The following is a 105,122-nucleotide window of genomic DNA, read 5'->3' as shown; positions in this document are numbered from 1 at the left end:
TGGCCCGAATGGCGCGGGGTGGAGCAGCCCGGTAGCTCGTCAGGCTCATAACCTGAAGGTCACAGGTTCAAATCCTGTCCCCGCAACCAATACACAAAACCCTCGAATGGCTCCGCCTTCGAGGGTTTTTGCTTGTCTGGAGCCTGACACCCTGACCGCGCGAACCGCGCCCGTTGAGCAAAGGGACAGGATGCGTGCTAGACTCGAGCAATAGACAGGCCGGATGCCTTTCGCTTTGACAGGCCCGCGAAAAGGCTGTCCTCCTGCAGGCGATGGGACAGCCAATGTGAAAGCGCTCCAGCCAATCAGGAAGCTCCGAACCAAAAATCGAGCGCACAACCCGACAAAACTTGTAGCAGCGGCTTCCCTTGGTGGCATCGCTCGCACCAGCCATAGACGAAGACAGAATTCCCGTTAGAGTGGAGCGGAGCCGTATCAGAAACGGTCCATCCTTCATGAGGGGAGTACATGTCTATGACACTGACACGCCGCGACTTGGCAAAGATTGGCCTCGGTTTGGGCGCCGCAGCGGCTCTCGGCCGCAACGCTTTCGCTCAGGGGCCGGCCTTCTTCCGGATCGGCACTGGTGGTACGGCGGGCACGTACTACCCTGTCGGCGGTCTCATGGCGAATGCCATCTCGAACCCGCCGCAGCTTGTTCTGACGGCTCAGGCCTCCAATGGTTCAGTGGCCAATGTGAACTCGATTGCCTCAGGTGCCCTCGAGTCTGGCTTCAGCCAAGCGGATGTGGCGTATTGGGCCTATTCAGGAACCGGCCTTTTCGAAGGCAAAGGCAAGATCGAAGATCTGCGTCTTCTGGCCAATCTCTATCCTGAGAGCATCCACCTCGTCGCGGCGAAGTCCGCGAACATCAAATCCGTTGCCGATCTCAAGGGCAAGCGCGTCTCTCTCGACGAGCCGGGCTCCGGCACCCTGGTCGACGCCCGCATCATTCTTTCCGGTTGGGGGCTCAAGGAGGCCGACGTCAAGGCCGACTTCCTGAAGCCCAACCAGGCGGCCGAGCGCATGCGCGACGGTGGTCTGGATGCCTTCTTCTTCGTCGGAGGCTATCCGACCAGCGCCATCACCGAACTCGCCGCTACGGGTGGCGGCATCGACATCGTTCCGCTGGCGGGAGCGGAAGCAGACGCGATCCGCAAGCAATACAGCTTCTTTGCCGCCGACGAGATCCCGGCCGGCACCTACAAGGATGTGGCTGCGGTGAAGACTCTGGCAGTTGGTGCTCAATGGATCACCTCGGCCAAGGTGCCGGAGGCGGTGGTCTATAGCGTCGTAAAGGGGCTCTGGAGCGACAAGACCCGCGCGGCGCTGGATGCCGGCCATGCCAAGGGCAAGCTGATCCGCAAGGAAAGCGCGCTTGCCGGTGCCGGCATTCCGGTTCATCCGGGCGCAGAGCGCTTCTACAAGGAAGCCGGGCTCCTCAAGAGCTGATCGTCGCCCAGCCCATTACCGTAAGCCTCCCGCGCCAGCCGCCGCGGGAGGCGCTTTGTTTGAAGTCGAGAACACGCCATGACCACCGCCAATGCCGATATGATCATCGAGGGCCGCAGCCTCGAGGAGAAGTTCGATCCCGAGATGCGCTTCCGGCCGCTCCCGACGGCGACGGCGTGGCTTGTCGCCGGCCTGCTTCTCGCGCTCTCGTTCTTTCACTACTACACGGCGGGATTCGGATTGCTGCGGGAGGCCACTCATCGCGGCATCCATATGGCCTTCGTGCTCGGCCTGATCTTTCTCGTCTTCTCGGCTTCGAAAAGGGGCTATGACCGGGTCGCGCCCTCGAATTGGTGGCGCCCGGGCAGCATTTCGCTCATCGATTGGGCGTTGGCCATCGCGGCTGCCGTCGCCAGCCTCTACGTTCCATGGATCTTCAACGAACTGGCATTCCGGGTCGGCAATCCCTCAACTACCGACGTGGTGATGGGCACGATCCTGATCGTCGTTTTGCTGGAGGCGACACGCCGCTCGGTCGGCTGGCCGCTGCCAGTCATCTCGATCGGCGTGATGCTCTATGCCTATTTCGGCCCTTCCATGCCGGGCATTCTCCAGCATCCCGGGGCGTCCTGGTCCAATATCGTCAATCACCTCTATCTCACCAGCCAGGGCATCTATGGCATTGCCCTGGGCGTTGTTGCCACTTACGTCTTCCACTACGTGCTCTTCGGCGTGCTGGCGACGCGGGTGGGCCTCGGCAAGCTCTTCATCGATCTCGCCACCGTTGTTGCAGGACGCTATGCGGGTGGTCCCGCGAAGGTGTCGATCTTCGGCTCGGCCCTGTTCGGGATGATCTCCGGCTCCTCCATCGCCAACACGGTGACGGTCGGCTCGCTGACGATCCCGGCCATGATCCGGGTCGGCTATCAGCGCCACTTCGCGGCGGCCGTTGAGTCGGCCGCCTCGACCGGCGGCCAGATCACGCCGCCGATCATGGGCGCGGCTGCGTTCCTGATGGTCGAGTTCCTGAACCTGTCCTATCAGACGATCATCCTGGCTGCGATCGTGCCGGCGTGCATGCACTTCTTCGGCGTGTTCATGCAGGTTCATCTCGAAGCCAAGAAGTCAGGCCTGAAAGGATTGCCGGCGGAGGAACTGCCGAAGGCGGCGAAAGTCCTCCGCGAGGGATGGCAGACGATAATGCCGCTTGCAGCCTTGCTGATCGTGCTGTTCTCCGGGTTCACGCCCTATCTGGCGGCGTTCTGGGGCATCACAGCCTGTCTCGTGGTCGGCGCCTCGCGGGTGCCCGTCATTACTCTCGGCTTCCTGGCCGCCATCGCGGCAGGCATTGCAACCGGCATGCTCACGCAACTCGTCTTCGTGGGGCCGGTGCTTGCCTTCGTGCTGGCGTTGCTGGTCTATACCTATCTCAGAAGCGAAGCCGGCAAAGCCGTGGTGTTCGATCTCATCGACGCCTTCGTGATCGGTGCGAAATACGCCATCGGCGTGGGTGCCGCGGCGGCGACCGTCGGCATCATCGTGGGCATCGTCACGCTGACGGGCGTAGGCTTCAAGATCTCCTTCATCGTCACATCCTTTGCAGCCCAACTGGCGCAAGGCTTCGTGGATCTCGTCCCGGCCGGTCTCGCCAATCTGAATGCCATGACGCTGTTCTTCACCCTGCTGATGACGGCGATCGTCTGCATCCTTTTGGGCTGCGGCGTGCCGACAACGGCAAACTACATCATCATGGTCACGGTTGCGGCGCCGGCGCTCGGGCTCCTCGGCGTTCAGCCGCTCGTGGCGCATTTCTTCGTGTTCTATTACGGGGTGCTCGCCGACATCACGCCGCCCGTGGCGCTGGCAGCCTATGCGGGGGCCAGCATGGCGGGCGCTGACCCGTTCAGGACCGGCAACACGGCCTTCCGCCTCGGTCTCGGCAAGGTGCTGGTGCCGTTCGTCTTCGTCTATGGACCGGCCATGCTCCTCGTCACGCCCGAGTTCACGTGGCCGGGCTTTCTGTTCGTCACGGGCGGTGCCATCGTCGGCATCATGTTCCTGTCGGCGGCCTTTGCAGGCTACGGGCTGACGGTGATGCGGGCCTGGGAGCGCTGGCTCATCGGCCTTGCGGCCCTGCCGATCATTGCGCCCGATCCGGAGACGACCCTGATCGGCCTTGCCATGGCGGCTCCTGTGGTCGTGTCCCAGGTGCTCAAGGGGCGGGCCGCCGCAGTGCCGAAGCCGGCCTGACATTCGAACTGCGGCGGGACCCGACCGCGAGAACCTGAACCATTCGGCGGCGCTTCCGTTGTTCTTTGTTGATTGAAGGACCACAGGAGAGCCGCATGGTCGATTACCGGAAGCTGTTGGATGCATTCATCGGAGCCATCGGCCGCCCCGATCAGCAGAGTTCGGGCCAACCGGCTCAAGCGGGCATGCGGCAGCAGGTCGAGAGGAGCGTGACCCAGGTCACAGGCCAGTCGCCCGATCAACTCCTGCAGAAGGCCAAAGATTTCGCCACGCAGCATCCCGGCCTGACCCAGACGGCTCTCGTCGGCTTGGCCGGGCTCCTGTTCAGGGGGCGCAAGAAGAGCAAGCTCACCGGCAATCTGGTTAGGCTCGGCGGGCTCGCGGTGATTGGCGGCCTGGCCTACAAGGCCTATCAGAACCAGCAGAGCGTTAAGGGCTCCGCCACCGGCGGGGCAGGCGACGCGACCGTTCCGACCATGGGCGGAGTACAGGCAGTCGCGGCTGAAACTCTTTCATCCCAGACGGACCAAACGGTCGAGCAGTCCGCCCTCAGCGTGCCGGAAACGTCGCGCTTCCACCCGGTGTCCCAGACCGAAGACGACGCGCTTCTCTTCCTGCGCACCATGGTGGCGGCTGCAGCCGCCGATGGCCATATCGACGAGGCGGAACGTTCTCGAATCACGAAAGGGTTGACCGAAGCAGGCATCGACCCGGATTCCACCCGCTGGCTCGAAACCGAAATGGCCTCGCCGGCCGATGTGGAGGAGCTTGCTGCCAATGTGAACGACCCGGAAATGGCCGCTCAGGTCTATTCGGCCGCCCGCATTGCCATCGATCCCGACACGATCCAGGAGCGCGAGTTTCTCAACCAGCTGGCCGAGGCTCTCGATCTCGATCCGGTTGTGCGATCCCAGATCGACGACACGGCCGGTGCGCTGAGCTGAAGAAGCCGTATCGGCTTCAGAGAGGCGAGGTTTTGCCTAAGGACCTGATGGTCTGGTACTTCACCGTGGTCTGCCTGCCACTTCCTTCCTCGTAGCGCTTGGCCAGCACGAAGCCGAGATCGGGCGAGTACAGGTCCGTCACTTCGGATGTGACTTTGCCCTCGGCATTGAGGTAGCGGTTGCGCACGATCAGCACGTTGTAGGAGCAGGAGCCGAGCTGGAACTGCTCCTGGCCTGTCACCGTGAGTTCGAGAGAGACGAGGGCCCCCACTTTGTCGGGTTGAGCCAACGCATAGGTGATGGCGCGGCGAGCCTTCAACTCGAGAGGGAACACGGTTCGCAGATCGGACACGGGAATGTTGATGCTCCGCGCCGTGTCGTCGAAGCGGCTGATCGGGAAGAAGCCCCGGTAGTAGACGACGTGCTGCTTCTTCCCGCTCGGGTAGGAATTCACCACGTGGACGAAGTGGTTGGGAGCTGGCCGAACCTCGGCGGTGGTTCCCTGCTGCTCCAATATGAAGCCAAGCTTTGCCGTCTGCGCCGTCGGGCAGTCGTTGGCATGAGCCTGAGAGGCCAGCATGGCTGTGATGGTCAGGAAAAGGGCGGATCGAAGCATCGTCAGCTTACACAGCGGGAGGAGAACTGCATGGCGCAAGACCATCTGCTCCTGCAATATCATAACGAATGATGGTTCGCCAGCAGGGGGCGCGGGCTCCCCTCAGAAGCTTTGCGGAAAGTTTCTCCTCAAGAGAGGACGACTTTCGTCAAAGGGATGGTTGATCTCCGCACCCGCTCCGGATCAAATACCCGTCAACTCGGTCACCGATCTCCAAAGGACATGAAGAATGGCTGATAGGCCTCACCGTCGCACCCCCGATCAGCTTCGCTCACGGCTCTGGTTCGATAACCCGGACAACCCGGGCATGACCGCGCTCTACCTGGAGCGCTACCTGAATTTCGGCCTCACGGGCAAGGAACTGCAGGGCAAGAAGCCGATCATCGGCATTGCGCAGACCGGGTCCGATCTGTCCCCCTGCAACCGGCATCATCTGGATCTCGCCAAGCGCGTGCGTGACGGCATCACGGCCGCCGGCGGCGTGGCCTTCGAGTTCCCGTGCCACCCGATCCAGGAGACGGGCAAGCGCCCGACCGCCTGCCTCGATCGCAACCTCGCCTATCTTTCTCTCGTCGAGGTGCTCTACGGCTACCCGCTCGACGGCGTCGTGCTGCTCACCGGCTGCGACAAGACCATGCCGGCCTGCATCATGGCTGCCGCCACTGTGAACATTCCGGCGATCTCGCTCAACGTCGGCCCCATGCTGAACGGCTGGCATCACGGCGAGCGCACAGGCTCAGGCACCATCGTGTGGAAGGCGCGTGAGCGCCATGCGGCAGGCGATATCGATTATCAGCAGTTCATCGACATCGTCGGCTCGTCGGCCCCATCCGTCGGCCATTGCAACACCATGGGCACCGCCTCCACGATGAATGCGCTCGCCGAGGCGCTCGGCATGTCGCTGCCGGGTTCGGCCGCCGTGCCGGCTCCCTATCGCGAGCGCGGCCAGATGGCCTACGAGACGGGCAAGCGCATCGTCGACATGGTGTGGGAGGACCTGAAACCCTCCGACATCATGACCCGCGAGGCGTTTGAGAACGCCATCGTGGCCAATGCGGCCATCGGCGGCTCCACCAATGCGCCGGTCCATATCAATGCAATCGCCAAGCATATTGGCGTTCCGCTCGACAACAGCGATTGGGAGCGGATCGGTTTCGAGATCCCGCTGCTCGTCAACGTGCAGCCCGCGGGCGAATATCTCGGCGAGGAGTATTTCCGCGCCGGCGGCCTGCCAGCCGTGATGGCCGAACTCATCGGCGCCGGCAAGATCCACGAGGACGCGATCACCTGCACGGGCACGACCATCGGCGAGAACTGCCGCGGCAAGCACACCTGGGATCATGACGTGATCCGCTCCTACGACAATCCGTTGAAGGAGAAGGCGGGCTTCCTCAACCTCAAGGGCACGCTGTTCGATTCCGCGATCATGAAGACGAGCGTGATCAGCCCGGAATTCCAAGAGCGCTATCTCAACAACCCGGAGGATCCGAACGCCTTCGAGGGGCGTGTGGTCGTGTTCGACGGCCCGGAGGATTACCATCACCGCATCGACGATCCGTCGCTTAACATCGACGAGCACACGATCCTGATCATGCGCGGCGCAGGCCCTGTGGGTTATCCCGGAGCCGCCGAGGTGGTGAACATGCAGCCGCCGGGCGCACTGATCAAACGGGGCGTTCTCTCTCTGCCGTGCATCGGTGATGGCCGGCAGTCCGGCACGTCCGGCACGCCGTCGATCCTCAACGCATCGCCCGAGGCCGCCGTCGGCGGCGGGCTGGCGCTGCTGCAATCGGGCGACCGCATCCGCATCGACCTCAACAAGCGCAGTGCCGACATTCTCCTGTCCGCAGAGGAATTGGAGAAGCGCCGCGCCGATCTCGAGGCGCGGGGCGGCTATGCCTATCCGGCGAGCCAGACGCCGTGGCAGGAGATCCAGCGCTCCATGGTCGATCAGCTCTCCGAGGGCATGACCCTGAAGCCCGCCGTGAAGTACCAGAAGGTCGCCCAGACCTTCGGTGTGCCGCGCGACAACCACTAGCGAGCAGCGAGGGCAGTCATGAACAGGCTTCAAGGAAAGACCGCCCTCGTGACGGCGGCCGGGCAGGGGATCGGACGCGCCATTGCAGAGGCGTTCCTCCGCGAGGGCGCGACGGTCTGGGCGACGGACCTCGACGTGGCGAAGCTGGAGGGGCTTGAGAATGCGCAGAAGCGCAGGCTCGACGTTCTCTCAAGCACCAGTGTCGAGCAGCTCGTCAGCGAGGCGGGATCTTTCGACATCCTCGTCAATGCGGCGGGCTTCGTGCATCACGGCACCATCCTCGAGTGCTCCGACAGGGATTGGGATTTCTCCTTCGACCTGAACGTGCGGTCCATGCACCGCACGATTCGTGCGGTGCTGCCGGGCATGCTGGAGAAGGGCCGCGGCTCGATCGTCAACATCGCGTCCGGGGCGTCCTCCGTACGCGGCATTCCCAACCGCTATGTCTACGGCACCACCAAGGCGGCGGTGATCGGCCTCACCAAGGCCGTGGCGGCCGATTTCATCAAGCGCGGGGTCCGGGCGAATGCCATCTGCCCCGGCACGATCCAGTCGCCGTCGCTGGACGAGCGGATCGCCGCTCAGGCCGAGAGCACCGGCCAGAGCCTGGACACCGTGCGCCAGGCCTTCATCGACCGCCAGCCCATGGGCCGGCTCGGAACGGCGGAAGAGGTGGCTGCGCTCGCCGTGTATCTCGCGTCCGATGAAGCGAGCTACACGACCGGGCACATTCATCTGGTCGATGGCGGGTTCGCGCTTTGATTTCGCTCTTCACGGGCAAAGACGAGTGTCATCCCCGGCGAGCGTCAGCGAGGGAAGGGGATCCACGATCACGCTCAGCGCCATGGATTCCCTTCCCCTGCGATGGCTGCGCCATCTCCGGCCGGGAATGACACCCTCCCTCGTCAGGGCCGGGCTTGTCCCGGCCATGCACGTTTTAGAGGCATGAAGACGTGGATCCCCGGAACAAGTCCGAGGATGACGAATAGGCGACGTCACGAAAGAACAATCGTTATAGCTGCCGCCCCTTGTATGGCGTCTCCGGCACCGGCGTCAGCGGTCCCTTGCCCTCGACCCATGAGACGATGTTGTCGGCCACGAGCTTGCCCATGGCGTTGCGGGTATGCACGGAGGCGGATGCGATATGGGGCAGCAGCACCACGTGCTCCATGTCGATCAGCTCCTGCGGCACGCGGGGTTCATCCTCATAGACGTCGAGGCCTGCGCTGAGAATGGTTCCGGATCTGAGGGCTTCGATCAGCGCCTGCTCGTCCACGACGGTACCGCGCGCCACGTTGATGAGTACGCCATTGGGCCCGAGAGCCTTCAGCACATCCGCATTGATCAGATGGCGCGTCGAGGCGCCGCCCGGCGTGATGACGATCAGCACGTCGCAGGCCTCCGCGAGGCCGGTGACCGTTGGGTAATAGGTGTAGGCGACATCATCCTGCTGCGTGCGCCCATGATAGGCGATGCTCACGTCGAAGCCCGCCAGGCGTCGCGCGATGGCCTTGCCGATGCGCCCGAGGCCGACGATGCCGACCTTCCGCCCGCGCAAGGTGGTCGAGAGCGGGAAGGAGGCTTTCAGCCATTGTCCTTCACGCAGATAGCGGTCGGCCTGCGGAATCTTGCGCAGGGTCGCCAGCAGCAGGCCGAGGGTGAGGTCGGCCACCTCGTCGTCGAGCACGCCGGGCGTATTGGTGACGACGATGCCGCGCCGGGCTGCTTCCGCCGCATCCACGTTGTCGTAGCCGACGCCGAAGCTTGAAATGATCTCCACGTTCGGCAGCCGGTCGAGGAGCGAAGCCTCGAGGCGGCCATAGAGAGTGCTGGTGGCAACGCCGCGGATGCGCGGCCCGACCTCCTTCAAAAAAGCCTCCTGATCCGGCTGCTCCCACAGGCGGTGCAGCGTGCAGGCTTTCTCCAGCGTCTCGACGACGATCGGCATCATCGGCGCGGTCATCAGGATATCGGTGCGGCTCATGGCGTTTCCTGTTGCGGTCTGTGATCAGGGGATGGCGCAGCGTGCGGCGGCACCGCGGCGCAGGGCCTCGTCGATGGTCCTGGCCTGCTGCTGGAGCGCGGTCTTCACATCCTGGGGCAGGTCGAGCCAATGGCACCCGCGCAAGGCCGCCTCCAGGGCATAGAGAGCGTTCAGGCTGACCTGACGGGGCAGCATGAACTTGAGGCGCCGATAGGCTTCGACGGCACCAATGGAGCGAAGCTCGCCGGCAGTCCGAATGCCGACCTCCCTCAGCCAGCCCTGCGTGACGGGACCGATGCCGGGCAGGCTATCGACGGGGGAATCGCTCATGAAGAGGTCTCCGGCTGGGTTCGTTTCGTGCGTTCGCGGGACAGCAAGTAGAGCCCCGATGCGATCACGATTCCAGCCCCGACGAAGGTCCAAGAATCGGGCCAGTCGCCGAACACGATATAGCCCAGGGCGAGCATCCAGATGATCTGGCTGTAGATGAAGGGCGCCAGGATCGCCGCCGGGGCCCGGGCATGGGCGAGAACGAGCAGCCAGTGTCCGAACCCTCCGTAGAAACCTGTGCTGGCCAGCAGGAACCAGACCAGCGGCGAGGACGGCGTGGACCAGACCCAGGGCAGCACCGGCGTGAGGAACACGATGCCGGCGACGCTCGAATACAGGGTTGTGGTCGCAACCGAATCGCTCGATGCGAGCATCTTGGTCACGATGTTGTAGAAGGCATAGGCCACCGAGCCGGCCAGCGACAGCAGGGCCGCGGGATGCATGGTGCCGAGTCCCGGCCGTGTGATCACGAGAATGCCGACGAACCCGACTGCGATGGCCGTCAGGCGCTGCCAGCCGATGCGTTCCCCCAGCATGGGCGCCGCCAGCAGCGCCACCAGCAGGGGCGTCGCGAAGATGATCGACTGCGTCTCGACCAGCTGCAGGTACTTCAGGGCGAGGAAGTTGCAGAAGGTGGAAGCGAGGAGCAGAAAGGAGCGCAGGAGCTGAAGGGGGAGGCGGCGGGTCCTCAGCGCTCCCGGCTGGGTTCGCGGGTTGATGACCATGAAGGTGAGCACGGCCGCCGACATGTAGCGGGCCCAGACCGTCACCATGGGGTCGACCGATTGGTTCACCCATTTGGCCGTGGCATCGAGACAGGAGAAGCAGAACAGTGCCGTGCACATGAGCGCGATGCCGATCATGCGGTTCTGGCGCTGCAACACCGGCTTGGTTTGGGACGTGGAGATGCTATCGGCCATCAATCGATGGTAGCGGTAGAATGATGTCGACGCGAATACCCGCAGCGCACGTCCCTCGTGCGCAGCAGGCAGGGGTGAGGCGTGCCCTGTCTAGGCCGTTGCGGCGAGTTCCGGCTCGCTGGCTTCCAGGCCATCGACCTCATCGTCGGTCTCGAACCCGGTCTGGTCGGCACCGGTGATGCCGGCCAGGTTCTTGGCGGCGCGGCGCAGGAGCTTGCGCAGGCGCTTGCGGTCCTTGTTGTCGAAGCCCTGGAGCAGCTCGCCCTCGACTTCTTCCCAGAGAGCGTCGATAGCGGCGGCCTTGCGCTTGCCTTCCTTGGTGAGCTTCACACGCACGACCCGGGCATCGCCCGGCTCCGTGTGACGCTCCACCAGCTTGAGGGCGGACAGGCGCGAGACGGTCTTGGAGGCGGTCGGCGGGCGCACCCGCAGGATGGCCGCCAGCTCGCCCATGGTCATGGGGCCGGAATTGCCCAGCGCCTGGAGCACCTGCTCCTGGCCGGCGAAGAGGCCGAGTTCGGAGAGCTTGTCGCCTGTGCGGCTTCGATGCAGGCGCGAGGCTTGAACCAGAGCCCATCCGACGCTCTTGATGCCCGGATGCTTGTTGTCGGTATCCATGGTCCCTCGCTGCTGAAAGCGTTGCCTCGCATACCATGCGCACGACTCATGACGGTACGATGACAAGCCGGCTCATTATTCACAGGCTAAGAGAAAAACTCTCCTCATCGCTCCGGCGTGAGAGCGCTTTCGTGCCAGCGGCGCAGCAGCAGATGGCTGATGCCGGCCAACAGGAGGTAAAGGGCGATCCCGGTCAGGGCCAGGAGCACGAGGGCCGCAAAAAGGCGGGGGATGTTGAGGCGGTACTGGCTCTCGATGATGCGATAGGCCAGCCCCGAGCCTGCACCGGCGGAACCCGCTGCCATCTCGGCCACCACGGCGCCGATGAGCGAGAGCCCGCCGGCGATTCGCAAGCCCGCCAGGAAGGCCGGAAGGGCCGCCGGACGGCGCAGATACCACAGGGCCTTGAGCCGTGACCGAAAGCGCGCAAGCGGCCTGCGCGATGCAGGGGCGCCATAAAGAGCGAACAGCTCCATCAGGTTGCGGTCGACCGATTGAAGGCCAAGCATCGTGTTCGACAGAACCGGAAAGAAGGCGACGAGCCAGGCGCAGGCGAGAACCGCCACATCCTGCGGCATGTAGATCAGGAGCAGCGGCGCGATGGCGATGACCGGCGTGACCTGCAGCACGACCGCGAAAGGATAGAGCGAATACTCGACGATCCGCGACAGGCTCAAGGTGACGGCGAGCAGGACGCCGCCGAGCACGGCTAACGCGAGACCAAGAAGCGTTGTCTTCAGAGTCGTCAGCAGCGAAGCCTCCAAAAGCGGCCAGTCGGCCACCATGGTGGTGACGATGAGACTCGGGGCCGGCAGGATGTAGGGTGGAAGGCCCTGCAGGCGCACGATGGCTTCCCAGAATCCGATTGCAGCCGCAAAGACAGCGAGCGGTAGGACAAGCTTCAAGCGATTGGAGGGTGCTGCCATCACGCGCGCGCCTCCGCATCCTGCGCCATGAGGATCTGCGAGATCTCTCCGCACAGGGCCGCGTAGCGGGCGCTGGTGCGAAACTCCTTCGCGCGCGGCCCTGGAATGTCTCCGGCGATTTCCGCGACGATGCTGCCGGGGCGCGGGGACATGATGGCGATGCGGCTCGACAGATAGGCGCTCTCATAGATGGAGTGCGTCACGAACACGATAGTGCAGCCGAGTTCGCTTTGCAGCCTGAGAAGATCGTCGTTCAACTTGAACCGCGTGATCTCGTCGAGGGCCGCAAAGGGTTCGTCCATGAGCAGCAGGCGCGGCTTCAAGGACAGCGCGCGCGCAATCGACACGCGCATCTTCATGCCGCCCGACAGCTCGCGCGGATAGGCTTTCGCGAAATCCTGTAGGCCGACGAGAGAGAGGCTCTCGGCGATGCGCTCCTGCGCGTCCCGCCGCGACAGGCCGCGCAAGCGCAGCGGCAGCCAGACATTGTCCGCCACATTGGCCCAGGGCATGAGCGTCGGCTCCTGAAACACGAAGCCGATTTCGCCACGGTGATCCTCATGAGCAGAGCCTGGCCAGGTCACGCGTCCCGTGGTCGGCTGGGCCAGTCCGGCGATGAGGCGCAGCACCGTGGATTTCCCGCAACCGGAAGGGCCGAGGAGAGACACGAACTCGCCCGTACGAACGACGAGATCAAAGCCGGCAAGCGCCGTCACGCCACTGGCGAAGACCTTGCTGACGCCATGCAGGGAAACGAGCTTGGATGCGGGCGCGTTCATCGGATGCGGCAGCGCCGTGTCAGCCGGCACCGCACTCCTCTACTTCTTGAGATTCAAGCCCACGCCCTTGTTCACGAACTGGAGCGTATAGGCTTTCCGGTAGTCGAGATCCGGCTTGAAGAGACCGGCCTTCACCATCTTGTCGAAGAAGTCTTTCATGCGTGCATCGGACATGGCGCCGATGCCGAGCGTTTGCGCATCGCTGGAATCGACGATGCCGTACTCCTTCATCTTGGCATGGGAGTAAGTCAGCAGCTCGTCGCTCATCTCCGGGTTGTCGCGCTTGATGAGGTCCTTTGCCTTCGTGTTGTCGCCATAGAGATAATTGTACCAGCCGATGGTCGAGGCATCGACGAAGCGCTGCACGAGGTCGGGATTTTTCTCCACCACCTCGCGACGCGTCTCGACCGTGGTGGAATAGGTGCTGAAGCCGTAATCGGCGAGCAGGAACACGTTGGGCTTGAAGCCTGCGGCCTTCTCGATGGTGAGCGGCTCCGACGTGACATAGCCCTGCTGCACAGCCCGCTTGTTCGCGATGAAGGGGGCCGGATTGAAGCCGAAGGGCTTCACCTGCTCGTCCTTGAAGCCGTGCTCGGCCTTCATCCACTGGAAGAACGTAGCGACCGCATCCTTAGACAAAAGAATGTCGTTGGATGTCTTCAGGTCCGCGAAGGTGTCGAGCCCCTGGCCGGGATGGCTCAAGAGCACCTGCGGCTCCTTCTGGAAATGGGCCGCCACCACGATGGTCGGGATGTCCTTCTCCGCGGCCGAGAAAGCCTGGATCATGCTGCCGCCCATGTAGAAGTCGAGCTTGCCGACGGTCATGAGCATGCGGTTGCTGGCGCGTGGACCGCCCGGCACGATGGTGACCTTCAGGCCGTGTTTCTCGTAAGTGCCGTCGGCCAGCGCTTGGTAATAGCCGCCGTGCTCGCCCTGCGCGAGCCAGTTGGTGCCGAAGGTCACTTCCGTCAGCGGCTGCTGTGCCAGGGCGCTTCCCGAGCCCCAGGCGAGACTGGCCGCCAGTGTCCCTGCCACCAAAGCCTTCAGCGTCATGCGCATTCACTCCGTCGCCCGGCCCCTTGCCAGCCTTGTCCGCTTCTGCGCGGTTCGGCGGAGCTTGGCAAGGTCCGTAGCGTCAGGAGGGGTTTCTGAGGCGGATCATTCCACGAACCAGGGATAAGTCCAGGTTTCCGTCAGGGCCCGGTTGCCGGCGCGCAGGAAGGCGCGCAGGTCCGTGGACTGGCCCGGCTCCAGCCGAATGTCGATGGCGGCGCGGAACCCGTCGATGTGGGGGTTCGGCATGAGGAAGGTGTTGGTGATCTGGCCTGTGGAGGTTGAGGGGACCAGCTGCACCTGCTCCGGCGCGCTGAAGTAATAGGACAGGTCGCCTCCGGCGAAGTCGACGATGAAGCGGCGATGCCGGGGATCGCTGGGCGCGTTCGAACCGCTGGCGCGCGGGGGCGTCTGGAAGGTGTTTACCGCCTTTCCGCCGGGATGCATGGCGCCGATCGCCGCTGCGGCCCGCAGGCGATAGGAGATGACGACCTCCTGGCCCGGCTCGTAAGGCCGGTTCGGCTGCCAATAGGCGACGATGTTGTCGTGTGTCTCGTCCCCTGTCGGGATCTCGACCAGCTCGACCCAGCCTTCACCCCACTGGCCGACGGGCTCGACCCAATAGCCGGGGCGCAGATGGTAATGGGCCTCCAAGTCCTGGTAGTGCTCGAATACGCGGTCGCGCTGCATCAGGCCGAAACCGCGCGGATTGTTGTCGCTGAAGGACGAGATCGCCTTCTTGGCGGGGTTGCGGATGGGGCGCCAGATCCACTCACCGGCGCCCGACTGCATGAGCAGGCCGTCGGAATCGTGCAGCTCCATCCGGAAATCGTCGGTGGGCTTCCGGTCGTTCTCGCCCTCGAAATACATGGAGGTGAGGGGGGCCAGTCCCACATTGTTCAAGGTCTGTCGCGGGAACAGCGTGGCCGTGACGTCGATGTTCGTCTCCTTCGACGGATAGACATCGAACCGGTAGGCGCCGGCCACCGACGGACTGTCGAGGAGGGCGAAAATCACCGCGCGATCGTCGTTCGGCTTCGGCATCTCCACCCAGAACTCGCGGAAATGCGGAAACTCCTCCGCCTCGCCGCCTTCCACGTTGATGGCAAGCCCCCGGGCCGAGATCCCGTATTTCTGGCCGGCCCCCAGGAACCGGAAATAGCTCGCACCCAGGAAGGCGATGAGCTCATCCATCACCTTCGGGTCGTTCAACGGGTAGTGCAGCCGGAAGCCGGCGAAGCCAAGGTTGACTGGGAGCGGCCGCTCGATCTTGTTGCGGCCGTAGTCAAACAGTTCCCGCTGGTAGGGCACCGGGGTCGGTACGCCGTCGCGGATGATGTTCACCGTCACCGGACGCGGGTAGAGGAAGCCGAGATGAAAAAGCTGCATCCGGAACGGGCCGCTGCCCGAGGCGAGCAGGGCTCTGTCCGGCCGGAAGCGAATATCGCGATACTCGTCGAAGCTGAGCCGGTTCAGGGGCTCCGGCAGCTGGGAGGGAGGGGCCTCGAAGGGAGCGGTCGACAGCTCGCGGGCCCGGCGCACCACGTCCTCGTAGCGGAACGGCGTGGGCTGCGGCACCCCGTTCTGCTGCGCGAAGGCCCTGCTTGATGCGGACAGCGCCGTGGCAGCGAGCAGGCTTTGCAGGAGGGTGCGGCGGGACAGGTTCGTCATGGTGATGAAGCGTTCTCGTTTTGGAAGAAGCCAAGCGCTGGAGCCGGGAAATATGGGGCCGGAGCCTCCATCCGTGTAGCTCGGCCGCTTAATGGAAGCTGAATGGTGATGCGGGCAAGACACAGGTCTCGGCAGGGTTAAAAAAATCCTCGGGGAGGGCTCAAAAACTCTTGTGATCCCCGGTGAATATGCTTATCTCCCGCTTGCCCAATTTCGCACGTGCCTGTGGTCGTGTGTCGGTTGGTGGGCATCCGGACAAGAGGCCGGACAGCCGCCCGAGAGCGCTCTAGCTCTCGATACCCCTAACCGGCAGCCGGAGGCGAAAACCGGCGCACCCCGTTCTCAACGGGGGACGCGACTTAAAGCAACGACGAACGGGCTTTTTTGGTCTCGTTGGCCCTCCAAAGGTCAGCACCGAAGAGGCTTGTTTATCATTGCCAGGCGTGCGGATGGAGTATCCCCATCCAATCCAAGGCAGCATCGTCGGGTGAAGAGCCCATCGCGCTTCTCGTGTCTCCATCGCACGAAGCGGGATGCCATCTTCCCTCGCTGACGCCGGACGGCAGGACATCCTGATCGTCTGAACTTCAATCCGGAGGCTTGAAGACCTCCATTGAACCTTTGGTGGGGAGAGCGCCATGACTCAGCGCATCCGTGAATTTCTGCGCAACCGACGTGAGGATGGCCCGTGCGTGGTCGTCGACCTCGAGGTCGTGCGCGACAACTACTCGAAGTTTGCCCGTGCGCTCCCCGACACGCGTGTCTTCTACGCCGTGAAGGCGAACCCGGACCCGCAGGTGCTGAAGCTCCTGGCCGAGCTCGGCTCGTGCTTCGACACGGCCTCCGTGGTCGAGATCCAGCTTGCGCTGGATGCCGGCGCGACGCCTGAGCGCATCTCCTTCGGCAACACGATCAAGAAGGAGCGCGACATCGTTCGCGCGCTCGAGCTTGGCGTGCGCCTTTATGCGGTCGACTGCGAGGTCGAGGTCGAGAAGATCGCCCGTGCGGCTGTCGCGGCTGGCATCGAGGCTTCCGACGTGAAGGTGTTCTGCCGCATCCTGTGCGACGGCGCCGGCGCCGAGTGGCCGCTCTCCCGCAAGTTCGGCTGCGTGCCTGAGATGGCCGTGGACGTGCTGGAGCATGCCTATCGTCAGGGCCTCGAGGCTTACGGCGTGTCGTTCCACGTGGGCTCGCAGCAGCGCAACACGGAAGCCTGGGATCAGGCTCTCGGTTCCGCCTCGGCGATCTTCCGTGAATGCGCCGATCGCGGCATCCACCTGTCGATGGTCAATCTCGGCGGCGGCTTCCCGACCAAGTACCTGAAGACCGTTCCGCAGGTTGAGGCTTATGGCGAGTCGATCTTCCGCGCGCTGTCGAAGCATTTCGGCAACCGCATCCCGGAGACGATCATCGAGCCGGGCCGCGGCATGGTGGGCAATGCAGGCATGATCGAGGCCGAAGTCGTCCTGATCTCGAAGAAGAGCCAGGACGAGGACGAGGTGCGCTGGGTCTATCTCGACATCGGCAAGTTCGGCGGTCTCGCCGAGACGATGGACGAGTCGATCCGCTACCCGATCCTCAGCGAGCGCGACCACGACCGCAAGGTGCCGTGTGTGCTCGCCGGTCCGACCTGCGACTCGGCCGACGTTCTCTACGAGAAGGAGCCTTACCCGCTCCCGGTCTCGCTGGAGATCGGCGACAAGGTGCTGATCGAAGGCACGGGTGCCTACACGACCACCTACTCGGCGGTCGCGTTCAACGGCTTCCCGCCGCTGAAGTCCTACGTGATCTAGCTCACGTCCCGCCTGCCTCGGTGATTTGAGGCAGGCACCAACCTCACAGAAGTTGTCCCGGACGGCTTGTTCAGCTTGAGCAAGTGCGAGGGCTGTCGCTCACCCCACGAGTCTTGGGAGGCCACGGCCATGATCACGATTCGCGAAGAAACCTTCCTCGATGTCGAGGCGCGCGAGGCGCTGCTCGATGCCTGCTTCGGGCCCTCCCGGTTCCAGAAGACCTGCGAGCGCCTGCGCGAAGGCAGGCTGCCGGCCGACGGCCTGTCGCTCGTCATCGACCGCGATGGCGAGATCATCGGCACGGTGCGCCTGTGGCACATCTCCGCCGGTCCGAACCGCGCGGCGCTGATGCTCGGCCCCATCGCCATCGATCCGTCCGTGCAGAGCCTCGGACTCGGCGGAAAGCTCATGCGCGACGCGCTCAAGCGTGCCGGTCAGCTCGGCCACAAGGCGGTGCTGCTGGTGGGCGACGCGCCTTATTACGAGCGTTTCGGCTTTTCGACGGACAAGACCGGTTCGCTCTGGCTGCCGGGCCCTTACGAGCGCAACCGCTTCCTTGCGCTGGAGCTCGAAGAGGGCTCTCTCGACGGTGCGCGCGGGCTTGTTTCCGCAACCGGAGCCCTTGAGCAGAAGCCCGATCTCGGCGCTCTCGTGGCCGCTGCCGCGCAGGGTACATTGCCGGGCATGCGTTCGGCTTTCTAAAGCTGTCTAACCTTCCGAGGGCTGCAAACGTGCAGTTCTCGGATTGGGCAGCACGAAGGTCACGGCAGCCGCTGCGATCATGTAGGATGCAAACCCCAAGCAGATCGCCTCAAGCGTCACTCCCGCATCGAACAGAACGCCAATGGCGCCCGGCGTCGCGGCGGATGCCACCACCATGATCGCGCCCGCAAGCGCGCGAATCTTGCCGAGATGCGTTGTGCCGAACAGTTCGGCGAGAACCGCTGCAATCACCACATTGGTGCAGCCCGAGGTGAGGCCGATCAGGCCGAAGAACACGAGCGGCAGATAGGGGGCATCGAACGTGGCAAGAGCGATGGAAGCCGCCGTCATGCCAGTGAGATAGAAGTGACTGAGGCGCACGGCGCCGAATCGGTCGACGAAGCTGCCGGCGCTCATGGCGACTACGACGGAAATCAGTGCAAAGAGCGTGATGCTGCTGGCAAGCAGTTCCAGCGACCAACCCTTTACATCCGCGATGAAGCGTTGGTGGAAGAAATAAGCCGTCATGATAGCCGGATAGCCGATCATGGTGGGAATGAGCGCGAGAAAGCGCCAGTCGCGCAAGATGTCGCGCCAGCGCGGACCGGCATCGCCTGAAGCCTTTGCCCTTGCCGTCGCAGCGAGATCCGGATTCTTCGTCTTGAGAAGAAAACCGAGCAGCCAGCCGACGGCCAGTGCCGCGACGATCACGAGCGCGGCGATGCGCCATGTGCCGGTCCATCCGAAGGCTGCGATCAGCGCGAGGGCGATGGCCGGAAGGGTGGCTTCGCCGGCGGGAAAGCCGAGCGTCGCCACGCCCAGGGCCCTGCCGCGCACGCCCTCATGCAGACGCGCGGTGCTCATCACGCCCGCATGGCTGAGCATGCCCTGGCCGAAGAGGCGCAAGGCGAACAGGCTCAGGCCCAGCACCAGAAGGTTGGGCGCCAACGACAGGCTGATCGCCGCCGCCGTCAGGCCAAGCATGGCCGTTGTCGCATAGAGCCTGATATCGACCCGGTCGATGACGCTGCCGACCCAGATCATCAGGAGACCGGAGGATAGGGTCGCGACGGAATAGATCGAGCCGAAGGCCCCGTGCGTCAGGCCGAAGGCGGCGCGGATGTCCGGGCCCGACAGGGAGATGAAGAAGGTCTGGCCGAAGGAGGACAGGAAGGTGAGGGCAAAGCCGAGGCCGATGATGCGCCAGTAATCTTTGAGAAGTTGGTGAAATTTCATCGGTCGCAGTCGGAAGAAAGACGAAGATCCCTCCAATCATGAAGCTTTGTTGCGCGATGTCGAGAGTGAAATCGGCATGGCTAGGCTGATGCTGTCATCCTGGCTTTGCCATTTGCTGGGAAAGTGCCTTAAAGGGTCAAGACTTGGCCGCAGCCATTGACCCCGGGGGCTCCTCAATCCTAGATGCGCCCGGAACCGTTCAAACCGGAGACATTTCGTCCTGTTCCAGGATTCCGCGAAGGAGAATTACAGATGACCACTTGGCCCGTTCACGGTCGCATCAGCGGCCCCATCGTCATGATCGGCTTCGGCTCGATCGGCCAGGGCACCCTGCCGCTCATCGAACGCCACTTCGATTATGACAAGAGCCGCTTCGTGGTCATCGATCCGCAGGAGAAGCATAAGGAGCTTCTGGATGAGCGCGGCATCCGCTTCATTCAGCAGGCCGTGACCAAGGATAATTACCGCGAGCTGCTGACCCCGCTGTTGACCGCCGGCGGCGGCCAGGGCTTCTGCGTGAACCTCTCGGTGGATACGGGCTCCGTGGACATCATGGAGCTGTGCCGCTCTTTGAACTGCTTCTACATCGACACCGTCAACGAGCCGTGGCCCGGCTTCTATTTCGACAAGAGCAAAGGCCCGGAATCGCGCACGAACTTCGCACTTCGCGAGATCACCATGGCAGCGCGCAAGCGCAATCCAGGCGGCACCACGGCCGTGTCCTGCTGCGGTGCCAATCCGGGCATGGTGTCCTGGTTCGTCAAGCAGGCGCTCGTGAATGTCGCGGGCGATCTTGGGCTGTCCTATGACGAGCCGAAGAGCCGCGAGGATTGGGCGGGTCTGGCGCAACGCGTCGGCGTGAAGGGCATCCACATCGCCGAGCGCGACACGCAGCGCGCCAAGTCCGAGAAGCCGATGGGCGTGTTCGTGAACACCTGGTCGGTGGACGGCTTCGTGTCGGAAGGCCTTCAGCCGGCGGAGCTCGGCTGGGGCACGCACGAGAAGTGGATGCCGGAGAATGCGGGCACCCTCGGCCCCGATGCGCAGGCGATCTACCTGCTCCAGCCCGGCGCCAACACCCGCGTGCGCACCTGGTGCCCGACGCCCGGCCCGCAATACGGCTTCCTCGTCACGCACAACGAGTCGATCTCGATCTCGGATTATTTCACCGTGCGCGAGAACGGGAAGGCCACCTATCGGCCGACCGTTCACTATGCCTATCACCCGTGCAATGAGGCGGTGCTCTCGCTGCACGAGATGTTCGGCAGCGCCGGGAAGTTCCAGGAGACGCAGCACATCCTCGACGAGAACGAGATCGTGGACGGCGTCGACGAACTCGGCGTGCTGCTCTACGGCCACGGCAAGAACGCCTATTGGTACGGCTCACAGCTCTCCATCGAGGAGACGCGCCGGGTGGCGCCTTACCAGAACGCCACTGGGCTTCAGGTGACCTCCGCCGTGCTCGCCGGCATGGTCTGGGCACTGGAAAACCCCGAAGCCGGCATTGTCGAAGCCGACGAGATGGATTTCCGCCGCTGCCTCGAGGTCCAGCTGCCCTATCTCGGCCCGGTGAACGGCTATTATACCGATTGGACCCCGCTCACCGACCGTCCCGGCTTCTTCCCGGAGGACATCGATTCGTCCGACCCGTGGCAGTTCCGGAACGTGCTGGTGCGGTAAGAGCCGTTCATTGTCATCCTCGGCGGCCGCTATGCGGCCGGGAAGGGGATCCATAACCGGGTGCAATCTGGAATATGGCTTCCCTTCCCCTTCGCTTCGCTCCGGCCGGGAATGACATGTGAGGGATGAGGATGCCCCATTTCGACGAATTCTACGCCAACAAGCTGCGCGGCGGCCTCGGTGTCATCGATGCGGACAGCGTGCTCGACCTGCGGGGCGCTTCGCGGGAAAAGGCGGCTGCCTCGATTCAGGACATGCTGGAGCGCAGCCGCTTCGCCCAGGTGAAATCGGTGGCCATCCGCCTCGACCCTCCGCCGGAGGGCGGGGGCGAGACCCTGTTCCAACCTGTCGGCAAAGCATTGCTCGAGGCCAAGAAGCGCGGCTGGATCGACCGGCTGCAGACCCTGCCGGCACAGGATGGTCTGGGATTCTACGTGGTGCTCGCCGGAAAGCCGGAGCGTGAAGGCTAAGAGCCTGATCAAACACTTCACCTCATCCTGAGGAGCAGCGAAGCTGCGTCTCGAAGGAGGCTCCAGTGCTCTCTGGAACCTCCTTCGAGACGGTCGCTGTGCGACCTCCTCAGGATGAGGTCGGAGAATATTATCGACGGTTTGGCTCAAGCTCTCACGGTTTGGCGCGGGCGCCGGAAGAGGCTGCGCAAGAAACCCGATAGCAGAAGCAGACTGCCCCAGACGGCGATGAAGCCGGCGGCTGCGGAGAGGATGCCCTCCTCCGTAACCGGCACGGCCGGCTCGAACTCGCGGGAGACCGCTTCCAGAATGTCCGTGTCGCCGTCGCGGACCATCAGGGCGATCCGGGAAAAGGAGCCTGTCTCCAGCATCGCCTTGCGGTGCGCCTCGAGGCGATCCAGGCGCTCCACATTGGCCTGCATGGCCGTGCCCTGGCGGCTGACGAAATCGTCCGTATTGGAGCGCAGGCGTGCGATCGCGCTCTCCCGCGTCTCGCCGCTGACCTGCGCGTCCGCATCGAAGCGGGTGATCACCTGCCGCAGCTCGTCCACTGCGCCGCCGAGACGCTGACGGTATTGCTGGGCAAATTCCGGTCCCTGCGAGGCAGTGACTCCACCGAGCAGGCCCAGTCCGAAGGCGATGATGCGGACGATCCGGGACAAGCTCGACCTCCTCAACCGTCAAGAGCGGCGAGGATATCTTGTTCTACCACCTCGTCGAGGGTCTTGGGGATCTTCAGAGCCCTGGTTTTCCGCCCCGGCTCCATCACCAGGATGACCGTCTCGATGCCGGGGCAGCCGGGATCGTTGCAGGCGATCTCGTTGACCGCGAAGGCGGTATCCGGTGATGCTTGCAAAGCCGAGCGGGCGAGTTCCTTCACGCGGTCGACCGCCTGCTTGTCGGGTTTGGGCAGACCAAAGGTCCCCCGCATGAAGGCACCGAAGAGAGCCACCGGCGACCTCATGCGGGCAGGGTCAGGATGCCGGCCTGCCCGTCCTCGCACCCGAAAGCGAGGCGTTTGCCGGCCTTGTCCCAGGCCATGGCCGTGATGCCGCTGCTCTTGACGGCGGGACGCACCAGAAGCTCGGAGGCGTCCGTCAGGCGAATGAGCAGGATGCAGCCGTCCTCGTAGCCCACCGCCAGCACATAGGTATTCGGGTGGAAGGCCACCCGGCTGACCTTGGCGTGTCTGACGCCGCATTCCCGCGGAGCCTTGCCCATCGGACCTTCCTTGGACTCGAAGGGCCAGATGATGGCGGCTTCTGCCCCTGAGGTGGCGAGCCATTTCCCGTCGCCGGACCAGGAGAAGGAGCGCGTCTTCGACGGGTAGCCGCTCATGCGCATGTGGCCCTTGTCGGGAATGAGCCGCCAGCCGTGGAGCGCGTTCTCCTGCATGGAGGTTACCACGAAACGGGCATCCGGCGACCAGGCGACGTCGAGATGAGAGCCCTTCCATTCGAGCCCCTCGGGCTTGGCCTCCACGTTGGGAAACCACAGGGTGGCGCCGTTGTAATGCGAGATCGCCAGCCGGTAGCCCTTGGGCGCGAAGGCGAGGCCGCGGGCCGTGGAGGGCACTTCGAGAGTCTTCTCCCGTCCCTTGTCGTCGCGGGCGATGACGCGCTTGCCCACTCCGTACGCGAAGGCGCCGCCTGCATTGACGGCCAGCGCATCGATCCAGGCGCCCTTGGCCTCCGCCAGGGTCTTGGTGGAGCCGTCAGGGCCCGTGACGGCGACGCGGCCGTCGTCGCCACCGGTGACGAAGCGCTCGCCGTCGCAAGCTCCGACCAGAATCCCCGCATTCGGATGGGCTTCGACGCGATGGGTCTCGCCATCCTTTGCCAGCACGACACCGCCGTCGCCGAGGCCGAAGGCCACCGTGCCCTTAAGCCAGCCGACGGCCGTCACATGGGCGCCCGTATCCACGGAGGTCACGCTTTGAGTCAGAGATGGGGCGGCGCCAGCAGTCATCGCACAATTCCTTCAGATGGGCTGCCCATAGCACAAAACCGCAAAGCGGGGGCAAGATCGTCGTGACGCTGGGGTTGGTCTCTGCCTATGCCCGGAAGAGCTAAGACCTTTGCGTCTTCGACCTCGCGGGACGCCAGACCCATGATGCGCGTTCTTCCATCAGGAGCGACTTTATGCAGATCTTGCCTCTGATTACCCTCATCATCGCGATCACCGCGCCCGTGGGCCTTATGGCCCAGGAGCAGAGCGGCAGCACGCCGACGAGGGAGCTGAAGGCGGCCTGCGAGAGGGACGCCCGCATGATCTACAGGACCGGCGTCAGGACGCTGCCTGAGGTCCGCGAGCAGATGATGGCCGCCCGCAAAGCCCATGTCAGGGATTGCATGGCGAAAGGAGCTGCGGCTGCCGGTTGAGCCGCACTCCTTTCCAGCTTCCCTGAAGCCTGTCAGGCCGCACAGGCGAGGAAACCTTCCCGAATCGCCTTCTCGTTCAGGTCGCGGCCGATGAAGACTACCTTCGAGGTGTGTTTCTCGCCCGGCTTCCACTCGCCCTGCACGTCGCCGTCCAGGATCATGTGAACGCCCTGGAACACGAAGCGCTTCGGCTCGTTCGGGAAAGCCACGATGCCCTTGCAGCGCAGGATGTTCGGCCCCTCGACCTGGGTGAGGTTCGAGATCCACGGCATGAACTTTTCCGGATCCACTTCGCCGTCATGATGTACGGCGACGGATTGCATCTCCTCGTCGTGATGATGGTGGTGGCCCTCTTCCAGGAAGCTCGGTTCGAGTTCCATGATCCGGTCGAGATCGAAGGCCTTGCGGTCGAGCACCTCGGAAATCGGAATGGCTGCGTTCTGCGTACGATGGAGCTTCGCATAGGGATTGATGGCGCGGATGCGGGCCTCAACCTCCTGGAGCTCCTGCTCGGACACGAGATCGATCTTGTTGAGGATGATCACATCCGCGAAGGCGATCTGGTTCTTGGCCTCGGGCGCATCCTTCAGGCGGTCGGACAGCCACTTGGCATCGGCCACCGTCACCACCGCGTCGAGGCGGGCGGTGTCGGACACGTCCTGGTCCATGAAGAAGGTCTGGGCGACGGGCGCCGGATCGGCGAGGCCCGTGGTCTCGACGATGATGGCGTCGAACTTTCCTTTCCGCTTCATCAACCCGTCGAGGATGCGGATCAGGTCGCCACGCACGGTGCAGCAGATGCAGCCGTTGTTCATCTCGAACACTTCCTCGTCGGCGCCGACGACGAGTTCGTTGTCGATGCCGATCTCGCCGAACTCGTTGACGATCACGGCATATTTCTTGCCGTGCTGCTCGGTGAGGATGCGGTTGAGAAGAGTGGTTTTGCCGGCGCCGAGATAGCCTGTGAGGACGGTGACGGGGATCTTGTCGGTCATCGGAGTTCCCAGAAGACTTGAGGTTTGGGTGTCATCCCCGGCGGCCTGCACGGCAGGCCGGGAAGGGGATCCAGATTCCAGTCAAGCCGTCCCTGGATTCCCTTCCCTCGCTGCGCTCGCCGGGAATGACACCGAGCGATTCAGCGATGGGGGCTTTCAGCTCGACAAAGCCGCGCTGAAAGCCCTTATATTGTGTCGCATCATGTCAATGTAAGTGCCGGCAGGGCCGCCAGCCTCCGAGAGCGCATCGGAATAGACCCTGTCGCCGATCTTGGCGCCGGTTTCCTGGGCGATGCGCTCCATCAGGCGAGCGTCGGAGACGTTCTCCACGAAGACGGCGGCGATCGTCTCCCGCTTGATCTGCTGGATGATTCGGGCCACGTCCTTGGCAGAGGCTTCCGACTCGGTCGAGACTCCCTGGGGCGACACGAAGTCGATGCCGTAGGCCGTCTCGAAATAGCGAAAAGCATCGTGGGACGTGATGATCCGGCGACGCTCGGCGGGAATGCTTGCCACCAGGCCTTTCACCTCGGCTTCCAGTTCGTCGAGCTGCTTGAGATAGGCGCTCGCATGGGCCTCGTAAGTGTCCTTACCCGCCGCATCGGCGGCGATCAGCGCATCACGGACATTCGCCACATAGATCTTCGCATTGCCGATGCTCTGCCAGGCATGGGGATCGGATTCGTCATGGCCATGATGGTGTCCATGGTCATGGCCGTCCTCCTCGCCCTTCAGCGGCTTCACGCCCTTGGCGGCTTCCACCCTGGCCGCCTTGGTGCCGGAGGACTTGATGAGACGGTCGATCCAGCCTTCGAACTTCAGGCCGTTCGTGAAAACGATCTTCGCTTCCGTCAGACGGCGGCCATCCGCCGGCGTCGGCGAATACACATGGGCGTCGCCGTTGGGACCAACGAGCGTGACCACGTCGACCCGCTCGCCACCGACGTTGCGCACCATGTCGCCGAGGATCGAGAAGGTGGCGACCACCTTCAGCTTCTCGGCCGTCTGAGCGGCTGCGGGAAGCGAGGACGCGGCAAGGGTCAGGCATCCTGCCAGCAGGGACACGGCAGTTCGTCTCGTCAGCATGGGTCGATCCTTGTTAAGAGGTCAGGCTTCCAGATGCCGGCCGGGCCAGGCGAGCCACAACAGGCCGCCCTCGCGGCCGAGCACGAGGGAAACAACGTAGATGGCCCCGGCCGAGAGGATGATCGCCGGGCCTGCGGGCAGTTCCGCATGGAAGGACAAGAGCAGACCGCTCAGGCCCGACACGATGCCGACCACGATGGAGACGGCCATCATCATGGTGATGTCGCTGGTCCAGAAGCGGGCGGCAGCCGCCGGAAGCATCATCATGCCCACGGCCAGCAGGGTGCCGAGCGCATGAAAGCCGCCGACGAGGTTCATGACAACCAATCCCAGAAAGATCAGGTGCGTCGGCGTGCCAGAGCGGCTCACCGAGCGCAGGAAGACCGGGTCCACGCATTCGAGCACGAGCGGGCGATAGAGCACGGCGAGCGCCAGCACGGTGACGGTCGAGATGGCGGCCAGCAGCAGGAGCGTGCTGTCATCGAGCGCCAGAACCGTGCCGAAGAGCACGTGGAGCAGGTCGACGTTGGAGCCGCGCAGGGACACGATGGTGACGCCGAGCGCCAGGGACAGGAGATAGAAGGCGGCGAGCGACGCGTCTTCCTTCAGGGCCGTGAAGCGCGAGACGAGGCCCGCCGCGACGGCCACGATCACGCCCGCAAACAAGCCGCCAATGGTCATGGCCGGCAGCGAGAGACCGGCGAGGAGATAGCCAACGGCTGCGCCCGGAAGGATGGCATGGGCCATTGCGTCGCCCGTGAGGCTCATGCGCCGCAGCATCAGGAAGACGCCGACCGGGCCGCCACCCAAGGCGATGGCGATCACGCCCACGAGGGCGCGCTGCATGAACTCGAATTCGGAGAAGGGGGCGTAGAGCAGGTCGAGCATGGAAAAGCCGGTCTCATGCAGCGCTGCGGTGGCACACATCCGCGTGGGGATCGTATGCCTCGACCATGCGCCGGGCCTTCAGGAGATTCTCCGGGCTCAGGACCTCGCCGGTTTCGCCCCAGGCCACCGGTTCGCGGGCGATCAGCAGGGTCTGCGGAAAGGTGCGTTTGACCATGTCGAGATCGTGCAAAACGGCCACGACTGTGCGGGATTCGTCATGCCAGCGGCGGACGAGATCGAGCAGGTCGGCGGTGGTCTTGGCATCAATGGCCGTGAAGGGCTCGTCCAGCAGGATCACGGGGGCATCCTGGAGCAGAAGCCGCGCGAAGAGCGCCCTCTGCATCTGCCCGCCGGACAGGGTCGAGATGGGACGGCGCTCGAACCCGATCAGGCCCACGGCGGCCAAGGCCTCTTCGATCCTGGCGCGGTCGCGGCGCGCGATGCCGCCGAACAGGCCTGAGCGGGACCAGAGTCCCATGGCCACGAGATCGTAGACCGAGAGCGGGAAGGACCTGTCGATCTCGGCGGCCTGCGGCAGGTAGGCGATGCCGGAAGCGGTGCCTTTGAGGCGAATATGGCCATCAAGCGGTTTGAGCGTCCCGACAATTCCCTTGAGCAGGGTGGACTTACCGGCTCCGTTGGGGCCCACCACGGCCATGAGGGTGCCGGCCGGGATCTCGCCGTCGAGGTGATGCACGGCTGGCCTGCGGCCATAGCCCAGGGTCACTTCGTCGAACCGGATGATGGTGGAAGCTTGAGCCATGCGTTACCCCATCACGCCTAGAACCAATAGCCACAAGCCTGCCAGGATGACGGCAGACCCGACCAGGCGCTGCCCGACCGAGAGGCGCAGGAGCGAGAAGGTCGGGGCGCCTGCAACCGCCCTATGCTTATGGGAATGCGCGTGGGCATGGTGGTGATTGCCATGTGACATGGCCTCCTACATAGACCCATCGGGCTCGGATTTCCAGGGGCGTATAGTATTTTATACGCCCCCTTGTGGAGAGCTTCATAACCATTGCTGAACAACGGGTTACAGTCACCTTGGCAGAGCCAGAGCACTCCTGTATTCAGATCGTTCAAGATATGTTGTTTCGTAATTTGGAAGGGCGGGTTCCCGGTGCATCGCCGCAGTCTTCTTGTCGCACTCACGGCAATATCCGCTTTTCCCTTAGGCTCTTGCGGATTGGTGCATGCCAGTGACAGGCGGATGATCTCTTGGTTTCGCCGAAATGAGACCCTGTTCAACCGCCTTGTCGAGATGGCACGCAGTGAATCCACCGTTCGGCGAGTCGCGGCAGATTTCCTGAGGACTGAAACTGAGGCCTTCGAGTATCCGCAGGTTCCTGAAGGTTTCACACTTGAGCGTTGGAACAACTATCGCAAGCTCTTTACCAAACTCCGACTGGAAGAGGGCATTGAGTTCTGGAACCGCGATGCGGTCTCGCTTTATGCCACGTCGTACGGGATCGTCGTGTCGGGCTCCACCAAGGGCTATGTCTGGTCGGCCCATTCCCCAAAGCCGCTCGTGGATAGTCTCGACCCGCCCCTGCCCGTGGAGGGCGAGTTGCCCGGGGACGATTATGCAGCCTACCGGGCCATTAACGGAAACTGGTACATTTTCCGCACGATGTCCTGAGAGTATCCGTCTCCCTAGAATGCAGGATGGTATTGGTAGAGCCAGGTCTCGCTCAGGACCTCGTTCTCGTTGCGCAGGTAGCAGCGCATTTCCACCGGCTCGGTTCCGGTCACAGTCAGATCGAACTGGGTCCGCCAGTGGCCGGGCACGTTGTTGGGCACGGCCTCGGTGAGAACGTTCGAGAACTCGCCGCGCGAGGAGGTCAGCACCGGCTTGGGGATTACGCCGCTCGGCAGCCGGGTTAGGGGCTGGCCGATGAACTCCACCATGAACTTGCGCACGCCTTTCGGCCGGGCCGTGCCAGCCTGCCCGCCATTGCCGAAACGGGTGGCGATCACCCGGGCCAGCGGCGTCGGGTAGGGCTCGTCCGCCGCCCAGTGCATGCGGTAGCGTAGTTCGATCGCCTGACCTGCCCGGACAGGCTCGGCCGGCACCCACATGGCCACGATGTTGTCGTGGATCTCGTCATCAGTCGGGATTTCGACGAGCTGGATGGAGCCCCGGCCCCAGGTGCCCTGCGGCTCGATCCAGAGGGAGGGGCGGCGGTCGTAATAGACGCCGTCCAGGTAATGGTCGAAGTTCCGGTCGCGCTGGAGCAGGCCGAAACCCTTCGGGTTCTCGTCGGCAAAGGCCGAGGTGATGATGCGCGGCGGATTGTTGAGCGGGCGCCAGATGCGCTCTCCGGTTCCGGTCCACAGGGCAAGACCATCCGAATCGTGGATCTCCGGGCGCCAGTCGACCGCAGTCGTCTTGGCCTTCTCCGAGTACCAGTACATGGAGGTCAGCGGGGCGAGGCCGAGCCGACTCACGTCCTGGCGCATGTAGACCGCGCTGTCGATATCCATGATCACGGCCGCAGCCCGCTGCATGACGAAGCGGTAGGCGCCGGCCACGCTCGGACCGTCGAGCAGGGCATAGACCGTGACCGTGTTCGAGCCCGGCTGAGGCGTCTCGAAATAGACATGGGTGAAGTCGGGGAATTCCTCGTTCTTCCCGAAAACGGCCACGTCCACGGCTAGGCCACGGGCCGAGAGGCCGTATTGATAGAGTTCACCGATGGCGCGGAAATAGGAGGCGCCGAGGAAAGCCACCCAGTCGTTCTTCTTCCAGTCGAGCTTGCCGGTGCGGGCCTCCTGGAAGCGGAAGCCGGCAAAGCCGGAATTGTCAGGAAGCTTGTGAGCCGGTGAATCCGCCGGCATGTCGAAATAATCGCTGTCGTAGATGATTTCGCGGGCCTGACCGCCCTCGATCACATGCATGCGCACCGGCTTCTGGAAGAAACGGCCCATGTGGAAGAAGGTGACCGGGAACTCGCTCGGACCATTGGCCCAGAGCGCCAGATCGGTCTTGAACCGGATCTTGCCATGGGCATCGTAGTCGATCTGGTAGAGCACCTCCGGCGAGGGGCTCGGCGGCGCCATGTAAGGGGAGCGGGCCATGTCCTGCGCCCGCTTCTTCAGCTCTTCGAAGGAGAAGGGCGAGGGGGCTCCCATCTTCAGGCCCTGCTGCGCCAGGGCAGGGGCTGAAAAGCCCTGAGCGGCTAGGGCGGCCGTGGCGGTTGCGGTCTGGAGGAACTGGCGGCGATTGATCATGGATGAGCGCATGTATCTGTGGAGGGACGCACCCCTACCGACCAAGGTGGCAGGATTAAGTCCCTCTTAGCCTCTTGAGAAATCTTCGTCAGCGGTCAAAGTAGCCCCACACACAGGCGAGGCGACAGCTGCGCCATAAATTAGGGAGTACGCTATGCATCGAAAAGTCATGCGCCGTCTCATCGGCGCTGCGGCCGCTATTGCCATTGCTGGAGCCAGCATCCCGGCCCAGGCCCAGGATTTCATCAACGTTCTGACCGGCGGCACCTCGGGCGTCTACTATCCGATGGGCGTCGCCCTTTCGAAAATCTTCACGGACAAGGTCCAGGGCTCCCGACCCTCGGTGCAGGCCACGAAGGCTTCCGTGGAAAACCTCACCCTTCTGCAGCAGGGCAAGGGCGAGATCGGCTTCACCCTCGGCGACAGCCTCGCCATGGGCTGGGCCGGCGACGAGGAGGCAGGCTTCAAAGCTAAGCTCGACAAGCTGCGCGGCATCACGGCGATCTATCCGAACTACATTCAGATCGTCGCCACCCAGGAATCCGGCATCAAGTCGCTGGCAGACCTTAAGGGCAAGCGCCTCTCCGTCGGCGCACCGAAATCCGGCACCGAGCTCAATGCCCGGGCGATCCTCCAGGGTGCGGGCCTCTCCTACAAGGATCTCGGCAAGGTCGAATACCTGCCCTTCGGCGAATCCGTCGAGCTCATGAAGAACCGCCAGCTCGACGCCACCCTGCAATCGGCCGGCCTCGGCGTATCCTCCATCCGCGACCTCGCCACCTCCGTGCCGATCGTCGTGGTGGAGATCCCGGCTGCCGTCGTGGACAAGGTTGGCACGCCCTATGTGAAGGCCACGATCCCGGCGAACACCTATGGCGGCCAGACGGCCCCGGTGCAGACGGCGGCTGTGGTGAACTACCTTGTGACCCATTCCGGCGTGAAGGACGAGACGGTCTATCAGATGACCAAGGCCATCTACGACAGCCTGCCGGATCTCGCCGCAGCCCATGCCGCCGCGAAGGACATCAAGCTGGAAAGCGCGCTCTCCGGCATGCCCGTCCCGATGCATCCGGGCGCCCAGCGCTATTTCGACGAGAAGGGTGTGAAGAAACAGGGTTCCTAAACCCATCGACCTATTTGACAATCAAGCCGGGGCAGGGCAACTGCTCCGGCTTTTTCATGACAAGAAGAACGATCGGTGAGGAGCCGCAGATGAGCCAGGGCGTCAACACTTCCGAACTCGCCCAGATGGAAGCACCCTCTGAAGCCGTGAATCCGGAGCATGGCCTGCCGGAAAGCTTCGGCGAAGGTTTTCTCGGCAGGCTCCTGTTCTGGATCGCGGTCTCGTTCTCCACCTTCCAGATCATCACCTCCTTCGGCATCCCCCTCGATCAACCCTTCATCGCCGGCTTGAGCCTCACGCATCTTTTCGCCGTCACCATGGTGGCCTGGGCTGCTTGGCTGATCGGCCTTGCCGTACGCCGACGCAGCCTCGTCGACGGTGTTCTGGCATGGATCGCCATTGCGGTCGCGTTCGGGCTTGTCCTCTGGTTCGGCGGCAGCATGCCGAGCCAGGTGGTGCGCACGCTCCATGTGGGCTTCCTCTGCCTCGTGGCCGGAGCCATGATCGCCAACCATCGTTCGGACTCGTCGTCCCTGCGTGCGGTCGGCTGGATCGTCGGCGTCGCGAGCTTTCTGGTGGGGCTGTACCACTGGGCGCTCTATGAGGAACTGGTCATTCGCGCCGGCGAGCTCACGACCCTGGACCTCATCGTCGGCATCGCTGCCCTTGCCATTCTCCTCTATCTCGTCTGGCGTGTGATGGGACCGGCCCTTCCGATCGTCGCGGGCCTGTTCCTGTCCTACTGCCTGTTCGGCAATTACCTGCCGGCGCCCCTCGATCATCGCGGCTATTCGCTGGAGCAGGTGATCGAGCACATGTCGTTCGGCACGGAAGGCATCTACGGCACGCCGACGCTGGTCTCCGCCACCTACATCTTCCTGTTCATCCTGTTCGGCGCCTTCATGGAAAAGGCCGGCGTCATCGATTTCTTCAACGACATCTCGATGGCGGTCTTCGGTGACAAGCAAGGCGGCCCCGGCAAGGTCTGCGTGGCCTCCTCCGCCCTCATGGGCACGGTCTCGGGCTCCGGCGTCGCCAACGTGGTGGCCTCGGGCCAGTTCACGATCCCGCTCATGAAGCGCTTCGGCTTCAAGTCCGCCTTTGCGGGCGGCGTCGAGGCGACCTCGTCCATGGGCGGCCAGATCATGCCGCCGGTCATGGGCGCCGTCGCCTTCATCATGGCCGAGACCATCGACGTGCCGTACTCAAAAATCGTCGAGGCCGCGATCATCCCGGCCATTCTCTATTTCGCGGCCTGCTACCTCGCTGTGCATCTGGAGGCCGGCAAGAATCATCTCAGGGGCCTGCCAAAATCCGAGCTGCCGAATGCCTGGGCCGAGATGAAGAAGAAGTGGTTCCTCCTCGCACCGCTCGGCGTGCTCGTCTATCTGCTCTTTGCCGGTTACACGCCGCTCTTCGCCGGTGCCGTGGGCCTCTCGCTCACCGTGGCGCTGATCCTCGGAACGGCCATCGTGGCGGGTCTCGGCACGCCGGCCCTGCGCATCGCGTTCTGGATCGGTCTGGCCCTAGTGGCTGCCTATTCTCTGGCATCAACCGTCACGCTTGTCGTGCTGGTTGTCGCGGCCCTCTCCCTGTGGAACGCATTCACGGGTCGGGGCCGCACGACGCTTCAAGCTTGCGTCGACGCCATGGCGGACGGCGCGCGTCAGGCGTTGCCCGTGGGCCTCGCCTGCGCGGTGGTCGGCATCGTGATCGGCACCATGACGCTCACGGGTCTCGGCACCATCGTCGGCACCTGGATGATCTCCATCGGCAAGGAAAACATCTTCGCGGCCCTCGTGCTCACCATGATCTTCAGCCTGATCCTCGGCATGGGCATCCCGACGATCCCGAACTACATCATCACCTCGTCGCTCGCCGCTCCCATCCTGCTGCAGCTCGACGTGCCGCTCATCGTCTCGCACATGTTCGTGTTCTATTTCGGCATCATGGCGGACCTGACGCCGCCGGTGGCACTGGCGGCTTTCGCGGCGGCTCCCATGGCGAAGGAGTCCGGCCTAAAGATTGGCATGCAGGCGGTGCGGATCGCCCTGCCCGGCTTCGTCATTCCCTATATGGCGGTCTACGATCCCACTCTGATGCTGCAGCCGGTGCCGGGCCTGGAGGGCGCGAGCTACTGGCTCGCGGTGGCCTACATTGTGGTCAAGGCCTCGCTTGCCATGGTGCTCTGGGGCGTTGCCTCCGTCGGATATTTCCTCAAGCCACTATCATGGTGGGAGCGGCTCTGGGCCGCCGTGGCGGCGGCCTTCCTCGTGGCGGCGGTGCCGCTCACCGACGAGATTGGCTTCGTGCTCTCCGCCCTCTTCGTGGGCTTCCACATCTGGCAGTCGCGTCGGGTCGCCACGCCCGTCGTCAGTTGATGATCTGCCTCCTGGCCGGCTCCGCGATTGCACCCCTCATGGCGGGCGCGATCACCCTCGCTTGGACGCATTCGGTCGAGAAGATCGTCTGGGAGGAGGATTGGCGCTCAAGCCCTGCGGGTTTGGAACTCGTCGAGGCGCGGGTGCGCGGCTCCGGGGCCGGAATGGAGCCGCCGCCGGAGGCCGAACTCGCCCATGGGGTCTGGTCATGGAAGCCGAGCCTGCCGCCTCAAGCCCAGGTGGTCATGCGCCGCTCAGGCGCCACAGCGGATTGGCGGATCTGCATATCGGGCCAGTGCCGCCCGATGGAAGCCTATGTGCCGGCGCAAGCCGATCCAATCGTGATGAAGGTGTGTGAAAAGCCCTAGGCGCGGCCCGTCAGGGGCTCGACGGCCACGCAGCGGCGCCAGAGGTTCACCAGGATGTAGATGGCGAAGAGGCTGAAGAGAGCCATCAGGGCATAGCCCACGTAGTCGCCGAGTTCGAACAGGCCGGCAATCGCCCAGCCGGCCGCGATGGCGACGCCAAAAACCTCTGCGCCCACCAGGATCATAATGCTCATGATGGTGATCATGCTGCGCCAATTGGTGCTTTTCGCCTGGGCCACTTCGGTTAACTCCGTTTAAAGCATCGGACCCAAAAGTGGATTTGCACTTTTAGCATCCATCCGATGCTTATTCCAAACTGGCACATCGTTCGAAGCGGAACCGGAGGTCCGCGTCAGCGAAAACCGGATCCACTTTTCCGCACGATGCGCTTGCCGATGGGACTACCCTAAACGCCCCCTCCGGTGCAAGCTCTGCCCGAATCTCATTCTGTCGCGCCTCTCATTCAAGAGCCCATGCCCGAGACCCCTGTCTTTTCGACAGCCGCCGTTGCGGCTCCTCACACTCTCGCCGCCGAGACGGGCCAGACCATTCTGGCTGCCGGCGGCAACGCCATTGAGGCCATGGTGGCCATGGCGGCCACTATCGCGGTGGTCTATCCGCACATGAACGGCATTGGCGGCGACGGGTTCTGGCTCGTGCGCGAGCCGAAAGGACGCATCCATGGTCTCGATGCCTCCGGACCGGCCGGTTCGCTCGCCACCATCCGGCGGTACCGCGACAAGGGCTATGACGCCATCCCGCCGCGCGGGCCTGACGCGGCGCTGACCGTCGCCGGTGCGGTCAGCGGCTGGGGGCTGGCTCTAGAACTCTCCAAGGCGCTCGGCGGGCAGCTGCCCCTCGATCTGCTGCTCGGGGACGCCATCCGCCATGCCCGCGATGGATACCCGGTCTCACGCTCTGAGGAGCGGTTCGTGACCGGCGAGGAAGCCGCCCTCTATGAGGTCCCTGGTTTCGCCGAAGCCTTTTTGGTCGAGGGCAGGAGAGCGCCGGAGGGCACGCAGAGGCGGACGCCTCGCCTTGCCGATACCCTGGAGCAGCTCGCCCATGCGGGCTTGGCCGATTTCTACCGGGGCGATGTGGGGCGGGAGATCGCCCTCGATCTGGAGCGGATCGGCAGCCCTATCGCCCGCCGCGACCTGGAGGCCTATCGCGCCCGCGTCGTGGAGCCCCTGTCGGTCCAACTGCAGAACTCAACCGTCTACAACCTGCCACCACCGAGCCAGGGACTGGCCACCCTGCTGATCCTTGGCATGGTCGGGCGGCTCAAGGGGCTGCGGGCCGAGACGCCGGAGCATCATCACGCGCTCATCGAGGCTGCCAAGCGCGCCTTCTCCCTCCGCGACCGGGTTGTCGCGGACCCGCGCAACCTCGCCCACGATCCGGCCTCCTTCCTGACGCCGCAAGCGCTGGAGAGGGAAGCGGCTCTCATCGACATGAAGCGGGCCGCCTCCTTTCCCCTGCCGCGTCCCATCGACGGGGATACCATCTGGATGGGGGCCATCGACCGGGACGGACTTGCCGTGTCCTATATCCAGTCCGTGTTCTGGGCCTATGGCTCCGGCTGCCTGCTCCCGGCGACGGGTGTCCTCTGGCACAATCGCGGGACGGCCTTCTCGCTCGACCTCGCGAGTCGCAACCGGCTGGAGCCCGGCCATCGACCGCTCCATTCCCTCAATCCGGCCATGGCGGTGTTCGACGACGGGCGGGTGCTGTCCTTCGGAGCGATGGGCGGTGAGACCCAGCCCCAGTTCCTCAGCCAGATCTTCTCGCGCTACGCGGAGGCGGGCATGGGGCTGGCGGACGCGGTGGAAGCGCCCCGCTGGCTGCTCGATGCGAAACCCGGCGAGCTCGAGGCCGTGCTCAAGGTGGAGAACCCTTTCGACCCCGGCCTGATCAGCGGCCTCTCGCGGCTCGGCCAAAGGGTCGAGGAGATGGACGAAGCCTATTCCGGACGCTTTGGCCATGCGGGCATGCTGGTGAAGCACCCGCGCAACGGGCGGGTCGAGGCGGTGCACGATCCCCGCTCGGACGGCGGGGCGCTGGGGCTCTAAAGCATCGGAACCAAAAGTGGACTCGCACTTTTGGGATCGATCCGATGCTCTAGCTAGTCGTCCAAAGCCCGTAGAGCAGGCTCACGCCCAGCACCAGCACGAAGGCCGCCGCGAAAAGCTCGATCCCCACGATAGCAATGGCTCCCGAGGCGCCGCGTCCGCCGGCGACCTTCAAGGCCATGGCCTTAAAGAAGACTGCAACGGCCGCGATGGCGCTGGTGGTCAGAGCCGTACCGAGAGCCATGGCGAAGGTTGCCGCGATACCGGCGGCGAACAGGCCTTGCGACAGGGCAAAAACCAGGACGATGAGGGCGCCCGCGCAGGGGCGGATGCCGGCGGCAATCGCCACGCTGGCCATGTCGCGCCAGCGCGTCAGCCGGTTGACCTCGTCGGGCGGCGGCAGGTGGACGTGGTCGCAGGTCTCCTGAACAGCCGCATAGGGGTTGCGGGCCATCGCCAGGACACCCAGAACCTTGCCGGCCTTGCGCCAGGTGATGACGGCACCGAGCAGGGCGACCGCAATGAAGCTCGCCAGCTCCACGTTCAGGGCAAGCTTGTTCATGGTGGAGGCGGTGGCCCGCAGCAGGAGGCTGACCACAGTCACAATGCCGATGGCGACCAGCGCCTGCACAAGGGCGGCCGCCAGACTCAAGATGAAGCCTTTGCGCAGGGCCTTCTCGTCTGCCACGAGATAGCCCGAGATCACCGCCTTGCCATGGCCGGGGCCGGCCGCATGGAAGACCCCATAGGCGAAGCCGACGAGGAGAAGCGAGAAGAAGGCCGAACCATTCTGCTTCATCTCGCGCACGCCAGCCTGCAGGCTGGCATAGAACCCCGATTGAATAGAGAGGATCCACGCACCAACATCCCCCGAAGGAGCCGCCTCGCGCAGGCCCATACCGAAGGGGTTGCGCGGTGGCGGTTTGCTCACCGGTCCGAGCCACAGCCCGATAAGGCCCATGGCAGCGGCCACAACCGCGATGGCGGCGAGCATGATGCCGAGACGCTGCCACAGTGGCGTCCGGCTAACGCTCGGAAGGGCAGGGGCGTCGGAGGTCAGGGACATGCGATGATGGCCCTGTTGGAATATTCGATGCCGATGTCCTGCGGCTGGATGGCGCCCTCGTCCTGCAGGATCTGCTGCATGGTGGCCTCCAGCGGCTTAGCCTTGGCGATGCTGGTCACGCAGCCCTGAGGCGCGTTGGCCAGCGAGATGGCTGCCTGGCCCTCCGTCAGGCTGAAATAGACAAAGAAGGTAGGGTCTTCGATCTCGACGGACACGGCACCCGAGGGCGCCACCGGCGCTTTGAGGGGCAGGAGGAACGACATGGACACTTGCGTCTTCTCCATGGTCATCCGGGCTTCCTGCGGTGAGCCAAAGGTCTGGGGCTTCCCCCGCGCCTTCAGCACCGTGAAGTAGTCGAACTCATTGAGGGAGGCGGCATTCTCGTCGGCGAGCTCCTGCAGCTCCTCCGGCGTCAGCTTGCCGTCGTTGTTCTTGTCGAGCCCCTGCGTGACATAGGCCGTGTAGGCCTCGTCGAACGTCCAGTGATGCCGAACGCCCGTGACCTTGCCGTCAGGGGCGAAGACGACTTCCGCCTTGGCCGTGACCCACACATGCGGATGCGCGAGCACCGGCGAGGATAAGCCTACAATCAAGACCGTCAGGGCGGATTTCAGACCGAGATGGCATGTCATGCGTTTGACCCTGGAACAGCAACGCTCCCGGCGAAGGCCGGTCATGAGAGGCGATATGAGCGTTGTATGGTTAACAGAGGCGAAACAAAGGCGTTGATTGACGGGCTCCGGCATATATGTCAGCATTACTGACATATTCCCTACAACGAGACCGGATCACCGGCAGCGGGGCCCAAGCCCCAGGAGGAAAACGGATCATGGCCGAAGGTTCTGTTGCGCTTCGTCAGGTGACCCTCGACGACAAGTACGATCTCACCAAGGATCACGTCTTCATCACCGGAACGCAGGCTGTCATCCGCATGCTGATGATGCAGCGCGAGCGCGACCGGCTGGCGGGCCTCAACACCGCCGGCCTCGTGTCCGGCTATCGCGGCTCCCCCATCGGCGGCCTCGACCAGAACATGTGGCGCGCCCGCAAGTGGCTCGATCAGTCGAACATCGTGTTCCAGCCCGGCCTCAACGAGGAGCTCGCCGCCACGGCGATCTGGGGCGCGCAGCAGGCGGAGGTTCGCGGCGAGGGCAAGTACGACGGCGTCTTCGGCCTCTGGTACGGCAAGGGGCCGGGCGTCGACCGCTCCGGCGACGTGTTCCGCCACGCCAACATGGCCGGCTCCTCGAAGCACGGCGGCGTGCTGGCGCTCATGGGCGACGACCACACGGCTGAGTCCTCCACCGTCGCGCACCAGTCGGAATTCCACTTCGTCGACGTGATGATGCCGATCCTGAACCCGGCGGGCGTTCAGGAGATCCTCGATTACGGCCTCTACGGCTATGCCATGAGCCGCTTTTCCGGCACGTGGGTCGCCTTCAAATGCGTGAAGGACAACATCGAGTCGACTTCGTCCGTCGATGCGTCGCTCGACCGCGTGAAGATCATCTTGCCCGACGATTTCACGATGCCACCGGGCGGCCTCAACATCCGCAACCGCGACGGCGTGCTCGACCAGGAGGCGCGGCTGCAGGACTTCAAGCGCGACGCCATGTTGGCGTTCGTGCGGGCCAACAACCTCAACCGCATCGTGCTCTCCGGTGGTCGCAACCCGAAGATCGGCATCATCACGGTCGGCAAATCCTATCTCGACGTGCGCCAGGCACTGGACGAACTCGGACTCGACGAGGTGAAGGCCAACGACATGGGCCTGCGCCTCTACAAGGTCGCCTGCCCGTGGCCGCTGTCGCAGCGCGAGCTTGTCGACTTTGCCCGCGGCCTCGACAAGGTGATCGTCGTCGAGGAAAAGCGCTCCCTCATCGAGGTGCAGCTGCGCGAGGAGCTCTACGGCACGGCCAATCAGCCGGTCTGCATCGGCAAGAAGGATGAGAGCGGTAATTGGCTCTTCCCGGTCAAGGGCGCGCTCGATCCGAACGACATCGCCATCGCCATCGGCGAGCGCCTGCTGGCCTACCACAACAACGACGACCTGCGCGGCCGCGTGGCGCGCCTTCGCCATGCGCAGGACGTGCTGGCGACCACGGGCGATGTGGCGAACCGCGTGCCGCATTTCTGCGCCGGCTGCCCGCACAACTCGTCCACGAAAGTGCCGGAGGGCATGCGCGCCTACGCGGGCATCGGCTGCCATTACATGGTGCAGTGGATGGACCGCTCCACCGAAGGCTTCACCCAGATGGGCGGCGAGGGTGCGAACTGGATAGGCGAGGCGCCGTTCTCGAAGCGCGGCCACGTGTTCCAGAACCTGGGCGACGGCACCTACAACCATTCCGGCGTTCTGGCACTGCGCTGGTCGATCCACACCAAGACCAACGTCACGTACAAGATCCTCTTCAACGACGCTGTCGCCATGACCGGCGGGCAGAAGCATGAGGGCGGGCTCACCGTCGACATGATCGCCCGCCAAGTGCGCGAGGAAGGCGTCGAGCGCGTCGCCCTCGTGACCGACGAGCCGCACAAGTACCCGAAGGAGATCCGCTGGCCGGCGGGCATGACGATCCATCACCGCAGCGAGTTGGAATCCGTGCAGCGCCAGCTCGCGGAGGTGCCGGGCGTGTCGGTGATGATCTACGACCAGACCTGCGCGTCGGAGAAGCGCCGCCGCCGCAAGCGGGGCGAGTTCCCGGATCCCGACAAGCGCGTGATCATCAACGATCTCGTCTGCGAGGCCTGCGGCGACTGCTCGGTGCAGTCGAATTGCGTGGCCGTGCAGCCGGTGGAGACCGAGTTCGGCCGCAAGCGCCAGATCGACCAGTCCAACTGCAACAAGGACTTTTCCTGCGTCAACGGCTTCTGCCCCTCCTTCGTGACGGTTCATGGCGCCAAGGTGAAGAAGGCCGTGCCGGAGACCGTCTCGACGGAAGGCATGACGCTCACACCGCTGCCCGACCCAGTAATCCCCGCCATCGACCGCACCTTCAACGTCATCGTGACGGGCGTCGGCGGCACGGGCGTCGTCACCATCGGGGCGATCCTCGGCATGGCGGCGCATCTCGAAGGCAAGGGATTGGGCATGATCGACATGGCCGGCCTCGCCCAAAAGGGTGGCGCCGTCTACAGCCATGTGCGCCTCGCCAACAACCAGGATGACATCCACGCCATCCGCGTGAGTGCGGAATCGGCGCATCTCGTGCTCGGCTGCGACCTTGTGGTGACCGGCACCAAGAAGGTGCTGGCCGCCGTGAAGCAGGGGCAGACCGCGCTCGTGGTGAACACCGCCGAGGTGATGCCGGGCGAGTTCACCCGCAATGCCGATTTCTCCCTGCCGACGGAGCGCCTCAAGCGCGCCATCAAGTCGGCGGCGGGCCATGAGGGCGCGTCCTTCGTCGATGCGACGGCGGTCGCCACGGCGCTTCTCGGCAATGCGATTGCGGCCAACATGTTCATGCTGGGCTATGCCTACCAGACCGGCCGCGTCCCGCTCTCGGGTGCCGCCATCGAAAAGGCCATCGAGCTCAATGGCGAAGCGGTGAAGATGAACCTCGCCGCCTTCACCTGGGGCCGCCGCGCGGCGGCGGAGCCGGAGCTCATCGCCGCCATGATGAGCGAGCTGAAGGCTCCGACGGAGTCGCGCAAGCTGTCCGAGACCCTCGACGAGGTGATCGAACGGCGCGTCGGCTTCCTGGCCGGTTATCAGAGCAGGCGCTATGCCCGGCGGTACGGCACCCTTGTCGAGCGCGTGCGCGCGGCGGAGGACAAGGCCGTGCCGGGTGCGACCGCGCTCACCGACGCGGTGGCGCGCTCGCTGTTCAAGCTCATGGCCTACAAGGACGAGTACGAGGTGGCGCGCCTCTACACGAACGGCCATTTCGAGAAGCAGGTGGCATCCGCCTTCGAGGGTGAGAACCTGCGCTACGAGTTCCACATGGCGCCGCCGATCCTCGCCAAGAAGGACCCGATCACCGGCCTGCCGCGCAAGATGAGCTTTGGGCCGTGGATGCTCAAGGCCATGGGCGTTCTGGCGAAGTTCAAGCGGCTTCGCGGCACGCCGCTCGATGTGTTCGGCTACACGCACGAGCGGCGCACCGAGCGCCAGCTCATCGGCGCGTTCGAGGGGCTGATCGAAGAGATCGTGGCGAAGCTGAATGCCGGCAATCATGCCACGGCTGTCGGGCTTGCCGGCATCCCACAAAAGATCCGCGGCTTCGGTCACATCAAGGAGCGGAACTTGAAGGCCGCCAAGGCGGAAGAGGCCGGTCTCCTCGCCAAGTTCCGCGCCGATCCGCAGCCGATGGCCGTTGCGGCGGAGTAGGAAGGCCAGTCCGAGTATCCTACAGTCCACGTCATGGCCGGGCTTGTCCCGGCCATCCACGTATCAGGAACCTCAGCGGCGCAAAGACGTGGATCCCCGGAACAAGCCGGGGGATGACGACGGAGCAATGATTCTCAGCCGCGCGTCTGGCTCACTTCCACAAAGCTCTTGGCTACCGTTCGTACGTTCGCCTCGTTGAGACCTGCCACGCACATGCGCCCGGAGCCGACCAGATAGACGCCGTCGCGCTCGCGTAAGGTCGTGACCTGCTGCTCGTTCAGCCCCGTGTAACTGAACATGCCGCGCTGGTTCGTGAGGAAGCCCACATCGATCTCGTTCGACAGGGAGCGGATCTGCTCGGCGAGGCGCTTGCGCATGGAATCCATGCGGGTGCGCATGGTCTCAACCTCACGGGTCCATTGGGCGCGCAGATCGTCGTTGCCGAGCACCGTGGCAACGAGAAGGCCGGCGGTCATCGGCGGGCTTGAATAGCTGCGGCGCACGGCGAGCTTGAGCTGTCCGAGCACGCGCTCGGCCTCGTCAGCATCGCGGCACACGACGCTCAAGCCCCCGCAGCGCTCGCCATAGAGCGAGAAGTTCTTCGAGAAGGAGTTGGCCACGAGACAGCTGGCGCGCTCGGCATAGCGGCGTACGAAGGCTGCGTCTTCGTCGAGGCTGGAGCCGAAGCCCTGATAGGCCATGTCGAACACCACGATGTGGCGCTTGGCGACGAGCACGTCCGTCACGGCCGCCTGCTGCTGCGCGTCGAGGTCGACGCCGGTCGGGTTGTGGCAGACGGGCTGGAGCACCACGATGGAGCCGGCCTCCGCGGCCTCCAGCGCCTTCACCATGCCGTCGAAATCGACGGAACGAGTTGTGCGGTTCCAATACGGATAGGTTGCCGTCTTGAAGCCCGCCCGCTGGAACAGGCCGTGATGGTTGTCCCAGGTCGGATCGCTGACGAGAACGGTGCGGCCGGGCGTGTGCTTGGCGAGGAAGTCGGCTGCGATGCCGACAGCCCCCGTGCCGCCGAGGGTCTGAATCGTTGCGATCCGCTTCTCGGCAAGGGCAGGGTGCCCGGCGCCGAAGATGAGCTTCTGCACACCCTCGCGGTAGGCCGCATGGCCTTCCATGGGGAGGTAAGGCCGCTCCGCGAAGCCGATGCGCTCATAGGCGGCCCGGACCGAGCCCAGCACCGGCAGGCGCCCCTGCTCGTCGGTGTAGACGCCGATGCTGAGATTGACCTTCTCAGGGCGGGGATCGGTCTTGAAGCTGTCGTTGAGGGAGAGGATCGGGTCGCCCGCGAAGGCTTCGACCTGTCCGAACAGGGATTCCGTCATGCTGATCTCCAAGCCTGTCGCGGCGGCCTGCCTGCGACGCATCGTCAATGCCGCGAGACCTAGACCCTGCGAGGGGGCCTCGGCAAGCGGCTTCATGGGTTCTCAGGCATCCAGCCGCCAATCGATCGGCTCCAGCCCCTTCTCGACGAGCCAGGCATTGGCTTGGCTGAAAGGCTTCGTGCCGCGGAAGTCGTTGAGCCGGTTGAGCGGGGAGGGGTGTCCGGCCTCGATCACGAGATGCTTCGACCGGTCGATGAGCGCTGCGCGCTTGCGGGCGGGACCGCCCCAGAGCAGGAACACGACGGCAGGCTGCTGCTGCGAGATGGCGCTGACGGCCTGATCGACCAGGGCCGACCAGCCGAATTTCATGTGGGCTCCCGATTGTCCGGCCTCCACCGTGAGCGCCGTGTTGATGAGCAGCACGCCCTGCTTGGCCCATTTAGAGAGATCACCCGATACGGGCAGCGGCACGTCCAGATCCTCCGCCATCTCACGCAGGATCGTGCGCAGGGAAGCAGGCAGGCGCCCCGATCCACGATAGGAGAAGGCGAGGCCATGGGAATCACCCGGCGTGGGGTAGGGATCCTGGCCCAGGACGACCACCTTGACCTTTTCCAGGGGCGTGAGGGAGATGCTGGTGAACACGGCGTCCGGTGGAGGAAGAACCTGGGCGCCTGAGGCGATCACTGCATCGACCTTGGCCGCCACAGCCTCGGCGCTTCCATCCTGAAAGAAAGGCAGCCTGAGCCATCCCGCGGTCTTCGGCTTGGCGCGGAACTCGGCGAGAGCTTGGCTGATGGGACCTTTCATGAGGCAACCTTTCGGGGGGCACAAGGTCTGGTCCTGCGCCGGCTAAGGGATCTGGCGGCCACCGATGAAAAAGACATCAGGGATGCCGCCGATTGGGGCGGTGAAAATATCGACAGGATGTTACTAATGTGACACGTTGCCGGTCTAGGTTCCATGATCACAACCCATGGATCCAACCTGCTACGAGGACCTTGCATGATGCTTCAGAGCCGCCCCTCCGCCGCCCTGCGCGCCGGCTTTCTTGGACTATCCCTGCTGCTGTCGGGCACGGCCCTGGCGCAGGAGGCCGTGACGATCCGCTTCGTCCATACCAACGATATCGACCGCATGAGCCCTGAGAAGGGCCGCGGCGGTTTCGCCCGCCTGGCGACGGTGGTCAAGGAGGAGAAGGCCAAGGGCAATGCCTTCTTCATCCATGCGGGCGACACGATCTCGCCCTCGCTGCTCTCGGGTTTCGACAAGGGCGCTCACATCATCGATATCCTGAACCGCATGGGCGTCGACGCCATGGCGCCGGGCAATCACGAATTCGATCTCGGCGATGCGGCCTTCCGGGCCCGCATGGCCGAGGCCAAGTTCGACGTGCTCGCCACCAACATCATCGACGGCAACGGCCTGCCGGCTAACACCAAGGCCGACAAGGTGGTCGAGGTTCAGGGGGTGAAGATCGGCTTCTTCGGGCTCACCACCGAGACGACGCCGATCGAGTCGAGCCCCGGCACCATCAAGTTCTCCTCCACCATCGACACCGCTCGCGCGAAGGCCAAGGAATTGCGCGAGAAGGGCGCCGATCTCGTCGTCGCCGTTGCTCACACACCGCTGGCGGTGGACATGATCATCGCCCGCTCCGCCGGTGTGGACGTGGTCATCGGCGGTCACGACGAGCACCTGCTCGCCTTCTACGACGGCAAGGTGGTGCTGTCGGAGGCCGAGTCCCAGGCCAATTTTGTCAACGTCGTCGAGCTCTCCGTGAACAAGGCGACGAAGGATGGCAAGACCACCGTCACCTGGTCGCCGAATTTCCGCATCGTCGATACCGTCAGCGTGAAGCCTGACCCCGACATCGAGGCGGTGGTGAAGGGCTATGAGGACAAGCTGTCCAAGGAACTCGATGTCGAGATCGGCACCACGGAGACGGCCCTCGACAGCCGCCGCGCCACCGTGCGCGGGGGCGAGGCCGCCATGGGCAACCTGATCGCCGACGCCATGAAGGCTGCCGTCGGGGCCGATGTCGCGCTCACCAATGGCGGCGGCATCCGGGCGGACAAGCAGTATCAGGCCGGCCAGAAGCTGACCCGTCGCGACATCCTGTCCGAGATGCCCTTCGGCAACACAACCGTGCTGCTTGAGGTCACCGGTGCGCAGATCAAGGACGCGCTTGAGAACGGCGTCAGCCAGGTTCGCGAACTCGGCGGGCGTTTCCCGCAGGTCTCCGGCATCGTGGCCGAGGTCGATGTGAAGGAGCCGGTCGGCAGCCGCGTGAAATCGGTCAAGATCAACGGTGAGCCGCTCGATCCCGCTAAGACCTACAAGCTCGCCACCAACGACTTCGTCGGCCGCGGCGGTGACGGCTATCGTTCGTTCACTGGTGCCAAGTCGCTCATCGATACGTCTGCCAGCCAGCTGATGGCGAGCCAGGTGATCGACTACGTGGCGAAGGCCGGCAAGGTGGCGCCGAAGGTCGAGGGCCGCGTTATCCTGCGCTGATCTGAAAGCACTTTTTTCATCCTGGCGCCGGGGCCCACAGGGGTCCCGGCGTTTTTATGAGCCGACGGGCCTGCGCGACGTCCAGGCGCGTCCCCTGGTGCTCGAGGCAAGATAGGTCGCAGCCCCCTGGTCAATCGCAAGACGAGCCGTAAATTCCCTCTCCATCAAAGGCTTTTGCTGTGCCATCCTTCGCACGCAACGGCGAATCTCGGACTAAAAAGCGGCCTCTCCTTGCAGTTTTACCCACGCTCAGAATCAATCAGCCTGTCGCAGAAGCGCCGTCGGCGCTCCCTTGCGCGCGGGCGGCTGACTCTCGCCATGGGCCTGTTCGGCGTTGCCTTCATCCTCCTGACCTTCGGCTACATCGCCTGGGAACAGCGCAACCGCCTCATCCAGCGCAATGAGGATGACCTTCGCAACGCGGCTTTCTTCCTGGCCGATCACACCGCAAGGCTCCTGGAGGTCACGGACCTGACCTTGAAGCAGGCCATGGCGCTGATGCAGGGACAGAGTTGGGATCAGGTGGAAGCATCGCAGCCTCTCTGGCAGCAGATTCATGCCGTCGAGGAGGCGCTACCTTATATCGACGACGTTCTGCTGAATGATTCGAGCGGTCGCCTGCGTCTGACGTCCGCTCGGTTTCCTACCCCTGAAGTGAACGTGTCCGGGCGCGATGCATTCACCGCCCAGATGAACAGGGATCAGGGCCTGTTCGTAGGTGAGCCGATCCTCGGGCGCGTCACGAAGGTTCCGACCTTCATGATCAGCCGTCGCCTGCAGGGCAGCGATGGTGCGTTCGGCGGCATCGCGTCGGTGACCGTGACCTTGTCCTACTTCTACGATTATTGGTCCAAGGTGCGGTTGCCCCGTGGCAGCCGGGTGGTGCTCATGCGCGGCTCGGATGCAGAGGTCATCGCCCAGTATCCGCCACCGCCCGACGGGCTGTCGTTTGCCCCCATCGACAAATCCGCTTTCGACGCGGCTTTGCGCACCACTTCCCAGGCCGGTCTCTACTCCTTCATCAGCCTGGGCAGCGAACGTGTTGGAGCCTATCGGCAGGTCGGCGCAATGCCGCTCTACATCAATGTCAGCATGCCGCGGGATGCCTATTGGACGCCTTGGTTCGTCCAGACGCGGCTCTATGGCGCTTTCGCCCTGGTCGCTTTGCTGGCCCTTCTGGCCCTGACGACCTTGGCCTCGCAGCAGTTCCACGAGCAGGCGGCGAACGCAGCTCTTCTCGAGAGGCAGGTTTCGTTGCGCACCCATGAGCTGCGAACCGAGACCGCAGCCCTGGAAATTCTCAACCGGACAGGCAGTGTTCTTGCGGCGGAACTCGATCTTGATCGCATCATCGAAAGTGTCGTCGATGCCGGTATCGAGCTGACCGAGGCGCAGGCAGGAGCCTTCTTTTGCGGGGCGGCTCAGGGAAGGAGGGCTCATTACAGCAAGTCTGCCGTCGAGGGTTTCGATGCGGCTTTCGCGGCCCTCGACATCCGGGCCATCTGTGCGCCAGCGTTCACGGAAGGCAGGACGGTCCGCCTGGACAACATCGCCGTCGAGCAAGGCTATGACGGCACACCCTTTACGATGGATGCCACCCCTGGCCACCCGGTGATCCGCAGCCTGATGGCGGTCCCCATCCTGCTGCGCAACGGCGGGACCCACGGCGTTCTCGTCTTCGGCCATGATCGGTCTGGAATCTTCAATGCGCGGTCCGAGCGCCTGCTTGCAGGCCTGACATCGCAGGCCTCCATCGCCCTTGAGAACAGCCGCCTCTATCGTGATGCCCAGACCGAGATCGAGGAGCGCAAGCAGGCCCAGACCCAGCAATCCCTGCTGATCCGCGAGCTCCATCACCGGGTGAAGAACACGCTGGCCACCGTCCAGGCCGTGGTGGGGGCAACCGCACGCTCAGCTCTGAACATCGACGATTTCTATCAGGCCTTCGTCGGGCGCATCATCTCGCTTGCCAATACCCACTCCCTGCTGACCGAGGCTGTGTGGCAGACGGCTTCCTTACGCGAGATCTTGGGGAAGGAGCTGCGCCCCTACAACGACGTCAGAGGCCAGCGGATCACCCTGACCGGGCCTGCGGTCGAACTGCCGTCGGACGCGGCCGTGCCCATCGGCATGGCGATTCACGAGCTGACCACCAACGCGGCCAAGTACGGCGCCCTGTCGCAGTCCCGCGGCAAGGTGTCCGTCTCCTGGGAGACGGAGCCAGCCGAGGAGGGCACGAGGCTCAAGCTCGTCTGGGAGGAAAGCGGCGGGCCTGCGGTTTCGGCTCCGACCAGACAGGGCTTCGGCTCGCGCCTGCTTCACCGGGTGCTGGCGACGCAGCTGAATGCCCAGGTGGACATGGATTTTCGGCCAGAAGGCCTCAAGGTGGCGCTCGACACTGTTCTCAAGAACGAGCCCAACAAGGGTCCGGCGCTCTGAGAGGCGTTGGTTTTCTGCAAACGCGGCTTGCGGCGGGGCGCGCCAATGTGATGGCGGTTTCGGTTGGCGGATGGGCCTGAAACTCCTATCTAGGCGGCATCGGGAGCGGAATTCGGTGCGGATTCCGTGGCCAAGGGGCTTTATTTTATGAACGAGACCGTGAATCTGACCGATCTGCGCCAGGGCGTCCGCCCGGTGGACCATCCACCCGTGAGGGCCGGGCGGATCGGCGTGCTTCTGATGAATCTGGGCACTCCCGAGGGCACGGGCTACTGGCCCATGCGCCGCTACCTGAAGGAGTTCCTCTCCGACCGGCGCGTCATCGAGACTCCCCGTCTCCTGTGGTGGCCGATCCTCAACCTGATCATCCTGACCAAGCGTCCCGGTCCCAAAGGCCGCGACTATGCCTCGATCTGGAACAACGAACGCGACGAGGGGCCGCTCAAGACCATCACCCGCAACCAGGCGGAGAAGGTGACGCAGCACCTGAAGAGCATCGCGGGTGACAGGATCACGGTCGATTGGGCCATGCGCTACGGCAAGCCCGAGGTGCGCGAGCGCATCCAGGCGCTCCTCGACCAGGGCTGCGACCGCATCCTTCTCGTGCCGCTCTATCCCCAATACGCCGCCGCCACCTCGGCCACTGCCTGCGACCAGGCTTTCCGGGCCCTCATGGACATGCGCTGGCAGCCAACCGTGCGCGTCTCGCCGCCTTATCATGACGATCCGGTCTATATCGAGTCCGTGGTTGCCTCGATGAAGAAGGAACTGGCGAAGCTCCCCTTCGAGCCGGAGGTGATCCTCGTCTCCTTCCACGGCGTGCCGAAGGAATACCTGCTGAAAGGCGATCCCTATCACTGCCAATGCGTGAAGACCTGGCGCCTCATGCGCGAGGCTTTCGGCTGGTCGCCGGACAGGTTCCGCATGAGCTTCCAGTCCCGGTTCGGCACGGCGGAATGGCTGCAGCCCTACACGGACAAGACCGTGGAGGCGCTCGCGAAAAGCGGCGTGAAGCGTATGGCCATCGTGGCACCGGGCTTCTCGGCGGATTGCCTGGAAACTCTCGAGGAGCTCGACGGCGAGAACCGCGAGATCTTCATGCACAACGGCGGCGAGCAATTCGCCTATCTGCCCTGCCTCAATGACAGCGATGACGGCATGCGCGTGATCAATCATATTGTGGAGCGCGAGCTGCAAGGCTGGCTCTAATCAGCTGAAAATCACAAACCTCCTCAGGATGAGGGCTGAAGGCTTACTCAGCCGCGTCGTGCGGCAACGCTCTAGGACTCCAGCCCTCTTTGCGCTAGCGTGAGCCCTCTGCAACGACGTTGCCTTGAGGGCTTCATGCTGGTGAGTGGTTTCGACATCTTCGTCATCGTTCTGGTGCTGGTGGTCGTGGTGACGATCGCCATGGGCATCCGGACGGTTCCGCAGGGCTATGCCTATACGGTGGAGCGGTTCGGGCGCTATTCGCGGACGCTCACCCCCGGCCTCGGGCTGATCGTGCCCTATATCGATCAGATCGGCAAAAAGGTGAATGTCATGGAGCAGGTGCTCGACATTCCGAGCCAGGAGGCCTTCACCCGGGACAATGCGGGCGTCACCATCGATGCGGCCGCCTTCTATCAGATCCTCGATCCCGCCCGCGCCTCCTACGAGGTTTCGGACATGAACCAGGCCCTGCTGGTTCTGACCATGACCAACATCCGCACGGTGGTCGGCTCGATGGACCTCGACCAGCTGCTGTCTCATCGCGACGAGATCAATGAGCGTCTCCTGCGGGTCATGGATGCCGCCGCCTCGCCCTGGGGCGCCAAGGTCACCCGCGTCGAGATCAAGGACATCCTCCCGCCACAGGATCTCGCGGGCGCCATGGCGCGGCAGATGAAGGCCGAACGCGAGAAGCGCGCCGCCGTTCTCGAAGCGGAGGGCCTGCGCCAGGCGGAGATCCTGCGCGCCGAGGGCCAAAAGCAGTCGCAGATCCTGGCGGCAGAGGGCCGCAAGGAAGCGGCGTTCCGCGATGCGGAAGCCCGCGAACGGCAGGCGGAGGCCGAGGCGAAAGCCACCGGCATGGTCAGCGATGCCATCACCAAAGGGGATCTTGCGGCCGCCAATTTCATCGTGGCGGAGAAATACATCGAGGCGATCCGCGCTCTTGCGTCAGCTCCGAACCAGAAAGTAGTGATCGTGCCCATCGAGGCGGCCGGGTTGGCCGGAACGCTCGGCGGCATTGCCGAACTCACCAAGTCGGTGTTCGGTGAGGGTGGGGCGAGCTCCAACCGGCCCTCCCGCACTGTCCCAACCGTGACGGGAGGAAGCGAGCGCTCATGATCCAGGATGCCTTCATCAGCCTCGGAGCCTGGGCCTGGATCATCCTCGGGGTGCTTTTAATCGGGGTCGAGCTTGTAGCGCCGGGCTCGTTCTTCATCTGGCTCGGGCTGGCCGCCATCGTGACCGGATTGTTCGATGCGGTGCTGGGACTCTCCTGGCAGGCTTCGGCGCTGCTCTTTGCTCTTCTCTGTGTCGCAGCGGTCATCCTGGGGCGGGCGGTCACCCGCTCCAGAACACAGGATGAGCCTCAGGCCGAGATGCTCAACCGCCGTGGCCAATCCCTTGTGGGCCGGGTCTTCACCCTCGAAACACCCATCAAGGACGGGGAGGGGCGCATCCGGGTCGATGACAGCTCCTGGCGCGTGACAGGAGCCGACCGGTTCGCCGGCGCCAAGGTGCGCGTGGTTCGGATCGAAGGTACGACACTGGTGGTTGATGATCCTTAATTAGGCTGCACCGGCGCGCAGCAGGTCGAGATAATGCACGAGGCCAATGGGTCGGTTGTGCTCGACCACGATCAGGGCCGTGATCCGGGAGGCCTCTTCCATCTCGAGGGCGCTGGCCACGAGGGCATCCGGCGCGATGGTGCGCGGCGTCTTCGTCATGATGGCGGTGACCGGCAGCGTCGCGAGATCGGGCCTCAGGTTGCGGCGCAGGTCGCCGTCGGTGACGATGCCAGCAAGTGTGCCGTCGCCGTTCACCACGATCACGGCGCCAAAACCCTTACGGCCAATCTCCTCGATGGCCTCGCCCATGCGTGCCTCAATGCCGACGACCGGCAGGCGCTCGTCCTTGTGCATGATCTCGCGCACGAGCTTGAGTCGCGCCCCGAGCTTTCCGCCCGGATGGAAGACCCGGAAGTTGTCGGCCGTAAACCCGCGCCGTTCCAGCAGGGCGACCGCCAGGGCGTCGCCCAGCGCCAGCTGGATCGTGGTTGAGGTGGTCGGCGCCAACCCGTTGGGGCAGGCCTCCTTGGCCTTCGGCAGCGTCAGGCATATGTCGGCTGCGCGCCCGAGCGTCGATTCCGCGTTCGAGGTGAGCGCGATCAGGGGTACGCGGAAACGTCGCGAATAGCCGATGATGTCGGCAAGCTCCGCCGTTTCCCCCGACCATGAGAGGGCGATGATGACGTCATCCGTCTGGATCATGCCCAGATCGCCGTGGCTCGCCTCCGCCGGATGGACATAATGGGCGGGGGTGCCGGTGGACGCGAAGGTGGCGGTCATCTTGCGGCCCACATGGCCGGACTTGCCCATGCCGGTGACGATTACCCGGCCCTTGGCCGCCGCGATCGTCTCGACTGCAGCCGTGAAGAAGGAGCCGAGGCCGTTGCCGATGGCCTCCATCAGGATCGTCAGGCCGTCCCGCTCGGTCTCGAGCGTGCGCAGGGCCGATTGAATGGCCGGATCGGGCGAGTGGGATGCGGGTTTTGCGAGTGCCATGGCCGCCCTTTAGCATAGGCGGGCGGCCATGCGGAACCCTTCGGGGTGTTTACTTCTGCCGCAGCAGCGCTTCCAGCTCGCGGCGGAACTCGACTGAGAGCTCCTCCCGCTCCAGGGCATAGGCCACGTTGGCCATGAGGAAGCCGATCTTCGAGCCGGTATCGTAGGTCTTCCCCTGGTACTTCATGCCGAAGAAGGGCTGCTCCTTCATGAGGCGGATCATGGAATCCGTGAGCTGGATCTCGTTGCCGGCGCCGCGCTCCTGGGTCGAGAGCAGGTCGAAGACCTCGGGCTGCAGGATGTAGCGGCCGGAGATGATGTAGTTGGATGGCGCCGTGCCCTTCGGGGGCTTCTCCACCATGCCGGTGATCTCGAAGGTCTGGCCGAACTCCTGGCCCACCGAGACGATGCCGTATTGGTGAGTCTGGTCCTCGGGCACCTCCTCCACGGCGATGATGTTGCCACCGTGCTTCTCATAGGCCGCGATCATCTGCTCCATGGAGCCGCGGCTCAGCATATCGGGCAGGATCACCGCGAAAGGCTCATCGCCCACCAGCTCGCGGGCACACCAGACCGCATGGCCCAAGCCTAAAGGCTCCTGCTGGCGGGTGAAGCTCGTCTGGCCGGCCTGGGGCTGGTCCCTGGCCAGGGTCTCCAGCTCCTTGGTCTTGTTGCGACCTTCGAGGGTGCGGTTGAGCTCGTAGGCGATGTCGAAATGATCCTCGATCACGGCCTTGTTGCGGCCGGTCACGAAGATGAAGTGCTCGATTCCGGCGGCGCGGGCCTCATCGACCACGTGCTGCACGACGGGACGATCGACGACGCACAGCATCTCCTTGGGCACAGCCTTGGTGGCGGGCAGGAACCGGGTCCCGAGACCGGCGACAGGCAGGACTGCTTTGCGGATACGCTTCATTGAGTGAGCCATGATTGAGCAGAAAGGTGGAGGGATAATCTAAGACAGGACCCGGAAAAGGAAACCGACAAAGGTCAAGCTTCGGTGACCCATAACGCGCTACGTCCCGGCTTGTTTCATCGCCGTGCTTCTTCATTGAAGCTCTGGACCTGAATTGAAGCTGAAGCGTTGTGGTTAACCTGCCGGGCAGGCAGTTTCAGGGAGAAGGACATGGCGGTTCTGGTGACGGGCGGCGCGGGCTATATCGGCAGCCACATGGTGCTCGAGCTTCTGGAGGCGGGCGAGACGGTAGTGGTGCTTGACAACCTGTCGACGGGCTTCCGCTGGGCCGTGCCGCAGGAGGCCACCTTCGTCACCGGCGACGTGAGCGACCAAGCCCTCGTGTCCAGCCTCATCGATGAGCACCGCATCGACAGCATCCTGCATTTCGCCGCCAGGATCGTGGTGCCGGAATCCGTCACCGACCCGCTGGGCTATTATTTCAACAACACCGTGAAGACCCGGGCGCTGATCGAGACGGCTGTTCAAAAGGGCATCAAAAACTTCGTCTTTTCCTCAACGGCAGCGGTCTACGGCAATGCGGAGGCGCCTCTGCTGACCGAGGACATGCCGCTCGTGCCGATCAACCCTTACGGCCGCAGCAAGCTGATGTCCGAATGGATGCTGCAGGATGCCCATACGGCTCATGGCCTGCGCTATGCCATCCTGCGCTACTTCAACGTTGCCGGGGCCGACCCGAAGGGCCGCTCCGGCCAGTCGACCCCGCAGGCGACGCACCTCATCAAGGTGGCGGCCCAAGCGGCGCTCGGCCAGCGGCCCTATCTCGATGTGTTCGGCACGGATTACGCCACGCCGGACGGCACCTGCGTGCGCGACTACATCCAGGTCAACGACTTGGCCCGCGCCCACCTTGTGGCTCTCCAGCATCTCCGCGACGGCGGCGAGAGCACGGTCATGAACTGCGGCTACGGTCACGGCGCCTCGGTGCTGGAGGTCGTGGATGTGGTCAAGAAGGTGTCCGGTGTCGATTTCGAGGTTCGCCGGAGCCCGCGCCGGCCCGGCGATCCGGCCCAACTCGTGGCGAAGGTCGACCGGATCCGCGACCTTGGCTGGACGCCTCAGCACGACGATCTGGAGGCGATCGTCGATCAGGCGCTGCGTTGGGAGCAGGCTCTGGCGGGTCGAAAAGCCGCATAGGACCCTCCCTATAAGGCTAGGTGTCAACCGGCTGTTAACTCTCGTAGTGTCGCAATGGCGGGACAACCTGTCCTGTTTCCGTGAGCGACTCCCATGCGCCAGCCGCTTTTCCTGGTGCGCCGCCTGTCCGGCGCCCTCCTTCTCGGTCTGACCCTCACCGCTGGTGTGGAGCTCGGAGCCTCCTCCGTTCAGGCGCAGGAAGCGTCCCAGGCCGGGTTCCAGCGCTTCGTGCAGGGGCTCTGGCCGGAGGCCAGGGCAAGGGGCGTTTCTCAGGCGACCTTCAACGAGGCTTTCCGGGGCGTCGAGCCGGATGTCAAGATCATCGCGCTCACCCGTAAGCAATCCGAGTTCGTCCGCCCGATCTGGGACTACATCAATGGATCCATCTCCACGGAGCGCCTGAAGCGCGGCCGGGAGATGGCCGCCGAATGGTCGAAGACCCTTGGGATGGTCGAGAAGACCTATGGCGTTCCGCGCGCCGTGGTGCTCGGCGTCTGGGGCATGGAAACCAATTACGGCAGCTTCACCGGTTCGATCTATGCCATCCGGGCGCTGTCGACCCTGGCCTATACGGGCTATCGCGCCGACTTCTTCCGGGAGGAACTGCTCACCGCGCTCCAGATCCTGGAGCAGGAGCATGTGGACCGCTCCAAGATGCTGGGCTCCTGGGCCGGCGCCATGGGCCAGACTCAGTTCATGCCCTCGAGCTTCATGAAGTACGCCGTCGACGGCAACCGGGACGGCGTGCGGGACATCTGGTCGTCGGTGCCGGACGCCATGGCGTCCACGGCCAATTACCTGCGCAAGCAGGGCTGGGAGCCGGGGCTCCCCTGGGGCTTCGAGGTCCAGCTGCCGAAGGGCTTCGATTTCCGCTACTTGAAGCTGAATTTCGCCCAGTGGCAGACGCTCGGCCTGCGCCGGGCCGACGGAAAGGCTATGCCGCGGGCGGGCGAGGCTTCCCTGTTCCTGCCGGGCGGAGCGAACGGACCGGCCTTCCTGGTCACCAAGAACTACGACGTGATCAAGACCTACAATTCGTCCGACGCCTATGCCATGGGCGTGGCGCATCTCGGCGACCGGCTCATGGGCGGGCAGCCGATCCAGGCCGCCTGGCCCAAGGAGCCCATGCTGGACAAGGATCAGCGCCAGGAATTGCAGGAGCGCCTGGCCCGTCTCGGCTTCTATGAGGGCGATACGGACGGCAAGTTCGGCTCCAAGACCCGGGAGGCCGTGCGGAACTTCCAGCTTCGGCGTGGTTTGATCCCAGATGGCTATGCGGATTATGCTGTCCTACGCGAACTGCGCGCGACCCGCTGACGGCTCTACCCCAGGCCGGTCCGGACCAAAATGGAACCGCCTATGAGAATCGCGTCGATTCTTCACCGTACGACCCTGGCCCTGCTCCTGGTGGCGGGTGGGTTCGACGCGGCCTTGGCGCAGTCCGGCTATTACCAGCAGCCGGGCTACCGGGATCCACGGGCTTATCCGCCCGGCTACTATCCTGGAAAGCTCGTCCAGCCGGCTCAACCGCAGCAGGGCTTCAGTCTCAGGCGTTTCTTCGGCGCTCAGGAAGAGCCTCCGCCGCCGGCGCGCGCGCCCGTTTCGAGACCCCGCAGGTCCACGCCTCCCCCGGCGGCCGTTGCCAAGCAAGAGAAGCCGAAGGTCAATCCGAGCACCCATGTGGTGGTGTTCGGCGATGCCCTGGCAAGCTATGCCCGGCAGGGGCTCGATGCCCATTTCAGCGATGACCAGGATGTCGCCGTCGTCTCCAAGGTCAGAAGCGACACAAATCTCGTTCGCAGCGACCCCGCCGACTGGCCCAACTTCATCAAGGCCACCCTCGACGGCGGGCAGAAAACCTCCATCGCGGTCCTCATGCTGGGGACGAACGACCGGCAGTCGATCCGGGACGTCGAGGAGAGCGTCGAGCCCCTGTCCGACCGCTGGAAAGAACTCTACCGGCAGCGCATCGATGCGATCACGGGCGTTCTGAAGGAGCGCAAGATCCCCTTCGTCTGGATCGGCCTGCCGCCCATGAAGAACAGCAAGATTTCCGACGATCTCGTTGCCATGAACGAGATCTACAAGGAGAGCGTCCAGCGCAACGGCGGGGTCTATGTGGACATCTGGCCGGGCTTCGTGGACGAGGATAACCGCTACACCGATATCGGCCCGGACGTGGACGGGGATCCAACCAAACTTCGAACCAACGAAGGGGTGTTCTTCACCCGGGCCGGCGCCCGGAAAGTGGCCTTCTTCGCCGATACGGAAATCAAGCGGGTCCTAGGCCTGGGCAGTACGGCCACAGCAACCGCTCCCGCGCAGATCGCCCCTGCCGATGGATCGGCCGCGCCGACCATCGAGGCGGCCGTGCCGCCTCCGCCGGACGCCGCCGCTCCGGTCGCCCTGCCGCAGAAGCCTCTGGTCGGGCCGGTTCTGCCGCTGACCCGACAGGACGTCGCACCCGGAGGCACCCTCGTGTCGGCTCCGCCGAAGCTGACCGGCGACAATGCTTATACGGTCCAGCGCGCCCTGCGGGTTGGAATCGCCCCCAGTTCACGCCCCGGTCGGGCGGATGATTTCCGCTGGCCGAATCCGTAAGGACTGTTCTGGAAACAAAAGCGGCGGCTCACCCTGGGATGAGCCGCCGCTTTTTGTTTCATGAAAGAGCGCGCACCTATACCGGCAGGGTGCTGGACCCCATCAGGAAGGTGTCGATGGAGCGCGCGGCCTGGCGGCCTTCGCGGATCGCCCACACCACCAGCGACTGGCCGCGGCGCATGTCGCCCGCCACGAAGACCTTGTCGTTCGAGGTCCTGTAGCTCCTGTCGTCGGCCACCACGTTGCCGCGGCGGTCCATGGCCACGCCCGACTGTTCCAGCAGGCCTTCCTTCACCGAGCCGGCAAAGCCGATGGCGATGAAGACGAGGTCGGCCTTGAGGATGAACTCGCTGCCTGGAATGGGCTGGCGCTTCTCGTCCACGCGGGCGCATTGCACGCCGGAAACGCGGCCCTTCTTGCCGACGACGCCGAGTGTCGCGGCCTGGAACTCGCGCTCCGCGCCTTCGGCTTGGCTGGAGGAGGTGCGCATCTTCGTCGGCCAGTAGGGCCACACGGTGAGCTTGTCCTCCCGCTCCGGCGGCTTGGGACGGATGTCGAGCTGAGTCACGGAGAGCGCACCCTGGCGGAACGCGGTGCCGACGCAATCGGAGGCCGTGTCGCCGCCGCCGATCACCACCACATGCTTGCCGCCTGCAAGGATTGGCTCCTGGGTAACCTCCTCATGGCCCACGCGCTGGTTGGCCTGGGTCAGGTAGGGCATCGCGTAATAGACGCCGGCGAGATCCTGTCCCGGTAGGTTCGGGTTGCGCGGATCCTCCGCGCCGCCGGCGAACAGCACCGCGTCGAACTCGTTGTGAAGCGACGCGAAGCTGCGGTCGACTCCGATATTGACGCCGCAATGGAAGATGACGCCTTCGGCTTCCATCTGCTTCACGCGGCGGTCGATGTGGTATTTCTCCATCTTGAAGTCCGGGATGCCGTAGCGCAGCAGGCCGCCGGGCTTCGCCTGACGCTCGAAAACATGCACCTCGTGACCCGCGCGGGCGAGCTGCTGGGCAGCCGCCATGCCGGCAGGCCCTGAGCCGATCACGGCCACGCGCTTGCCGGTCGAAACGTCGGCCGGCTCCGGCTTGATGAAGCCCATCTCCCAGGCCTTGTCGGCGATGGCCTGTTCGATGGTCTTGATGGTGACGGGCTGGTTTTCGAGGTTGAGCGTACAGGCTTCCTCGCACGGGGCGGGGCAGATGCGGCCCGTGAATTCGGGGAAGTTGTTGGTGGTGTGGAGGTTGCGCGCAGCCTCCTCCCAATCGTCGGACCAGACCAGATCGTTCCAGTCGGGGATCTGGTTGTGCACCGGACATCCTGTCGGCCCGTGGCAGAACGGGATGCCGCAATCCATGCAGCGCCCCGCCTGCTTCTTCAGATCGCTGTCGTCGAGGGGCAGCGTGAATTCGCGGAAGTGGCGCACGCGCTCACCGGCGAGCTGATACTTCTGCTCTTGCCGGTCGTATTCGAGAAAGCCTGTGACCTTGCCCATGGGTTTGCCCCTTAATCCTTATTCCGCCGCCTGCAGGTTCCGGAGACGATCCATCTCCTGGAGCGCGCGGCGATACTCGACCGGCATGACCTTCACGAACTTGGTGCGGTAGGTCGTCCAGTTGTCGAGGATCTCCTTGGCGCGCGTCGAGCCCGTATAGGTGTGATGATTGGTGATGAGCTGCATCAGGCGCTCTTCATCGGGGCCGGACATGTTGGCCATGATGTCGATGCGGCCCTTGGTCTCCAGATCGCCGCCGTGATGGTGGAGGCGGCGCATCAGGTCCTCCTCCTCCTCGACGGGTTCGAGATCGACCATGGACAGGTTGCAGCGCTTGGTGAACGTGCCATCCTCGTCGAGCACATAGGCGATGCCGCCGGACATGCCCGCCGCGAAGTTGCGGCCGGTCTGACCGAGCACGACCACGAGGCCGCCGGTCATGTATTCGCAGCCGTGATCGCCTGTGCCCTCGACGACCGCGATGGCGCCCGAGTTGCGCACGGCGAAACGCTCGCCGGCCACGCCGCGGAAATAGGCTTCGCCCGCAATCGCGCCGTACATCACCGTGTTACCGACCACGATGGAGCGCTCAGGCAGCGCCTTGGACCGGGTCGAGGGGCTGATGATGATCTTGCCGCCCGACAGGCCCTTGCCGACATAATCGTTGGCCTCGCCTTCGAGGTTGAGCGTAACGCCGGCCGCGAGCCATGCGCCGAAGCTCTGGCCTGCGGTGCCCCTCAGCTTCACGGTGATCGTGTCGTCGGGCAGACCTTCGTGGCCGTAGCGCTTGGCGACTTCGCCGGAGAGCATCGCGCCCACCGTGCGGTCGGAGCTTTTCACTGTCGATTCGATGGTGACTGCTTCGCCGTTCTCCAGCGCGGGACCGGCCTGCGCGATGAACGTGCGGTCGAGCACGTTGGCGATCGGATGAACCTGACGCTCCTGATGGCGGATCGCCACGTTCGAGCCGACATCCGGCTTGTGGAACAGCTTGGTGAAGTCGAGGCCCTTCGCTTTCCAGTGATCGATGGCTGCGTTCTTATCGAGGAGATCGGAATGGCCGATCATCTCGTCGATCGTTCGGAAGCCCATCTCGGCCATCAGCTCGCGCACTTCCTCGGCGACGAAGAAGAAGTAGTTGATGACGTGCTCCGGAAGGCCCTTGAAGCGCTTGCGCAGCACCGGATCCTGCGTGGCGACGCCCACCGGGCAGGTGTTGAGATGGCACTTGCGCATCATGATGCAGCCGGCTGCGATCAGTGGCGCGGTCGAGAAGCCGTATTCGTCGGCGCCGAGCAGCGCGGCGATCACCACGTCGCGGCCCGTGCGCAGGCCGCCGTCGGCCTGCAGCGCCACGCGGCCGCGCAGGCGGTTGAGCACGAGGGTCTGCTGGGTCTCGGCGAGGCCGATCTCCCAGGGCGAACCCGCATGCTTGAGCGAGGTGAGGGGAGAGGCACCGGTGCCGCCCTCGAAGCCGGAGATCGTGATGTGATCGGCCCGCGCCTTGGCAACGCCGGCCGCAACGGTGCCGACGCCGACTTCCGCTACGAGCTTCACCGACACGTCGGCTGACGGGTTCACGTTCTTCAGGTCGAAGATCAGCTGCGCCAGATCCTCGATGGAGTAGATGTCATGGTGCGGCGGCGGCGAGATGAGGCCCACGCCCGGTGTCGAGTGGCGCACCCGGGCGATCTTGGCGTCGACCTTGTGGCCGGGAAGCTGTCCGCCCTCGCCGGGTTTCGCGCCCTGCGCGACCTTGATCTGCATCATGTCGGCATTGACGAGATATTCCGTCGTCACGCCGAAGCGGCCGGAGGCCACCTGCTTGATCGCCGAGCGCTTGGACATGCCGTTCGCCAGGGGACGGAAGCGCTCCGGCTCCTCGCCGCCTTCGCCGGTGTTCGACTTGCCGCCAATGGCGTTCATGGCAAGCGCCAGCGTCTCGTGCGCCTCCTTGGAGATCGACCCGAACGACATGGCGCCGGTGGAGAAGCGCTTCACGATCTCCTGGGCGGTCTCGACCTCGTTGAGCGGCACGGGCGCACGCCCCGTCTCCTCGGCATTCTTGATGCGGAAGAGGCCGCGGATGGTTTTCAGTTCGTTGTCCTGCTCGTTCACCAGGCGGGCATATTCGCGGTAGCGGTCCTGCGCGTTGAGGCGCACGGCGTGCTGCAGCGTCGCGACCGTATCCGGGTTCCAGGCATGCACCTCGCCGCGTGTCCGATAGGCGTATTCGCCGCCCACATCGAGCGCGTTGCGGTAGATCGGGGCGTCGCCGAAGGCGTCGCGGTGGCGGCGGACGTTCTCTTCCGCCACCTCGTCCATGCCGATGCCTTCGATGGTGGTGGCTGTGCCGAAGAAGTCACGGGCCACGAAGTCGGAGCGAAGGCCGACCGCGTCGAAGATCTGCGCGCCGCAATAGGACTGGTAGGTGGAGATGCCCATCTTGGACATCACCTTCAGCAGGCCTTTGCCGATGGATTTGATGTAGCGCTTGATCGCCTCGTCCGCGTCCACCTCTTCCGGCAGCTCGCCGTTCTCGAGCATGTCCGCGATCGACTCGAAGGCGAGATACGGGTTGATCGCTTCCGCACCGTAGCCGGCAAGGCAGGCGAAGTGATGGATCTCGCGCGGCTCACCGCTCTCGACCACGAGACCGACCGAAGTGCGCAGGCCCTTGCGGATCAGGTAGTTGTGAACGGCCGCGGTGGCGAGCAGCGCCGGGATCGGAATACGGTCCGGGCCGACCATGCGGTCGGACAGGATGATGATGTTGTAGCCGCCATGCACTGCCGCTTCCGCGCGGTCGCAGAGGCGGTCGACGGCGCCGTCGAGAGCGGTGGCGCCGAGCTCTGCGTCATAGGTGATGTCGAGGGTCTTGGTGTCGAACCGGTCCTCGAAATGGCCGATGCAGCGGATCTTCTCCAGGTCCTCGTTGGTGAGGATCGGCTGGCGCACTTCGAGACGCTTACGGCGCGACGTGCCTTCGAGGTCGAGGATGTTCGGGCGCGGACCGATGAATGACACGAGGCTCATGACGAGTTCTTCGCGGATCGGATCGATCGGCGGGTTCGTCACCTGGGCAAAGTTCTGCTTGAAATAGGTGTAGAGCAGCTTCGACTTGTCGGAGAGCGCGGAGATCGGCGTGTCCGATCCCATGGAGCCGACCGCCTCTTGCCCGGTAACGGCCATGGGCTGCATGAGGAGCTTGAGATCTTCCGCCGTGTAGCCGAAAGCCTGCTGGCGGTCGAGCAGCGACACGTCCGTGCGCGACTCGCGCGCCTGCACGGGTTTCAGGTCCTCCAGCACGATCTGCGTGCGCTTCAGCCATTCCTTGTAGGGATGAGCATTGGAAAGCTGCTGCTTGATCTCGTCGTCGGAGACGATGCGGCCTTCCTCCAGGTCGATGAGGAGCATCTTGCCCGGCTGCAGGCGCCACTTCTCGACGATCTTCTCCTCCGGGATCGGCAGCACGCCCATCTCGGAGGCGAGCACCACGAGTCCATCGTCGGTCACCAGATAGCGCGCGGGGCGCAGGCCGTTGCGGTCCAGCGTCGCGCCGATCTGCTTGCCGTCCGTGAAGCACACGGCAGCCGGGCCATCCCACGGCTCCATGAGGGCGGCGTGATACTCGTAGAAGGCGCGCCGGTCGTCGTTCATGAGAGGGTTGCCGGCCCAGGCTTCCGGGATCAGCATCATCATCGCGTGCGAGAGCGAGTAGCCGCCGCGTACCAGGAATTCGAGGGCATTATCGAAGCAGGCAGTATCGGACTGGCCCTCGTAGGAGATCGGCCAAAGCTTCGAGATGTCGTTGCCGAACAGCTCCGAGTCGACGGAGGCCTGGCGTGCCGCCATCCAGTTCACGTTGCCGCGCAGCGTGTTGATCTCGCCGTTATGGGCGACCATGCGGTAGGGGTGCGCGAGCTGCCATGTCGGGAAGGTGTTGGTGGCGAAGCGCTGGTGCACGAGGGCGATGGCGCTCTCGAAACGCGGATCCTGAAGGTCGAGGTAGTAGTCGCGCAGCTGCGTGACGAGCACCATGCCCTTGTAGACGATGGTGCGCGAGGACAGGCTCACCGGGTAATAGCCCGCTGTGCGCTCGTCCTTCATGTCGTAGACGGCGTTGGAAATGACCTTACGGGCGATGAACAGGCGGCGCTCGAAAGTCTCGGCGTCATCCATTCCCTTGCCTTTGCCGATGAAGATCTGGCGGTGCAGGGGCTCGGTGGCCTTCACGCCCTCGCCGAGATCGCTCGAGTCGACGGGCACCTCACGCCAGCCGAGCACCTGCAGGCCCTCGTCTGAAATCGCCTTGGCGACGATCTCCTCCACAAGCTTGAAGCCTTCCGGGTTGCGCGGCATGAACAGGTGGCCGACGCCGTACTGTCCTTCCTCAGGCAGCCAGATGCCGACCTTGGCGCATTCGGCGGCGAAGAACTTGTGCGGGACCTGCACAAGAATGCCGCAGCCGTCGCCCATCTTGGGGTCCGCCCCCACCGCACCGCGATGGTCGAGGTTGTGCAGGATGGCCAAACCCTGCTCGACAATGTCGTGCGATCTGCGGTTCTTCATGTCGGCGATGAAGCCGACGCCGCAGGAATCTTGCTCGTTCGAAGGATTGTAGAGGCCTTGGGCTTCCGGGAGGCCAGGATCGCGCACCGTTTTGACCGCATCCGACATCGTGGCCGTGCGGCTCGGCACTTCGATTTCCAGGCTCTTGGTCGGCACGTCGCTCATGGCAGGTCCTTACATCCGAACGCGGTCTTTAAGGTTCTTTGAGGCGGCTTTGAGGCCCGCCGGATGATCGGATCGTCCGGGTGCCCGCCGCTTCTTCGGTCTTCTTCGAGGGGTGGGTCCGGCAGGGGAGCCCGCTCCTCGCGGGCATCCTTTGGGCTTGAGTTCAGCCCAGAGTCGCCCGTCCCGCCCACGCTTTGCGGGCGGCTTTCGTGGTATCTCGTTTCGTTCGCGGCATGCGAAGCATCAAGAAAACCCCAGGGCGTCAAAGACAGGGTGCAGGCACCCCAAAAGGGACAGCATCGCTGTCCTAATGACTGCAAACTGCCAGAGTTTGTTGCAGGGCACAAGAGGGTTTAGAAGAATTTTAGACAAAAGTTACAAGCTGACGACTGCGGATGTAACAAAAGCAGCTTTCGGCTTGCTCGGACGCAAGTCTTCACCAATGGGTCAATGTTCTTGACATGTCGCCGGGAGCGCGGGTGGGTGCCCGCTCCGGCTCGACCGCAGGAGCATCCGAGCCATGCCTGAAAAGGCATTCCCCTCCGGGATCCGTTGCTCTAGGAGAGCATCCATGAACTTCGCCAGCGACAATATCGTGGGAGCCAGTGCTCCTGTTCTCCAGGCCATCGTGCAGGCCAATGCCGGCGCCATGGCGGCCTACGGCAACGACGCGGTCTCCCAGCGCGTCAGAGAGCGCTTCAATGAGATCTTCGAGCGTGAGATCTCCGTGTTCTTCGCCACCACGGGGACAGCCGCCAATGCCCTGGCCCTCTCATCGGCCGTTCCGCCCTATGGCCTCTGCATCTGTCATCGGGAGGCTCACGTCATCGATGATGAATGCGGGGCGCCGGAGTTCTTCATGCATGGGGCCAAGCTCGCCGGATTGCCGGGCGTCGGCGCCAAGCTGAGGGCAGAGGATGTGGCGGCCTATCTGACCAGCCTGCCCAAGGCCCCGAAGCAGATGCCGCCGAAGGCGCTCTCCATCTCGCAGGTGAGCGAAGGCGGCCTCGTCTACGGCCTTAATGAACTCGCGGCTCTGGGGCAGGTCTGCCGTGAGCACGGCCTGTCCTTCCACATGGACGGCGCACGCTTCGCCAATGCCCTGGTGGCCCTCGGCTGCACCCCGGCCGAGATGACCTGGAAACAGGGCATCGACATTCTCTCCTTTGGGGCCACCAAGAACGGCGGCCTCATGGCCGAGGCCATCGTGGTGTTCAAGCCCGAACTGGCGGAGGCGCTCGACTACCGGTCCAAGCGCGCCGGGCAGATCATCTCCAAGGGCCGCCTCGTCGCGGCGCAGTTCGAGGGCTATTTCGCGGAGGATCACTGGCTCGCCAATGCCCGCCACGCCAATCGTATGGCGAAGCTCCTGTCGGAGGGGTTGATGCAGGTGCCCGGCGTGCGTTTCGCCTGGCCGACCGAGGCCAATGAGGTGTTCCCCATCATCCCGCAGGCCCTGGATCAGGCGCTCAAGGCGGCCGGCATCCTCTATCATCCCTGGACCGAACTGAGCCTCCCGGAAGCCGAGCGGGTCGGGGAGACCGAAGTTCTAATCCGCCTCGTCGCCTCCTGGGCCACCAGGGAGGAGGATGTCCGCAAGCTTCTGGAAATTGCCTCTTCCGGGGTATCGCGCCAAGCCGCGGAGTGATTGCCCTAACCCTGCCGCATTCCCGCGCGAATGGTCACCTCATGAGACCCTTGACCACGGGGCAGCCCTCCAGCCCCAGCGGGATTTTACCAAGGACCAGGACTTCAAAATAAAAATCGCCCCGGCATGGACCGGGGCGCTCTTCGTTTAAGCTCTCTTCAGAACCTTAGGCAGCCTTTGCCTCGATGGTCTGAGCAGCGTTCGTGGAAATCGGAATGAGCTTCGGCTTCTTGGCCTCGGGCGTCTCGCGCACGAGGTCGAGGTGGAGCAGGCCGTTCTCGAGGGCTGCACCCACCACCTGCACGCCATCGGCCAGCTGGAAGCGCCGGTCGAAGCTGCGGGCGGCGATGCCCTGGTGGAGAACGTCGACTTTGCGCTCTTCCGAAGGCTTGCGCTCACCGCGCACCGAAAGGGTGTTTTCCTTCACCTCGACCGTCAGGTCGCGATCGGTGAAGCCTGCAACCGCGATGGAGATGCGATAGGCATTCTCGCCGGTGCGCTCGATGTTATAGGGTGGGTAGCTCGGGGCTGCATCGACGCCGACCATCTGGTCGAGCATCGAGAAGAGACGGTCGAAGCCGACCGTGTTGCGGTACAGGGGAGCAAGATCAAACTGTCGCATGGCATATCCTCCGCTTGAAGCGACATGCAGTCAGGGAAGATCCACCTTCAAAGGCTGGATCCGGGTTGCTGTGCCGCCGTCAAGGCCGGCACATCCTCGATGTGGGAGCGGATAAGATTGCTTTCAAGAGGGTCGTTTTCTAAGCCCAGGATGCCCTATAAAGAGGTCACGCCTTCGAGTTGGAACCCCCGAGTTGGACCCCACTGTGGAATTCATCACCACCCCTGACAATCCCGTGCCCGGCGAGCCGAATCTGGTCAGCGTGACCACCCGCGACGGCATTGCCCTGCGGACCGCCACCTGGATGCCGGAAACGGAACAGCCGCAGGGCACGGTCTGCATTCTGCAGGGCAGGGCGGAGTTCATCGAGAAATATTTCGAAGTGGTGGGCGAGCTGCTCGACCGTGGGTTTGCCGTCGTGGCCTTCGACTGGCGTGGGCAGGGGCTCTCAGGCCGACAGGTGAGCAACGCACGCAAGGGCCATGTCCGGCGCTTCTCCGATTATCGTCACGACCTGGAAGCCATACGCGATCAGATCCTCGTGCCGCACATGCCCGAGCCGCATTTTGGCCTCGCCCATTCCATGGGCGGCGCTATTGCGTTGAATGCGGCCTATGAGACTTGGTTGCCCTTCCGCCGCCTCGTGACTACGACCCCGATGATCGCGCTGTGCATTGTCAAGCGCACCCGCACTTCAGCCTTCTTCGCGCGGATCCTGCGTTTCCTCGGGATGGGCAAGACGTTCGTGCCGGGCGGCGGTGAGACCTCGATCTCCACCATGCCTTTCAAGGGCAATCGCCTGACGAGCGATCCCGGGCGCTACGCCCGCAATGCGGAGGCGGCCCATGCCATTGGAGCTGGTGCCGTAGGGGCGCCGACGGTGGCGTGGCTCGACAGCGCCTTTCGCCTCATGAAGCGGTTTGCCGATCCGCGCTATGCCATCAAGATCCGCCTGCCGACGCTGATCGTAGCGGCCGGCGCCGACCCCGTCTGCGCCACGCCGGCCACCGAGCGATTTGCCTCGCGGCTCAAGGCCGGCCGCGTCATCGTCATTCCGGGCGCCCGGCATGAGATCCTCATGGAGCGGGATGTGATCCGGGAGCAGTTCTGGGCTGCCTTCGACGCTTTCATTCCCGGCACGCCCGATCCGCAGGTAGGCGCCAAGCGTGATCTCGCTGAAGTGGGTTTAGCGGCTGAGCAGCTCGATGGCGGCCGCGTGGACCCGGCGGTCGCCCGCAGCGACGATGCGCCCGCCCTCGGCAGCGGAGCCCCCGTCCCAGGTAGTGACGATGCCGCCGGCACCCTCGATGATCGGGACCAGGGCCGCGATGTCGTAAGGCTTTAGCCCCGACTCGACCACGAGGTCGATGTGGCCTGCGGCCAGCATGCAATAGGCATAGCAATCGCAGCCGTAGCGGGCCAGGCGCGCCACGCTCTCCACCCGGTCATAAGCGCGCAGCTCGTCGCCGGCGAAGAGCCGCGGACTCGTGGTGGAGATCACCGCATCCTTGAGCGAGGTGCAGCGACGAACCTTGAGTTTGCGCTCGCCGCCGGGGCCGCGATAGGTCGCGCTGCCGCCGTCGCCGAAGAAGCGCTCGCCGGTGAAGGGCTGGTGCATCATGCCGAACACCGGCTGCTTCTTGTGGGTCAGACCGATCAGCGTACCCCAGGTTGGAAGACCGGCAATGAACGCCCGTGTGCCGTCGATGGGGTCGAGAACCCAGACGTAATCAGCCTCCGCCTGCTCAGCGCCGAATTCCTCACCGATGATCCCATGCGTGGGAAAGCTGCGCTTGATGAGGTGGCGCATGGTCGCCTCGCCGGCCCGGTCGGCCTCCGTCACCGGATCGAAGGCGCCGCCGCGGGATTTGTCTTCGGTCGCGATGGCGGTGCGGAAGAAGGGAAGGATCGCTTGGCCTGACTGGGTCGCGAGCTCGTTGACGAAATGCGTGAAGTCGATGAGCCCCATGGCGTCCCAATCCCCTGAAAGAATGATGCGGACGGCCTTGGCCCGCTTGCAGTGAGCTTTTATCAAGCGCCTGTCGCGCGGCAAGAGAGCCGGGGCGAATAAGGATCGAGAACAGATGGATTCCGCGCCCAAGCTTGGTCCGGCCCGCTCCGAGGCCGCCGTATTCCTGATCGCAGCGCTGGTTTCGATCTATGCGGTGAGCCAGTTCCTGCGCAACTCCATCGGGGTCATCGCCAACGACCTTGCCCGGGAGCTCGATCTCTCCGCCACTCAGACAGGGCTTCTCTCCAGCGCCTTCTTCTTCTCCTTCGCGGCCGTCCAGATTCCGATCGGCATCCTGATCGACCGATACGGCCCCAAGCGAACCATGCTGGCAACGGCCGTGCTGACAGTTCTCGGCACCGTGCTTTTCTCGCTCGCTCCCTCGGCGCCTCTCCTCATTGCCGCCCGGGTGCTGATGGGGCTCGGCTGTTCCACCTTCTTCATGGCCCCGCTCGTGATCTATGCGCGGCGCTTTCCGCCGCAGCGCTTCGCCGGGCTCACCAGCCTGCAGATGGGCCTGGCCAACACAGGCACCCTGGCGGCCACCGCACCTCTGGCCGCCTCGGCGGCGGCTTTCGGCTGGCGGACCTCGTTCCTGGTTGTGGCCGTCCTGACGGTGGTGATCGCCCTCGTCATCGTGGTCCTCGTGCCCAGGGATGCGGGCTCGGACAAGCCGAAGGAGACCTGGGGCGTGGCCTTCCAGGGCGTCGCTGCTGCCCTGAAGGTGCCGTCCTTCTGGCCCGTCTTTTTCATGCATCTGGCCACCTATGGATGCTTCGTTTCGGTCGTGGGCCTCTGGGCCGGGTCCTGGCTGTCCGACGTGCATGGGGCGGATCTCGCGACGCGGGGCAAGGTTCTGCTGCTTGGCGCGTCGGCGCAGATCTGCGGCATGCTGATCTGGGGCGCGATGGACCGGTTCTGGGGGAGCTACAAGAAGCCTGTGATGATCGGCAGCACGGTGACGATCCTGCTCCTCGCCGTTCTGGTCTTCGTGCCGCTTCCTCAGCCCTGGGCGACGCTCTGGTTCATCCCGTTCGGCCTGTTCGTCGCCTACACGCCAATTCTGACAAGCCACGGCAAATCGCTGTTTCCATCATCCCTGACGGGCCGGGGGATCACCTTAATGAATATCGGCACCATGGGTGGCGCCTTCCTGTCCCAGAGCGTGACCGGGATGCTGATCGATCTTGCAGGGCGCTCAGAGCAGGGGCTCTACCGGCCCGAAGGCTATCGTCTCGTTTTCGGCGCATTGGCGACGGCGCTTCTGCTCAGCCTGATCTTCTACGTCAGAGCTATCGATCCTCATCCGAGCAGATATGCAACAAAGTCATGACTGGAAGTGAAATTCCTGTTGCAAATTGTGCGCTGCGGCGTAATTATTGCGGTGCGATATGGCGATGGCGTCGCTGTATCGCATGCCCTTCTTGGGCGTTTCCTCCCTAAACTTCGGGCCGCTGGCAACAGTGGCCTTTTTCTTTGCCTGGAGTTGATCGCGGGCGTTGAGGCTCACTCCGCCGCGATGGGCCGGGTCGTCAGTTCGCCCTCGATATCCGCGATCACCTGAGCAAAGGCCTGGGTTAGATCATCGGCCAGCACCGGGAAAGCGGTTTTCTTCGCCATGCTGCGCTCGTCCATATAGAGCGCGCGGTTGATCTCGATCTGCAGGGCATGCCGCCCGAGAGCGGGCTCGCCGTAATGCTCGGTGATGAAGCCGCCGGCATAGGGCTTGTTGCGCACGACCGTATAGCCGCGCCCTCGGAGAGCTGCCTCGACCAGATCGATCAGGAGCGTGGCGCAGCTCGTGCCGTAGCGGTCGCCCAGCACGATATCGGCCTTGATCCCGTCCTCGCGGCTGACGCTGGAGGAGGGCATGGAATGGCAGTCGATCAGGACGGAGTGGCCGAAGAGCTGAGCGGTGCGGCGCACCAGCTGCCGCAGGGTGCGGTGATAGGGCTTGTAGAGCCATTCGATCCGGTGAAGGGCGTCGTCCACCGGCAGGCGCGAGCGGTAGATCTCCTGGCCGTCGGCCACGATGCGCGGGATGGTCCCTAGGCCCCCCGCTACCCGCATGGAGCGGGTGTTGGCAAAGGACGGCAGACGCCCGTCGAACATGCGGGAATCGAGCTCGTAGGGCTCCCGGTTCAGGTCGAGAAAGGCCCGCGGAAAATGCGCCGTCATCAGAGGGGCGCCAAGCCCCATCACGGAGGCGAAGAGTTCGTCCACGAAGGCGTCCTCGGAGCGCCTCAGGGCAACGGCATCAAGCCTGGACGATGCCAGGAACGAGGCCGGATAGACGGCTCCCGCATGCGGCACGTTGAAGACGAAGGGGATCGTCTGCATGGCAGGTTCGGAGACGGTGAAGGGAGGGTCGAACTCATCGACAATGGCTGGCCGCATCAGGAAATAAACTTGACTATGGTGGAAGAAATGCCGGTCTTTGGGCTAGTGTAAGGCAGCGCCGTCGCCTGTCCATGACAATATCGTATCAGGGCCGCGTCCTTCTTTCACGGCTTGTTTACTCCCGTTCCGGCATGAAGGTCTGAACCCATTCGCCATGATTCGGGGCTGGCAACCGATGAAGATCCTTCTCGCCGAAGACGACAACGATATGCGCCGATTCCTTGTGAAGGCGCTGGAGAACGCAGGCTACGACGTGGCCTCGTTCGACAACGGCCTTTCCGCCTATAACCGGCTGCGTGAGGAACCGTTCGAGCTGCTGCTGACGGACATCGTCATGCCTGAGATGGACGGCATCGAGCTGGCCCGCAAGGCCACCGAGCTCGATCCGGACATCAAGGTGATGTTCATCACCGGCTTCGCCGCCGTCGCGCTCAACCCGGACTCCCAGGCTCCTCGCGATGCGAAGGTCCTGTCGAAGCCGTTCCATCTGCGCGATCTGGTGAGCGAAGTCGATAAAATGATGGCGGCCTAAAAAAGGCCCAGCCGAAGGCTTGCGCCCGCGCCCGCTTGTGGGTATATCGCCCCCACAGCCGAGACGGGACGTCAAACATCACCGTTTCCCGGGCGCGTAGCTCAGCGGGAGAGCACTACGTTGACATCGTAGGGGTCGCTGGTTCGATCCCAGCCGCGCCCACCATTTTTCTTTTTCCGGCCTTCCCGAGGGGCCGCAGGAGACCGGATATGAAGATCCGTAACTCGTTGAAGTCGATCCGCGGCCGTCACCGCGACAACCAGCTGGTTCGTCGCAAGGGCCGGGTCTACATCATCAACAAGACCCAGAAGCGCTACAAGGCTCGCCAGGGCTGAGTTGGCGGGTGCGGCGTTGCCGCACACGAGAATCTGAATTGACCACGCATGCCGGGACCCTAAACTCCCGGCATGCGCTTTTTCGCGTCTGCCCTGATCCTATCGCTGAGCCTTGTCTCTCACCCTCTCGGTGCGCAGGAGCCTGCGCGTCCGAAGGACGGCCCGAAGGACCAGACACAGCCCGCCAAGCCTAATCCTCCGCGGGCGTCGAGCCTCGATGAATTGTTCGAGCGTTTGGGCAAGGCCCAGACCGAGCGGGAGGCCAAGGGCATCGCGTCCCTCATCGAGCGACGCTTTTCCCGCTCCGGATCCGATACCGCCGATCTCCTGCTGAGCCGGGCCGCCGAAGCGTTCGGCAAGAAGGATTTCCCTCTCTCCATCGAGCTGATCGATCGGGTCCTGGCGCTTCAGCCCAACTGGGCCGAGGCCTGGTACAAGCGCGCCACGGTCTTCTACCAGCTCGATGATCCGGTGGGAGCGATGGCCGATCTCCATCGGGCGCTGAAGATCGAGCCCCGGCACTTCAATGCCTGGACGGGTCTGGGCCATATCCTGATGGCGTCCGACGACAAGAAGCGGGCGATGCAGGCTTACCGGAAGGTGCTCGAGATCAATCCTCAGATGGATGACGTCAAAACCATCATCGAACGGCTCAAGCCGGAGGTTGACGGGCAGGACCTCTGATTTAGCTTGCGACGATGACCCTGCTCCTCGTCCTTGCGGCGCCCTTCGCTCTTCTGATCCTGGGTGCCGCCTTCACCTATCTTTATGCCTGGAGCATTGAACGGCGCTTCCCGCCGACCGGCCGTTTCATCGAGGTCGAGGGCTGCAGAATCCATTATCGGGATGAAGGGCCAAAGGAGACTCCACCGCGTGGCACCATCGTCATTCTGCACGGCGCCTCTTCGAACCTCGTCGAGTCCATGCTGGGCATGGGAGCTGCGCTCGCGCGACGCTACCGGGTGATTGCCATCGACCGTCCCGGCCATGGCTGGAGCGAGCGCAAGCCCGGACTGGCCGAGGCCGACCCGGCCCGGCAGGCGGCGCTGATGGCCGGTGCCCTGCGCCAGCTCGCCGTCAGCAACGCAGTGATCGTGGGGCATTCCTGGTCCGGAAGCATCGTGCCCCGTCTCGCCCTCGATCATGCCGACGTGACCGGGGCAATCGTCGTGCTCTCCGGCATCACGACCCCCTGGCCCGGCGGCACCATCGGCTGGTACCGCCGCCTGATCGACTCCTGGGCCGGCTGGCTCTGGTTCCGTACGTTGGCCGTGCCGATCCTGCTCGTGCTCCGGCCCTGGATGAAGAAAAAGACGTTCTGGCCGCAGCGACCTCCCAAGGGCATTGTGACGAAGGGCTTCATCCCACTGGCCTTCCGGCCAAGGGCCTACGAGGTCAACATGCAGGACTTCGCCGTCATGTATGACGGGGTTCTCAAGCAGAGCGGGCGCTACAAGGACATCCGCCTGCCGACGCTGGTGATCGCGGGTGATGCGGACGAGATCGTCTGGACCGACCTGCATAGCCGCTGCTTTGCGCGCGAAGTGCCTGACGCGGAGCTGATCCTGATGCCGGGCATCGGCCACATGCCGCAATATGCGGATCAGGAGACGGTGCTCTCGGCCATCGAAATCCTGGCCGCACGCGTCGTCGCGCCGGCCAGGGAGGATGTCGATCACGCCTGAGCGGCGTGCTCCTGATTGATGAAGGCGATGCGCACCATGTTGGTGGCGCCCGGCGTGCCGAAGGGCATGCCGGCCACGATGATCACCCGGTCGCCGACACTGGAGAAGCCTTCGCGCACGGCGAACTTGCAGGCGCGGAACGCCATGTCGTCGATGTCGCTCGCATCCTTCGTGCGGATGGAATGCACGCCCCAGACCAGGGCGAGGCGGCGGGCGGTGTCGATGCTGGGGGTCAGCGCAATCACGGTGGAGTTCGGCCGCTCGCGGGCAATACGGAAGGCCGTCGAGCCCGAGAAGGTCCAGGCCGCGACCGTCTTGAGATTGAGCGTGTCGGCGATCTGGTGGGAGGCAGCCGCGATGGCGTCGGATCCCGTGGCCTCCGGCTCGGCATTGAGCGTGCGCACGATCGACCAGTAGTTCTGATCCAGCTCCACCTCTTCGGCGATGCGGTTCATGGTGGCCACGGCGTCGATCGGATACTGGCCCGAGGCGCTCTCGGCGGAGAGCATCACCGCATCGGCTCCGTCATAGACGGCGGTCGCCACGTCCGAGACCTCGGCGCGGGTCGGCACCGGCGAGGTGATCATGGATTCCAGCATCTGGGTCGCCACCACCACGGGCTTGCCGTAGCGGCGCGCCGTACGGACGATGCGCTTCTGGATGCCGGGCACCTTTTCCAGCGGCATCTCGACGCCGAGATCGCCGCGGGCGACCATGACCGCGTCCGAGATCTCGATGATCTCGTCCAGGCGGCTGATGGCCTGGGGCTTCTCGAGCTTGGACATGACGAGCGCGCGGCCCCGGGCGACCTTCTTGACCTCCGCCACATCCTCGGGGCGCTGCACGAAGGACAGGGCGATCCAGTCCACGCCGGCATCGAGCGCCGCTTCGAGGTCCGAGCGGTCCTTGTCCGTCATGGCCGCGACCGGAATCGTGGTATCGGGCAGGCTTACGCCCTTGCGGTTCGAGATCTTGCCCGCGACCTCGACCGAAGTCGTGGCCGAACCCTGCTTCACGCTCTTCACGCGAAGCCGCAGCTTGCCGTCGTCGATCAGCACCGTGTGACCGGGCTCGAGCGAGGAGAGGATCTCCGGATGCGGCAGGTGCACGCGGTCGTTGGTACCCGGCGTTTTGTCGGCATCGAGGGTGAATGACTGGCCCGGCACCAGCATGGTGCCGTCGCCCTCGAAGGCGCCGACGCGCAGCTTGGGTCCTTGCAGGTCCGCCAGGATCGCGATGGGCCGTTTGAACTTGGCCTCGACGGCGCGGATCATCGCAACCCGCTCCTTCAGCTTCTCGCGCGGCAGGTGGCTCATGTTGAGGCGGAACACGTCGGCGCCCGCCTCGAATAGCTTGGCGATCATCTCCGGGTTCTCGGAAGCCGGCCCCAAGGTTGCTAGAATCTTCGTGCGGCGTGCGCGTCTCATTATGGCTGCCCCCCTGGGCGGTTTGTTTCGGTGAGCTGAATGGTCCAGCTCTTCTGTTCTCCGGTGTCGACTTCGAAGAAGCCGCTGCGGTCAAAGCCCCTGGCGAGGCAATCCTCCGTTCCGCGAATTGTGAACTCGCGCTCCCGCGTGCACATGAAGGAGCGACCGCTCCACTCGCCGCCGCGGTCGTAGTCGATGGCGTAGACATAGTAGAAACGTCCGGCGAGCTGCCCCTTCAGCAGGGTCTCGCAGCCGCGGGCGGTGAGATTCCACCAACCCTCCGTGACCCACCCTTGCGCGTCCCGGTAGCCGAGCGCGATACCGACCCGGCTCGAGGTCATGTTGCACAGGCGCAGGTCCGCCTTCGCGGGCGAGGCGGCCAGCAGGCAGCCGCTCATGACGAAGGCCGCGAGTGCAAGACTTCGCCGGCAGAAAGCAGACGATGTGAGGGTGAAGGCCGTCATGGATATGGTTTGGTCGAATCGGAAGGAATGAAATCGCACAATGAGTTAAGAACTTTGGCGAATCGTTGTCGGCCAGATGCGCCCCAGGAGCAAGAGCTTCGAGCCGGTGGGTGGAAGAATTTGCCACCTGCATGGCCTCTTCGTCACAGGCGGCTGACTCGAGGGCCGACAATGCTCCCTGTTCGGGGAGGGGATTGCCGTGCTGTCAGGCCTGCGTCTCGGGTCTCGGGCGGGCCACCCAGATGCCGAACAGAATCAGTGCTCCGCCCAAGGCCTGAATCGGCGTCAGCGCCTCGTTCAGAACGGCCCAGCCGAACACGGCAGCGGCAATCGCCTCCAGGAAAATCACCAGGGACGAGAAGGTCGCCGGCAGCCGCCCGAGCGCGATGGCGAGAAGGCCCTGGCCGCCCGCATGGCTGATGTACGACATGGCGAGCAGCGCCGCGATGCCTTGCGCCGTCTGCGGGATCACCCGCGTGTCGAACAGGACCGCAATGACGAGGAGGATGGCCGAGGTGATGAGCCCCGCCTCGAAGGTCACCCTGGCGGCGCCCGCCGTCTTGCGCGCCCGGCTGGCGGCAAGAAAATACATGCCGAAGAAAAACGCCGTCGCGACCCCGTAGAGGTCACCTACGATTCGGGCTGGATCCGCCTGAAGGCTCTGACCGATCAGGGCCGCGCCGCCCAGGAGGCAAAGGCCGAGGCCGAGAAAGGTGCCCCGCGAGACCCGTTGGCGCAGCACGAGCCAGACGGTCAGCACGACGAAGAGCGGCGCCATGGTGGCAAAGAACGTGGCGTTGGCTACCGTCGTCTTGAGAATCGCCAGGTGCCAGAAGAACAGATCGCCGGCAAAGACGATGCCGCCGAGAATACTGGCCTTGGAAAAACGAACCCTTGGCACATCGGCTGGTGCCCGCTTTTCCTCGATGCGCATCCAGGCATAGAGCAGGGGCAGGCAGAGCGAGACGCGCCAGAAGGCGCTGGCGAAGGGCCCCACATCGGCCGGTGTCCCGCCCATATCGGCGGAGGCGAAGCGGACGAAGATGGGGGAAATGCCCATCGCCACGGCGCCCAGGCAGAGGGCGGCAAAAGCGGAGGCGAAGCCCGGCTCAAGGCGGGCCGTGGTGGATGTCGGGGACATGTGGAATGTGAAAGTGTGTTGCGCGGATGGTCGCGTTGTCAGGGATGGAGGGGCAGGGTAAGGCTTTTCCTCCGCCGTTCAATCCATCCTTATCCGAAACCCATCACTCCATGCCTGCTTCCGCCGCGCTCAAGCTCGACAAGTCGTTTCTTGAGCCTCATCCGGTCGAGACCATTCCCGGTTCCGTCGAGTCGGGGATCCTGATCCTGTGCGACCATGCCTCCAACGCGGTGCCGCCGGATCTCGGCGATCTCGGCCTGCCGGCATCCGAATTCCAGCGCCACATCGCCTATGACATCGGCGCCGCAGCCGTGACCCGGTCGCTGGCCCGACGTCTCGGGGCTCCGGCGATCCTGACCCGGTTCTCGCGGCTGATCATCGATCCCAACCGGGGCAGGGACGACCCCACCCTGGTCATGCGCCTCTCCGACGGTGCCGTGGTGCCGGGCAATGCCCGTGTGGACGACACGGACGTGCAGAGGCGCATCGCCCGCTTCTACGACCCATACGACCATGCCATCGCGGACGCGATCCACCGGGCCATGGCTGGCGGCCATCCGCCGGTGATCGTGACGGTTCATAGCTTCACGCCGGTCTGGCGCGGCTGGGCGCGGCCCTGGCATGTGGGCATTCTCTGGGATGCCGACGACCGCTTCGCCAAGCCGCTCCTGGAGGGGCTGCAGGCGGAGGACGGACTCGTCGTGGGTGACAACGAGCCCTATGATGGGGCACTGGCGGGCGACACGATCGACCGCCATGCGACGGTCCGAGGCCTGGCCAATGCGCTTATCGAGATCCGACAGGACCTGATCGCTTCGGACGAAGGCGCCGAGGAATGGGCCGAGCGCTTCGCCCGGCTGCTCGAGCCGCTCGCAAGCCAGCCGGAGCTTAGGGCGCCCAGGATCTTCGGGACCCGCACCCGGGACCGCCTGCACCAGCATGGAGGATAGGCCCATGAAGGACATCGACGACAGGACCCGCACGGAACTGGAGGCCGCCGCCTTCCGCCGACTGGTCGAGCATCTGCGGGAGCGCACGGACGTTCAGAACATCGACCTCATGAATCTGGCGGGCTTCTGCCGCAACTGCCTGTCGAATTGGCTGAAAGATGCCGCCGACCAGCGGGGCGTCGCCCTCTCCAAGGAGGACAGCCGGACCCATGTCTATGGCATGCCTTACGAGGAGTGGAAGCAGCTCCATCAGAGCGAGGCCAGCCCGTCTCAGCTCGCAGATTTTGAGAAATCGAAGCCGGGGCATTAAAACGGCTTCAACCAAATGACCATAACACTGGCGCCAATGCCATCAATCAGGGGCTTCATTCATGGATGACGCAGCTTTCAACACCGAATCCGTCGCCGCCGACCAGCTGAAGGCCTTCATCGAGCGCATCGAGCGCCTCGAGGAGGAAAAGGCCGGGATCGCGGGCGACATCAAGGACGTCTACGCCGAGGCCAAGGGCAACGGCTTCGACACCAAGGTCCTGCGCAAGATCATCTCCCTGCGCAAGCGCGATTACGCCGAGCGCCAGGAGGAGGAGGCGATCCTCGAACTCTACATGCAGGCGCTCGGGATGGCGTAGATTGATCCTGTCCGTCCTAAGACGCTCCAAGGCCCTGCAGCGCAATCTGCGGGGCCTTTGTCATTCCTGAGGCGCGTCTGCCAGACTTAAGGAATGCAGAACATCGACCGTCCCGGGCGGCAATGGCGTCGACCGGCGGGTTTCCTTGTCCACCATGACGATGGTGGCTTCCGTCGTGGCGACGAGGCGCCCATCGTTGAAAATGCCCTGGGCGAGGGTGAACGAGCTGCGTCCGACCCTCACGACGCCCGTGCCGATCTCGACGTGGCCTGGCCAGAAGAGCTCCGCCCGGAAGTCGATCTGCAGCCGGGCGATGACGAAGCTCCGGCCTTCAGAGGCGAGCGGCCGCGCCGGATCGTACATGAAGGCGACACGCCCCACTTCCGAGAAGGTGGCGAAGACCGCATTGTTCACATGCCCCTGTCGGTCGAGATCCGCATAACGGATATCGGTGGAGGTGCGGCTCGGATAAGCCTCCAGCGGGCGAAGGGCGTTCGGGTCTTTCATCGTCCGATCCTTGTCATGCGGCCATAGAATACGAAACGCCGTGTGGCTCAAGAGAGAGGGCTGCCATCGGAGCCTTTTTCCATCCCGAATGATCTGCCATGCAGCCCGCGCCCTCGCGCCGGGCGGCCCGGTTCTCTATAGATCCTAAGAGATTCGACGCGGGGAGGGATGCATGAAGCGCGCGGCACACGAAGTCACGGAACCTCGGGACGCGGAGGCGCGCCGGAGGATTCCGCCCGTCATCTGTTACCCCGTCGACACCCTGCCGCGACCCGACCTCGCCGCCTATCAGGCTGCCCGCGATGGCTGGGAGAAGGTGGATGAGGTCGTGGTGCCGCCGCGCGAGGCGCGCTCTTTCCACGTGCCGGCGGGCTCGTTCTTTCGCATCGTCAGCATCGACGGGCCGCAGGTGGGCGACCTCAATCTCTGGTCGGCGGACGATATCAACGAGCGCTTCTTCTCGGGCAAGACGCGGGCCCTGCATGGTACGCACGTCTCGACCGGCGACCAGCTCTGGTCATGCCTGCCTTACCTGAGGCCCATGGCGACGATCACGCACGACACCCTCGACTGGTACGGCTTCGACGCGTTCGGCGGCTCGGTGCACGACGTGATCGGCACGCGTTGCGACCCCTATACCCACAAGCTCCTCTCAGGAGCCGAATACCACCATTGCTGCCATTCGAACCTGACCCGAGCCCTGAGCGAGCGCTTAGGCAAGCCGAAGCAGGAGGTGGAGCCTGCCGTGCACGACGTGCTAAACGTGTTCATGTGCACCGGATTCACCCGCGACACGGGGCAGTATTTCATGAAGGCGAGCCCGGTGCGGCCGGGCGATTATCTCGAGTTCTTCGTCGAGATCGATCTTCTGGGGGCGCTCTCCGCCTGTCCGGGCGGCGATTGCAGCGCGGAGCATTCGAGCGACGTGGCCGTCTGCCATCCGCTGCTGGTGGAGGTCTACAGGCCCAAGGCCCCACCTGCCGGGTGGACCTCCCCGCCCCGCAACGGCTACAGCCGCCGGCACGAGGATTAAATGGAAAAGGGCCCCAACGGGGCCCTTTCTTATTGCACTACTTTCAGCGGCTTGACCGCCGGTCCTGTGAACCGGTTCGTCGCCAGATCGGCCACGGGCTTCTTGGAAAAACCCATATGCAGGCTCGGTTCCGCAGTCATCAAGGCCGTGAGCGCCGTGGCAGGCGGCTGCTTCGCCGCGGCGGCCGGGGCCTTGGGAACGATGGCGGGTTGCGGCTTTACCGGCTTGGCCTCCCTGGGCGTGGAGCCTGTGGTCGTGACCGGAATATCGATAGGAGCCGCCGCGGCGACCTGAATGGGTCGCAGATCCGGACGCGGCGGGGGCAGGGGCGCCGGGGAGGCGATGGCTGCATTCGTCGTGCCCCGCAGATCGGCAAGAACGGGAATCGGGTTCGTGGCCGAGAGCGAGCCCGGACGGGCCGGCGGAAGCGGCGCATAGGCCAGCGCGACGGTGCCGGCGAGAGCCTCGATGCCTGTGTCATCCGAGTCGGGCCGGCGCGGCGGCATCGGGGCGAAAGCCATGCCCTTGGCGATGGACATCTCCGATGCGCCCGGGCCCTGCTGCCAGCCCAGGGCCGGGCCGGATGCGGTCTGGACCGTGCCAGGTGCCCCGTTGATCCGGGTCGGTGGCAGTGGGGGCGGCGCAGGCGGCGTCAGCTCCTCGCGCAGAGCGGGGGCCATGGAGGCCACGACAGCCGGTGCAGGCGGTTCGGGTCGTGGCTGGATCGCCACCGGTGCGCGGCGCGCCGTCGGGGTCGGGCTCCCGTAGGATTGCATGGCCGCATAGACCGACGAGTTGGAATCGCTTGCGTAATTGTCCGGCGCCGATGGCTGCTGGCGGGAGGCCATGATGGCACGGCCGGGGCGCGAGGCGACCCGGATCTCCTCGGCATCCTCCTCCTCGTCGTCGTTGAGGCCGAACAGGGTGGCCCAGAAGCTCTTGCGGCGCGGCTGGTTGGCAATGGCCTCTTCCGCATCGGCATAAGCCGTGTAGCCCGCCACCGTGCCGCCCTTGGCCAGCACTTCCGCGCGGGCTTCCTCATAGCCGGGCAGGGGCCTGCCGTCGGCGGGTATGTGCACGGTCTTTCCGTCCGGGAAGATGCTGGCCAGCTGCGATCGGGTCATGCGGGGCCAGGCGCGCACGCTGCCCACATCGAGATGGATGAAAGGCGTGTAGGCATTGGGATAATAACCGACGCCGCCGTTCTGGAGCCGCATGCCGATGGCCCGGACGCGGGAGGCGGACACGTCGGGCAGGTAGAAGTCGAGCGCCTTGCCCTGCATGTGCTGGCTGTTCTTGGCCACCGCGCTGGAGCGCCGGCGCAGCATCGAGTTGGTCTGAGGCGAGCGGTAGGCCGAGTTCACGTGGACGGGCGCATCGGATCCCACCTCGCGATAGACCTCCCACACCGTGTCGAACAGGCGCGGGTCCATGCGGGTCGACTCGGCACGCCGCCAGTCGCGCAGGAACCAGTTGAGCTGCTGCAGGGCGCCCGAATCGTACTGCCCGTTGCGCCGGAAGGTGACGGTGAGGGTTTCCTTGGTGTTGTTGTGGTAAAAGGTCAGTGTGCGGGTGTCGCCATTGGCGACGGCATCCTGCGTGCCGCGCACCCCGCCCACCATGACGGCCAGAAAGGCCGCAAGACCCATGCCGACGCGAGACGCGAGCCGGTCCTTACGCAATACTCTCACTGTGATACTCGTCTTTACCGGGCCGCATCCACAGATGCAGCGATCCTTATAGTGAAAGGATCTTTGCCGAAGACGGTTACGTTCCCGTTAAGTGCGTGAAGGAAAGTGGCTGAAAGACGGAGCTATTCGGACAGGTTCAGGGCGGCACGGACCTTACGGTCGAGGCCATAGATGTCCTCGAAGCGCTTCAACTCGCCCTTCTCGTCGACCGAGAGGGTGAAATAGGTCAGATGCACGGGCAGGGGATCGGTCAGGTGCACATAGCGTTCGCCCTTGCCGATGAGGCCACGCAGCTTCTGCTCGGTCCATTTGCCGTCCTGGCCCATGATCTCCTCTGCAAGCTCGAAAGGCTTGTCGACCCGCACGCAGCCATGGCTGAAGGCCCGCTTGCTGGCGGAGAAGAGGTTGCGGTTCGGCGTGTCGTGCAGATAGACCGCATGCTGGTTAGGGAACATGAACTTCACGTAGCCCAGCGCATTGCGCTCACCCGGCGGCTGCTGCACCGTGATGCGGTCGCCTTTGCGGATGACCTTGTAGCCCTTGCGCGCGGCGTAATAGGGATCGTTGGCCAGCCCCGGCAGAATCTCCTTCTTCATGATGGAGGGTGGGATCGTCCAGGACGGATTCACCACCAGATATTTCATGTTCTCCGAGAAGATCGGCGTCTGCGACTGTTCCTTGCCGACGATCACACGGGTCTCGTGGACCACGTTGCGGCCCTCAGTCAGACGCAGGCGGTATTCGGGCACATTCACGGCGATATGCCGCTCGCCCAGATCCGCGGGCAGCCAGCGCCAGCGCTCCATGTTGGCGATGATCTCCGATGCTCGCTGCACCACGGAAGGCCCGGAGAGCGCCGCCACCGTCTGGGCGTTGAGCACGCCCGTATCGGGCAGGCCCCGTTCCTTCTGAAAAGCCGCCACCGCGGAGGCGACGCGCTCGTCGTAGACGGTCTGGTTGTCGGAATCCTTGGCGAGATTAAAGCGCGCGCGGATCAAGGGCACGCGCGGATCCTTCATGCCCACACGTAGGATCGGCCCTTTGGGGAGGCGCACGCTGGGTTGGGAAGGATGGCTTTCACGCAATTGCGCCAGCCGCTCCCTCAAGGCCTTGTAGCCGGCATGCGGCGGGTTGTAGGCCGCCAGCGCTGCGCCGGCATTCTTCGACGAGGCGACCTTGCCCAGCACTTCGCCGATGTCCGGCATTGCGAGCTTCGGGGTCACGAGAGGCGAAAGGCGCGCAAGATCGATGCGGGCGCCCCTGGCGTCGCGGGCATAGCGGATCACGGACAGCGAGAGCTTCACATCGGCCCTGGCCCATTGCGCAAGCGGCGCATCCTTGCGCAGGCCCGCATCACGAAGGACATAATCGGTGGGGTCGAGGCCATCCTCGTCAGCAGCCTTCAGGCGCTCCATCGCGGCCTGAGCCGCCGGGGTCCAGGCTCCATCCTGCGACCAGACCAGCGGACGCTCGGCCTGCGCATAATAGGCGGCCAGAGCCTCGCGATCCTTGGCCCCCACGCGCAACTCGCGCATGGCCGCATCGTCGGCGAACAGGCCTTCGACCGCCATGCGCACGATGTCCGCCTTCATGAGAGCCGTGACGGGCGCCGCATCCGGCAAGGGAATTTCGATGACAGGAGCAGACTTCAGATCAGCCGCCTCGATCGATACGGGAGCGGGCTCCGTCAGCGGAATGACCGGTGATGCAACGTCCGTCGATGCAGGGGCGTCCTGGATCGCCACATCGTGGAAGGATGGCTGCGCCGGGCTTTCAGCGATGGGCTCGAGACGATCGGCCTGTGGAGTGGTGATGGTATCCGCCGAAACGGAGAGGGGCAGGAGAGAAACCGATCCGATCAGACCGAGCCAAACGGCTGTCTTGCGCAACCCACGCATGACCATGCTCCTCGTCGCAATGAAGGTGGAGGATTTCAGAGATCCTCCATCAAATGATTTTCGTCAGTGTGCGGGCACACGTCTGTTACGCTTAACGCGCAAAACGCCGTGCGGCTTCATCGTCTAGGCCAAGTTCTTTCAATTTTCTGTAAAGAGTTGACCGGCTTGATTCCAAGCCAGGGCGGGATGGCCGACATATGTCCTTGAAATACAAAGGAGCGCGAAGCCTGTCGTCCTCACATCCTGATCGGCGGGATCAGGTTTTAACCGGAAGGGTTAATCACCCGTAAAAGTGTGCGGATCGGCTCTGAACGAGAGCCTGATTCTGCGCCCCGTGCCCCTCCGGTACGGGTTGATCCCGGTAGGCCGGCAGCCAATATGTGTGCAGTATCTCTGACCCTCGACTTCGGACAGGCCTTCGCCCGTGACCTCTCAAAACGCTTCCTCTTTGCATCTCCCCTTGTCCTCCGGCGCGGCACAGGCCGAACTCGGCGCCTTGCCCGAATGGAACCTGTCTCACCTCTATCCCGGCATGGACAGCGAGGAGTTCAAGCGCGATCTCGCCAGGGCCGAAGCCGAGTGCAAGTCCTTCGCCGTGGCTTATCGCGGCAAGCTCGATGCCCTGGCACGGGGCGAGCGTGCCTCGGAGGTGCTGAGCGAGGTCGTCAAGCGCTACGAGGCCCTGGAGGACCTGCTCGGGCGCCTCATGTCCTATGCGGGTCTGGTCTATTCCGGCGACACCACCGACCCGGTGCGGGCCAAGTTCTACGGCGACACCCAGGAGCGCCTCACCGCCGCCTCGACCGAATTGCTGTTCTTCGGACTCGAGCTTAACCGTATCGAGGATGCGGTGCTCGACCACGCCATGAGCGACGAGCCGCTCAAGTATTACCGTCCCTGGATCGAGGATCTTCGCAAGGACAAGCCCTTCCAGCTCGACGATCGGATCGAGCAGCTCTTTCACGAGAAATCCGTCACCGGCCGCTCCGCCTGGAACCGCCTGTTCGACGAGACCATCGCGTCCCTGCGGTTCACCGTGCGCGGCGAGGAACTGCCGATCGAGCCGACGCTCAACAAGCTGCAGGATCCCGACGAGAGCGTGCGCAAGGACGCGTCTGACGCGCTGGCCAAGACCTTCAAGGCGAACTTGCGCACCTTCACCCTCATCACCAACACGCTCGCCAAGGACAAGGAGATCTCCGACCGCTGGCGCGGCTTCGAGGACGTGGCCGATTCCCGCCATCTGGCGAACCGGGTCGAGCGCGAGGTGGTGGAGGCCATGGTCTCAGCCGTGCGCGAGGCCTATCCGCGTCTCTCTCACCGCTACTATGCCCTGAAGGCCCGGTGGTTCGGCAAGGACAAGCTCGATCATTGGGACCGCAACGCGCCCCTGCCGAAGGTCGAGCAGCGCACCATCTCGTGGAACGAGGCGAGAGACACGGTGCTGTCGGCCTATTCCGCCTTCTCGCCCCGCATGGCCGACATTGCCCGACGCTTCTTCGATGAGGGCTGGATTGATGCGCCAACCCGTCCCGGCAAGGCGCCCGGTGCCTTCGCGCATCCGACGGTGCCCTCGGCCCATCCCTATGTGCTCCTGAACTACCAGGGCAAGCCGCGGGACGTGATGACGCTCGCCCACGAACTCGGCCACGGTGTTCATCAGGTCATGGCCGGGCCCAACGGCGCGCTGATGGCGCCCACGCCCCTGACGCTCGCCGAGACGGCCTCCGTCTTCGGCGAGATGCTCACCTTCCGCCGCCTCCTCGACCAGACCATGGACCCGGTCCAGCGCAAGGCGATGCTGGCGGCCAAGGTCGAGGACATGATCAACACCGTTGTGCGCCAGATCGCGTTCTATTCCTTCGAGCGTAAGGTCCATCTGGAGCGCCGCAACGGCGAGCTGACGGCCGACAAGCTCTGCGAGCTCTGGATGTCGGTGCAGGACGAGAGCTTGGGCCCGGCGATCCGCCTCGGCCCCGGCTACGAGAGCTTCTGGACCTATATCCCGCATTTCATCCACTCGCCCTTCTACGTCTATGCCTATGCCTTCGGCGACTGCCTCGTGAACTCGCTCTACGGCGTCTACGAGCGCTCCAACGAAGGCTTCGTGGACCGCTACTTCGCGCTGCTCTCGGCGGGCGGCACCAAGCATTACTCGGAGCTTCTCGCGCCCTTCGGGCTCGATGCGAGCGACCCTTCCTTCTGGCAGATCGGCTTGTCGATGATCGAGCGGCTGATCGGCGAGCTCGAGGCCATGGAGCAGAGTGCCTGACAACGAACTCCCGATGTCCGGCCAAATCAGCCGCAGGATACTTGCTGTGGCGCAAAGTCGAGGCGGTCTGCATGGGGCAGACCGCCGTTAGCCGCATTTTATGTTGGGGAAGAGCCTGATTCATGGCCGACCATGACAACGAAGCGAACCGCTTCTCCGCGCGCGCTGCCCGCTATGCCAGGGTCGGCGCCAATATGGGCGGAGTGGCGGCCCGCATGGCAGGATCGCGCCTGTTCGGGGGCGATGATCGTGATGCCTCCAATGCGGCCGTGCTGGCGCAGGCCCTTGGCGGCCTGAAAGGCCCGATCATGAAGGTGGCGCAGCTGCTGGCCACCATCCCCGACCTCATCCCGCCGGAATACGCCGCCGAGCTGCAGAAGCTGCAGAGCGAGGCGCCCCCCATGGGCGCAGCCTTCGTGAAGAGGCGGATGCAGGCGGAACTCGGACCGCAATGGCAGAGTCGGTTCGGCTCCTTCGAGCTCAATCCGGCCGCGGCCGCCTCCCTCGGTCAGGTGCATCGGGCGACCACGAAGGACGGCGAGGCGCTCGCCTGCAAGCTCCAGTATCCGGACATGCAATCGGCCGTGGAGGCGGATCTCAAGCAGCTCGAATGGGTTTTCGCCGTCCACCGCCGCATGGATCCGGCCATCGATACGCGGGAGATCGCCAAGGAAATCGGAGAGCGGGTGCGCGAAGAGCTCGATTACGAGCGCGAGGCCAAGCACGCGGCGCTCTATGCCCGGACCCTGTCCGACGTGGAGGAGGTCCGGGTGCCGCGGGTCCATCCGGAGCTGTCCACCAAGAGGCTCTTGTCGCTTCAGTGGCTCGAGGGCGAGAAGATCTTGGGCTTCACGGAAGCGCCGGTCGAGATCCGTAACCGGCTGGCGGTGGCCATGTTCAAGGCTTGGTGGCATCCGTTCAGCCATGCGGCGGTGATCCACGGCGATCCGCATCTCGGCAATTACACGGTCTTCTCCGAGGATGGAGAGGCGAGAGGCATCAACCTCCTCGATTACGGCTGTATCCGCATCTTCCACCCGCGGTTCGTAGGCGGCGTGGTCGATCTCTACCGCGGCCTGCAGACCGATGACCGCGCCCGGATCGTCCATGCTTATGAGACCTGGGGCTTCAAGAGCTTGTCGAACGAGCTGATCGACATCCTCAACATCTGGGCACGATTCATCTACGCTCCGCTCCTCGACGACCGGATCCGCACCGTGGCGGACGGCGTCAAGCCCGGGGAATACGGCCGCCGGCAGGCCTTCGAGGTGCACAAGGCCCTGAAGGAGAAGGGGCCTGTCACGGTGCCGCGCGAGTTCGTGTTCATGGACCGGGCCGCTGTGGGCCTGGGAGCCGTCTTCCTGCACCTGAAGGCCGAGCTGAACTACCACCACCTGTTCGAGAACGAAATCGCGCGGTTCTCCCTGGAAAAGCTGGAGCAGAGACAGGAAGACGTCCTGGCAGCTTCCGGTTTACCAAATCCTGTGTAATGAGGTTGCATCTTTTGCCGCTAGGCCTTAGGGCATGACGGTGGGTAAGGGGCAGCCGATGAAGATCGCTTTCGTTCACCAGAACTTTCCGGGCCAGTTCCTGCGCCTGGCCGGGTCCTTCGCCGCCGAGGGACATGAGGTCGTGGGCCTCGGGATGGTCAAGCAATGCTCCATTCCGGGCGTGAAGTATTTCTCCTACGAGGCCGTGCCGGGGCCCGAGGATGCGCCCTTCCAGAACCGCTATTCTCCCGTCATTCCACGCCTGCGCCGGGCTTACGGCGTCGCTTACCGAGCCAAGGCGCTGGCCGAGCAGGGCTTCGAGCCGGATGTGGTGGTGGTCAACACGGGCTGGGGCGAGAACCTGTTCCTCAAGGATATCTGGCCGAAAGCCAAACACGTCGCCTATTTCGAGTATTACTACCATGCCAAGGGGCAGGATCTCGACTTCGACCCCGAGTTCCCTGTTACCAACGAGGAGGTGATCTGGCGCCTGCGCCTCAAGAACTCCATGCAGCTCGGTGCCCTGGATGCGGCCGACATGGCCGTGGCGCCGACGCGTTACCAGCGCGATACCTTCCCGGCCTATCTGCATGACCGGCTCGCCATCATCCATGACGGCATCGACACCAAGCGGCTTGTCCCCGATCGCAATGTCCGCATCAGGCTCGGCCAGGACGGGCCCGCGCTCACCCGCGAGAAGCCCGTGGTCACCTATGTGACCCGCAATATCGAACCGATGCGGGGCGCGCACATCGTCTTCAAGAGCCTGCCCTACCTGCTCGACATCGATCCCGAGCTTCGGGTGGTGATCATCGGCGGCAAGGGCACAAGCTATTCCGGCTCCGCGCCGAACGGCCAGTCCTGGTTCGACGTGTTCAAGTCCAAGATCGAGCGGCCCGTGGACTGGTCCCGGGTCCATTTCGTCGGAAACCTGCCCTACGACCAGTTCGTGAAGGTACTGCAGGTCTCCTCGGCCCATGTCTACATGACCTATCCCTTCGTCCTGTCCTGGTCGTCCATCGAATCCATGGCGCTCGAATGCCGGATCGTGGCGTCCGACACGGAGCCGGTGCGCGAGATCATCCAGGATGGAGTCAACGGCCGCCTCTTCCCCTTCTTCGACGAGAAGGCCCTGGCCGAGCGGGTGCGCGAGACCCTGGCCGAGACGGAGAAATCTGCCGCCATGGCCGCGGAGGCCCGCCGAATCGCCGTTTCGAAATACGATTACGAAACCGTGTGCCTGCCCCAGTGGCGCGAGTTCCTGGGGATCCATTAATTCCACTACACATTGATAAAGTTTCCGCCGGGAGCCATTCGAAAGATTGCGGCTCCTCACCGCATGCGTTAAACGCAGCAATTAACACGTGACGCTCAAACAGGGCTTTGAATCATGGCCGATACAAAACATGCGCCGCATGGGGGCTATAGTCCGGATATGGACGGCCGCACTCATGAGGCGACCTACAGCGGATTCATTCAGTTCGCTGAAATCAGCACCGCCGTCGTGATCTGCTTCGTGCTGGCGCTTGCCGTCGGCGGCATCAAGCACGGCTGGCTGACGGCGATCTTCGGCGTCGTCCTCTCCCTGGCCGCAGGCGGACTTGGGGCCATGGCTCCGTCCATCGGGGTGCGGGCTCCCGCGGCCGTCGGCGTTCTTCTTCTCCTGGCGCTCGTCTTCTACTGAGCAGCGGGAGTTTCCATCAGACACGAGACAAGAGCTTGATCTCAAGCCGTTGACCAGATCGCAGGGGGGCTAAAATGCGGATTGCCGTTCTCTCCGAAACCGATGGAGCGGAGACCCGTGTTTCCGCCACCCCTGAGACGGTCAAGAAATACAAAACCCTCGGTGCCGACGTGGTCGTCCAGGCCGGCGCCGGCGCCAAGGCCGGCATACCCGACGCCGAGTTCGAGGCCGCAGGCGCTTCGGTGACGGCGAATGCCCCCGATGCCCTCAAGGATGCCGACGTTATCCTGAAGGTGCGCCGTCCGGCCGAGGGCGAGTTGTCCGGCGCCAAGCCCGGCGCCCTCGTGATCGCCATCATGGACCCCTACGGCCAGGACGCTGCCCTCAAGGCCCTGGCGGACGCCAAGGTCGCGGCCTTCTCCATGGAGCTGATGCCCCGCATCACCCGTGCTCAGGTGATGGACGTCCTCTCCTCTCAGGCCAACCTCGCCGGTTATCGTGCCGTCGTCGACGCCACCGCCGAGTATGGCCGCGCGATCCCGATGATGATGACCGCCGCCGGTACCGTGCCGGCAGCCCGCATCTTCGTCATGGGCGCGGGCGTTGCCGGCCTCCAAGCCGTCGCCACGGCCCGCCGCCTCGGCGCCGTGGTCACCGCCACGGACGTGCGCCCCGCCGCCAAGGAGCAGGTCGAGAGCCTCGGCGCCAAGTTCATCGCCGTGGAGGATGAAGAATTCAAGCAGGCCGAGACCGCCGGCGGCTACGCCAAGGAGATGTCGGCCGAGTACCGGGCCAAGCAGGCGGAACTGGTCGCCTCCCATATCGCCAAGCAGGACATCGTGATCACCACGGCCCTGATCCCAGGCCGCCCGGCTCCCCGGCTCATCACCCGCGCCATGGTTGAATCCATGAAGCCGGGCTCGGTGATCGTGGACTTGGCGGTGGAGCGCGGCGGCAATGTCGAACTGGCCGAGGCCGGGCAGGTGGTCGAGCATAACGGCGTGAAGATCGTGGGCCACCTCAACGTGCCCGGACGGCTCGCCGCCACGGCCTCCAGCCTCTACGCGAAGAACCTCTACGCCTTCGTCGAGACGCTGGTGAACAAGGACACCAAGGAACTGGCCGTGAAATGGGACGACGAGCTGGTCAAGGCCACCTGCCTGACCCGCGACGGCGCCATCGTTCACACCGCTTTCCAGCCGTCTGCTTAAATCGTCCAGGGGAGGACACCATGGCACTCACGCCCGAACAGGCTGTCGAGCAGGCCCGAGCGGCGGCCGAGGTCGCCCGCCGCGCCGCAGAAGCCGCCCAGAGCATCGCCGATCAGCTGGCCGATACGGCAGGCCAGGCCGCAGCAGTCGTCACCCACGGGGCCGTAGACCCGACAGTGTTTCGCCTAGCCATCTTCGTGCTGGCGATCTTCGTCGGCTACTACGTGGTCTGGCAGGTGACGCCGGCCCTGCACACGCCGCTCATGTCGGTCACCAACGCCATCTCGTCCGTGATCGTGGTGGGTGCCGTCCTGGCGGTGGGCGTCAACGTGGCTCCCAGCCTCGGCGAGGGGCCGATCTGGGCCAGGGCTCTGGGCTTCATCGGCCTGATCCTGGCGGCTATCAACATCTTCGGCGGCTTCCTGGTGACCCAGCGCATGCTCGCCATGTATCGCAAGAAGGGGTGAGGCGATGTCGGCCAATCTAGCCTCGATCCTCTACCTCGTCTCGGGCGTCCTGTTCATCCTGGCCCTGCGGGGTCTGTCGCACCCCACCACCTCCCGGCAGGGCAACCTCTACGGCATGGTGGGCATGGGGATCGCCATCCTCACCACCCTGTTCGTGTCGCCCCCGAGCGGCTTCGGCGGCTGGGCACTGGTGATCTTAGGATTGGCCATCGGCGGCGGCATCGGCGCGGTGATCGCCCGGCGCGTGCCCATGACGGCGATGCCGCAGCTCGTCGCCGCCTTCCACTCCCTGGTCGGTCTGGCGGCGGTGCTGGTGGCGGCAGGCGCCCTCTATGCCCCCCAGGCCTTCGGCATCGGCACGGTCGGCACCATCCACGGCGGCTCGCTGTTCGAGATGGCTCTGGGCGTGGCCATCGGCGCCATCACCTTCACGGGCTCCGTGATCGCGTTTCTGAAGCTTGACGGGCGCATGTCCGGCAAGCCGATCATGCTGCCGAGCCGACATCTCATCAATATCGGCCTCGGTCTATTGCTGCTGGTGCTGCTCGTGGCCTTCATCCGAACCGAGAGCCACGCAGCCTTCTGGCTGATCGTGCTGGTCTCCTTCGTGCTCGGCGTCACGCTCATTATCCCCATCGGCGGCGCCGACATGCCGGTGGTGGTGTCGATGCTCAACTCCTATTCGGGCTGGGCGGCTGCAGGCATCGGCTTCACCCTGGGCAACCTCGCGCTCATCATCACCGGCGCGCTGGTGGGCTCCTCGGGCGCGATTCTGTCCTACATCATGTGCAAGGGCATGAACCGCTCCTTCATCTCGGTGATCCTCGGCGGCTTCGGTGGCGAGACCGCGGGGGCTGCCGCCGGTGCGGTCGAGTCCCGGCCCGTGAAGCAGGGCTCGGCGGACGACGCGGCCTTCATCATGAAGAACGCCTCCAAGGTCATCATCGTGCCGGGCTACGGCATGGCGGTAGCCCAGGCGCAGCACGCGTTGCGCGAAATGGCGGACGAGCTCAAGGCCGAGGGCGTCGAGGTGAAGTACGCCATCCACCCGGTCGCGGGCCGCATGCCGGGCCACATGAACGTCCTGCTCGCCGAAGCCAACGTTCCCTACGACGAGGTATTCGAGCTCGAGGACATCAATGGCGAGTTCGCCCAGGCCGACGTGGCCTTCGTGATCGGCGCCAACGACGTGACCAACCCGGCCGCCAAGACCGATCCGGCCTCGCCGATCTTCGGCATGCCGATCCTCGACGTGGAGCGCGCCAAGACGGTGCTCTTCATCAAACGCGGCATGGGCTCCGGCTATGCGGGCGTGGAGAACGAGCTGTTCTTCCGCGACAACACCATGATGCTCTTCGGCGACGCCAAGAAGGTGGTCGACGATATTCTCAAAAACATCTGATCGCTCGATCAGAGAAGTGCTTCATGCCCGGCCTCGTGCCGGGCATTTTGTTTTGGCCGCTCCTTCGTCATCCCCGGACCTGTTCCGGGGATCCACGTCTTTGCACGGCGTAAGTCGTGGATGGCCGGGACAAGCCCGGCCATGACGCTCAGACGGGGAGCGATGACGACAGATGAGAAATCTGCTTTAACCCGGTCCCTGTCGCGTCAGCCGGATTCTCCCATGCCTTCCATCAAACTTCGCACCGCTCTTCCTGCCGACAGGAGCACCGTCGTCGAGCTGATCCACCAGCTCAACGTCTTCGAGGCCGATCTCGTCGGCGACCGGCGTCGCGACTATAGGGCGGCCGAGGAGTACTACGACGAGCTGATGCAGCGCCTGTCGCGGCGCAACGGCCGCGTCATCCTGGCAGAGGCCGAGGGGGGCATCGTCGCCGCGATGGGCTTCTCGCTCGATCAGGATGCGGCTTATGTGATCGACGATGTCCGCAACCACGGCACCGTGACGGACCTGATCGTGCACAACCACTGGCGCGGACGCGGCATCGGCCAGATGCTGCTGAACGAGGCCGAGCGCCTGACGAAAGAAGCCGGGCACAAGCGCCTCGTCATCGGGGCCCTCGTGGCCAACGAGCGGGCCGAGCGCACCTACCGGGCGTTCGGCTTCAAGCCTTATGTGTCGATCCTGTCGAAGGAGTTGTGAGACGTTCTTAAATCAGCTTACTATTATATCGATGCAGATATGGTGAGCTTTTGTGACGTCTCCAACAGTGAAATTGCGGTGGGGCCTAGTGGTTGCTACCGCTATTGCCGCCACGAATGCAGGGGCGCAGACCGGAGCCTACGATCCAAATTTATACATAACTGATAGTGACATCCGGACCCTTCAGAGGAATATCAATACAGTTATCGAGCCGCATCAAGCTCCTGTTTCCATCGCCGAGGCGCGGCGCATAGTGATTTCATCAGTGTTATCTGCGCTGGCAGAAAAATGTAATCTTTCATGGGATACTCAAATCTATCTCCCGATGATGACCTACTTTCGCCATTCGAAGAAATATGATCGGCGTCTAATGACCTTATTGGGCATGATGCATGGTGTTAAGCAGGGCTACACCCTTGCAGAGTTACCTGCTGGACCATGCCCGCCGCAGATCCGCGATCAAATATCACGGGCAATGTCTAAGCAAAATTGATGGTCAGCTTCGGCCAGCGAGCGGGCCAATCTTTTGCCCTGACCCTCTCGCGATAGACATCGATCTTGTGCCCGAAGACCGGGGTCGGTCGTACGATCAGGTTGAGGAGGTCGTCGACCCCGTAGGGCGTCATCACCTCAACCCTGCCTTTCACCGCGCGGGCCGCAATCGCGGTCGCCGTTTCGGCCCAATGGGCCACGGCGTCGAATGTGTTGCGGTAGGGCGCATCTCCGTTGCGCAGGTGCATGCGCGCTTGGTTCTTCACGGACCAGGGGATACCCGGTGCCAGGATACGGAGTCGGCGCTCGATTTCGGCCTCCCGCTCCTTGCTGGTGTCCTTGGGCTCGAAGAAGAGCACGTCCACATCGGCCAGACGCGCCACGTCGATGGTGCGCCCGTGCAGTATATCCCAGACGGCGTTGCGGATGAACCCTGCGCCGATCCAGGCGTCGGGAAGCCGGATGCTCTCCACATGCAAAAGTAGCGCATGCGAGGCTGCATGCGCTTCGAGAAGCCGTTCGATGTCGGCGATCGTCCGCAGGGGAGGGGCGGGGGTCATGCCGCCGCGCCCTCCACGGCTTTACGAGCGGAACAGGCCGGCGACGCCGCCCTGCAGGCGGGACGAGCCCTGGCGGGCGACGGTGTTACCGTTGTCGATGGTCAGCGCCCGCGAATAGCTCTCGAGCGCCTGGCTCTTGTCGCCCTTGCGCTCCATGGCCACGCCGCGCCACGCCCAGGAATTGGCATCCTTGGCATCGACGTTGAGGGCCGCGTTGAAGTCCTCGATGGCCTTGTCGTACTGGTTCGTCGCCACGAAGCTCTGGCCGCGGGCAGCATAAGGCGCGCCCACGAAGGGGTTGCGATCAATGGTGGCGTCGAAGTCGAGGATCGCCTGCTGGTGCATGCCCTGGCGCTGGTAGAGAAGGCCGCGGGAATGCAGCGCCTCGGCCGATTCGGGCAGGAGGCGGGTGGCCATGTTCAGGTCGCTGAGGGCTTCCTGGAACTGGTTCTGGGCCCGATAGAGGTTGGCGCGGCCGATATAGGCCGGGCCGTAATTCGGATCGGCCTGGATCGCCCGGGTGAAGTCGGCGAGCGCCTGATCGTTGCGGTTCGTCTGACGCAGGGCAAGGGCCCGGTTGGTATAGGCCGGCGCGTAGTTCGGATCGAGCTGCACGGCCTTGGTGAAATCCGTCATCGCGCTGCTGTAATTGCCCACGCGGGCGTAGGCCGCGCCACGGGTGTTGTAGGCGCTCGGATCGTTCGGGTTGCGCTGAATTACGTCCGACAGGGACGAGATGTTGACCGTGCTCGTACCCTGGGTGTCTTCCTCCACCACGGCGATGCGCTGGGCAGGGCCGCTGCTCGTCGTGCCGCAGGCGGAGAGGCCGAGGGCGACAAGGGTCAGGGTCAGGGGGGCAAAACGGCGGATCGATGGGGCGAACACGTTCGTCTCCAGCTTCTTAACTCAGTACCAGGAGGGGGCACTCTGGCGGGAAAACCTTAACAGCCGTGAAACAAGGCATCAAAAAGGCATGTCAGGGGAGAATTCGCCCCTTGAGCGGTGCATCGCGTCGCAGGAAGCAAGGCTCAGATATGCAAACAGCGCCCCGCTTGACGCGAAGGCGCTGGTTCACAACCGATAGGCCAAGCCCCGAAGGGCCTGAAAAGCTTAGCGGGTCGGGCGGGGCTTCGAAGGCAGAAGGCCTTCGCGCTGCATGCGCTTGCGGATCAGCTTGCGGGCGCGGCGAACGGCCTCAGCCTTCTCGCGGGCCTTCTTCTCAGACGGCTTCTCGTAGTGACCACGAAGCTTCATCTCGCGGAAGATGCCCTCACGCTGCATCTTCTTCTTGAGAGCGCGGAGCGCCTGATCGACGTTGTTATCCCGGACAAGAACCTGCACGCGAATTCCTCGTATTTGGACCGTTTCGATTGTGATAAAAAACAAAGGAGGCGCGTCAGGCGCACCTCTATCTGGCCGGCGTCAGTATCAGAAGAAGCCTTGCCTGTCCAGGGTTGCCCCTCAAGAAAAGCGCCGGACAAGAGAAACAACGGGCAGCCCTGAAAAGGGTTCAATCGCGCTCCGAATAAACCCGGGTCACATGCCCCATCTTGCGGCCGGCCCGCGCCTCGGACTTGCCGTAGAGGTGCAGATGCGCTCCCGGCTCGGCCAGGATGTCTTCCCAGGCATCCGCATCGTGCCCGATCAGGTTCTTCATCTCGACCCGCCCGAGGCGGGCAGTGTCGCCCAAGGGCCAGCCGCAAACGGCGCGCACATGCTGCTCGAACTGCGACGTCACGGCGCCTCCCAGGGTCCAATGGCCCGAATTGTGCACCCGCGGGGCGATCTCGTTGACCACGAGGCGCTCGCGCCCGCCTTCCGTGACCAGGAACATCTCGACCGCCAGCACGCCCACATAGTCCAGGGCCTCGGCGATCGAGCGGGCGATGCGGACGGCCTGTTCCTCAGTCTCCCGCGAGACGCCCGCCGGAACCCGCGTGGTGTCGAGGATGTGGTGGCTGTGCTCGTTGGCGCAGAGATCGTAGGCCGCGAACGCCCCGGAGGCGGTGCGGGCGGCCACCACGGAGACCTCCCGCTCGAAGGGCACGAGGCCCTCGACGATGGAGGAGGCGCGGCCGACCTCCGCCCAGGCGGCGGCAGGATCGGTCTCTGGCCGGATCATCACCTGCCCCTTGCCGTCATAGCCGAAGCGCCGGGTCTTGAGCACGGCGGGGCGGCCGATGCGCTCCAGCGCCTCGTCGAGCTCGGCCTCGTCCGAGAACGCCGCGAAGGGGGCAACGTCGATGCCCAGCCCCGCGATGAAGCTCTTCTCCAGGAACCGGTCCTGCGACACGGCCAGGGCCTGGGCGTTGGGGGCCAGCAGAGTGTGGGCGCTCAAGGTCGCGGCGGTCTCGCTCGGCACGTTCTCGAATTCGTACGTGACCACGTCCACGGCCTTGGCGAAGCGCACCAGATTTGCTTCGTCCTCATAGGGCGCGATGGTGCACTCGGCCGCCACCTCGAAGGCGGGGCTGTTGTCGTCCGGGGCATAGACATGGGTTCTCAGTCCCAGCTGCGCCGCCGCCATGGCGATCATGCGGCCGAGCTGGCCGCCGCCGAGAATGCCGAGGGTGCAGCCGGGGCGGATCATGCGCGTGTCAGCTTTCATCGGAAGGGCGCTCGGCGACGCTGTCGCTCTGGCGTGCGCGCCATGCGTCGAGCCGTTCGGCGAGTGCCGGATCATGGAGGGCGAGCACGGCCGCGGCGAGGAGAGCCGCATTGACGGCGCCGGCCCGGCCGATGGCGAGCGTTCCGACCGGGATGCCGGCCGGCATCTGCACGATAGACAGCAGGCTGTCCTGTCCCGAAAGAGCCTTGGACTCCACCGGTACGCCGAAGACGGGCAGGGGCGTCATGGCGGCGGTCATGCCCGGAAGGTGCGCCGCCCCTCCGGCGCCCGCGATGATCACCTGAAAGCCATCGGCCTTGGCCTTCTTGGCGAAAGCATAGAGCCGGTCCGGGGTGCGGTGGGCGGAGACGATGCGGGCGTCGTAAGCGATGCCCAGTGCCTCAAGGGTCTCGGCTGCATGGCGCATGGTGGCCCAGTCGGACTGGCTGCCCATGATGATGGCAATGGGGGTTCCCGCCATGGCGTGGCTCCGGCTTCAGGGCCTTCAAGATCCAGCCCGAATAGCGAAGGCTCCCCCGGCAGGCAAGGGAGATACGGATCTACGGACCAGAATTCTCAGGCGATGATGTCGGGCGTGAGCTGGTCTTCGAGGCGGATGATCTGGTCCTTGAGGGCGAGCTTGCGCTTCTTCAGGCGCTGGACCTGCAGCTGGTCGCCGGCGACCATGCTCTCCAGGGCATCGATGGCCATGTCGAGATCGCGGTGTTCCTGCTTGAGGCGGGCCAATTCCGCTTCGAGTTCAGCCAATTCGGTCATTCAAATTACCTAAGATGCCAAGCCGCTTTCGGCGACAGGCCAAGAGGGGCGGAAGTATGCTCTCAGGGTCTGTGGAGAGCAAGGTCGCTGGAGCATCTTCTACTCTCGATTCTGCAAATTTTGCCTTCGACTCGCCACACTCGGGCGTCCACAATGCATGCGTCAGTCAACACAATAGGAGGAACTGACATGCCACTGCAGAATCACCTGTCGGAACTGGAACGCAAGCATCGGGCTCTCGAGCGCGAGATCCAGGACACCCTCAACAGACCCTCGGCAGATGATATGAGATTGGCAGAACTCAAGCGAAGGAAGCTTCAGCTCAAGGACGAGATCGCCCGGCTTAGAAGCTCCGAATCGGCGGTGCACTAGCCGTCCAATCCTCAATTTCCCACCCCAAGAAGCCGTCGCTTCCCTCAAAGAGCGGCGGCTTTTTCTTGGCCGCTTCAGAGAAGCGCAACCGCTCCGTCATAGACGAGCTTGGCCCCTACGAAGACCAGCAGCACGTAGACGGCCGTATAGAAGAGCTGACCGGAGACGCGCCGCACCAGAAGCACCCCGGCCCAGGTGGAGGCGATCGCCACGGGAAAAAGGGCTCCGGCCGTTGCCATGTTCTCCGCCGTCATCTGGCCCAGCGCCAGGTAGGGCGGCACCTTGATCCAGTTGATCAGCGCGAACACGACCGCGCCCGTGCCGACGAAGACGTCGCGGGGCAGGCGCTGCGGCATCACATAGATCTGGAAGGGAGGCCCGCCCGCATGGGCGATCATGCTGGTGAACCCCGTTACCCAGCCCCAGAACATCCCGCGGGGCAGGTCGGCCGGAATTGCTTTCGGCTCCCGTCCTCCGCGCTCCAGCACCAGCCGGCGGATGGCGAAGGCGATGGAAATCAGCCCGACCGCGAGCTTGATCGCCGCATCCGACACCTGAGCGGCCAGCAGATAGCCGGTGAGAATGCCCGACGTGGCGCCGACTACCAGAATCACGACGTTGCGCTTGTCCCAGGTGTACCGGTAGGCCCAGACCGAGACCACGTCCTGCACGATCAGGATCGGCAGGGTGATGGCCGCCGCCTGCACGGGCGAGACCACGAGCGCCATGAGCGGCAGGGAGAGCATCCCGAGCCCCGAGAAGCCGCCTTTGGCGAGGCCGAGGAGCGTCACGGCCGGAATGGCCGCAGCATAGAAGAGAGGATCGGTAATCACACGGGAACTCGCCGAAAGTCGGATCGCCGAAAGTCTCCGCTGACCACGACGCCCCTGCCTGCTACCACAGCAGCCGCTTGAAGTCTCATGCAGTGAACGCAACGGGGAAACGCCATGTCATCGACCCAAAGCCGCTATCATGAGGTCTATGCCCGCTGGAAAGCCGATCCGGAAGGATTCTGGGCTGAGGCCGCGCGGGAGATCGACTGGATCAAGCCCGCCGACAAGGTCTTCGACGCCGCTGCCGGCGCCTACGGCACGTGGTTTGCCGGGGCGGTCTGCAACACCTGCTACAACGCCGTCGACCGGCATGCGGCCACCCGCGGCGACCAGGCGGCGATCATCTACGACAGCCCGGTCACGAACTCCAAGCGCAGCATCTCCTATGCCGAGCTGCGGGATGAGGTGGCGACGCTTGCCGCCGTGCTGCAGGACATGGGCGTCCAAAAGGGCGATCGCGTCGTCATCTACATGCCGATGATCCCGGAGGCGGCGTTTGCCATGCTGGCCTGCGCCCGCATCGGGGCCATTCACTCGGTGGTGTTCGGCGGCTTTGCCGCGAAGGAGCTCGCCACCCGCATCGACGACGCCAAGCCGAAGGCGATCCTCTCCGCCTCCTGCGGCATCGAGGGCGCCCGCACGATCCCCTACAAGCCGCTCCTGGACGAGGCGATCACGCTCTCGACCTCGAAGCCAGATGCCTGCCTCGTCTACCAGCGGCCACAATGCGAGGCGTCCCTCATCAAGGGCCGTGACCTGGACTGGCAGAAGACGGTCGCAGGCGCCCGCCAGGCCGGAAAGCAGGCCGAATGCGTGCCGGTGGCCTCCACCGATCCGCTTTACGTGCTTTACACCTCGGGCACGACCGGCAAGCCGAAGGGGGTCGTGCGCGACAACGGCGGCTACATGGTGGCACTCAAATGGTCCATGGGGAACTTCTTCGGCGTCGAGCCGGGCGAGGTGTTCTGGGCCGCCTCCGACGTGGGCTGGGTCGTCGGCCATTCCTACATCGTCTACGCTCCGCTGCTCCAGGGCTGCACGGCGATCCTCTACGAGGGCAAGCCCGTGGGCACGCCCGATGCCGGGGCCTATTGGCGGGTGATCGCCGACCACGGGGTCGTGACCCTGTTCACGGCGCCGACCGCCTTCCGGGCGATCAAGAAGGAGGACCCGAACGCGGATCTCCTGAAGCAATACGACCTTGCGGCCTTCCGCGCCCTGTTCCTCGCCGGCGAACGGGCCGATCCCGATACGGTGAAATGGGCCGAGGACATCCTGAAGGTTCCGGTCATCGATCATTGGTGGCAGACGGAGACCGGCTGGCCGGTGGTCGGCAACCCGCTGGGGCTCGGGGCGCTGCCGGTCAAGCACGGTTCGCCCACGGTGCCGCTGCCGGGCTACACGGTGCAGGTGCTCGACGAAGGCGGCAAGCAGGTCCCGCCCAGCACCATGGGGGCCATCGTCATCAAGCTGCCGCTGCCGCCCGGCGCCCTGCCCACCCTCTGGCAGGCGGAGGAGCGGTTCAGGGACGCCTATCTCTCCGTCTATCCCGGCTACTACAACACCTCGGATGCCGGCTATATCGACGAGGACGGCTATGTCTGGGTCATGGGCCGCACGGACGACATCATCAATGTGGCGGGCCACCGCCTCTCGACCGGCGGCATGGAGGAGGTCCTGGCCTCCCATCCGGCGGTTGCCGAATGCGCCGTCATCGGTGTGAAGGACGCTCTCAAGGGCGAGGTCCCCTGCGGCTTCGTGGTGCTGAAATCCGGCGTGCAGAAGACCCCTGAGGAGATCGAGAAGGATCTCATCGGTCTCGTGCGCGAGAAGATCGGGCCCGTGGCGGCCTTCAAGATCGCCATCACCGTGCCGCGGCTGCCCAAGACACGCTCCGGCAAGATCCTGCGCGGCACCATGAAGAAGATCGCCGACGGCGATCCCTGGACCACGCCCGCCACCATCGACGATCCGATCATCCTCGAGGAGATCGGCGACGTGCTCAAGGCGAGGGGGCTGGCGGGGTAGGACCGGCGTCCGGGATGACCGCTTGGCAGAAACGAAAAAAAGGCCCGGATCGCTCCGGGCCTTTTTCGTAAACCTTACTCTTCGTCTTCGTCGTCGCGCTTGAGCGTCTTGAGCTTGGCGAAGACAGAGTTGACGTCGATCTCTTCCTCCTGGGCCGGCTTCGGGCGGCTCATGTCGGCAAAGGGATCGACCCGCTCGGGAGCCGTGGAGACTTCCGCCGGCATCAGGGTGCCGCCATGATCCTGGGCTTCCACCTGCGGACGGTCCTTGGCGGCGCGCTGCACCTCGAAGTCCAGGTCGATCTGCGAGCACAGGCCCAGGGTCACCGGGTCCATGGGGGAAAGGCTCGCCGAGTTCCAGTGGGTGCGCTCGCGGACCTGCTGGATCGTGGTCTTGGTGGTGCCCACCAGCCGCATGATCTGCGCATCCTTGAGCTCAGGATGGTTGCGCACCAGCCAGAGGATGGCGTTGGGACGGTCGTGGCGGCGCGACACCGGGGTGTAGCGCGGGCCCTTCTTGATCTTCTTCTGCTCGGGCAGCTTCACGCGGGATTCGGCAAGCCGCAGGCGATGGTTCGGGTCGCCCTGCGCCTTCTCGATCTCCTCGCGGGTCAGCTGGCCCGTGGTCACCGGGTCGAGGCCCTTGATGCCCGCAGCCACTTCGCCGTCGGCGATGCCCTTCACCTCGAGCGGGTGGAGCTTGCAGAAATCGGCGATCTGGTCGAACGACAGCGATGTATTCTCGACGAGCCAAACGGCTGTCGCCTTCGGCATCAGCGGTCCCTGGGACATGTAAGCGAACCTCCTTCAGGCCGGGCGCCGGATGTTCGGCGCCGCACGGCAAAACTCTCTTGCGCTCCGAACCGGTGTGGACCCGGAGCATCTCGTCTCACGATGTGAGGGAAACGGGATGATTATAGGGATCGTGCCGCCATGTTGCAAATATTTGAGCATCGGACCCGGAAGTTGGTCTCAAAGTTCTCGGTCCGATGCCTCAGAGCGTCAGCACGATCTTTCCGATGTGCTCGCCCCCGTCCATTCGGGCATGGGCCTTGGCGACATCCTCAAAGGCGAAGGTTGAATCCATCACCGGCCGGCAACGCCCCTGGGCGAGGAGCGGCCAGACCTTGTCCTCGAGGGCACGGGCGATCACCGCCTTCTCTGCGGGCGAGCGGGGGCGCAGGGTCGAACCCGTGTGGGTCAGTCGCTTGACCATGAGGCGGCGGAAGTCGACCTCGACCTTGGGGCTCTGGAGAAAGGCGATCTGCACGATCCGTCCGTCCTGGGCGGCTGCCTCGTAGTTGCGCGGGATGTAATTGCCTCCGACCATGTCCAGGATCAGGTCAGCACCGCGGCCGCCGGTGGCCTCCTTCACGGCCGAGACGAAGTCCTGGCTCCGGTAGTTGATCGCCACATCGGCGCCAAGCCGCAGGCAGGCGTCGCATTTGTCTAAGGAGCCGGCCGTGGCGATGACCGTGGCGCCGAAGGCCTTGGCGAGCTGGATCGCCGTCGTGCCGATGCCCGAGGTGCCGCCATGGACCAGGAAGGTCTCGCCGGCCTGCAGGCGGCCCCGGTCGAACACGTTGGTCCAGACGGTGAAATAGGTTTCCGGGATCGCCCCGGCCTCCTCGATGGAGAGGCCCGGAGGAACCGGCAGGGCGTTATGCTCGTGCACGACCGCGTATTCCGCATACCCCCCGCCCGGCACCAGGGCCATGACAGGCTCCCCGATGGAGAAGCGCGCCGCATGGGGGCCGGCCGCTACCACGTCACCGGCGATTTCGAGCCCGAGGATATCCGGCGCTCCGGGCGGCGGTGGATAGCCGCCCTGGCGCTGGATGACGTCGGGGCGGTTCACCCCCGCTGCCTTCACACGCACCAGGATTTCACCGTCTCCAGGCTGAGGGACGGGGCGCTGCACGATCTTGAGGACCTCGGGCCCACCGCTGCCTTCCGCAACGACGGCGCGCATCATGTCTGGAATCTGCCCCATTTTTCCCTCCTTTGGTCAACACTCTCCCGGGATATAGGCCCCGTTGGCAAGGAATGCAGGCAGGATTAACGTCACGATCAACCTTGAAGAGGAGAATGCCATGGCCCTCGATCCTTTCACCGATGAACCGCGGCGCATCGTCAGCGGACATGAAATCGGCCAGGACCTGTCGATGCTCTCCATCGACGAACTCGACGAGCGTGTCGAGATGCTCGAGCGGGAGGTCGCCCGCCTCAAGGAGGCAAGGGCCAAAAAGGAAAGCTCTATGGCTGCCGCGAGCGCCTTCTTCAAGCTTGGTCAAGCCTAGAGGGCTTAACGGTGCATTAACCATTTTCGAGCATGAATGAGGCATCCAGGTCTCTCCCTGGATGCCGAGTGGCTTAAGAGGCCCACTCTGTTTGACGCTTCCCTGTTAGACTTCAGAGCCGCCACGGGCGGCTCAATTTTTTCGTGCATCGGCGTAAAAGCGGATTTGCCCTTTCGGAATCCATCCGACGCATGTTTTCGTTCGCGCATCTTTGTCGCGAAGAACCGGAGCCCGGTTCGCCCGATGCGCCGGCTTAACCTTAAGAAGAGGTTACCGAGGCAAGTTCTCCCGGGCCGCTCTATAATCCCTTCATGAGTTTCAGCCCTCCGCCCCGGCGGGGAACAGGTCTTTGGGAGAGCCGCGTGAACGAGCCCGACGTGATCCAGCTTGGTGTCGATCCTGTCCGGTTCGGACAGAGCTTCGTGGGGTCGGATGCCTTCAGGGCCCTGTTCCAGGAAGGCATGGAGCTGATCGAGGACACAGCCGCCTATCTCGATGGCCCGGGCCGGGAGGAGTCCCGCCATCTGGAGCGCCAGATAAGCCTCGTCTATGCCAGCGAGAGCATGCGGCTCACCACCCGCCTGATGCAGGTCGCCTCCTGGCTCCTGCTGCAGCGGGCGGTGGCCGAAGGGGAGATCTCACCGGATCAGGCTCAGACCGAGAAGAACAGGGTCCGGCTGAACTCGTCGGAGACCACAACCAGTGTCGATGAGTACGAGGCCCTCCCGGAGCGCCTTCGGGAGCTCATGGGGCTTGCGACCCGCCTCCACGCCCGGATCCTCCATCTGGAGCGCCTGATCGCCGAGGCGGGATCTGCTCCCCGCCCGGCAGCGGCCAATCCGATCGCGGCCCAGCTCGGCATGTTGGAAAAGGCGTTTGGGCCGACGGAGTGAGAGTAATCCGCTGACAACGAAAAGCCCCGCCGAAGCGGGGCTTTCTGCATTTAGGGTTGAACCAACCGGCGCGAGGCGCCCGGTTACTTCTTGGCGGCAAGACCGAGGCCCGCGAAACGCGAGTTGAAGCGCGACACACGACCACCGCGGTCGAGCAGCTGCTGCGAACCGCCCGTCCAAGCCGGGTGGGTGCTCGGATCGATGTCGAGGTTGAGGGTGTCACCCTCTTTGCCGTAGGTCGAGCGGGTGGTGTATTCGGTGCCGTTGGTCAGGACCACCTTGATGAAGTGGTAGTCGGGGTGATCGGTTTCTTTGCGCGCCATTGCCATAGTCCTTCTCGCGGCCAGCCAAGTCTGGTCAGCCCGCAATGTGAGATCGAGCCTGAATTGATGAATGCGCGCCTATACCTCACTTAAGGGGTTGAAACAAGCCGGGGCAAAGGTGCTAAACCGTCCCAGAGCACTTTTCGGCAGGGTGGGCTTGGTTCGCTGCCGAAAATTGAGACAGCTCAAGAGAAAAGGGCTGGTTTCATGCCAATGGAAGCAGCTCCGATCCGTGGTTTTCGTCAACGAAGGCTGACATGGCCGAATTGCCCCCTGCCCAATCCCGCTCCAAGGCCGCACTCAGCGCTCTGAAGCCGCTCGTTCCCTACGGCCTCGCTTACAAGGGCAGGATCGCCGCGGCGCTCGCGGCCCTCGTCCTGGCCTCCGCCGCGACCCTCATCGTTCCGATCGCGGTGCGCCGGGTGATCGATTTCGGCTTCTCGGAACAGGGCCGCGACTACATCAATGCCTATTTCGTTCTCCTGATCGGCGTGGTCGGCGTGCTCGCCCTGGCCAGCGCGCTTCGCTATTACTGTGTCATCACCCTCGGCGAGCGGGTGGTGGCGGACCTGCGCTCCGCCGTGTTCCGGCACCTGACCTCTCTCGATCCGGCCTTCTTCGACCAGACCAAGAGCGGCGAGATCGTCTCGCGGCTCACCGCCGACACCACCCAGGTCAAGGCGGCCTTCGGGGTCAGCATCTCGATCGCGCTGCGCAACCTGTTCCTGTTCCTGGGCGCGACGGTGCTCATGATCATCACGAGCCCGAAGCTCTCGGCCCTGGTGCTGCTCGCCATTCCGATCATCGTCCTTCCCCTGGTGTTTTCGGGCCGCGCCGTGCGTCGGCGGTCGCGGGCCGCGCAGGATCGCCTGGCCGATGCCTCGGCCTATGCGGCCGAAGCCGTCGGGGCCGTGCGCACCATGCAGGCCTTCGGCATGGAACGCGCCACCGCGGCCCATTTCGCCGCCGCCGCCGAGGAGGCGTTCGGCGCGGCGCGGCTCTCCACCACCATGCGGGCCTTCCTCACGGGGGCCGGCCTCTTCCTGGTCTCGGCGAGCGTCGTGGCCGTGCTCTGGTACGGCGCCCAGGACGTGCTGGCCGGGACCATGACGGGCGGCAGGCTGTCGCAGTTCGTCCTCTATGCGGTCTTCGCCGCAAGCTCGCTCGGCCAGCTCTCGGAGGTCTACGGCGAACTCGCCCAGGCGGCCGGCGCGGCGGAGCGACTGGGCGAAATCCTGGCCGCTAAGCCCGCCATCGAGGCGCCGCGCAACCCGAAGCTCCTGCCGAACCCGCCTCTGGGCACGGTGGCGTTCAAGGATGTGCATTTCGCCTATCCGACTCGCGCCGAGCAGAGGGCGCTTCATGGCCTGAGCCTGACCGTGAGCTCCGGTGAAAGGGTTGCCATCGTCGGACCTTCGGGCGCCGGCAAGAGCACGATCCTGCAACTGCTCCTGCGCTTCTACGATCCGCAGGGCGGTACGATCTGGGTCGACGGAGTGCCGATCGCCGAGGCCGATCCATCTGCTCTGCGGGCCCGCATGGCCCTCGTGCCGCAGGAGCCGACGATCTTCGCCGCGAGTGTTCTCGACAACATCCGCTACGGGAAGCCCGAAGCCACGGAGGATGACGTGCGCCGCGCCGCTGAGCTCGCCTCTGCCGACGGCTTCATCCGGGCCCTGCCGCAGGGCTATCAGACCCAGATCGGCGAGCGCGGCGTCACGCTCTCCGGCGGCCAGCGTCAGCGCCTCGCCATCGCCCGTGCCATCCTGAAGGACGCGCCGATCCTGCTCCTCGACGAGGCGACCTCGGCGCTGGATGCGGAGAGCGAGCGCAAGGTCCAAGGCGCCCTCGACCGGCTCATGGAGGGCCGCACCACCCTCGTCATCGCCCACCGCCTAGCTACCGTGCGCTCCGCCGACCGGATCCTTGTCATGGATCAGGGCCGGATCGTCGAGGAGGGGACCCACGAGGCGCTGCTCGCCCAGAGCGGCCTCTATGCGCGGCTCGCGCGGCTCCAGTTCACGAACGAGCGGGAGCACAGCGAAGCCGCGGAGTAGCGGGCCCGGTGAAAAGATTTCCTGCCCGAGGTGGCTGACATCGAGCCGCCTGCTCCCATCTGATTGAAGAGTTGCCGCGTACAGGATCAGGTCTTGAGATCAGCCCGGAGGACGGCATGGTCGTCAGCAAGCGGCATCCGCAGGATTCGCCCCGCATCAACATCCATGAGCCATGGGATCTCCAATATTGGTCCGATCGCTGGAACGTCCCGCGCCGGCAGGTCGTCGAGGCGATCCGGCGTGTGGGCGATCAGGTCCAGGACGTGGCACAGGCTTTAGGGAAGCTCTAAGGGTGGGCACTCTCTCAGGCTGAAGAAAGCAATGCCTGAAGGGAAGGTGCGTCTCAGGTCCAAGAAGTCAGTATTGTCTTTAATAAATTTTGGGCATGGAAAGTTCAGATATAAACATTGTCATACGTATGAATACGTAAAGAATTTATTCAGTACCATTTATGATGCTTGATTAATCCCTCATTCACTTATCTGTTCAATGGTCTTCTTGCCTGAATATTGCGTACCAGGGGGGTGCGCGCCCTCCGCGGCGATGCGGGCAGGCTAACGAAAGACGATGCGTTTTCTCAATAATTTGAAGCTTCTCACGAAGCTGGCCATCCCGGTCACCATTTTCATGGCGATTACAGCGGGTCTCATCTTTCTTGCGGATCTCGGCCTGAACCACATGGCACAGGACACGCAGGAACTGGTTGAGCAGGAGGTCGCACGTCAAGTGCTGACGCTCCAGATCAATGCCGAGGTCAATGAAGCTTCGATCCAGGAGAAAAACATCATTCTTTACGAGCCGGGCGACCTGATGAATTCGGCTCTAAAGCAGTTCGATAAGTACAAGGATTCGGCACTCCAGCATGCGGATGAGCTTCTGGCACTCGCCGACACGGCTGAGCGGAAAGCCAACTATACCGAGGTGAAGACGCAGGTTGCGAATTACTTCGGTTTCATGGACAAGAGCATCGAGCGAGCTCGTGTGAACGATGACGCAGGCGCTCTCAAGATTTCCAATGGCGAAGGCCGGGACGCCCGTATCAAGATCCGAGGGCTCCTCACGGAGAGCATCGAGGGGGCCAAGAAATCTCTGGCTCAGGCCGCTGACGATGCGGATGAGCTTGCCTCCAGCACCTCCTGGATGCTGATCTCCTCTGCTGCTCTCGGCATCATTGTGGCTCTCGGCCTCATCGCTGTGATCACGCTTTACGGCATCACACGTCCTCTGGGTGCGATGACCTCGGCGATGGGGCGCTTGGCTGCGGGTGACTTGGACGTG

The 105,122-nt window shown here is 64.2% G+C and carries 97 protein-coding genes, 2 tRNA genes and 1 pseudogene; 53 read left to right on the top strand and 47 right to left on the bottom strand.

The genetic code is table 11. The features are described from left to right. Window positions 1-12 precede the first annotated feature (12 nt). The 4 genes from FHR70_RS22430 to FHR70_RS22415 all read left to right on the top strand — a co-directional run bounded on the left by FHR70_RS22430 (window position 13) and on the right by FHR70_RS22415 (window position 4,646). Window positions 13-89 (top strand) — tRNA-Met (locus FHR70_RS22430). A 385-nt stretch (window positions 90-474) separates the two neighbouring features. After that, window positions 475-1,452 carry a TAXI family TRAP transporter solute-binding subunit gene (locus tag FHR70_RS22425; protein WP_183454436.1) on the top strand — a complete coding sequence of 326 codons (978 nt, stop codon included), beginning with the start codon at window positions 475-477 and terminating at the stop codon, window positions 1,450-1,452. A gap of 78 nt (window positions 1,453-1,530) precedes the next feature. Beyond that, window positions 1,531-3,702, top strand: a complete 2,172-nt coding sequence (locus FHR70_RS22420; protein WP_183454408.1) for a TRAP transporter permease — start codon at window positions 1,531-1,533, stop codon at window positions 3,700-3,702. Between the two features lie 95 nt (window positions 3,703-3,797). Continuing rightward, window positions 3,798-4,646 carry a tellurite resistance TerB family protein gene (locus tag FHR70_RS22415; protein ID WP_183454406.1) on the top strand — a complete coding sequence of 283 codons (849 nt, stop codon included), beginning with the start codon at window positions 3,798-3,800 and terminating at the stop codon, window positions 4,644-4,646. Between the two features lie 16 nt (window positions 4,647-4,662). On the opposite strand, the gene FHR70_RS22410 is transcribed toward FHR70_RS22415, so the two are convergent. Then, window positions 4,663-5,262, bottom strand: a complete 600-nt coding sequence (locus tag FHR70_RS22410) for a hypothetical protein (protein WP_183454404.1) — start codon at window positions 5,260-5,262, stop codon at window positions 4,663-4,665. Window positions 5,263-5,491: 229 nt separating this feature from the next. Here FHR70_RS22410 and FHR70_RS22405 point away from each other — a divergent pair, with 229 nt between their 5' ends. Together FHR70_RS22405 and FHR70_RS22400 are read left to right on the top strand one after the other, a co-directional pair. Beyond that, the gene (locus FHR70_RS22405) at window positions 5,492-7,300 is read left to right on the top strand and encodes an IlvD/Edd family dehydratase (RefSeq protein ID WP_183454402.1); all 1,809 of its coding nucleotides are present in this window, start codon (window positions 5,492-5,494) and stop codon (window positions 7,298-7,300) included. An 18-nt stretch (window positions 7,301-7,318) separates the two neighbouring features. After that, a complete protein-coding gene (locus tag FHR70_RS22400; RefSeq protein WP_183454400.1) occupies window positions 7,319-8,062 on the top strand; it encodes an SDR family oxidoreductase in 744 nt (247 codons plus the stop codon). 250 nt (window positions 8,063-8,312) lie between these two features. On the opposite strand, the gene FHR70_RS22395 is transcribed toward FHR70_RS22400, so the two are convergent. From FHR70_RS22395 to FHR70_RS22360, 8 genes are all read right to left on the bottom strand, one after another. Then, entirely contained in the window at window positions 8,313-9,284 is a 972-nt protein-coding gene (locus tag FHR70_RS22395) for a 2-hydroxyacid dehydrogenase (RefSeq protein WP_183454398.1), read from the bottom strand. A 24-nt stretch (window positions 9,285-9,308) separates the two neighbouring features. Continuing rightward, complete coding sequence (locus tag FHR70_RS22390; RefSeq protein WP_183454390.1) at window positions 9,309-9,614, bottom strand: TfoX/Sxy family protein; 306 nt, start codon at window positions 9,612-9,614, stop codon at window positions 9,309-9,311. Continuing rightward, the gene (locus tag FHR70_RS22385; RefSeq protein ID WP_183454388.1) at window positions 9,611-10,534 is read right to left on the bottom strand and encodes a DMT family transporter; all 924 of its coding nucleotides are present in this window, start codon (window positions 10,532-10,534) and stop codon (window positions 9,611-9,613) included. Before FHR70_RS22385 ends, FHR70_RS22390 begins: the two co-directional genes overlap by 4 nt. 90 nt (window positions 10,535-10,624) lie before the next feature. Beyond that, window positions 10,625-11,152, bottom strand: a complete 528-nt coding sequence (locus FHR70_RS22380) for a MarR family winged helix-turn-helix transcriptional regulator (protein WP_183454386.1) — start codon at window positions 11,150-11,152, stop codon at window positions 10,625-10,627. Between the two features lie 104 nt (window positions 11,153-11,256). Continuing rightward, the gene (locus tag FHR70_RS22375; RefSeq protein ID WP_183454432.1) at window positions 11,257-12,078 is read right to left on the bottom strand and encodes an ABC transporter permease; all 822 of its coding nucleotides are present in this window, start codon (window positions 12,076-12,078) and stop codon (window positions 11,257-11,259) included. Next, the gene (locus FHR70_RS22370; RefSeq protein WP_183454434.1) at window positions 12,078-12,857 is read right to left on the bottom strand and encodes an ABC transporter ATP-binding protein; all 780 of its coding nucleotides are present in this window, start codon (window positions 12,855-12,857) and stop codon (window positions 12,078-12,080) included. The genes FHR70_RS22375 and FHR70_RS22370 overlap by 1 nt, the downstream gene beginning before the upstream one ends. Before the next feature lie 39 nt (window positions 12,858-12,896). Next, window positions 12,897-13,910, bottom strand: a complete 1,014-nt coding sequence (locus FHR70_RS22365) for an ABC transporter substrate-binding protein (protein WP_183454384.1) — start codon at window positions 13,908-13,910, stop codon at window positions 12,897-12,899. 105 nt (window positions 13,911-14,015) lie between these two features. Further along, on the bottom strand, window positions 14,016-15,581 hold the full coding sequence (locus FHR70_RS22360; protein ID WP_183454382.1) for an OpgD/OpgG family glucan biosynthesis protein: 1,566 nt from the start codon (window positions 15,579-15,581) through the stop codon (window positions 14,016-14,018). Between the two features lie 638 nt (window positions 15,582-16,219). Here FHR70_RS22360 and FHR70_RS22355 point away from each other — a divergent pair. Then, complete coding sequence (locus FHR70_RS22355; protein WP_183454380.1) at window positions 16,220-17,374, top strand: type III PLP-dependent enzyme; 1,155 nt, start codon at window positions 16,220-16,222, stop codon at window positions 17,372-17,374. Between the two features lie 129 nt (window positions 17,375-17,503). Next, entirely contained in the window at window positions 17,504-18,076 is a 573-nt protein-coding gene (locus FHR70_RS22350; protein ID WP_183454378.1) for a GNAT family N-acetyltransferase, read from the top strand. Window positions 18,077-18,082: 6 nt separating this feature from the next. Here FHR70_RS22350 and FHR70_RS22345 read toward each other — a convergent pair whose 3' ends face one another. After that, window positions 18,083-19,312, bottom strand: coding sequence for an MFS transporter (locus tag FHR70_RS22345; RefSeq protein WP_183454376.1), 1,230 nt, complete (start codon window positions 19,310-19,312; stop codon window positions 18,083-18,085). 252 nt (window positions 19,313-19,564) lie between these two features. Here FHR70_RS22345 and FHR70_RS22340 point away from each other — a divergent pair, with 252 nt between their 5' ends. Both FHR70_RS22340 and FHR70_RS22335 read left to right on the top strand, forming a co-directional pair. Continuing rightward, complete coding sequence (locus FHR70_RS22340) at window positions 19,565-20,992, top strand: homospermidine synthase (protein WP_183454375.1); 1,428 nt, start codon at window positions 19,565-19,567, stop codon at window positions 20,990-20,992. A 131-nt stretch (window positions 20,993-21,123) separates the two neighbouring features. After that, window positions 21,124-21,462, top strand: a complete 339-nt coding sequence (locus FHR70_RS22335; protein ID WP_183454373.1) for a hypothetical protein — start codon at window positions 21,124-21,126, stop codon at window positions 21,460-21,462. Window positions 21,463-21,608: 146 nt separating this feature from the next. Here FHR70_RS22335 and FHR70_RS22330 read toward each other — a convergent pair whose 3' ends face one another. Genes FHR70_RS22330 through FHR70_RS22320 form a run of 3 tightly spaced genes read right to left on the bottom strand, consistent with a single transcriptional unit; the run spans window position 21,609 to window position 23,430 of the window. Further along, window positions 21,609-22,124 carry a DUF2937 family protein gene (locus tag FHR70_RS22330; protein ID WP_183454371.1) on the bottom strand — a complete coding sequence of 172 codons (516 nt, stop codon included), beginning with the start codon at window positions 22,122-22,124 and terminating at the stop codon, window positions 21,609-21,611. Between the two features lie 11 nt (window positions 22,125-22,135). Then, the gene (locus FHR70_RS22325; RefSeq protein WP_343058869.1) at window positions 22,136-22,414 is read right to left on the bottom strand and encodes a hypothetical protein; all 279 of its coding nucleotides are present in this window, start codon (window positions 22,412-22,414) and stop codon (window positions 22,136-22,138) included. Between the two features lie 8 nt (window positions 22,415-22,422). After that, entirely contained in the window at window positions 22,423-23,430 is a 1,008-nt protein-coding gene (locus FHR70_RS22320) for a WD40 repeat domain-containing protein (RefSeq protein ID WP_183454369.1), read from the bottom strand. Window positions 23,431-23,603: 173 nt separating this feature from the next. Between FHR70_RS22320 and FHR70_RS22315 the strand changes: the two genes are divergently transcribed. Further along, entirely contained in the window at window positions 23,604-23,843 is a 240-nt protein-coding gene (locus FHR70_RS22315) for a hypothetical protein (RefSeq protein ID WP_183454367.1), read from the top strand. A gap of 32 nt (window positions 23,844-23,875) precedes the next feature. Here the strand turns inward: FHR70_RS22315 and FHR70_RS22310 are convergent, their stop codons facing one another. From FHR70_RS22310 to FHR70_RS22290, 5 genes are all read right to left on the bottom strand, one after another. Next, the gene (locus FHR70_RS22310; protein WP_183454365.1) at window positions 23,876-24,838 is read right to left on the bottom strand and encodes a CobW family GTP-binding protein; all 963 of its coding nucleotides are present in this window, start codon (window positions 24,836-24,838) and stop codon (window positions 23,876-23,878) included. Window positions 24,839-24,994: 156 nt separating this feature from the next. Next, a complete protein-coding gene (locus FHR70_RS22305; protein WP_183454363.1) occupies window positions 24,995-25,924 on the bottom strand; it encodes a metal ABC transporter substrate-binding protein in 930 nt (309 codons plus the stop codon). Between the two features lie 21 nt (window positions 25,925-25,945). Further along, window positions 25,946-26,812, bottom strand: a complete 867-nt coding sequence (gene aztB / locus FHR70_RS22300; RefSeq protein WP_183454428.1) for a zinc ABC transporter permease AztB — start codon at window positions 26,810-26,812, stop codon at window positions 25,946-25,948. Window positions 26,813-26,825: 13 nt separating this feature from the next. Further along, on the bottom strand, window positions 26,826-27,575 hold the full coding sequence (aztA, locus tag FHR70_RS22295; RefSeq protein ID WP_183454361.1) for a zinc ABC transporter ATP-binding protein AztA: 750 nt from the start codon (window positions 27,573-27,575) through the stop codon (window positions 26,826-26,828). Window positions 27,576-27,578: 3 nt separating this feature from the next. Beyond that, window positions 27,579-27,746, bottom strand: a complete 168-nt coding sequence (locus FHR70_RS22290; RefSeq protein WP_183454359.1) for a hypothetical protein — start codon at window positions 27,744-27,746, stop codon at window positions 27,579-27,581. Window positions 27,747-28,022: 276 nt separating this feature from the next. Here FHR70_RS22290 and FHR70_RS22285 point away from each other — a divergent pair, with 276 nt between their 5' ends. Further along, window positions 28,023-28,451, top strand: coding sequence for a hypothetical protein (locus tag FHR70_RS22285; RefSeq protein ID WP_183454357.1), 429 nt, complete (start codon window positions 28,023-28,025; stop codon window positions 28,449-28,451). A 14-nt stretch (window positions 28,452-28,465) separates the two neighbouring features. Here FHR70_RS22285 and FHR70_RS22280 read toward each other — a convergent pair whose 3' ends face one another. Then, window positions 28,466-30,043 carry an OpgD/OpgG family glucan biosynthesis protein gene (locus FHR70_RS22280; protein ID WP_183454355.1) on the bottom strand — a complete coding sequence of 526 codons (1,578 nt, stop codon included), beginning with the start codon at window positions 30,041-30,043 and terminating at the stop codon, window positions 28,466-28,468. A gap of 169 nt (window positions 30,044-30,212) precedes the next feature. On the opposite strand from FHR70_RS22280, the gene FHR70_RS22275 reads away from it, so the two are divergent. The 3 genes from FHR70_RS22275 (at window position 30,213) to FHR70_RS22265 (ending at window position 33,915) form a co-directional block, all read left to right on the top strand. Beyond that, complete coding sequence (locus FHR70_RS22275) at window positions 30,213-31,166, top strand: TAXI family TRAP transporter solute-binding subunit (protein WP_183454353.1); 954 nt, start codon at window positions 30,213-30,215, stop codon at window positions 31,164-31,166. An 89-nt stretch (window positions 31,167-31,255) separates the two neighbouring features. After that, the gene (locus FHR70_RS22270) at window positions 31,256-33,547 is read left to right on the top strand and encodes a TRAP transporter permease (protein WP_183454351.1); all 2,292 of its coding nucleotides are present in this window, start codon (window positions 31,256-31,258) and stop codon (window positions 33,545-33,547) included. Between the two features lie 38 nt (window positions 33,548-33,585). Beyond that, window positions 33,586-33,915, top strand: a complete 330-nt coding sequence (locus FHR70_RS22265) for a DUF1850 domain-containing protein (RefSeq protein WP_246408445.1) — start codon at window positions 33,586-33,588, stop codon at window positions 33,913-33,915. Here the strand turns inward: FHR70_RS22265 and FHR70_RS22260 are convergent. Beyond that, window positions 33,912-34,109, bottom strand: coding sequence for a hypothetical protein (locus tag FHR70_RS22260; protein ID WP_246408444.1), 198 nt, complete (start codon window positions 34,107-34,109; stop codon window positions 33,912-33,914). The two genes, FHR70_RS22265 and FHR70_RS22260, sit on opposite strands and share 4 nt — an antisense overlap. A gap of 279 nt (window positions 34,110-34,388) precedes the next feature. On the opposite strand from FHR70_RS22260, the gene FHR70_RS22255 reads away from it, so the two are divergent. Further along, entirely contained in the window at window positions 34,389-35,987 is a 1,599-nt protein-coding gene (locus FHR70_RS22255) for a gamma-glutamyltransferase family protein (protein WP_183454347.1), read from the top strand. 49 nt (window positions 35,988-36,036) lie between these two features. On the opposite strand, the gene FHR70_RS22250 is transcribed toward FHR70_RS22255, so the two are convergent. Then, a complete protein-coding gene (locus tag FHR70_RS22250) occupies window positions 36,037-37,053 on the bottom strand; it encodes a nickel/cobalt transporter (protein ID WP_183454345.1) in 1,017 nt (338 codons plus the stop codon). Further along, a complete protein-coding gene (locus FHR70_RS22245) occupies window positions 37,044-37,685 on the bottom strand; it encodes a DUF1007 family protein (RefSeq protein WP_183454343.1) in 642 nt (213 codons plus the stop codon). The genes FHR70_RS22250 and FHR70_RS22245 overlap by 10 nt, the downstream gene beginning before the upstream one ends. Before the next feature lie 197 nt (window positions 37,686-37,882). On the opposite strand from FHR70_RS22245, the gene FHR70_RS22240 reads away from it, so the two are divergent. Further along, window positions 37,883-41,383, top strand: coding sequence for an indolepyruvate ferredoxin oxidoreductase family protein (locus tag FHR70_RS22240; protein ID WP_183454341.1), 3,501 nt, complete (start codon window positions 37,883-37,885; stop codon window positions 41,381-41,383). A 134-nt stretch (window positions 41,384-41,517) separates the two neighbouring features. On the opposite strand, the gene FHR70_RS22235 is transcribed toward FHR70_RS22240, so the two are convergent. Beyond that, on the bottom strand, window positions 41,518-42,819 hold the full coding sequence (locus tag FHR70_RS22235; protein WP_246408442.1) for an amino acid aminotransferase: 1,302 nt from the start codon (window positions 42,817-42,819) through the stop codon (window positions 41,518-41,520). Window positions 42,820-42,825: 6 nt separating this feature from the next. Further along, window positions 42,826-43,533, bottom strand: a complete 708-nt coding sequence (ung, locus tag FHR70_RS22230; protein WP_183454339.1) for a uracil-DNA glycosylase — start codon at window positions 43,531-43,533, stop codon at window positions 42,826-42,828. A gap of 195 nt (window positions 43,534-43,728) precedes the next feature. On the opposite strand from ung, the gene FHR70_RS22225 reads away from it, so the two are divergent. The 5 genes from FHR70_RS22225 (at window position 43,729) to FHR70_RS22205 (ending at window position 50,456) form a co-directional block, all read left to right on the top strand. Further along, window positions 43,729-45,240 (top strand): bifunctional metallophosphatase/5'-nucleotidase, encoded by a 1,512-nt coding sequence (locus FHR70_RS22225; protein WP_246408440.1) that lies wholly within the window; start codon window positions 43,729-43,731, stop codon window positions 45,238-45,240. Between the two features lie 231 nt (window positions 45,241-45,471). After that, a complete protein-coding gene (locus tag FHR70_RS24235; RefSeq protein ID WP_246408438.1) occupies window positions 45,472-47,679 on the top strand; it encodes a sensor histidine kinase in 2,208 nt (735 codons plus the stop codon). A 147-nt stretch (window positions 47,680-47,826) separates the two neighbouring features. Then, window positions 47,827-48,888 carry a ferrochelatase gene (gene hemH, locus FHR70_RS22215; RefSeq protein WP_183454337.1) on the top strand — a complete coding sequence of 354 codons (1,062 nt, stop codon included), beginning with the start codon at window positions 47,827-47,829 and terminating at the stop codon, window positions 48,886-48,888. A gap of 135 nt (window positions 48,889-49,023) precedes the next feature. After that, window positions 49,024-50,010, top strand: coding sequence for an SPFH domain-containing protein (locus FHR70_RS22210; protein WP_183454335.1), 987 nt, complete (start codon window positions 49,024-49,026; stop codon window positions 50,008-50,010). Then, window positions 50,007-50,456: an NfeD family protein gene (locus FHR70_RS22205; protein ID WP_183454334.1), complete on the top strand. Its 450-nt coding sequence runs from the start codon at window positions 50,007-50,009 to the stop codon at window positions 50,454-50,456. Before FHR70_RS22210 ends, FHR70_RS22205 begins: the two co-directional genes overlap by 4 nt. Here FHR70_RS22205 and FHR70_RS22200 read toward each other — a convergent pair whose 3' ends face one another. Both FHR70_RS22200 and galU read right to left on the bottom strand, forming a co-directional pair. After that, entirely contained in the window at window positions 50,457-51,452 is a 996-nt protein-coding gene (locus FHR70_RS22200) for a KpsF/GutQ family sugar-phosphate isomerase (protein ID WP_183454332.1), read from the bottom strand. A gap of 49 nt (window positions 51,453-51,501) precedes the next feature. Then, on the bottom strand, window positions 51,502-52,368 hold the full coding sequence (gene galU / locus FHR70_RS22195; protein WP_183454330.1) for a UTP--glucose-1-phosphate uridylyltransferase GalU: 867 nt from the start codon (window positions 52,366-52,368) through the stop codon (window positions 51,502-51,504). Between the two features lie 210 nt (window positions 52,369-52,578). On the opposite strand from galU, the gene galE reads away from it, so the two are divergent. The 3 genes from galE to FHR70_RS22180 all read left to right on the top strand — a co-directional run bounded on the left by galE (window position 52,579) and on the right by FHR70_RS22180 (window position 56,166). After that, window positions 52,579-53,565, top strand: a complete 987-nt coding sequence (gene galE / locus FHR70_RS22190) for a UDP-glucose 4-epimerase GalE (RefSeq protein WP_183454328.1) — start codon at window positions 52,579-52,581, stop codon at window positions 53,563-53,565. A 93-nt stretch (window positions 53,566-53,658) separates the two neighbouring features. Beyond that, window positions 53,659-54,882 carry a lytic murein transglycosylase gene (locus FHR70_RS22185; RefSeq protein WP_183454326.1) on the top strand — a complete coding sequence of 408 codons (1,224 nt, stop codon included), beginning with the start codon at window positions 53,659-53,661 and terminating at the stop codon, window positions 54,880-54,882. Window positions 54,883-54,924: 42 nt separating this feature from the next. Then, the gene (locus FHR70_RS22180) at window positions 54,925-56,166 is read left to right on the top strand and encodes an SGNH/GDSL hydrolase family protein (protein ID WP_183454324.1); all 1,242 of its coding nucleotides are present in this window, start codon (window positions 54,925-54,927) and stop codon (window positions 56,164-56,166) included. A gap of 76 nt (window positions 56,167-56,242) precedes the next feature. Here FHR70_RS22180 and FHR70_RS22175 read toward each other — a convergent pair whose 3' ends face one another. Both FHR70_RS22175 and gltB read right to left on the bottom strand, forming a co-directional pair. Beyond that, entirely contained in the window at window positions 56,243-57,664 is a 1,422-nt protein-coding gene (locus FHR70_RS22175; protein WP_183454322.1) for a glutamate synthase subunit beta, read from the bottom strand. Between the two features lie 18 nt (window positions 57,665-57,682). After that, window positions 57,683-62,401 (bottom strand): glutamate synthase large subunit, encoded by a 4,719-nt coding sequence (gene gltB, locus FHR70_RS22170; RefSeq protein WP_183454320.1) that lies wholly within the window; start codon window positions 62,399-62,401, stop codon window positions 57,683-57,685. Between the two features lie 571 nt (window positions 62,402-62,972). On the opposite strand from gltB, the gene FHR70_RS22165 reads away from it, so the two are divergent. Continuing rightward, window positions 62,973-64,049 (top strand): threonine aldolase family protein, encoded by a 1,077-nt coding sequence (locus FHR70_RS22165; RefSeq protein ID WP_183454318.1) that lies wholly within the window; start codon window positions 62,973-62,975, stop codon window positions 64,047-64,049. A 166-nt stretch (window positions 64,050-64,215) separates the two neighbouring features. Here FHR70_RS22165 and FHR70_RS22160 read toward each other — a convergent pair whose 3' ends face one another. Beyond that, window positions 64,216-64,671, bottom strand: a complete 456-nt coding sequence (locus FHR70_RS22160; protein WP_183454316.1) for an Hsp20 family protein — start codon at window positions 64,669-64,671, stop codon at window positions 64,216-64,218. Between the two features lie 205 nt (window positions 64,672-64,876). On the opposite strand from FHR70_RS22160, the pseudogene FHR70_RS22155 reads away from it, so the two are divergent. Continuing rightward, a pseudogene (locus tag FHR70_RS22155) lies at window positions 64,877-65,809 on the top strand (alpha/beta fold hydrolase); the annotation flags it as partial. A gap of 48 nt (window positions 65,810-65,857) precedes the next feature. Here FHR70_RS22155 and hisN read toward each other — a convergent pair. Further along, window positions 65,858-66,640, bottom strand: coding sequence for a histidinol-phosphatase (hisN, locus tag FHR70_RS24230; RefSeq protein WP_343058870.1), 783 nt, complete (start codon window positions 66,638-66,640; stop codon window positions 65,858-65,860). Window positions 66,641-66,755: 115 nt separating this feature from the next. Here hisN and FHR70_RS22150 point away from each other — a divergent pair, with 115 nt between their 5' ends. Then, a complete protein-coding gene (locus FHR70_RS22150) occupies window positions 66,756-68,015 on the top strand; it encodes an MFS transporter (RefSeq protein WP_183454312.1) in 1,260 nt (419 codons plus the stop codon). 173 nt (window positions 68,016-68,188) lie between these two features. On the opposite strand, the gene FHR70_RS22145 is transcribed toward FHR70_RS22150, so the two are convergent. Further along, entirely contained in the window at window positions 68,189-69,079 is an 891-nt protein-coding gene (locus FHR70_RS22145; RefSeq protein WP_183454310.1) for an N-formylglutamate amidohydrolase, read from the bottom strand. A gap of 178 nt (window positions 69,080-69,257) precedes the next feature. Here FHR70_RS22145 and cpdR point away from each other — a divergent pair, with 178 nt between their 5' ends. The 5 genes from cpdR (at window position 69,258) to FHR70_RS22120 (ending at window position 71,634) form a co-directional block, all read left to right on the top strand. Then, window positions 69,258-69,614 carry a cell cycle two-component system response regulator CpdR gene (gene cpdR, locus FHR70_RS22140; RefSeq protein ID WP_099509351.1) on the top strand — a complete coding sequence of 119 codons (357 nt, stop codon included), beginning with the start codon at window positions 69,258-69,260 and terminating at the stop codon, window positions 69,612-69,614. Between the two features lie 90 nt (window positions 69,615-69,704). Next, window positions 69,705-69,779, top strand: a tRNA-Val gene (locus FHR70_RS22135). A gap of 44 nt (window positions 69,780-69,823) precedes the next feature. After that, window positions 69,824-69,949, top strand: coding sequence for a type B 50S ribosomal protein L36 (ykgO, locus tag FHR70_RS22130; protein WP_009763379.1), 126 nt, complete (start codon window positions 69,824-69,826; stop codon window positions 69,947-69,949). Between the two features lie 72 nt (window positions 69,950-70,021). Next, window positions 70,022-70,633 (top strand): tetratricopeptide repeat protein, encoded by a 612-nt coding sequence (locus tag FHR70_RS22125; RefSeq protein ID WP_183454308.1) that lies wholly within the window; start codon window positions 70,022-70,024, stop codon window positions 70,631-70,633. Window positions 70,634-70,647: 14 nt separating this feature from the next. Next, complete coding sequence (locus FHR70_RS22120; protein ID WP_183454306.1) at window positions 70,648-71,634, top strand: alpha/beta fold hydrolase; 987 nt, start codon at window positions 70,648-70,650, stop codon at window positions 71,632-71,634. Here FHR70_RS22120 and pyk read toward each other — a convergent pair. The 3 genes from pyk to FHR70_RS22105 form a co-directional block, all read right to left on the bottom strand. After that, a complete protein-coding gene (pyk, locus tag FHR70_RS22115; RefSeq protein ID WP_183454304.1) occupies window positions 71,625-73,061 on the bottom strand; it encodes a pyruvate kinase in 1,437 nt (478 codons plus the stop codon). The two genes, FHR70_RS22120 and pyk, sit on opposite strands and share 10 nt — an antisense overlap. Further along, the gene (locus FHR70_RS22110; protein ID WP_183454418.1) at window positions 73,061-73,459 is read right to left on the bottom strand and encodes a DUF1036 domain-containing protein; all 399 of its coding nucleotides are present in this window, start codon (window positions 73,457-73,459) and stop codon (window positions 73,061-73,063) included. The genes pyk and FHR70_RS22110 overlap by 1 nt, the downstream gene beginning before the upstream one ends. Window positions 73,460-73,730: 271 nt before the next feature. Next, window positions 73,731-74,666 (bottom strand): DMT family transporter, encoded by a 936-nt coding sequence (locus tag FHR70_RS22105; RefSeq protein ID WP_183454302.1) that lies wholly within the window; start codon window positions 74,664-74,666, stop codon window positions 73,731-73,733. Window positions 74,667-74,776: 110 nt separating this feature from the next. On the opposite strand from FHR70_RS22105, the gene FHR70_RS22100 reads away from it, so the two are divergent. From FHR70_RS22100 to FHR70_RS22090, 3 genes are all read left to right on the top strand, one after another. Continuing rightward, on the top strand, window positions 74,777-75,616 hold the full coding sequence (locus FHR70_RS22100) for an N-formylglutamate amidohydrolase (RefSeq protein ID WP_183454300.1): 840 nt from the start codon (window positions 74,777-74,779) through the stop codon (window positions 75,614-75,616). Window positions 75,617-75,620: 4 nt separating this feature from the next. Beyond that, the gene (locus FHR70_RS22095; protein WP_183454298.1) at window positions 75,621-75,926 is read left to right on the top strand and encodes a DUF1244 domain-containing protein; all 306 of its coding nucleotides are present in this window, start codon (window positions 75,621-75,623) and stop codon (window positions 75,924-75,926) included. Between the two features lie 61 nt (window positions 75,927-75,987). Then, window positions 75,988-76,245, top strand: a complete 258-nt coding sequence (locus FHR70_RS22090) for a DUF2312 domain-containing protein (protein ID WP_036355032.1) — start codon at window positions 75,988-75,990, stop codon at window positions 76,243-76,245. 60 nt (window positions 76,246-76,305) lie between these two features. Here the strand turns inward: FHR70_RS22090 and FHR70_RS22085 are convergent, their stop codons facing one another. Further along, window positions 76,306-76,752, bottom strand: coding sequence for an acyl-CoA thioesterase (locus FHR70_RS22085; RefSeq protein WP_183454296.1), 447 nt, complete (start codon window positions 76,750-76,752; stop codon window positions 76,306-76,308). A 172-nt stretch (window positions 76,753-76,924) separates the two neighbouring features. On the opposite strand from FHR70_RS22085, the gene FHR70_RS22080 reads away from it, so the two are divergent. Next, a complete protein-coding gene (locus tag FHR70_RS22080) occupies window positions 76,925-77,785 on the top strand; it encodes an urea carboxylase-associated family protein (RefSeq protein WP_183454294.1) in 861 nt (286 codons plus the stop codon). A 29-nt stretch (window positions 77,786-77,814) separates the two neighbouring features. Here FHR70_RS22080 and FHR70_RS22075 read toward each other — a convergent pair whose 3' ends face one another. Together FHR70_RS22075 and FHR70_RS22070 are read right to left on the bottom strand one after the other, a co-directional pair. Beyond that, window positions 77,815-79,476: a peptidoglycan L,D-endopeptidase MepK gene (locus FHR70_RS22075; RefSeq protein WP_343058867.1), complete on the bottom strand. Its 1,662-nt coding sequence runs from the start codon at window positions 79,474-79,476 to the stop codon at window positions 77,815-77,817. A 122-nt stretch (window positions 79,477-79,598) separates the two neighbouring features. Then, entirely contained in the window at window positions 79,599-81,374 is a 1,776-nt protein-coding gene (locus FHR70_RS22070; RefSeq protein WP_183454292.1) for a L,D-transpeptidase family protein, read from the bottom strand. 448 nt (window positions 81,375-81,822) lie between these two features. Between FHR70_RS22070 and FHR70_RS22065 the strand changes: the two genes are divergently transcribed. From FHR70_RS22065 to FHR70_RS22025, 9 genes are all read left to right on the top strand, one after another. Further along, window positions 81,823-83,646 (top strand): M3 family oligoendopeptidase, encoded by a 1,824-nt coding sequence (locus tag FHR70_RS22065; protein WP_183454414.1) that lies wholly within the window; start codon window positions 81,823-81,825, stop codon window positions 83,644-83,646. A gap of 122 nt (window positions 83,647-83,768) precedes the next feature. After that, window positions 83,769-85,136, top strand: coding sequence for an ABC1 kinase family protein (locus FHR70_RS22060; RefSeq protein WP_183454290.1), 1,368 nt, complete (start codon window positions 83,769-83,771; stop codon window positions 85,134-85,136). Between the two features lie 58 nt (window positions 85,137-85,194). Next, on the top strand, window positions 85,195-86,412 hold the full coding sequence (locus FHR70_RS22055; protein ID WP_183454288.1) for a glycosyltransferase: 1,218 nt from the start codon (window positions 85,195-85,197) through the stop codon (window positions 86,410-86,412). 114 nt (window positions 86,413-86,526) lie between these two features. Continuing rightward, window positions 86,527-86,820 (top strand): aa3-type cytochrome c oxidase subunit IV, encoded by a 294-nt coding sequence (locus FHR70_RS22050; RefSeq protein ID WP_183454287.1) that lies wholly within the window; start codon window positions 86,527-86,529, stop codon window positions 86,818-86,820. A gap of 74 nt (window positions 86,821-86,894) precedes the next feature. Further along, window positions 86,895-88,031, top strand: a complete 1,137-nt coding sequence (locus FHR70_RS22045; protein WP_183454285.1) for a Re/Si-specific NAD(P)(+) transhydrogenase subunit alpha — start codon at window positions 86,895-86,897, stop codon at window positions 88,029-88,031. Window positions 88,032-88,051: 20 nt separating this feature from the next. Beyond that, on the top strand, window positions 88,052-88,498 hold the full coding sequence (locus tag FHR70_RS22040; RefSeq protein ID WP_183454283.1) for a proton-translocating transhydrogenase family protein: 447 nt from the start codon (window positions 88,052-88,054) through the stop codon (window positions 88,496-88,498). A gap of 4 nt (window positions 88,499-88,502) precedes the next feature. Beyond that, window positions 88,503-89,900: an NAD(P)(+) transhydrogenase (Re/Si-specific) subunit beta gene (locus FHR70_RS22035; RefSeq protein ID WP_183454281.1), complete on the top strand. Its 1,398-nt coding sequence runs from the start codon at window positions 88,503-88,505 to the stop codon at window positions 89,898-89,900. Window positions 89,901-90,122: 222 nt separating this feature from the next. Next, complete coding sequence (locus tag FHR70_RS22030) at window positions 90,123-90,602, top strand: GNAT family N-acetyltransferase (protein ID WP_183454279.1); 480 nt, start codon at window positions 90,123-90,125, stop codon at window positions 90,600-90,602. A gap of 88 nt (window positions 90,603-90,690) precedes the next feature. Continuing rightward, window positions 90,691-91,095: a hypothetical protein gene (locus tag FHR70_RS22025; protein ID WP_183454277.1), complete on the top strand. Its 405-nt coding sequence runs from the start codon at window positions 90,691-90,693 to the stop codon at window positions 91,093-91,095. On the opposite strand, the gene FHR70_RS22020 is transcribed toward FHR70_RS22025, so the two are convergent. The 6 genes from FHR70_RS22020 to FHR70_RS21995 all read right to left on the bottom strand — a co-directional run bounded on the left by FHR70_RS22020 (window position 91,082) and on the right by FHR70_RS21995 (window position 95,039). Beyond that, the gene (locus FHR70_RS22020; RefSeq protein ID WP_210277746.1) at window positions 91,082-91,654 is read right to left on the bottom strand and encodes a nucleotidyltransferase family protein; all 573 of its coding nucleotides are present in this window, start codon (window positions 91,652-91,654) and stop codon (window positions 91,082-91,084) included. The two genes, FHR70_RS22025 and FHR70_RS22020, sit on opposite strands and share 14 nt — an antisense overlap. A gap of 21 nt (window positions 91,655-91,675) precedes the next feature. Further along, window positions 91,676-92,539, bottom strand: coding sequence for a tetratricopeptide repeat protein (locus FHR70_RS22015; RefSeq protein ID WP_183454275.1), 864 nt, complete (start codon window positions 92,537-92,539; stop codon window positions 91,676-91,678). Between the two features lie 225 nt (window positions 92,540-92,764). Next, complete coding sequence (gene rpsU, locus FHR70_RS24435) at window positions 92,765-92,995, bottom strand: 30S ribosomal protein S21 (RefSeq protein ID WP_009763401.1); 231 nt, start codon at window positions 92,993-92,995, stop codon at window positions 92,765-92,767. 169 nt (window positions 92,996-93,164) lie between these two features. Then, complete coding sequence (locus tag FHR70_RS22005; RefSeq protein ID WP_246408434.1) at window positions 93,165-94,262, bottom strand: 5-(carboxyamino)imidazole ribonucleotide synthase; 1,098 nt, start codon at window positions 94,260-94,262, stop codon at window positions 93,165-93,167. Then, window positions 94,252-94,743 (bottom strand): 5-(carboxyamino)imidazole ribonucleotide mutase, encoded by a 492-nt coding sequence (gene purE, locus FHR70_RS22000; RefSeq protein ID WP_183454273.1) that lies wholly within the window; start codon window positions 94,741-94,743, stop codon window positions 94,252-94,254. The genes FHR70_RS22005 and purE overlap by 11 nt, the downstream gene beginning before the upstream one ends. Before the next feature lie 95 nt (window positions 94,744-94,838). Further along, on the bottom strand, window positions 94,839-95,039 hold the full coding sequence (locus FHR70_RS21995) for a YdcH family protein (protein ID WP_036361827.1): 201 nt from the start codon (window positions 95,037-95,039) through the stop codon (window positions 94,839-94,841). A gap of 189 nt (window positions 95,040-95,228) precedes the next feature. Here FHR70_RS21995 and FHR70_RS21990 point away from each other — a divergent pair, with 189 nt between their 5' ends. Then, entirely contained in the window at window positions 95,229-95,411 is a 183-nt protein-coding gene (locus FHR70_RS21990) for a YdcH family protein (protein ID WP_183454271.1), read from the top strand. Between the two features lie 74 nt (window positions 95,412-95,485). On the opposite strand, the gene FHR70_RS21985 is transcribed toward FHR70_RS21990, so the two are convergent. After that, complete coding sequence (locus FHR70_RS21985; protein WP_183454269.1) at window positions 95,486-96,244, bottom strand: TSUP family transporter; 759 nt, start codon at window positions 96,242-96,244, stop codon at window positions 95,486-95,488. A 114-nt stretch (window positions 96,245-96,358) separates the two neighbouring features. Here FHR70_RS21985 and FHR70_RS21980 point away from each other — a divergent pair, with 114 nt between their 5' ends. Continuing rightward, a complete protein-coding gene (locus FHR70_RS21980; RefSeq protein ID WP_183454267.1) occupies window positions 96,359-98,272 on the top strand; it encodes a propionyl-CoA synthetase in 1,914 nt (637 codons plus the stop codon). Between the two features lie 74 nt (window positions 98,273-98,346). Here the strand turns inward: FHR70_RS21980 and FHR70_RS21975 are convergent, their stop codons facing one another. Then, on the bottom strand, window positions 98,347-99,063 hold the full coding sequence (locus FHR70_RS21975; RefSeq protein WP_183454265.1) for a DUF1013 domain-containing protein: 717 nt from the start codon (window positions 99,061-99,063) through the stop codon (window positions 98,347-98,349). A gap of 202 nt (window positions 99,064-99,265) precedes the next feature. Further along, the gene (locus tag FHR70_RS21970; RefSeq protein WP_183454264.1) at window positions 99,266-100,264 is read right to left on the bottom strand and encodes an NAD(P)H-quinone oxidoreductase; all 999 of its coding nucleotides are present in this window, start codon (window positions 100,262-100,264) and stop codon (window positions 99,266-99,268) included. A 100-nt stretch (window positions 100,265-100,364) separates the two neighbouring features. On the opposite strand from FHR70_RS21970, the gene FHR70_RS21965 reads away from it, so the two are divergent. Together FHR70_RS21965 and rcdA are read left to right on the top strand one after the other, a co-directional pair. After that, window positions 100,365-100,571, top strand: coding sequence for a DUF1192 domain-containing protein (locus FHR70_RS21965; RefSeq protein WP_183454262.1), 207 nt, complete (start codon window positions 100,365-100,367; stop codon window positions 100,569-100,571). 362 nt (window positions 100,572-100,933) lie between these two features. Then, complete coding sequence (gene rcdA, locus FHR70_RS21960; protein ID WP_343058865.1) at window positions 100,934-101,464, top strand: protease adaptor protein RcdA; 531 nt, start codon at window positions 100,934-100,936, stop codon at window positions 101,462-101,464. An 83-nt stretch (window positions 101,465-101,547) separates the two neighbouring features. Here rcdA and rpmE read toward each other — a convergent pair whose 3' ends face one another. After that, window positions 101,548-101,787 carry a 50S ribosomal protein L31 gene (rpmE, locus tag FHR70_RS21955; protein WP_183454258.1) on the bottom strand — a complete coding sequence of 80 codons (240 nt, stop codon included), beginning with the start codon at window positions 101,785-101,787 and terminating at the stop codon, window positions 101,548-101,550. Between the two features lie 257 nt (window positions 101,788-102,044). Between rpmE and FHR70_RS21950 the strand changes: the two genes are divergently transcribed. From FHR70_RS21950 to FHR70_RS21940, 3 genes are all read left to right on the top strand, one after another. Then, window positions 102,045-103,844, top strand: coding sequence for an ABC transporter transmembrane domain-containing protein (locus FHR70_RS21950; protein ID WP_183454256.1), 1,800 nt, complete (start codon window positions 102,045-102,047; stop codon window positions 103,842-103,844). Window positions 103,845-103,960: 116 nt separating this feature from the next. Then, the gene (locus FHR70_RS21945; protein ID WP_183454254.1) at window positions 103,961-104,134 is read left to right on the top strand and encodes a DUF3606 domain-containing protein; all 174 of its coding nucleotides are present in this window, start codon (window positions 103,961-103,963) and stop codon (window positions 104,132-104,134) included. 277 nt (window positions 104,135-104,411) lie between these two features. After that, the coding region (locus FHR70_RS21940; RefSeq protein WP_183454252.1) for an MCP four helix bundle domain-containing protein at window positions 104,412-105,122 on the top strand (711 nt) is incomplete at its 3' end.

This window comes from Microvirga lupini (genome assembly GCF_014191055.1).
Taxonomy (GTDB): Bacteria; Pseudomonadota; Alphaproteobacteria; order Rhizobiales; family Beijerinckiaceae; genus Microvirga; species Microvirga lupini_A.
This window is presented reverse-complemented; position numbering and strand designations above follow the sequence as displayed.

What these genes read in the sequence shown, in the direction of transcription:
- FHR70_RS22030 (WP_183454279.1), top strand. Translation starts at nt 90,123, where the DNA reads ATGCCTTCCATCAAACTTCGCACCGCTCTTCCTGCCGACAGGAGCACC.
- FHR70_RS22415 (WP_183454406.1), top strand. Translation starts at nt 3,798, where the DNA reads ATGGTCGATTACCGGAAGCTGTTGGATGCATTCATCGGAGCCATCGGC.
- FHR70_RS21950 (WP_183454256.1), top strand. Translation starts at nt 102,045, where the DNA reads ATGGCCGAATTGCCCCCTGCCCAATCCCGCTCCAAGGCCGCACTCAGC.
- FHR70_RS21975 (WP_183454265.1), bottom strand. Translation starts at nt 99,063, where the DNA reads ATGTCCCAGGGACCGCTGATGCCGAAGGCGACAGCCGTTTGGCTCGTC.
- FHR70_RS22005 (WP_246408434.1), bottom strand. Translation starts at nt 94,262, where the DNA reads ATGAAAGCTGACACGCGCATGATCCGCCCCGGCTGCACCCTCGGCATT.
- FHR70_RS22070 (WP_183454292.1), bottom strand. Translation starts at nt 81,374, where the DNA reads ATGCGTGGGTTGCGCAAGACAGCCGTTTGGCTCGGTCTGATCGGATCG.
- cpdR (WP_099509351.1), top strand. Translation starts at nt 69,258, where the DNA reads ATGAAGATCCTTCTCGCCGAAGACGACAACGATATGCGCCGATTCCTT.
- FHR70_RS22205 (WP_183454334.1), top strand. Translation starts at nt 50,007, where the DNA reads ATGATCCAGGATGCCTTCATCAGCCTCGGAGCCTGGGCCTGGATCATC.
- aztB (WP_183454428.1), bottom strand. Translation starts at nt 26,812, where the DNA reads ATGCTCGACCTGCTCTACGCCCCCTTCTCCGAATTCGAGTTCATGCAG.
- FHR70_RS22110 (WP_183454418.1), bottom strand. Translation starts at nt 73,459, where the DNA reads ATGAGCGGCTGCCTGCTGGCCGCCTCGCCCGCGAAGGCGGACCTGCGC.
- FHR70_RS22240 (WP_183454341.1), top strand. Translation starts at nt 37,883, where the DNA reads ATGGCCGAAGGTTCTGTTGCGCTTCGTCAGGTGACCCTCGACGACAAG.
- FHR70_RS22105 (WP_183454302.1), bottom strand. Translation starts at nt 74,666, where the DNA reads ATGTCCCCGACATCCACCACGGCCCGCCTTGAGCCGGGCTTCGCCTCC.
- FHR70_RS22125 (WP_183454308.1), top strand. Translation starts at nt 70,022, where the DNA reads ATGCGCTTTTTCGCGTCTGCCCTGATCCTATCGCTGAGCCTTGTCTCT.
- FHR70_RS22335 (WP_183454373.1), top strand. Translation starts at nt 21,124, where the DNA reads ATGCCCCATTTCGACGAATTCTACGCCAACAAGCTGCGCGGCGGCCTC.
- hemH (WP_183454337.1), top strand. Translation starts at nt 47,827, where the DNA reads ATGAACGAGACCGTGAATCTGACCGATCTGCGCCAGGGCGTCCGCCCG.
- FHR70_RS22350 (WP_183454378.1), top strand. Translation starts at nt 17,504, where the DNA reads ATGATCACGATTCGCGAAGAAACCTTCCTCGATGTCGAGGCGCGCGAG.
- FHR70_RS22405 (WP_183454402.1), top strand. Translation starts at nt 5,492, where the DNA reads ATGGCTGATAGGCCTCACCGTCGCACCCCCGATCAGCTTCGCTCACGG.
- FHR70_RS22245 (WP_183454343.1), bottom strand. Translation starts at nt 37,685, where the DNA reads ATGACATGCCATCTCGGTCTGAAATCCGCCCTGACGGTCTTGATTGTA.
- FHR70_RS22260 (WP_246408444.1), bottom strand. Translation starts at nt 34,109, where the DNA reads ATGAGCATTATGATCCTGGTGGGCGCAGAGGTTTTTGGCGTCGCCATC.
- FHR70_RS22020 (WP_210277746.1), bottom strand. Translation starts at nt 91,654, where the DNA reads ATGACCCCCGCCCCTCCCCTGCGGACGATCGCCGACATCGAACGGCTT.
- galE (WP_183454328.1), top strand. Translation starts at nt 52,579, where the DNA reads ATGGCGGTTCTGGTGACGGGCGGCGCGGGCTATATCGGCAGCCACATG.
- FHR70_RS22340 (WP_183454375.1), top strand. Translation starts at nt 19,565, where the DNA reads ATGACCACTTGGCCCGTTCACGGTCGCATCAGCGGCCCCATCGTCATG.
- FHR70_RS22250 (WP_183454345.1), bottom strand. Translation starts at nt 37,053, where the DNA reads ATGTCCCTGACCTCCGACGCCCCTGCCCTTCCGAGCGTTAGCCGGACG.
- FHR70_RS22315 (WP_183454367.1), top strand. Translation starts at nt 23,604, where the DNA reads ATGCAGATCTTGCCTCTGATTACCCTCATCATCGCGATCACCGCGCCC.
- FHR70_RS22385 (WP_183454388.1), bottom strand. Translation starts at nt 10,534, where the DNA reads ATGGCCGATAGCATCTCCACGTCCCAAACCAAGCCGGTGTTGCAGCGC.
- FHR70_RS22380 (WP_183454386.1), bottom strand. Translation starts at nt 11,152, where the DNA reads ATGGATACCGACAACAAGCATCCGGGCATCAAGAGCGTCGGATGGGCT.
- FHR70_RS22090 (WP_036355032.1), top strand. Translation starts at nt 75,988, where the DNA reads ATGGATGACGCAGCTTTCAACACCGAATCCGTCGCCGCCGACCAGCTG.
- galU (WP_183454330.1), bottom strand. Translation starts at nt 52,368, where the DNA reads ATGAAGCGTATCCGCAAAGCAGTCCTGCCTGTCGCCGGTCTCGGGACC.
- FHR70_RS22420 (WP_183454408.1), top strand. Translation starts at nt 1,531, where the DNA reads ATGACCACCGCCAATGCCGATATGATCATCGAGGGCCGCAGCCTCGAG.
- FHR70_RS22210 (WP_183454335.1), top strand. Translation starts at nt 49,024, where the DNA reads ATGCTGGTGAGTGGTTTCGACATCTTCGTCATCGTTCTGGTGCTGGTG.
- FHR70_RS22355 (WP_183454380.1), top strand. Translation starts at nt 16,220, where the DNA reads ATGACTCAGCGCATCCGTGAATTTCTGCGCAACCGACGTGAGGATGGC.
- purE (WP_183454273.1), bottom strand. Translation starts at nt 94,743, where the DNA reads ATGGCGGGAACCCCCATTGCCATCATCATGGGCAGCCAGTCCGACTGG.
- FHR70_RS22200 (WP_183454332.1), bottom strand. Translation starts at nt 51,452, where the DNA reads ATGGCACTCGCAAAACCCGCATCCCACTCGCCCGATCCGGCCATTCAA.
- FHR70_RS21980 (WP_183454267.1), top strand. Translation starts at nt 96,359, where the DNA reads ATGTCATCGACCCAAAGCCGCTATCATGAGGTCTATGCCCGCTGGAAA.
- ykgO (WP_009763379.1), top strand. Translation starts at nt 69,824, where the DNA reads ATGAAGATCCGTAACTCGTTGAAGTCGATCCGCGGCCGTCACCGCGAC.
- FHR70_RS22225 (WP_246408440.1), top strand. Translation starts at nt 43,729, where the DNA reads ATGATGCTTCAGAGCCGCCCCTCCGCCGCCCTGCGCGCCGGCTTTCTT.
- FHR70_RS22310 (WP_183454365.1), bottom strand. Translation starts at nt 24,838, where the DNA reads ATGACCGACAAGATCCCCGTCACCGTCCTCACAGGCTATCTCGGCGCC.
- FHR70_RS22185 (WP_183454326.1), top strand. Translation starts at nt 53,659, where the DNA reads ATGCGCCAGCCGCTTTTCCTGGTGCGCCGCCTGTCCGGCGCCCTCCTT.
- FHR70_RS22055 (WP_183454288.1), top strand. Translation starts at nt 85,195, where the DNA reads ATGAAGATCGCTTTCGTTCACCAGAACTTTCCGGGCCAGTTCCTGCGC.
- FHR70_RS22370 (WP_183454434.1), bottom strand. Translation starts at nt 12,857, where the DNA reads ATGAACGCGCCCGCATCCAAGCTCGTTTCCCTGCATGGCGTCAGCAAG.
- FHR70_RS21945 (WP_183454254.1), top strand. Translation starts at nt 103,961, where the DNA reads ATGGTCGTCAGCAAGCGGCATCCGCAGGATTCGCCCCGCATCAACATC.
- FHR70_RS22165 (WP_183454318.1), top strand. Translation starts at nt 62,973, where the DNA reads ATGAACTTCGCCAGCGACAATATCGTGGGAGCCAGTGCTCCTGTTCTC.
- FHR70_RS22305 (WP_183454363.1), bottom strand. Translation starts at nt 25,924, where the DNA reads ATGCTGACGAGACGAACTGCCGTGTCCCTGCTGGCAGGATGCCTGACC.
- FHR70_RS22080 (WP_183454294.1), top strand. Translation starts at nt 76,925, where the DNA reads ATGAAGCGCGCGGCACACGAAGTCACGGAACCTCGGGACGCGGAGGCG.
- FHR70_RS22285 (WP_183454357.1), top strand. Translation starts at nt 28,023, where the DNA reads ATGATCTCTTGGTTTCGCCGAAATGAGACCCTGTTCAACCGCCTTGTC.
- FHR70_RS22410 (WP_183454404.1), bottom strand. Translation starts at nt 5,262, where the DNA reads ATGCTTCGATCCGCCCTTTTCCTGACCATCACAGCCATGCTGGCCTCT.
- FHR70_RS22270 (WP_183454351.1), top strand. Translation starts at nt 31,256, where the DNA reads ATGAGCCAGGGCGTCAACACTTCCGAACTCGCCCAGATGGAAGCACCC.
- FHR70_RS22060 (WP_183454290.1), top strand. Translation starts at nt 83,769, where the DNA reads ATGGCCGACCATGACAACGAAGCGAACCGCTTCTCCGCGCGCGCTGCC.
- FHR70_RS22040 (WP_183454283.1), top strand. Translation starts at nt 88,052, where the DNA reads ATGGCACTCACGCCCGAACAGGCTGTCGAGCAGGCCCGAGCGGCGGCC.
- FHR70_RS22180 (WP_183454324.1), top strand. Translation starts at nt 54,925, where the DNA reads ATGAGAATCGCGTCGATTCTTCACCGTACGACCCTGGCCCTGCTCCTG.
- pyk (WP_183454304.1), bottom strand. Translation starts at nt 73,061, where the DNA reads ATGAGACGCGCACGCCGCACGAAGATTCTAGCAACCTTGGGGCCGGCT.
- FHR70_RS22395 (WP_183454398.1), bottom strand. Translation starts at nt 9,284, where the DNA reads ATGAGCCGCACCGATATCCTGATGACCGCGCCGATGATGCCGATCGTC.
- FHR70_RS22045 (WP_183454285.1), top strand. Translation starts at nt 86,895, where the DNA reads ATGCGGATTGCCGTTCTCTCCGAAACCGATGGAGCGGAGACCCGTGTT.
- FHR70_RS22280 (WP_183454355.1), bottom strand. Translation starts at nt 30,043, where the DNA reads ATGATCAATCGCCGCCAGTTCCTCCAGACCGCAACCGCCACGGCCGCC.
- FHR70_RS22085 (WP_183454296.1), bottom strand. Translation starts at nt 76,752, where the DNA reads ATGAAAGACCCGAACGCCCTTCGCCCGCTGGAGGCTTATCCGAGCCGC.
- aztA (WP_183454361.1), bottom strand. Translation starts at nt 27,575, where the DNA reads ATGGCTCAAGCTTCCACCATCATCCGGTTCGACGAAGTGACCCTGGGC.
- FHR70_RS22095 (WP_183454298.1), top strand. Translation starts at nt 75,621, where the DNA reads ATGAAGGACATCGACGACAGGACCCGCACGGAACTGGAGGCCGCCGCC.
- FHR70_RS21970 (WP_183454264.1), bottom strand. Translation starts at nt 100,264, where the DNA reads ATGGGGCAGATTCCAGACATGATGCGCGCCGTCGTTGCGGAAGGCAGC.
- FHR70_RS22235 (WP_246408442.1), bottom strand. Translation starts at nt 42,819, where the DNA reads ATGAAGCCGCTTGCCGAGGCCCCCTCGCAGGGTCTAGGTCTCGCGGCA.
- FHR70_RS22160 (WP_183454316.1), bottom strand. Translation starts at nt 64,671, where the DNA reads ATGCGACAGTTTGATCTTGCTCCCCTGTACCGCAACACGGTCGGCTTC.
- FHR70_RS22265 (WP_246408445.1), top strand. Translation starts at nt 33,586, where the DNA reads ATGGCGGGCGCGATCACCCTCGCTTGGACGCATTCGGTCGAGAAGATC.
- FHR70_RS22035 (WP_183454281.1), top strand. Translation starts at nt 88,503, where the DNA reads ATGTCGGCCAATCTAGCCTCGATCCTCTACCTCGTCTCGGGCGTCCTG.
- FHR70_RS21965 (WP_183454262.1), top strand. Translation starts at nt 100,365, where the DNA reads ATGGCCCTCGATCCTTTCACCGATGAACCGCGGCGCATCGTCAGCGGA.
- gltB (WP_183454320.1), bottom strand. Translation starts at nt 62,401, where the DNA reads ATGAGCGACGTGCCGACCAAGAGCCTGGAAATCGAAGTGCCGAGCCGC.
- FHR70_RS22365 (WP_183454384.1), bottom strand. Translation starts at nt 13,910, where the DNA reads ATGACGCTGAAGGCTTTGGTGGCAGGGACACTGGCGGCCAGTCTCGCC.
- FHR70_RS22275 (WP_183454353.1), top strand. Translation starts at nt 30,213, where the DNA reads ATGCGCCGTCTCATCGGCGCTGCGGCCGCTATTGCCATTGCTGGAGCC.
- FHR70_RS22100 (WP_183454300.1), top strand. Translation starts at nt 74,777, where the DNA reads ATGCCTGCTTCCGCCGCGCTCAAGCTCGACAAGTCGTTTCTTGAGCCT.
- FHR70_RS21995 (WP_036361827.1), bottom strand. Translation starts at nt 95,039, where the DNA reads ATGACCGAATTGGCTGAACTCGAAGCGGAATTGGCCCGCCTCAAGCAG.
- FHR70_RS22360 (WP_183454382.1), bottom strand. Translation starts at nt 15,581, where the DNA reads ATGACGAACCTGTCCCGCCGCACCCTCCTGCAAAGCCTGCTCGCTGCC.
- FHR70_RS22255 (WP_183454347.1), top strand. Translation starts at nt 34,389, where the DNA reads ATGCCCGAGACCCCTGTCTTTTCGACAGCCGCCGTTGCGGCTCCTCAC.
- FHR70_RS22290 (WP_183454359.1), bottom strand. Translation starts at nt 27,746, where the DNA reads ATGTCACATGGCAATCACCACCATGCCCACGCGCATTCCCATAAGCAT.
- FHR70_RS22375 (WP_183454432.1), bottom strand. Translation starts at nt 12,078, where the DNA reads ATGGCAGCACCCTCCAATCGCTTGAAGCTTGTCCTACCGCTCGCTGTC.
- FHR70_RS22345 (WP_183454376.1), bottom strand. Translation starts at nt 19,312, where the DNA reads ATGAAATTTCACCAACTTCTCAAAGATTACTGGCGCATCATCGGCCTC.
- rpmE (WP_183454258.1), bottom strand. Translation starts at nt 101,787, where the DNA reads ATGGCGCGCAAAGAAACCGATCACCCCGACTACCACTTCATCAAGGTG.
- FHR70_RS22425 (WP_183454436.1), top strand. Translation starts at nt 475, where the DNA reads ATGACACTGACACGCCGCGACTTGGCAAAGATTGGCCTCGGTTTGGGC.
- FHR70_RS22320 (WP_183454369.1), bottom strand. Translation starts at nt 23,430, where the DNA reads ATGACTGCTGGCGCCGCCCCATCTCTGACTCAAAGCGTGACCTCCGTG.
- FHR70_RS22400 (WP_183454400.1), top strand. Translation starts at nt 7,319, where the DNA reads ATGAACAGGCTTCAAGGAAAGACCGCCCTCGTGACGGCGGCCGGGCAG.
- FHR70_RS21990 (WP_183454271.1), top strand. Translation starts at nt 95,229, where the DNA reads ATGCCACTGCAGAATCACCTGTCGGAACTGGAACGCAAGCATCGGGCT.
- FHR70_RS22390 (WP_183454390.1), bottom strand. Translation starts at nt 9,614, where the DNA reads ATGAGCGATTCCCCCGTCGATAGCCTGCCCGGCATCGGTCCCGTCACG.
- FHR70_RS22120 (WP_183454306.1), top strand. Translation starts at nt 70,648, where the DNA reads ATGACCCTGCTCCTCGTCCTTGCGGCGCCCTTCGCTCTTCTGATCCTG.
- hisN (WP_343058870.1), bottom strand. Translation starts at nt 66,640, where the DNA reads ATGGGGCTCATCGACTTCACGCATTTCGTCAACGAGCTCGCGACCCAG.
- FHR70_RS22150 (WP_183454312.1), top strand. Translation starts at nt 66,756, where the DNA reads ATGGATTCCGCGCCCAAGCTTGGTCCGGCCCGCTCCGAGGCCGCCGTA.
- ung (WP_183454339.1), bottom strand. Translation starts at nt 43,533, where the DNA reads ATGAAAGGTCCCATCAGCCAAGCTCTCGCCGAGTTCCGCGCCAAGCCG.
- FHR70_RS22175 (WP_183454322.1), bottom strand. Translation starts at nt 57,664, where the DNA reads ATGGGCAAGGTCACAGGCTTTCTCGAATACGACCGGCAAGAGCAGAAG.
- FHR70_RS22145 (WP_183454310.1), bottom strand. Translation starts at nt 69,079, where the DNA reads ATGCGGCCAGCCATTGTCGATGAGTTCGACCCTCCCTTCACCGTCTCC.
- FHR70_RS22050 (WP_183454287.1), top strand. Translation starts at nt 86,527, where the DNA reads ATGGCCGATACAAAACATGCGCCGCATGGGGGCTATAGTCCGGATATG.